We start from the raw sequence: 115,343 nt of genomic DNA on the forward strand, positions 1-115,343 counted from the left end.
CGGCGCAGGCTGTCCTCCACCGCGCGGATGATCCAGCGGCGCGAGTTGCCGAAGTGGTTCGGGTCCGTGCCGATCTGCCCGTGGAACTTGGTGGCCAGGAAGACGTCGTCGCGCCGGCCGAGCAGCGCCTTGCCGACGATCGTCTCGGATTCGCCCTGGCTGTAGACGTCGGCGGTGTCGACCAGGTTGATCCCGGCGTCCAGGGCCCGGTGGATGATCCGGATGCTGTCGTCGTGGTCGGGGTTGCCGCGCTCGCCGAACATCATGGTGCCCAGCGCGAGGGCGCTGACCTTGACACCGGTACGGCCGAACGGGCGCAGGGGGATGGTCATCGGGAGATCAGCTCCAGAGAGTTCGCGGGGCGCGGAAGTCCGTAGTGCTCACGCAGGGTGGTACCGGTGTATTCGGTGCGGAACAGTCCGCGCTCCTGGAGGATCGGCACGACCCGGCTCGCGAACGCCTCGATCCCGGACGGCAGCACGGCGGGCATGATGTTGAAGCCGTCGGCGGCGCCGTTCTCGAAGTAGTGCTGGATCGTGTCGGCGACCTGCACGGGCGTACCGGTGAAGGTCCGGTGCCCGCGTCCCCCGCCGAGCTTGCCGATGAGCTGGCGGACCGTCAGGTTCTCCCGGCGGCCCCAGTCGACGATCAGGGTGCGGCGGCTCTTGTGGCCCTCGATCTCGTCCTCGGTCGGCAGGTCGGCCGGCAGCGGTTCGTCCAGCTTCAGCCGAGCCGGGTCCACCCCGAGGACGGTGGCCAGGGTGGCGACCGCGAACTCCGGCGCGATCAGGCGTTCCAGTTCGGCCTCCAGCTCCCGGGCCTGGGCCGGGGTGTCGCCGATGACCGGGACGATGCCGGGCAGGACGACGACGTGGTCGGGGTTGCGCCCGGCCGCCACGGCACGGCGTTTCAGGTCGGCGTAGAAGGCCTGGCTCTCCGCCAGCGTCGGCTGCGCCACGAAGATCGCCTCGGCCCACTTGGCGGCGAACTCCCTGCCGTTCTCCGACGACCCGGCCTGCACCAGCAGCGGATGTCCCTGCGGTGGGCGGGGCACGTTGAGCGGCCCCTCGACCTGGAAGAACTTCCCGCGGTGGCCGATCGCGCGGACCCGGTCCTTGACGGCGTGCACCCCGGCCCCCTTGTCGGCGACGATCGCGTCGTCGGCCCAGCTGTCCCACAGTTTCGTGGAGACCTCCAGGAACTCGTCGGCCCGCTCGTATCGCGTCCGGTGCTGCGGCTGCTCGTCAAGGCCGAAGTTGCGGGCGGCCGCCTCACCGGCGGTGGTGACGATGTTCCAGCCGGCCCGGCCGCCGGACAGGTGGTCCAGCGAGGCGAACCGGCGGGCCAGATTGAACGGCTCGTTGTACGAGGTGGACGCGGTCGCGATCAGCCCGATCCGGGTGGTCGTCGCGGCCAGGGAGGCCAGCAGCAGCGTCGGCTCCAGCTTGCCGGCCGGGCGGCGGCCGGGGTCGCTCCACAGCACCGGGCTGTCGGCGAGGAACACCGAGTCGAACCGGGCGTCCTCGGCGACCCGGGTCAGGTGCTGGTGGGCGGCGAGCGACAGGTTGGCGTGCGGGTCGGACTCCGGCAGCCGCCAGGACGCCTCGTGGTGCCCGGTGTCGTGCAGGAACAGGTTGAAGTGCAGCTGGCGGCTCACTGGGTGATCAGCTCCGGGTGGTAGGCGAAGGAGGTGGCGGCCGGGCGGGGGAGCCCGTAGTGCTCGCGGAGGGTGGCGCCCTCGTACTCGGTGCGGAACCGGCCCCGTTCCTGCAGGATCGGCACCACCTTGTCCACGAAGGCGACCAGACCGGACGGCAGCACCGCCGGCATGATGTTGAAGCCGTCGGCGGCCCCGGAGTCGAACCACTCCTCGATCGTGTCGGCGACCTGCGACGGCGTACCGGCGAAGGTGCGGTGCCCCCGGCCGCCGCCGAGCCGGCCGATCAGCTGGCGGACCGTCAGATTCTCCCGCCGGGCCAGGTCGACGATCAGGGTGAAGCGGCTCTTCGCGCCCTCGATCTGGTCCTCGGTCGGCAGGTTGTCCGGCAGCGGCTCGTCCAGCGGCAGGTCCGCGGGCGTCAGGTGGAAGCGCTCGGCGAGCTGCGCCCGGGCGTACTCGGGGCTGATCAGCCGTTCCAGCTCGGCGTCCAGCTCCCGGGCCTCGGCCGCGGTGTCGCCGATCACCGGCACGATCCCGGGCAGGATCTTCACGCCGTCCGGGTCGCGGCCCAGCGCGGCCGCCCGCTGCTTGAGGTCGCGGTAGAACGCCCGGCCCTCGGCGAGGGTCTGCTGGGCGGTGAAGACGGCCTCGGCCCACTTCGCGGCGAAGTCCCGGCCGTCCTCCGACGACCCGGCCTGCACCAGCAGTGGCCAGCCCTGCGGCGATCGGGGCACGTTGAGCGGCCCGTCCACCCGGAAGTACCGGCCCCGGTGGTTGATCGCCCGCACCTTCGCCGCGTCGGCGTGCACGCCCGCGTCCTTGTCGGCGAGGACCGCGTCGTCGGCCCAGCTGTCCCACAGTTTCGTGGCCACCTCGAGGAACTCGTCGGCCCGCTCGTACCGCTCCCGGTGCAGTGGCACGTCGTCGAGGCCGAAGTTGCGGGCCGCGTCGGCGCCGGCGGTGGTGACGATGTTCCATCCGGCGCGGCCGTCCGAGATGTGGTCGAGCGACGAGAAGCGGCGGGCCAGGTTGTACGGCTCGTTGTACGACGTCGACGCGGTGGCGATCAGCCCGATCCGGGACGTGACCCCGGCCAGCGCGGTCAGCAGGACGGTCGGCTCCAGCTTGCCGGTCGGGCGGCGGCCGGGATCACCCTGCTGGACCGGGCTGTCGGCCAGGAACAGCGAGTCCAGCCGGCCGCGCTCGGCGATCCGGGCCAGTTCCTGGTAGTGCTTGACGCTCCAGCCGGCGTAGGGGTCGCTCTCCGGCAGCCGCCACGACGCCTCGTGATGCCCGACGCTCATCAGGAACGCGTTGAGGTGCAGTTTCCTCTTCTCAGGCATCGGCGGCGACTCCCAACCGGTCGAGCAACAGGCTGCGCAGCGCGGCGAAACCGGCGTCGGAACGGGACCGGTTCTCCAGCTCCACCCGGACGTCGGTGTCGACCACCCCGGCATCGAGCAGGATCACCCGGTCGGCGAGCACGATGGCCTCGTCGACGTCGTGGGTAACCAGCAGCACCGCCGGCCGATGCGCCTCGCACAGCTTGCGCAGCAGGACATGCATGCGGATGCGGGTGAGAGCGTCCAGTGCACCGAACGGTTCGTCGGCGAGCAGCAGTTGCGGTTCGCGGACCAGCGAGCGCGCCAGGGCGGCGCGCTGTTGCTCACCCCCGGACAGTTGGTACGGCCACGCGCGCTCCCGCCCGGCCAGACCCACCTCGGCCAGCGCCTGACGGCCACGCTCTCCGGCGTCCGCGCCCCGCAGGCCGAAGACGACGTTGTCCAGGATCCGTTTCCACGGCAGCAGGCGGGAGTCCTGGAAGACCACCGACACCGCGTCCGGTACGTCGATCTGCCCGTACCCGGCGACGTCCCGGTCCAGCCCGGCCAGCGCCCGCAGCAGTGTGCTCTTGCCGGTACCGGATCGCCCGATCAGGGCCACGAACTCGCCCGGTGCGATGTCCAGGTCCAGTCCGTTGAGGACACCGCCGTCGGAGGTGAAGCTGCGGTGCAGGTTGCGGACCCGGACCGCCGGTTCGGTGGTCAGCCCTCGAGCGTCTGTCGCCATGCCAGCACCCTCCTCGCGGTGAGACGGACGGCGCTGTCGGCGCAGTAGCCGAAGACGCCGTAGATGACGAGGCCGACCACGATCACGTCGGTCTGGCCGTACTGCTCGGCGAGGGTGATCATGTGGCCGATGCCGGAGACCGCGTTGTACTGCTCGACGACGACCAGGCCGAGCAGCGACGACGTGACCGCGAAGCGCATGCCGAGCAGGAAGCCGGGCAGCGCGCCGGGCAGGACGATGTGCCGGACAAACTCGCCCCGGTTGATGCCGATCGTCTCGGCCAGTTCGGCGTACCGGCCGTCGATGCTGCGCAGCCCGTTGTGGGTGTGGATGTAGATCGGCACCATGCTGATCAGTGCGATCGTGATGATCTTCATCTCCTGGCCGATGCCGAACCAGGCGATGAACAGCGGGATCAGCGCGAGCGTCGGTACCGACCGCTTGATCTGGATCGGGCCGTCGATCAGCGACTCGCCGATGCGGGACAGACCGGAGACGACCGCCAGCACGGCACCGGTGACCACGCCGAGGGACAGGCCGATCGCCGAGCGTTCCAGCGACGACAGAACGTTGCCGAGCAGGTCGTGGTTGACCCACTGGTCCTCGAAGGCGATCACCACGTCCCACGGCGCGGACAGGATCGCCGGTGCGATCACACCCGAGGCCGATCCGGCGGACCAGACGGCGAGGGCCAGGAACGGCCCGATCCAGAAGGCGAAACGGATGCGGTGGCCGGGGCCGAGACGACGGCGTACGACACGCTTGTCGGTCTGCTGCCGGGGCGCCTCGACGGGCGGCGTGTGCAGGGTGGCGGTCATGACGCGTCCCCCGTGACCACCCGGTCGCCGGCGGCGGCCGCCTGGACCGGCTCGAACCGGCGGTCGACGAGCGTCGTCACGTCGAGCCTGTCGTGCTTCTGCTCGGCGGCCAGCAGGTCGGCGGTCTCCTGGAGGCGGGTGATCGCGGCATCCCAACTCGCCGGAATGCCCTTCTCGCCCTGGATCTCCACGACCGCCTTCGCGTCCGCTTCGTTCAGGCCCTGGGTGTCCTGGTAGTACGCCTTCGCGTACTCCGCGGGGTGCTCGTTGGCCCACAGCACGGCCTTGGTGCGTACGGCCACGTAGACCTTGAGTGCGGCGGCCTTCTCCGCGTCCTCGACCGCCGAGGTCAGGCAGTACACGGTGGACGCGTCGTCCCGGATGCCGGTGAAGATCGAGCTGGAGCCGGGGTACTTCGCCTCGTACAGCTTGATGTTCTGCGCGCCGATCGGTGCCACGTCGACGGCCTTGCTGCCCAGCGCCGTCACGTAGGAGTCGCCGTTGCTGGTCAGCTCGACCAGTTGCACGTCGGACTGGGACAGACCGGCCTTCTGGAGCACCCGCAGCACCAGCGCGCCCTGTGCCTGCCCGGCGCTGTAGGCGATCTTCTTGCCCCGCAGGTCGGCCAGGGACGTCACGCTGACTCCCGGCGCGACACCCAGTTTGTAGATCGGGTGCTCCAGCGGGTCGAGGGTCACCGCCTGGAAGACGATCTTCGTGGCGGTGCCGGTCCATGCGGCGAACAGCGACGGGATGTCGGCGACCGCGCTGCAGTCCAGCTTGTCGGCCCGGAACGCCTGGATGCTCTGCGGGCCGCCGCTGATGTTGGCCCACTCGACGGTCACTCCGGCGTCGCTCAGTTCCTTGTCCAGACCGGACGCCTGGATGACCGCCTGATACTGCGGGTCGCCGAGGCGCAGCACCGTTCCGCTGGGGACCCGGTCCGGCAGCGCGGCCGTCAGTTCGAGTTTCGTGACGGCCCGCTCCTCCGCACAGCCGGCGGCGAGGACGAGCACGGCGGCCAGCGCGGCTCCGACCGTACCCCGAGGGATTTTGATCATGTTTTTTCCTTCTCTTCGGGGGATGTCAGAGGGTGTGGAAGTCGCCGTCGTGGTAGAGCAGCGGGGCGCTGTGATCGGCGAGCCCGACCTCCTCCACCCGGGCGATGACCAGGTGTGCGCCGCCGGCCGGATGCCGGTGTTCGACGGCGACCCGCAGCCAGGCCGCGGCGCCCTCCAGGACCGGCTCGCCGGTCGGCAGCCGGCGCCAGCGCGTCGGCGCGCCGAACCGGTCGATGCCGCTGGTCGCGAAGGTGCGGGCCAGTTCGGTGTGCCCGGCGCCCAGCAGGTGCACGACGGCGGTTCCGGCGTCGCGCAGATGCGGCCAGGCCGAGGCGGTCGCCAGGATGCCGAACGACAGCAGCGGCGGCTCGGCCGACAGTGACGCGAGTGACGTGACGGTGACACCGGCGGCGCCGCGGCCCGCGTCGGCGGTGACCACGGCCACCCCGGCGGCGTGGCGGCGGAAGACCTGACGGAACAGAGCGGCGTCGACGGGTGTCGACGGGGTCGGGCGGGAAACGGTGACGGTCACGGGCGGACTCCCAACCGGAATCGAGACGGGCGGTGGCCCCTCCCGGTGGCTCACCACCGGGGCTGAATTCATACTATACAGCTAGGATTAGAAGGCAATAATGCGCCGAGGTGAAATAAGTCGATGCAGGTCAGGATGCGTGCAGGCGAACCTGGAACTCCAGCGGAGACGCGTAGATCTGATCGAGAGCGACCGCCCCGCCGGCCACCGCCAGCACCGTGCCCGGGAAACTCGACGGGTGCACCACCCGCTCCACCTCGGCGCCCGCCGACGACCACGCCGCGATCTCGGCCCGCACCGTGGCGAGAGAATCCGGCAGCTGGTTCACACCCGCCTCGGCGACCACCAGCACCTCCGGATCGAACAGGTCCAGCAGCAGCGCCGCCGCCCGGCCCACCAGCCGCGCCCGCTCCCGCAACAGCGCCACGGCCCCGGCACTGCCGCCCTCGGCCGCCGCCACCAGGGCCGCGATCTCCGGCCGGTCGATCAGCCCGGCCGCCATCGCCCGCCGGACCAGCACCCGCTCCGACACCGCCGCCTGGAGGCAGCCGACCCGCCCGCACGCGCACGCCTCCCGGCAGCCCTCGACCGGCAGGTGCGCGACCGCCCCCGACGCCGACCGCGGTCCCTGATGGACGTCCCCACCGGTGGCGAACGCCACGTCCACCACATTGCCGACGAACAGGTGCACGGCGCTCTCCCGGGCGCGCCCGGCCACCTCGCCGAACAGCAGCTCACCGCGGAGCAGGGCCCGCGAGTTGTTGTCGGCCCGGACCGGCAGCCCGGTCGCCTCGGCCAGCGCCGCCGCGATCGGCACGTCCCGCCAGCCCAGTGCCGGATGCTCGACGATCGTGCCGTGCGGGGAGTCCACCCAGCCGCCGGTCGCCACCCCCAGCCCCAGGATCCGTCGCCGCGCCCCGTGCGTGCGCCGGATCGCCGCGATCCGCGCCGCGACCGCCGTGACCACGCTCGCCGGATCGGTCCGCCCGTGCGGCTCCCGCACCTGCGTGATGATCCGGCCCCGCAGATCCAGCAGGGACACCGTGATCCGGGGAACCGCTATGTGCACCCCGATCACCGCCGGGCCGTCGGCCGGCAGGTCCAGCGGCACGTGCGGCCGCCCGATCCCCGGCTTGCCGGCCGCCTCCGGCGCCTCCCGCACCAGGCCGCGCTCCAGCAGTGACCCGACCACCCCGGTCACCGACGCCGCCGACAGCCGGGTCACCCGGGCCACCGAACTGCGGGCGATCGGCCCGTGGTCGAGAACGGCACGCAGCACGGCCCCGGCCGAGTCCCGCGACCGGCGTGCCCCGGCCGGCGGCAGGTCGCCACGCCGGGTCGTACGCCGGTCCTCGATCATCTGACCAGCGTAAATCGCACTTCTCGTCGATGTCGCGTCTGGTTACCGGTCGTTTCACGGTCGGTAACACCGGCTCGGGATGTCACGTACCGCCGAGGTTGATCGTCCCTATCGCATGAGCATCCCGATCTCCACCAAGCGCCTGACCGTGGCCGCGCTGGCCGTCACCGCGGCGGTCCTCGGCGTCTGGGCGGCGGCCTTCCCGCTGTCCTTCTACGCCGATTTCCCCCTTCCCGGACGGCACTGGGTGTCGGCGCTCGGCCCGTACAACGAGCACCTGACCCGGGACGTCGGCGGCCTGTTCCTGGCCCTGCTGGTGCTGAGCGTCTGGGCGCTGCGCCACCCGACGCCGACCGCCCTGCGGGTGACCGGCGGCGCGTGGACGGTCTTCACCGCCGAGCATTTCGTCTGGCACGTCCTCCACCTGGACGTCTTCCCGGTCGCCGACCGGATCGGCAACGTGGTCGCCCTCGCCGCGATGCTGCTGGCCTCGATCCTGCTGCTCCTGCCGGACCGTCCCACCGCGGAAGCGAACGCCTGAGCCCACGCGAGACCCGGCCGGCCCTCCCGCCGGTTCCACGCGTCGGCCGGGATCAGCTCGGCAAGCTGCCGCCGGGGACCGGGACTTCCAGCGGGTCAACGAACACAGTCGGCGCTAGGGCATCCACCGGAACTCCCTCGTACCGGGTGAAGGACGTAGATTGCGCCGCTGCTCCGACCGTCATCAATCTCAGCCAGGGTGAGCTGGTCGCAGCGGACCTCTCGCACATATCCAGGCCCGGACCCGATGTCGATCCACACCCGGGCGAAGCCGTCAGCCGGCAGGGCGCGCGGGCCGGCGGCCATGATCGGCGGGCTCACGCGGCCCGCTCCGCCTGGCCGAGGATGCGCCGCACCGCGGCGTTGTGTTCGGCTGCCTGCCGGCGCGCGGCTTCCTGCCAAGCCCGAGCGGCACGTAGTCGACGTCGCCACATCACGCGCCGCATGATCTCGGTGAGCATGCCCGCCTCCGAAATTCGGGGCGGCAGGCGCATCACGGGGCGCCCGCCGCCGGTCTGGGACGGCGGCGGGCCACGGAACTTCGCACGGTCGCGCTGCCCGCCGCCGCTGGGATCGAAGTTAAGGGCGGGCCCGCAAGGGCAGGGGCACAGTTTGTGCCCGCTTATGCGGCCAGCAGACCGATCTTCACGGCGAGCTCAGATGCGCGCCGGCGCCGGGCCGGGCTCTTGGACTCGGTCTCTTCGAGGACGATCCGCTTGGCGAAGCCGTTGTACCTGATCGTTTCGGGAGCAGCCTCGTGCGCCTTCTCCAGGGCGGCCAGTGCGACGTCCGGCTGCCGGTCGAGTTGGTACCCCCGCGCCTCCTCGACCCGGTGTCGGGCGCGCCGCGGACGAGACGGAATGATCACCGCGTCTGCCGCCGCCGACTGCCGAACCGACTCGCCGCCCTGGCGTAGTTCCACGGCCACCGTCACCGCGTGTGCCCCCATGATCGCCCGCGAGTACGAGGTGACCGGATGGTAGTAGCCCTTCGGCAGCCGGTCGGCCATGGCGCGGGCGGTTTCCCAATATCGCCAGGCGGTGCCGGTCGACCCGCGCCGGGCAGCGGTGTACCCGGCCTCGAAGGTGAGGGCTCCCGTGATCGCCAGGACGTCGGGCGGCGCATTCTGGAGGAGAGGCTCAAGGTATCTGAGCGTCTCCAGGTTCACCGCGTCGGCGGCATCGAAGTGCGCCGGCCCTGCGTCGCGGTGCGCCTGGGTGGTCAGCCACGCGGCCACGCCGATTGCGTGCGGGTCCTCGGACTCCTGGGCCGCGATCAGACCGCGCTCGGCAACCCGCCACAGCAGAGCGGCGTCTGGCTGGTAGGCCACGAAGAATTGGCTCAGCGAGTAGACCTCGGCCAGCACGGCCTGCGCCGCCCGACGTGCCGGGACGGTGTCGGCCTGCCGGACCGCGATCTGCGCGTCCCGGATCAGGTCCGGCAGCAACGCCCCGATCACCTCGCGGTGGTGGGGAGCCGAGTGCCGTGCCGACCATGCACGCGCCAGCCGAGCCCGAATGTGGGCAATCGAGGACGCCTCCCGCGCGGTGGCGACCGGAAAAGCATCCACGGCCGCTTTGACGGCCGCGAGGCGCGGATGGCCGGGGCCGACGAACAGATCGACGTGGAGTGACTGGTCGCCGGTGAGGTCGGCCAGATCGCGTACCCGAAGCGACTCGGCGAGGGCGAGGATGATCTCCAGCTTCGGCGTTCCCAGGCGGCCGGTCTCCAGTCCCTTGACCCACGACCCGGACTTGCCGACCAGACCGCCGAGTTGTTCTCGGTTGAGGCCCTTGCGTGTGCGAAGGATCTGAAGTCGCTGACCGAATGCCAGCGGATCGGTGTACGGGTCCGGAGGGTATTCGTCCATCGGTGCTCCCTGGTAGCGGTCAGGGTGCGGCGGCCGGCCGCTACTCCGGCCGCCGACATCGACGGTACGCCGCGTCAACGAACAGCGCCGCCGGTTCGCTACACGGTTCCGCCGATCGATCGGACCTCGACGCTGATCACCTGTCCACAATGGCGGCGTCCCCGCAGGCCGCTCTGCCGTTGGATGGCCCCTCGGCGGCCGTGTGGGATCGACGTGTCAGGTGTAGCCTGACGGCGTCAGGGTGTGCCTGACAGGCTGGGGGAGGGGTCATGAGCGACGTCAAGCTGAACTGTTCGTTCTGTGCCAAGCCGGCCGATGCGGTCGAGAAGCTGATCGCCGGGCCGGGGGTCTACATCTGCAACGAGTGCGTGGGGCTCTGCAACGACGTGCTCGGCATCGAGCGGCAGCAGGCGCCGGACGAGCCGGCCACGCCGCTGCCGGTGTGGGAGGAGTCGATGACCGATGAGCAGATCCTCGACGTGCTGCCCCGGATCGCCGCGGTCGGCGTGCAGACCGAGGTGAGCCTGCAGCGGCTGGTCACCATCCTGCGTGAGCGGCGGGTGACCTGGGCGCGGATCGGGTCCGCGCTGCAGATCACCCGCCAGTCGGCATGGGAGCGGTTCTCCGGCGAGGAGTGACGGCCCCTCGCCGGAGAACCACGTCGGGGCGGTGCGGCCGCCGGATTCACAGGGTGAAGCCGGCGACCAGTTCCCGCAGTTCGTTGCTGGTGCGGCTCAGGCTTCCGGCGTTCTCCCGGGCCCGGGTGGCGATGGTGGTGGTGGCACCGACCGCGCCGGCCACCCCGGCGATGTTGGTGGCGATGTCGGCGCTGCTGTCCGCCACCTCGGCCACGTTGCGGCTCATCTCGCTGGTGGTGGCGGTCTGCTCCTCCACGGCCGCGGCGATCAGGGTCTGGAAGTCGCTGATCCGGGTGACCACCTCACCGATCCGGCTGATCGCGCCGACCGCGTTGTGCGAGTCCGACTGGATCGCCTTGACCAGCCGGGAGATCTCCTCGGTGGCCCGTGCGGTCTCCTGCGACAGCTCCTTGACCTCGCCGGCCACCACCGCGAAGCCCTTGCCGAGTTCGCCGGCGCGGGCGGCCTCGATGGTGGCGTTGAGGGCCAGCAGGTTGGTCTGCTCGGCGATCGCCGTGATCATCGCGACCACGGCGCTGATCTCCGCGGACGAGTCGCCGAGCTTGGCGACGGTCTGGTTGGTCTGGTCGACCACGGTGACGGCCTCGCCGGCGACCCGGGCCGCCTCGCCGGCATTGCGGGCGATCTCGTCGATGGCCTGGTTCATCTCGGCACTGCCGGCCTGGAGGGTCTGCACGTTGCCGGAGACGTGACCGGCGGACGTGGCAACCGTCGCCGCCTGTGCGTCCATCTCGGTGCTGGCGTCGGCGATCTGCTCGGAGACCGTCGACAGCTCGTGCGAGGCGGTGGCGACCGCGCCGGCGTGACCGGCGATCGCCGAGACGGTCGCCCGCAGCGACGACGCGGTCTCGTTGACCGCCGCACCGAGCCGGCCCAGCTCGTCGCCGCGCGTCACGTCGACGCTGACGGTCAGGTCGCGGTCGGCCAGCCGCCGCAGCGCCCCGACCACGACGGCCAGCGGGCCGACGACGGACCGGGTGACCCAGATCCCCATGAGCACCGCGACCAGGACGGCCAGCGCGAGCGCCGCCCCGAGCACGGTCAGCGCGGTGCCGCGAACCTCGTCGACCTCGGCACGCAGGGCCGCGGCCCGGGCGTTGACGGACTCGTCCAGGGCCGCGGTGATCTCCAGGACCTTGCCGTACGCCTCGGACGCCTCACCGCCGTTGACGCTCTTCATCGTCCTGTCGAGAGCCGCCCGATCGTCCGCGGACAGCCACTCGTCCAGCTTCTCGTCCCAGGCGAAGAAGTCGTCCCAGGCCGGTTCGAGGTCGTCGAAGAGGGCCCGTTCGGCAGCGGTCATGCCGTCGGTGTTCGTTGCCTTCAGACCCTCGTAGAGGGCCTTCTTGGACTTGAGCTCACCCTGCCGGTTGTAGCCCTCGGGGCCGGTGGCCCAGGCGTATCCGAACGCCGCGACGTCGGAGATCCACAGGCCCTGCCAGCCGGTCACGTCGGCGGCGTTGTACTTGGCGTCTTGAATGTCGTCGCGGACCTTTTCGAGGCCGGCCATCTCCCGCTCGGCGGCGGCCTGCTGCCGCAGCCCCCACCACCCGGTGCCCGCGGAGGTGACGATGAGGGCGGTCAGGGCGCAGTAGGAGAGGGCGAGTCGTTTGCCGACACTGATATCACCGATTCGCATCGGAAGTTCTTCTCCTAATGAAAGTGTGTACCTCTCTCTCGGCGGGGACGTGATCGGTCTGAGTGAAAGGCGCCGCGGACCCGACGTCCGCGGCGCCTTTCACGCTCAGGCTGCGGCGCAGGTCACAGCCGGGTTGTTGTTGCTGGTGCCGCGGGAGGCGGTGAAGCCCCAGGCCGCCTCGGCACCGGCCGCGAGCCGCCCGTTGTAGGCGGCGTTGCGGGCGGTGACCGTCTCACCCGAGGAGCTGACGGTCGCGTTCCACGAGTTGGTGAAGCGCTGCCCGTCGGGCCACGTCCACGTGACGGTCCAGCCGGTGATCGCGCTGGTGCCGGCCTTGACGGTGACGGTGCCCTGGAAGCCGCCGGTCCACGAGTTGGTGACCGCGTACGTGGCGGTGCAGCCACCGGCCGGCGGGTTGCCGGTCGAGGGCGACGGCGGGTTCGACGACGACGGGCCGCCGGGCGACGGGGAATTGGTGCCGCCGAAGACACTGGCCTCCCGGGAGGTCGCCTTGATGCCGTTGGCGCCGTTGAAGAGCCGCTGGCCCCAGCTGGTCAGCTGCGCCGGGTTGAAGTTGGTGACCATGTCGAGGTATTCGACGCCGCCGCCGTTGCCGGACCAGGACCAGCCGAGGTAACCGATGCCGAGCCGCTGGCTGGTGGCCAGGATGGTCTCCTCGTCGGGGTTGCCGTCGGAGTGGTCGTGGCCGAACTCGCCGACCACGATCGGCAGGCCGGCGCTCTGGAAACGGCCCAGATAGTCGTTGATCTCGGCGGCGGTGTCGAACACGCCGTACATGTGGATCGAGAAGACGGTGTTGCGCTGGGGATCGGCGGCGAACACCGAGGCGGCGTTGTCGCGCATGATGAACTGCCAGTCCTGGCCCCAGTTGGGCGCGTCGACCATGATCTGGTGCTGGAATCCGGCGGCCCGCAGCCGGCTGATCGCGGACTTGGTGTCGGCGGTCCAGCCGGCCGCGGCGGTGCCGTTGCCGTACGGCTCGTTGCCGATGTTGAGGATGACGTAGTTCTCCTGGCCGGTGAGGGCGCTCTTGATGGAGATCCAGTAGTCGACGGCCTGGGCGAGGGTGGCGGCGCCGGCCTGCTCGCCGTAACCGGTCGTGTCGTGCACCTCCAGCACGCAGATCAGCCGGTTGGCCTTGCACTGGTTGATCACGTTGGTGACGTCGGCGCTCTCGTTCTTCGTCCAGCGCTGGCCGCTGGCGAGCACGACCCGGACGGTGTTGGCGCCCAGGGCCTTGATGGCGGCGAGCGAGGTGGTGGTCTGGCCCGCGTACCAGGTGTGGGCGTGGTTGACACCGCGCATCAGGAACGTGTTGCCGTTGGCGTCGAGGATGCGGGTGCCGGAGACGGTGAATCCGGCAGCGGCCTGGGCCGGCTGCGCGAGGGTGAGGACCGCCGCGGCGGCGGTCAGGACGGCCGCAAGGCCGCCCCACCATTTGGCTTTCATGGGGATTCCTCCCTGTCCGTCGGGGACGGTGACGGACAGTCGTCGGGGGACGGTCGTCGAGAATCTAAAATGACTTAACTAAGCCGGTCAAGTGGGAGACCTCGAATGATCTTCAATGAAATCCCGCGCTTGACATCGCAAACTTAAGCCGCTTAATAATGGCCGCATCGAAGTTGATCCCTGTCTGGGAGTGGGTGCCGCCCTGATGACGAAGAACCGGACACGCCGTGCCGTCGCGGTCGCCGCCGCGCTGGCACTCGTGCTCGCCGGCTGCTCCAGCGCCGACGGCGAAGGCAAGCCGGACGCCGCGAACAGCTCGATCACCATCTTCAACGGTGCGAACGGCACCATCGTGGAGAACTGGAATCCGTTCTCACCGACCCAGCTGCAGCCCACCAACGGAACCATGCACGAGGCTCTGTTCTGGTACAACGTGGCCACCGAGGCGCCGCCCGCGCCCATGCTCGGCACCGCCTACCAGTGGAACGCCGACGGCACCGAGCTGACCGTCACCACCCGCGAAGGCGTCACCTGGAACGACGGGAAGCCGTTCAGTGCCAAGGACGTGGCGTTCACCTTCGACCTGATCAGACGCACCAAGGCGATCAACGCGACCGGCCTGGACATCACGTCCTCGGTGGCCAGGGACGACAAGACCGCGGTCCTCACCTTCGGGACGAAATCGTTCACCGACGAGGCGTCGATCATCGGCCACACCCCGATCGTCCCGGAGCACGTCTGGAGCACGATCGACGACCCGGCGAAGACGATCAACCCGAACCCGGTCGGCACCGGACCGTACAAACTGAAGTCCTTCTCCTCGCAGAGTTATGTCCTGGAGAAGAATCCGGGCTACTGGCAGGCGGGCAAACCGCAGATCCAGAACGTCCGCTACATCTCGCTGGCCACCGCCGACGCCGCCAGCGCGGCGCTCACCGCCGGCCAGGTCGACTGGATGAGCTCCTTCCTGCCGGGCCTGGACCAACTGCTGAAGAACCACAAGGACCTCTCGTACGTGAACACGCCGGTCCTGACCGCGTCAATCTTCACGTGTTCCAGCACCGCCTACGGATGTTCCGGCCCGCAGACCGACACCGCGGTGCGCCAGGCCATCCACCACGCGCTCAACCGCGACCAGCTCAACAAACTCGCCGGCGGCGGTTACGCGGGGGTCGCCTCGCCCACCCTGCTGCTGCCCGAACGGGACAAGAAGTGGATCGCCGACCCCGCCCACGTGACCATCCCCGGCACACCCGACGTGGCGAAGGCCGACCAGATTCTCGACGCCGCCGGATGGGTCGAGGGCGGTGACGGTATCCGGGTCAAGGACGGGCAGCGGCTGTCGCTGACCATCCAGACCGTCACCGGGTGGAGCGACTTCATCTCGCTCAACGACGCGATGAGCCAGCAGCTCAAGGAGGCCGGCATCGAACTCAAGCCGGCCCAGCTGTCCTGGAACGAGTGGAACAACAACCAGGTGCAGGGCCGGTACCAGCTGTCCCTCGACTCGATCGGTCTCGGCGCCAACTCCAACCCGTACCACACCTACCAGGCCAAGTACGCCACCGTCACCACCGCCAAGGTCGGTGAGGCGGCCCAGACCAGCGGCAACTTCGCCCGGTACAGCAACACCACGGTCGACGCCGCGCTCGACATCGCGGGCGGCACCAACGACGAGGCGGTGCAGAAGCAGCAGTACACGATCATCCAGAAGGAGATCGTGCGGGACCTGCCGTACATCCCGATCTACGTCAACTCGCTGCTCACCGAGTTCAACACCAGTCGCGCCACCGGCTGGCCCAGCAACGACAACAAATACGCGCTGCCCGCCTCCTGGAAGATCTGGGACAACGGCATCGTCCTGGCCAACCTCCAGCCCGCGAAGTAGCCGCCGTGCGCCACCTGCTCCGCAAACTCGGGTTCTACGTGGTCGCCCTCTGGGCGGCGCTGACCGTCAACTTCGCGATCCCGCGGATGATGCCCGGCGACCCCGTGGAGATCATGCTGTCCAAGATGGGCCAGAAGGGCCCGGTGACCGCGGAGACCCGCCGCGCCATCGAGGCCCTTCTGGGCGCCGACTCCAGCCGGCCGCTGTGGTCGCAGTACGCCGACTACCTGACCGGCCTGGCCCGTGGCGACCTGGGCGTGTCCCTGGTGTTCTTCCCCGCCCCGGTCACCTCGATCATCGGCCAGACCCTGCCGTGGACGATCGGGCTGATCGGCCTGGCCACCGTCATCTCGTTCGTGACCGGCGTGGGCCTGGGCACCCTCGCCGGCTGGAAACGCGGATCGTGGACGGACAACCTCATCCCGGTCACCACGATGTTCCAGTCCGTGCCGTACTTCTGGCTCGCCCTGATCCTGCTCTTCGTCTTCGGCAGCATCTGGCCGGTGTTCCCGCTCAACGGCGGCTACGACGTCTACGGGGTGACACCCGGCTGGAACGGGCCGTTCCTCGGCTCGGTCCTCTACTACGGCACCCTGCCCGCGCTCACCATCATCATCTCGTCGATCGGCGGCTGGATGCTCGGCATGCGCAACATGATGGTCTCCACGCTCTCCGAGGACTACATGCTCACCGCCGAGGCCAAAGGGCTCAGACCCGGAAGGATCATGAGACGGTACGCCGCCCGCAACGCGATCCTCCCGTCGATCTCCGGATTCGCCATCTCACTCGGCTTCGTCGTCGCCGGGTCGATCGTCACCGAGGCCGTCTTCTCCTACCCCGGCATCGGCTCCGCGCTGCTGCAGGCCGTCGGTGGCAACGACTACGCGCTCATGCAGGGCATCTTCCTGATCATCACGCTCTCGGTGCTCGGCGCGAACCTGCTCGTCGACCTGCTCTACTCGGTCATCGACCCGCGCACCCGGACCACCTCATGACCGGCAAACTCACCGCGGGGCTGGCCATCGCCGTACCGATCGTGCTGTTCGGGCTGCTCGGGCCACTACTCGTGCAGGACCCGTCCCGCGTCGACGACATCGGGCTCAGCGCACCCGGCGCCGGGCACCTGCTCGGCACCACCCAGACCGGACAGGACGTCTTCGCCCAGCTCGCGTACTCCACCCGCGGGTCCCTGATCGTCGGCGCCGTCGTGGGCGTGCTCACCCTCCTGCTGTCCGGGTTCTTCGGCATCGTCGGCGCCTACGCCGGAGGCTGGCTGGACGAGACGTTCTCCCTGGTCATCAACGTGATGCTGGTCATCCCGGGCCTGCCCGTGGTCATCGTGATCTCCGCGTACATGCCGGACCGGAGCCTGCTGCTCGTCTCGGTCGTCCTGGCGATCACCAGCTGGGCCGGGTCGGCGCGGGTGCTGCGCGGATCCACCCTCAGTCTGCGCAGCCGTGACTACGTGCTGGCGAGCCGCGTCGCGGGGGAGAAGCGGTGGCGGATCCTGCTGGTGGAGATCCTGCCCAACCTGGTCCCCCTGCTCGCCTCCCAGGTGGTGTTCGCGGTCATCTTCGCGATCCTCGGCGAGGCCGGGCTCTCCTACCTCGGGCTCGGCGCCAGCGGCACGTTCACCTGGGGAACCATGCTCTACTACGCCCAGAACGGGCTCGCGCTCCGCCTCGGCGCGTGGTGGTGGTTCGTACCGCCCGGTCTGCTCCTCGCGCTCTTCGGCGCGGCCCTCGCACTGATCAACTTCTCGATCGACGAGATCATCAATCCCCGGCTGCGCAGCCAGACGCGCGCCGCACGACGCGGCTGGCGCATGTCGCGGGAGCAGCTGCGCAAGGCCAAGGAGGCGACCCTGTGAGCCGGCCGGTGCTGACCGTCGAGAACTTCAGCGTCGACTATCTCGTGGACCCGGTCGTGCACGCGGTCCGGGACGTCTCCTTCACGCTGCGGCGGGGCGAGATCCTGGGCCTGGCCGGCGAGAGCGGGTGCGGCAAGAGCACCCTGGCGTACGGGATCGTCCGTCTCCTCAAGCCACCGGCCGCCATCGTCTCGGGGCGGGCGGTGTTCCACGCACCCTCCGCCGCCGCTCTCTCTTCGGGCGTCTCTCCCTCTTCGGTCGTTCCTCCTTCGGTCGCTCCTCCTTCGGTCTCTCCCTCTTCGGTCTCTGCTCCTTCGGTCTCTCCTCCCTCGGCCTCTCCCTCTTCGGTCGCTCCTCCTTCGGCCTCGCCTTCCTCGGGCTCCGTCTCCTCCGGCGGTGATGTCGACTGGGGGCGGCTGGGCGCGGAAGAGTTGCGGGCCGCGCGCTGGGATCGCATCTCGATGGTGTTCCAGGGGGCGATGAACTCGCTCAACCCGGTGATCTCGATCCGTGACCAGTTCGAGGACATCTTCCTGACGCACCGGCCACGGATGTCCCGCGGCGAACGGCGGCAGCGCTGCGGTGACCTGCTGGAACGGGTGGGCGTGGATCGTACCCGGCTGAGGTCCTATCCCCACGAACTCTCCGGCGGCATGCGGCAGCGGGTGATGATCGCGATGGCCATGGCCCTGGAACCACCGATCATGATCATGGATGAGCCGACCACCGCCCTCGACGTCGTGGTGCAGCGCGACATCCTCCGCGAGATCAGCCGGCTCCGCGACGAGCTGGGGTTCGCCGTCATCCTCATCACCCACGACCTGCCGCTGCTCCTGGAGATCAGCGACCGGATCGCGGTGATGCGGCACGGCGAGATCGTCGAACTCGGCGACGCGGCCCAGATTTACACCACGCCGCGACACCAGTACACCCGGCGGCTGCTGGCATCCTTTCCCAGCCTCACCGGCTCCCGCGGCGCCTTCGTCCGCGGCGCCACATTGGAAGCGTCATGACCCGCCTCGAGGTTCGTGGGCTCGTCAAGGAGTACCGGCTGCGGGACGGGTTCCGGTCCACCCGCCTGCGGGCCGTCGACGATGTCGGCTTCTCGCTCGACCACGGCCGGACCGTCGCGCTGGTCGGGCAGAGCGGCAGCGGCAAGTCGACCATCGCCCGGCTGCTGCTCCAGCTGGAACGCCCGACCGCCGGGGAGATCCTGCTCGACGGCCGGCCGGTCGCCCGCCGTGGGGCCGGGCTCACCCGCTACCGGCGGCTGGTCCAGATGGTCTTCCAGGATCCGTTCGCGTCCCTCAACCCGCACCACGACGTCGCCCACCACCTGGCCCGGCCGTTACGCCTGCACCACCCGGACCTGTCCCGCGCCGACATCGACGCCAGAATCCGCCACCTGCTGGAACGCGTACAGCTGGATCCCGGTCTGGCCGGCCGCCGCCCGCACGAGCTCTCCGGCGGCCAGCGGCAGCGTGTCGCCATCGCCCGCGCGCTGGCCCCGTCGCCGGGCATCCTGATCGCCGACGAGCCGGTCTCGATGCTCGACGTCTCGATCCGGCTCGGTGTGCTCAACCTGCTGGCCGATCTCCAGCGCGAGGAGGACCTGGGCGTCCTCTACATCACCCACGACCTGGCCACGGCCCGGCACTTCTCCGATGACATCCTGGTCATGTACCGCGGGCGGATCGTCGAGCACGGACCCGCCGACGAGGTGATCCTCAACCCGAAGCATGAGTACACCCGGTTGCTCGCCGACGCGACACCGAACCCGGAACGGCGGTTCGGCGAGGAATCCCGGACGCCCGGCTGACCCGCCCGGGCGGGGGTTGGTCGGCCGGCCTCAGGATGCCTGGCTGATCAGGGTGTCTGCCAGCCAGACGTCGGCCAGGTCGGCGAGCGGGATGTTCAGGGCCTGGCTGAGGCAGACGACGGTGCCGAACGCCGGTGCGGGCAGGCGGCCCGTCTCGATCTTGCGGAGTGTCTCGGGGGAGATGCCGGCTGCCAGGGCCACCTCGACCAGGCTGCGCCGCCCCCGCGCGGCCCGGAGCGCGGCACCGAGACGCCGGCCGGCGGCGATCTGTTCGGCGGTGAGCGGTTGGCGAACCATGCCCGCAGAATAGCCTCCTCAGCTGCGTGGTATAAAAATACCGCCACAGGAGAGGGAGGCTGTCGTGATCGAGCTCAAGTCCGCCGAGGAGATCGGCCGGATGGCGGTGGCCGGCCAGTTCGTCGGCGAACTGCTCGCCGAGTTGAAGGATGTCGCCGCGGTCGGCGTCAACCTGATGGACATCGAGCACCACGCCCGCCGCCGGATCAAGGAGCGCGGCGCCGAGTCGTGCTACTGGGACTACGCCCCGTCGTTCGGCCGCGGCCCGTTCCGTAACGTGCTGTGCCTGTCGGTCAACGACGCCGTCCTGCACGGCCTGCCGCACGACTACGTTCTGCGCGACGGCGACCTGGTCAGCATCGACATGGCGGTCGGCATCGACGGCTGGGTCGCCGACTCGGCGCTCTCGGTCATCGTCGGCACCCCCGACCCGGCCGACCTGAAGCTCATCGAGGCCACCGAGGTCGCCCTCGAAGCGGGCATCGCCGCAGCCCAGCCCGGCGGTCGTCTGGGCGACGTGTCCGCGGCGATCGGCGAGGTCGCCCGCTCCTACGGGTACGGCGTCAACGGCGAGTTCGGCGGCCACGGCATCGGTCGCACCATGCACGAGGACCCGCATGTGGCCAACAGCGGCCGGCCCCGGCGCGGCATGCGGCTCGACCCCGGGCTCACGATCGCGATCGAGCCCTGGTTCTGCCGCTCCACCGACAAGATCAAGTTCGACGAGGACGGGTGGACGATCCGCTCCGCGGACGGCTCCCGTACGGCCCACTCCGAGCACACGGTCGCCATCACCGCCACCGGCCCGCAGGTCCTGACCCGCCGCCCCGCGCACGTCCCCGCCTCCGCCTGAGCCGCCGTCCCGCCGCCGCTTCCGGTCCACGTCCCCGCCGCCGAGCATGTCCCGGCACCCGTGTGATCCGCCGCCCCGCGCTCCGTCCACGTCCGCGCCGTCCACCGCGCCCGTCCACGTCCCGCGCCGTCCAGCACGTCTCGGCTTCCGTCTGATCCGCCGTCCCGCTCGTCTTCGGCCTTCGCCAGACCGCGCTCGCCGTGCCGGGCCGGGCCGGCGGGACTACGTTGGACAGGGTGAGTGGTTTCTCCCGGACTGACCATCAACCCGCCCGGACTGACCGTTCGCCCGCGAACCGGTCGGCGCCCGACGCCGTCCCCGCTTTTCCGGGGCAGCCATGACGACGTCGATCAACGCGATCCGGGTGATGACATGGAACCTCTGGTGGCGGTTCGGGCCGGACCGGCGGGCCGCCATCCAAGCCGTCCTCGACGAGTGGCGCCCTGATGTGCTGGCGTTACAGGAGGTGTGGGCCGGCGACGGCACGAGCCAGGCCGCCGAGTTGGCGGACGCGCTCGGCATGCACGCCGTGTTCGCGGCGCCGTCCTATCCGGCCGCACCGCCGGACCAGGAGTTCGAGCTGGGGATCGCGGTGCTCAGCCGGTGGCCGATTCTGTACAGCGCCACCCATGTGCTGCCGGCTCGCCACCGGAGCTGGGATCCGGTGGCACTGACGGTTCGCGCCGACCATCCGGCCGGCCCGTTGCCGGTGGTCGCGGCCTGTCTGGAGCACGCCGTCGTCTACACCGACGACCGTATCGCGCAGGGCGCGTTCGTTGCCGATCTGGCCACCGATCCCCGATTCGACGGGCCCTGTCCGGTCCTGCTGGCCGGCGACCTGAACGCCGCCGTGGACAGCCCGGTCCTCCGGCCGGTGCGGGACGTGCTCGTCGACGCCTGGACCGCCGGACGGGGTGCGCCGGACGCGGTGACCCTGCCGTCCAGCCACCCGTCCGCGCCGTTGGAGGCTGGTCCGCAGCTGATCGACCAGCGCATCGATCATGTCTTCTTCCGTGCCGGACGCGAGAACCAGCACGTCGTGGTCGACGCGGTGCGGCTGGCCGGCGGCGATCCGGTCGGCGGCGTTCACCCCTCGGACCACCGGGCGGTGGTCGTCGACCTGCACTGGGCGGGCTGACGCCCCGTCGCCGTCACCCGGCGCGGCGAGGCGGGCTGGCTCGGCGCGACTCGATGTCTGTCCGAACACCGATGCCGACCAGTCGCCGACGGTCCTTACTTTTGACCTGATTGCGGGCCTTGTGCCGCTCGGCGTCGAAGTTCGGTGGCTGGCCACCACGCGAGCCGCCCGCTCGCTGCGCGTCATCACGTTCCGGAACCGTGTGCGGGATTCTGCGGCCCGCAGCGACATGTCCTTCCCAGGAGAAAGTCGATCATCCGCCCGTGGGTTGTGGCTGCTTCCCCGGCCCCGGAAGCAGCCATAGCCCATAGGCGGCCTCCCAGAACCGCAGAAGATGATCGCCCGCCTATGCGAACTTGCTCCTACCGGCCGGCCTCCGCGCGAAGGAGGGCGCTGCCGGACCGACGTCCTCAACCGGTGCGATCGATGGTTGTCGGTGTGGGGGCGGTCGGTGGGGCGTCACCGTTTGGTTCGCCGGTCGAGGAGGTACGCGGCGGTCACCGCGACACCACGGTCCGCGTCGTCGGACAGCTTCTCCAACGTTCGCGTCGCCGTGGTTCCGGGGATGTCGGCGAGGGCCTGGGTGATGCGGCGGCGGGCGGGCGCGGCGATGTCACCGGGGGAGAGGCGGCCGGCCAGCCCGGTGGCGATGCGTTCGGCCAGTGCGGGATCGTTCGCCAGCACGCTCAGGGCGTCGGCGGCGTCCACGTCGTTCACCTCGTCGACGATCATGTCGATAAGCGTCGGGATGGTGTCGGCCACTCCCCGCGTCCCGAGAATCATGGCGGCGTACCGGCGTACCCCGATGTCGGTGTTCGTCAAAGCGTCGTGCAGCAGCGCCGTCGCCGTGTCGGTGGGGATCTCGGCGAGTGCGTGCACGGCACGTTTGCGCACCTCGGGCCGCGGTGAGTGCAGGCCCTCGGCGAGCAGTGCGGGCCCGCTGTCGCCGGACTGCGCCAGAGCCCAGCGGAGGGCTCCGGCCACGTTCGGATCGGTCTCGTTCAGGGCCGCCTCGACCAGGGCCTCCACCGGTGCCGGCGTGGTCTCGGTGGCGAGGGCCGCTCGCTGGCGCCGCTCCGGGCTGTCCGAGCCGAGGGCGTGCAGCAGTGCGACGACCTGGAGTACGTCCGGCCACCCGGACGGTTCCGCGTCACCGATGCGGCGGAGCCGGGTGAGCAGCTCCGTCTCCCTGGCGATCCGTTCCCGGGTCCGGCGGATCAGGTCGTCGACCAGCCCGGACGGGGTGAAACCCGGATCCTCCAGAGCCCGTTTGACGTCCCGCAGCGACAGCCCCAGCGAGCGGAGGCTCTCGACGTGGAAGATCCGCCGGATGTCCTCGTCGGCGTACTCCCGGTAGCCGGCATGACTGCGGCCGGTCGGCTGCACGAGCCCCAGCGACTCGTAGTGCCGCAGCATCCGGGCACTGACCCCGGACCGCCGCGCCACCTCACCGATCAGCACGGGCACCCGCCCCGGTCCATTTCCGTCACCCCATCGATCAGTACGGCACCGTCCGTCACCGCTCCTGCGCGTCCGTCACCGCTTCCGCGCGTCCGTCACTGCTCCCGCGCGTCCGTCACTGCTCCCGCGCGTCCGGACCGAGGGCGACGATGCGTTTCGCCTCCTCGACGGCGAGCTCGAATCCGGCCTCCGGGTCGTGCAGCAGCCGTCGTGTCGCGATCGCGTGCTGAACCACAGGGGGCTCGGCGCTCCTCATCGCGGCCTCCAGGACCGGCACGATTGTCTCACCGAGCCCGGTCAGTGCCCGGCTCAGACTCAACCGCGTCGCCCGGTCGCCTCGCCCGAGCTGGGACGCCAGTACTTCGGCCAGCTGCGGCTTCTCGTCCTCCGGCACAAGGGCGACCGCCGTGCGCCAGGCGGTCCGGGCCACCCCGTCGTCGGCGTCGGTCAGCAACTCCCGGGTGATGGCCGGCCACGCGGACCGGTCCCCGAGCTTGGATAGCGTGTGCAGAGCCTGGCTGCGCGCCTGCGGGTTCGCCGACCGCAGCGCACCGACGAGCCGCGGAACCGTGGCCGTCACCGGATGCCGGGTGATCGCCCACGTCAGCATGTCCCGCACGTAGAAGTCGGGCTCGACCGCGCACCGTTCGATGAGGCTGTCGACATACCCCGGGTCCGGGGCGGTGCCGATCGCCATGACGGCCTTCAGCCGTACCGACGAGTTCGTGTTCTCCAGACCCTGGAGAGCCTGCATGATCACCGGGATCACCTCCACGGCCCAGTGAAGGGCTTGTCACAGTGTCAAGGTCAAGCCTCGATGCTTCCTGGCCTCGCCGCATTCCTCGGCTTGGAGGTATTCCTCCTGGTCAACGGCATCGTCATCGGCATGAGCAGCAGCCGGCCGACGGCCGGGCGCCTGCTCTTCAAGGTGCACCGGAAGAATATCGGCGCCGTCCCGACGGCGCCCCGCTCAAGCCGGGCGCAGGCCCGGCTGCGTGAGCCCGTCGAGGTGGAAAGTGGTGCGGGGCGTCAGGTGATGACCTTGTCGCGGGTGCCGCGGGCCTGGAGCAGGCCGGCCGCGGCGGCGCCGTAGAGACAGAAACCCGAGCCGACGCCTGCAATCAGGGCGACTGTGGCGGGGGAAGCGCCGAAAGCATTCGCCACGAAGCCGAGCAAGCCCAAAACGGTCATCGCGGCGCCCAGCCAGTGGAACAGGGACATGCCCCAGGCCCACGCGAGAGCGAAGAAGTGGGTGCCGACCACGACGGCGACCCAGGCGATGGCGATCTCCGGGCGCTCCAGCACTGTGTTGATCACGTAGAGGCCGCCGAACAGGGCGATCGCCTCGGCGACGACGATCAGCCAGTAGCGGCGGTCCTGGAAGCCGCCGCCGGCCGACGGGCCGGGTGGTCCGTTACGGGCCCGCCCGAACAGCACGATCAGCAGTGCCGCCGCGATCACCACTCCGGTTGCCCGGATCACCAGTGGCCACGGTGCGGCGAGGCCGCCACTGTTCACCATCACGAACACCGTGCCGAACGAGATCGCGACCAGCGATCCGATTACCAGGCCGTCATGCCGTCGAGTCCCCGTCATGATCGCGGATTCTATCGACGACCGTCACGGCGGTGGGGGATTTGATAGGTCGGTGTTGATGTCTTCGACGTGTGGGCCCCGGGATGGCACCACCGCTGGTGGGTGCCCATGCTCGAGCCTGTCCCGCAGTTCCGGACTTGTGTCGCGCCGTCTTCGACTTCGGCAGTTCCAAGTCGCTTTCGGGGTGGTGTCTCGTGCCTACGTGCGGAGTCGCGGTGCGTGTGGCGGTGAGGTGCACAGGTGTGGCGATTCCTGCCCGCACAATAGGGCGGCCCGGCGCCGGTAGCGGCTGCTTGGCTGGGCCAGTGGTCCGCGAGCGACGACCGGAGCCCACGCAACGCTTGTGTGGGCTGCTGTCATCGCCCCTACGCGGTTGAACGCCCACGATGTGCCGACTGTGTGCGCCTGTGTATGCCAGGGCGTAGCAGGAGCCCACGTTCATTGATTGTGTGCGCTGACCAACGTCGCCAGCGCTGCCGTCGTGACCGGGGCACGTCGATCATCTCGGCCAGCATCGGCGTAAAGCGGTGGTGCGGCGGCGGTCGGACGCGGTGGAATCGGTGGGCTGCCAGGCGTCGTCGTCGAGGGCGTCGGACGCCGACGTGCCGGGCAGCCGTGCGGGTGGCTGACTCCGTTGTCAGCGGCGCAAGTGGGACTGGAGGACCAGGGCAGCGGCGCCGGTCGCCGAGGCGGTGGCCGCAGCCAGGGAGACGGTGACCGTTACTGATCGGCGCCACGTCTTGGTGTCGGCGGGGGCCACGCGGCGCATGATCGCCGGGCCGTAGACGAACGACGCCGCAGCGAAACCGGGGCCGGTCAGCACCACCAGGTCGACGTCGAGGAGGTTCACGACCGATTCGGCGGCTGCTGCCACGTACCGGGCGGAGTCTTCGAGAAGGGCCAGGCAACGGGGGGCGCCGGCTCGTGCTGCCCGGGCCACCGCGGCGAAGTCTGCGGCGACGCCGCGGCCGGTGGTGTTGCCGAGGCCGGCTTCGGCCAGTGCGGCCGGGTCGGATCGGGCGGCGACCACCACGGTCCGCGGACCGGCCAGGATCTCCAGGCAGCCGCGGCTTCCGCACCAGCAGGGCGGGCCGTCGATCTGGACGCAGACGTGGCCGAACTCGCCGGCGGCGCCGTGCCCGCCGCGCATCGCCCGGCCCTCGGCGACGATCCCGGCGCCGATGCCACTGCCCATGTAGAGGGCGGCGAAGGCTCGTTCGGGGCCGACCCGGGCCACCCAGTACTCGCCGACGGCCGCGGCGGTGGCGTCGTTCTCGACCAGGACCGGCCAGCCGGTCTCCTCGGCGAGCCTGCGGCCGAGTCGGTCGGCGTCCCAGTCGCGCAAATGGGGTGGCGAGTCCCAGCCGGGCGGAAGGCCACCGGCGGGCGCGGGCCAGACGACGCCGATGCCGAGGCAGCGGACCGGATCCACTCCGGACCCGGCGAGCAGCGTGCTGATGCCCTCGACGAGATGGGCGAGCAGGTCATCGGTGAGCGACCCGGCGGCCGAGACCGCGGCACCCGGGAAGCCGGCGGAGGAGTTGGCGGCTGAGGCTGCGGCACCCGGGAAATCGGCGGATGAGCCGGCGGCGGAGGCCGCGGCGCCCGGGAAACCGGCGGAAGAGCCGACGGTGGAGGCCGCGGAACTGGGGAACCCGGCGAAGGTCCCGGCGGTCGCGGACGGAAGGCCGTCGGATCCGCCAACTGTGGCCGGGCGGTCGGCCGGGGTGGGACCGGGCATGGGAAGAAGGCCGGCGGTGGCGGTGGGCGGAACGCCGCCGGCGTGCGCCGGCGAGAGGTCGCCACCGTGGGCGGCCCGGTGGTCGCCACCGTGGGCGGCGCGGTGGTCACCGGAGGGCGGCGGAGCGTCGCCGGGGCGTGCGGCGGGGGCGGGCCGGGCCAGTCGGGAGATGACGCCGCCGGTCTGGCCGGTGAGGACGAAGGTGGTCACGTCACGGTCGAGGTGGACGCCGACGGCCAGGCGGGCGGCCGGGTCGAGGCGCAGCAGGGTGCGGGGTTTGCCGCCGGTGGGGGTGCGGCCGGTCTCGACGACCAGGCCCTCGTCGAGCAGGCGGCGGACGGTCATCGACACGGCGGCCTCGGTGAGGCCGGTGACGGCGGCCAGTTCGACCCGGCTGAGCTGCTCGGACGCGCGGATGGCGTCGAGGATGCTCTCGCGGGCGGCGGGCCGGCGGCCTCGGCCCGGGCGGCTCGGTGCCGGTTCGCCGACCGTTTCCCTCACTCAGCCACCTCGGTCGGGGTCACGCGGACGAGCAGGACACGGTCGGGATAGAGCACCGGCAGCCGGAGCCCGGAGGAACCCAGCGCGCGCCCGCTGAGGCGGACGCCGTGCGGCGTGCACCAGGGTAGCGCAGCGCCCCAGGCTGCGGCGTTGCCGTCGGGGACGTCGCCGGGTGGCTGCGGGCGGACGTGATGGACGCGGTCCGGGTCGAGGCCGGGCAGGGTCACGACACCGGGTGGGTACGACACACTGGTCGCCGTCGCGGTCACGGCGAACAGGGCGTCGGACTCGCCGACCACGCCGGTCAGCGTGTAGGCGGGATCGGTCACGTCCCCGTGTACGAGCGTGCCCGTGTGCAGCAGGCCACGCACCTCTTTGTAGAGGGCGACCCAGGCCGCCAGGTCCGCGATCTCATCGTCGGAAACAACCGACAGATCCCATTCGATGCCGAAGTGCCCGAAGAGGGCGGCGGCGGCTCGCGTGGAGAGCGGCAGTGTCCGCCGGGTGGTGTGCGACGTCGCCGCCCCCACATGCGAACCGATCAGCTCCAACGGCACCAGCAGTGACGTCCATCGCTGGATCATGACCCGCTCGTGGGCGTCGATGCAGTCCGACGCCCAGATCCGGTCGGTGCGCTCCAGGATCTCCAGATCGACCCGTCCGCCACCGGACGAGCAGGATTCGATCTCCACCCCGGGATGCCGGGCCCGCAGTTCGTCGAGCAGCCGGTAGACGGCGAGCGTCTGGTCGTGCACCCCGGCGCGCCCGCTACCGGGATGCCCGGCCTCGACCAGATCCCGGTTGTGGTCCCACTTGAGACAGGCGATGTCGTTCTCGGTCAGCAGGGCGTCGAGGCGGCCGAGCACGTACGCGTACGCCGCGGGGTTGTGCAGATCGACGACCTGCTGTGACCTCGCGGCCGGGGGCAGACGGTGACCGACGCCCATGATCCAGTCCGGGTGTGCCCGCGCCAGATCCGAGTCCGGGTTGACCATCTCCGGTTCCACCCACAGGCCGAACTCCATGCCCAAGTCCCGCACGATCCGGATCAGCGGCCCGAGTCCGTCCGGCCACACCTGGGCCGACACGGTCCAGTCGCCGAGCCCGGAGGTGTCGTCGCGCCGCGACCCGAACCATCCGTCGTCCAGTACGAACCGCTCCGCCCCGACGGCCGCCGCGGCCCGGGCCAGGGCGGTCAGCCGTGGCAGGTCGTGATCGAAGTAGACGGCCTCCCACGTGTTCACGACGACCGGCCGCGGCCGCGTGGGATGATGCGGACGAGACCGCAGATACGTGTGGAACCGCTCCGACATCGAGTCGAGCCCGGCCGCCCCGAACGCCCCGTAGACCCACGGCGACGTGTACGACTCACCGGCACCGAGCCCGACCTCGCCCGGCAGCAGCAATTCGCCACCACCCAGCGCGGAATGCCCGTGATAGTTGCGCTCCGCAACGGTCCGCGCCCCACCGGAGAACGCCGTGTGCACACCCCAGACCTGCCCCGACCGGTTCGCGAAGCCCGCGGTCCCGGCGCACAGCACATACGCGGAGTCGTATCCGGTGCGCCCGGTCCGGTTCTCCCGCAGCCGCAGCCCGTGCGTGAACGCGGTCCGCTGCGGCGCCCGTTCGCGCAGGTGGTGCCCGGTGAAGTCGAGCAATTCCGTGGCGTCGGCCGGAACCGGGAGGAACACCGTCAGATGCTCCAGCCAATAGGTTCCTGGCGCCACGTTCGTCAGCCGCGCGCGAGCGCGCAACACCCCACCGGCCAGCAGCTCCAGGTCGACGGTGAGCGCAAGGCCCGCTTCCCGATCACGACCATGGATCTGTACGGCCACCGCACTCCGATCGATGCCGGTGACCTGGAACGCGCTCGACCATGCGCGACCGTCCCGGTGCCCGGCGAGTCCGGGATGCCCCAGCCATCCGGCCGACTGCTCGGGGATCATCGACACCCGGACCGCCCCGTCGGCGGAGAATCCGATCGGTTGCGGCGCCGCGGCCAGCGCCACCGCCGCGAGGTCGACCTCGCCGAGGGCCGCTCCCCAGTGCACGATCGACGGTAGTGCCGGCCCGCGACAGTCGAGCACCACACTCACGCCGTCGCTGCTCAGATGGACGAAATCGGCCACCCGTACCTCCGCTCCGCCCGCGTTGACGGACTTCGTTCAGTTGCTTAAGAATGTGGTAGCCCCGGCGCGGCGGCAACCCCCGACCCACTCGACAGGGAGCTTCCCGACATGCTCAAGACCGACCTGCACACCGGCTGGACCGTCCGGGCCGCCGGTGGACCGGTCCCGCCGGAGATCGCCGCCGCCCCGGTGCCCGCAACCGTCCCCGGCACCGTGCACACCGACCTGCTCGACGCCGGCCTGATCCCCGACCCGTATCTGGGCGGCAACGAGGCCGGCTCGACCTGGTTCCACCGCAGTGCCTGGCGGTACGACACCACGGTCACCGCCGACCCGGCCGGGCCCGGCGAGCGGGTCGACCTCGTCTTCGACGGCCTCGACACCGTCGCCACCGTCACCCTCGGTGACGAGGAGCTGGGCCGGACCGCCAACATGCACCGCGGCTACCGCTTCGACGTCCGGCACCTGCTCACCGGCGGCGCGGTCCCGCTCAGCGTCCGCTTCGACCCGGCCCTGGAGTATGCCGAGCAGATCGAGGAGCAGCTCGGCAGCCGGCCCCGCCCGTACCCGCATCCGTTCAACGCGGTCCGCAAGATGGCCTGCTCGTTCGGCTGGGACTGGGGCCCCGACCTGCAGACCGCCGGCATCTGGAGGGGCGTGCGCCTGGAACGCTGGCACACCGCCCGGCTCGCCGGGGTCCGCCCGCTGGCCACCCTCGACCCGGACGGCCGCACCGGACGGCTGAGCGTGCACGTCACCGTCGAACGCGCCGCCGACGAGGAGCTCCGGGTCGAGCTGACGGCCGGTTTCCTGCGCGCCGAGGCGGTCATCCCGCCGGGCTCCGACCGTACCGTCCTCGCCCTGGAGGTCCCCGGCGCACCGGTCTGGTGGCCGGCCGGACACGGTGACCAGCCGCTCACCGACGTCGCCGTCACCCTGTCCAGCGGTTCCGAGCGCCTCGACACGCATGCGACACGGGTCGGCTTCCGGTCCGTGCGCCTCGACGAGACGCCCGACGAGCACGGCAGCAGGTTCACCCTGGTCGTCAACGAGCGGGAGATCTTCGTCCGCGGCCTCAACTGGATCCCCGAGGATCACCTGCTCACCCGGATCACCCGCGCGAGTCTCGAGGCGGCCGTCGACCGGGCCGTCGCGGCGAACGCCAACCTGCTGCGCATCTGGGGCGGCGGCATCTGGGAGTCCGACGACTTCTACGACGTCTGCGACGAACGCGGTGTCCTCGTCTGGCAGGACTTCCCGCTGGCCTGCGCCGCCTACAGCGAGGAGGAGCCGATTCGCTCCGAGATCCTCGCCGAGGCCCGGGAGAACGTGACCCGCCTCGTCCCGCACCCGTCGCTGATCCTGTGGAACGGCGGCAACGAGAACATCTGGGGCCACGAGGACTGGGACTGGAAGGCCGACCTGGACGGGAAGACCTGGGGCGCCCGCTACTACTACGAGGACTTCCCGGCGCTGCTGGCCGAACTCGACCCGACCCGGCCCTACCACCCGGGCAGCCCGTCCAGTCCCGGCCACGACCCCGAGGTCGTGCACCCGAACGACGACCGCCACGGCACCCGGCACGAGTGGGACGCGTGGAACCGGGAGGACTACACGTACCACGACAACTTCGTGCCCCGGTTCTGCTCCGAGTTCGGCTGGCAGGCGCCGCCCACCTGGGCCACGCTGACCTCGGCGATCGCCCCGGAGGACCTGCGCAAGGACTCGCCGGTGTTCCTGCTGCACCAGAAGGCCGAGGACGGCAACGGCAAACTCGACCGGGGGCTCGCCCACCACATGCGGGTGCCCACCGAGTTCGGCGACTGGCACTGGGCCACCCAGCTCAACCAGGCGCGGGCCACGGCGTACGCGGTGGAGCATCTGCGCAGTCACGCTCCGCGGACCATGGGCAGCATCATCTGGCAGCTCAACGACTGCTGGCCGGTCACCTCGTGGGCCGTCGTGGACGGGCACGGGCGACTCAAACCGGCGTGGTTCGCGCTGCGCCGGGCGTACGCGCCGGTGGTGCTCTCGATCCGTGAGCGGGACGGCCGCACCGTCCTCGCCGTGATCAACGACCGTGCCGAACCGTGGCGCGAGAGCGCCCGGCTGCGCCGCCTGCGCTTCGACGGCACCGTCCTGGCCGAGACCACCCGCGACGTGGAGGTGGCACCCCGCTCGGTCGCGCTGATCGACCTCGACCCCGCCCTGCTGGCGGTGTCCGAAACCGATCGGGAGGTGCTGGTCGCCGACGCCGGTGGCCTGCGCGCCGTCCACCTGTTCGCCGAGGATTCCGGGCTGCGCTACGACCCGGCCGCGGTCCGGGCGCACACCGTCGCCGTCGAGGGCGGATACTCGGTCACCGTGACCGCCGCCTCGTTCGCCCGCGACATCGCCGTCCTCGCCGACCGGGTCGCGCCCGACGCCGTCGTCGACGACATGCTGATCGACCTGCTGCCCGGGGAGACCCACACGTTCACCGTCCACACCGCCGCCACCGTCGACGGCGAGGTCTTCAGCGCCCCCGAGGTGCTGCGCTCGGCGAACGCGCTCACCCTGCCGGCCAAGGTCGGCTGATGCCCGCTCCGGGTGGCCTGATCGGGCTCGTCCTCACCGGCAGCACCGCCCGGATCGGCGTCGAACCGTTCATCATGGAGCTGATCGCCGGCATGGAGGAGGCGCTGTCCCCGCACGGCGCCACCGTCCTGCTCGTCGTCGTCCCCGATCTCGCCGCCGAACTCGACACCTACCGGCGGTGGGCCGGCGACCGGACCGTGCAGGCGGTCGTCGTCGTCAACCTCGTCCACGGCGACACCCGGCCCGGCCGTCTCGCCGGGCTGGGCCTGCCGGCCGTGCTCGCCGGGCGGGCCGACGCACCGCGGTTCTCCCGGGTCGTCACCGACGACGCCGGCGCCACCGCCGCCGCGGTCGAGATGCTCGCCGGCCTCGGGCACCGGGTCGTCGGCCGGGTCAGCGGCCCCGCCGACCTCGTGCACACCGCCGAACGGACCGCCGGCATGCACACCGCGGCCGCCCGGCACGACGTGCTGGTGCACATCGTCGAAGGCGACTACGGACCCGAGGCCGGGGTACGGGGAGTCCGCGCCCTGCTCGACGCGGATCCACCCCCGACCGCCGTGGTGTTCGACAACGACGTGATGGCCGTCGCCGCCGAACAGGAGCTGATCCGTGCCGGGGTCAGTGTCCCCGGCGGGCTCAGCCTGCTCGTGCACGACGACTCACCGCTGTGCGAACTCGCCGTCCCACCGCTGTCGGCGCTCAGCATCGACGTGCACGAACACGGGCTCACCGTCGGCCGGGCCGTGGTGGCCGCCCTCGACGGCGCCGAACCGGCCGAATACCCGGGACCGCCGATCCGTGTCCTGCGGCGGGAGAGCACCGGGCCCGCCCCGTCATAACCGCCGCCACCTCGGTGAACCCGTGGCGGCGGTAGAAACGCCGGGCCCGGACATCGTCCGTGTGCACCCCGCCGAACAGCACCACCACGTCCCGGCCGAGCGGGCGGACCGCGGGTCAGTCGTCGCGGTAGACGGGCTTGCCGTCACCGGACGGGCGCCGCGGTGACGGCGGGTCGGCGCGGTACCGGGGCGTGCCGTCGCCCTGCCGGGGACGGTTCGGCTGTCCCGGCCGGTCGGTGGACTCGTCGCGATAGCGGGGCGTGCCGTCGCCCGGCCGGGATGCCGGACGACCGCTGCGGTTCTCGGGCCGGCCGTCACGAGCGCGGTACTCGGGCTTCCCGTCGCGGGCACGACTGTCGGGCTTCCCGCTGCGGGCACGGTACTCGGGTTGGCCGTCGCGGCGGGGAGACTCCGTGCGGCGTGGCCGTTGCCGTCGCCCACCACCGCCACCGGAAGAGCCGCGGCCGCCGGAAGAGCCACCGGACGAGGAACGGGACGAGCCGCCGGACGACGATCGGGACGGGCGGGATCGCGGAGTCCGGCGGGACGCCGGGCGTGAAGGTCCCCACACCACCTGATCCCGCCGGTGTGCCGGGAACAGGAGGTTGAGCAGCGGAATCAGCACGAGGAAGAGCAGGATCCCCGCCCAGCCGGTGAGGATCGGCACGAGGGTGAGCAACCCGACCGGCACCGCGTAGTGCTCCAGCGTCCACAGGGTGACGGCGAAGGAGGCCACGAGCAGCGTGACGGTACGCACGGTGACGGTGAGCGCCGGCCTGCCCCGATGACGGGCGCTCCACAGGGCGATCAGTACGGCGAGCGGCAGGGCCAGGCAGGCGAACAACAGCCAGTGGTCCGACCTGTCCAGTTGGGCCGGATGGTGCCGGTGAACGTAGAGGGCGGTAGCCGGCATGGCCAGTGTCGAGCCGACCACCGGCGACAGGCAGAAGGCGACCAGTGACAGGCAGCCGGCCGCGCCGGAGGATGCGGTTTTCACGGGCACGACAGCGGACACTAATGATGCCGGTTCGGTGCATGGAAATGTATGACCCGTGTGGATGAATCATTGCCGCGAATGAGTGACCGCGTACCGCCGCCGCCCTGAACTACTGTTTTTCGACGTGGTGAGGACGTGGTGAGGACGTGGTGAACGGCGTGCAGGACGTGGTGGACCGGCCGGTGGAGCCGCCGGTGCGGGGCCGGGTGGTGATCGACGCGTCGAACGTGTGCCGGATGGAGGATCTGCCGGTCGCGGGCCGGGGCGGTGGCCGTCCGGCGGCGTCGCGGCTGCGGCGGGTGGTCGCCGAGTGGCGGCGCCAGCACGGCCGGGCCGCCGATCTCACCCTGGTCGCGGACCGCAGCCTGCGGCACCGTTTCGACGATTGTGGAGCGTCCGGTGAATGGGCGGACCTCAATAGTGAATTCGATGTCATCGTCGAGTCGTACGCGGATCCGTGGATTCTCGATCTGGCCGCCGCCGAACGCCGTCACGTGCTGAGCGGGGACCTTTTCCGCGGCCATCGGCGCAGTGCCCGCTGGATCGAGGACAACCCGGAACGGTTCCTCCGGCCGCTGCTCAGGGGCGAGGCGATGCGGTTCGTGCCGTCCGGGGTGAAACCGGAGGCCGACCACGTCAAGACGTACCACGAGGAGGTCGACTACCTCCGCGGCTTCGGGTTCTCCTCGGATCGGCACGACCACCGGCTGGAGTGGTTCAAGTTCCGCTGGCGGTGCCGCGAGCCGCGCTGCTGGACGGCCCGCAACCCGGACCGGGAACGCCAGATGGTCCCGGTGCCGGGGCGGGACGGCCGCCCGAGATGCCGGGAGTGCGGCGGGCCCCTCGAGGGCGGACGGCCCCGCGGCGCATGGACCGAGATGAAGGTCACCGACCTCGACCGTACGGTCGTGTGGCACCGCTTCCTGGTGGAGAGCGGCGACCCGGTCGTCGTCGGCCGCGGCCTCACCGCCGACGGCCTCAGCCTGGACCTGCTCGCGGACGTGGCCGGCGATCCGGAGCTGCTGCGCGCGGTGAGCCGCCAGCACGTACTGCTGAGCCTCGACGACAGCGGTGAGCTGACCGCCACCGACCTGGGCTGGAAGCAGCGGACCGTCGTGCACGACAGCAGCCGCCAGTCGGTGACGCTCGCACCGGACGAGTCCCGCATCGTCCGCGACAAAGGCTGGATCGTGCTCGCCGGCGCGGTCTGCCTGGTGCGGTCGGCCCGCCGGTACGTACCGACGGCACAGGGCGGTCTGGGCCCGTCCGCGGACGGCCGGATCACCCGGAACACGTGAGGCGGGGACAGACGACATGCTGGACGGTGTGATCCTGGTCGGCGCCCTGCGCCAGCGGGTGGAGAAGGCGGTCGGCTGGCACGGCGCCCCGCCCACCGGCCGCAGCCGCGGCCCGGTCGAGCTGACCCCGGGCGCGGGCGTCGCGGTGCTGCGGCCGCCGCTGACCTGGCTGGGCAGCCCGGCCGCCCGGCAGGACTGGGTGACGGCGATGGCGGCCACCCTCACCGCGGCGCCCGGACGACCGCTGCCACCGGGTACGCCGGGTGTCGTACCGGCGATCGACCGGCACATCCTGGAGGTCGCGTCGCCGGCCGAGCAGACGGTGCTGTGCAACCTGGTCCGCCAGCACTCACCACTGCTGATCGCGCTGACCGGGCGGTCGGCGGCGGGGACACGTCGGCTCGGCGCGGCCCGTGACCAGGTGGCCGCGCGTCACCTGGACGCCGCCGACGCCGAGTTCCGGACGCTGCTGGAGTCGCACCTGCGCCGGGTGGAGGGGTTCGAGGCGTTCGACCGTACCGATGTCCACCCGTCGGCCGAACCGGACGGGACACCGACCGTGGTGGTCCAGTGCATCGACGCCGCCGCCACCCTCGCCGCGGTCCGCGCCCACGCCCTGCTGCTGGCCGCGTTCGCGTTGCGGGCCCGGCGCCTGGTCCAGGAGGGCGTCGCGCTGGAACCGATGGCGCAGCGGGTCGTCGACGAGAACCGGGCCCGCGCGGTCGCCAGCGGTCTGCGCGCCCGCCCGGCCGACGACGGCGGATCCACGCTGCGGGCACGGACCCGGCGGCTGCTCGCCGACGTCCTGGCCGTCGAACTCGACAATCTGGACACCCAGCCGGAGGAGCTGTTCCCGATCCTCGCCCCGGTCGAGCGGCTGGCCGACGACGACAGCGTGCTGACCGGCAACCCCGGCGCCGCCGGCCGTGCGCTCACCGACACGACCGCCGGGGGGCCCTGCCTCGCCGCCGCGCGCCGCACGGCCGAGGGCCGCACCTGGTTGCTGGTGGAGAGGTGGGCCGGCCTCATCGCCGCCCGCGGCGGAGGAGCGAAACCCTCCAGAGGTACGGGCGGAGCGCGCCGATGACAGCCGTGGACGTCATCCTCGACCTGCGGCAGTGGCCGGACCGCGTCCGTGACCCGGCCGGTCTGACCGCCCTGTGGGACCAGGTGGAACGCGCCCTGAACGGCACCGACCTGCGCCGCCGCCCGGAGAACCGGGTCACCCTGTCGCGCGGCGTGGTCGCGGTGCGCCTGGCCCGCGCCGAGGCGGCCGCCGTGATCCGCCCGGACACCGCCGTCCGCGTGGTGAACGTGCTGGAGAGGCCCCGGCTCCAGCACCCGTGCCGGGCCTGCACCGGCCCGGGCCGGGAGAGCGAGGGTGTCTTCCGCTGCCCCGGCTGTGACGGCGCGGGCTGGCTGTGCGCCGGGCACGCCCAGGTGCTCGACGGCGCCCTGATCGGCACCTGCCGCAGACACCGGCCGGGCTGCACCGAATGCGACCGGGCGGCCACCTTCCGCTGCGCCGGGCCGGCCTGCCGTGGTCAGGCCGCACACTGTGACAAGCACCGGCGGGGCCGGGCCGGGGACTGGGCGTACTGTCCGGGCTGCCACGGCACGCTGTTCCCGGACTGCGCGACCGTGAAGTGCGGCAACGTCGGCTCGGCGGGCTGCGAGTTCACCGACGACCGGCTGCGCGGCTGCGGGCAGCGCCTGTGCCCGGAGCACCTGCGCCGCTGGCAGGTCTTCGGCCCGGAACGTCTCGGCCTGGCCCTGTGCGCCCGCCACGAGACCGCCCTGGGCGGTGTCCCGGCGGCCGAGCTGATCCGCCGGATCGTGGGCGGCACCTACCTCCGGCATCAGGGCGACCGTCGCGCCGACCCGCTGCCGAGCCTGCGTGCCGTCGGCTACATGCTGCGCAACTTCAGGCACTTCACCGAGGCCAACGACCCGCACTGGATCCGAGGGACACTCAAGGCCTCCGGTGACGCCTTCGGCTCCGACGCCGAGAAGGTACGCCGGTTCGTGCACCACCGCGACGGGAAGGAACTGCCCCGGCCCTGGCAGCGCGAGATCGAGGAACTCGACGGCGACCGCGGCAGCGGCGAGAAGCTCCTCGACCAGGCGCGGGCGGTGCTGCGCTCGCACGGTGGCCGCGACGGCGCCCAGCTGGCCGGCGAACTGAGCCTCGGCGGGTACATCGCGCCCCGCCGGATCGGTGGTGAGGACCGGCCCGGCCAGCTGTACGTGCTCGTGCCCCGCCATCGCCGGGACGTGTTCCGCAGATGGCAGGCCGCGATGAGCCGGGACCTGACACAACGCCATGGCGGCGAGATCGTGGTCCTGCCGGACCGGGGGAGCGGGGGTGCCCGGTGAAGGTGGACTCGACCACCCATCGCACGGTCGCCGTGCCCGTGCCGGCGGCCGGTGTGTCGGTACGGCTGGCGGTGTCCCCGAAAGGACCGCAGGGGCCCGCCCTGCTGGAGGCCGATGACGGCGGGCGGCGCACCGCGGTGGCCGTCGACGTGCAACGGCACGAGGGTGTCCCGGACGCGACGCTGGTGGTGCCGCGGAACCTGCACGACGAACTCGGTCTTGGTGACGGCGGCCGGTGGACGCTGCGGCAGCGCCCGGCGGTACCGGCGCGCGGCCTGGTCCTGGAGCCCGCCACGGTGCGCGAACCGGACCGGATGACCCGGGAGATCGCCGCCGGTGGACTGGCCGGCGCGCTGCTCACCCCCGCACCCGGGGGCTGGGAGCCGCTGGTGATCGGCGGGTCCACGTACGAGATCAAGGAGGTCCGTGGCGCGAACCGGGACGCGATCGTCCGCATCGGCCCGGAGACCAGCGTGGAGATCTTCGCGCCCGGCGCGCGGGCCGGCGTCGACATGGTGATCCTCGCCGATGTCAGCGAATCCATGGACGTCGCCGACGTCCCGAAACCGTCCGGCGGTTACGTCAAACGCATCGACGTGCTGAAACGCTCGCTGCGGGCGCTGCTCGCGGTGCGTGCCACAGCGCTCGGCCCGGCGTCGCAGGTGGCGCTGCTCGCCTTCGACTCCAAGGCCCGGACCAGGTTCCCGACAGCCGGTGGGATGGCCGCCCTCGACGCCGGGTCACCGAAGGCGGTGACCGAGAGTTTCCGCAAGGCGGTCGACCAGCTCGCCCCGCGGCCCGGCAGCCACACCGACATCCAGCGCGCCCTGCACGCCGCCGCCGAGTTGCTCAACCGGCACGGGCGGCCCGCCAACGAACGCGTCATCGTGCTGGTCAGCGACGGCGCCGACTGCCCGCCACGCCGCCCGGAGGACACCGGCCGCGTCTTCGGGGCGCTGGAGGAGCCGGTCAGCCTGATGGAACACCTGCACCGGGACATGCGGGTACGGCTGCACGCCGTCGGGATCAGCACCGAGGAGTGGTTCCACCGGCGCTGCGAACCGAACGCCCGCCTCGTCCCCGACCACCGCCTGCTCCAGAAGCTGCTGCTGGCGGCCGGCGGTGGGCGGCCGACGATCGGTGGGGTCGACGACGTCGGCGACTACTTCTCCGAGGTCGGCACCGGCCTGCGCTACCCGGTGACCGGCAGGCTGACCGTCCTGCCCGCGCTGCGCCTGGACCGGGCGATCCTGGAGAAGCTCACCGTCCGCCGCCCGGCCGGCCCGAACCGCGACAGACTCGCCGACGAGTTCGCCGGTCTGGTCCGCTCGGTCAACGAACGCAGCCAGCGGGCCCTCGGCGGTGCCCTGTTCCAGCGCGGGATCCTCCCGCAGGTGGAGTACTTGCTGCTGCGTGAGGTACCGGACGACACCGCCGAGTTCACCCGGCAGCTCACCACCCACCTGCGGCGGCTCAGCCCGCTACCGCCGGGCGCCGCCGAGAACGCGTGCGTCCGCGAGTGGACCGCCCTGATGAAACGCCTCAATCAGGCGCTGGTCGCCGAACGTGACCTCAGCGAGGTGTCCCGGCTCTGCAGGAGCCCGTCCCGGGAGATCCCGGACGTCGCCGTCGCGGTGCTCGCCGCCCTGTGTGAACAGCTCCGGGCCCTCAACGGCGGGCTACAGAAACTGCCCCCGCGGTCCGCCGGGGTGCCGGCCGCACGCCGTCCCGTCGCCGTGGGTGGCGCCGTGCGGGCGCTGGAACGCACCGGCAGCAGGTCGTTCCTCCCATGAGCGGCGCCAGGTGGGTCGACGGGCTGACGGGACGCCGTTCGTGAGCGGCGCCAGGTGGGTCGACGGGCCGCTCGGGCGCCGGGAGTTCCGGCTGGTCCGGTTGGTCCGCACCGGTGGTGAGGGCGAGGTCTGGCAGGCGGAACGCACCGACAACGAGGTCACGGCCCGCTGGGCGGTCAAGATCCTGCTGCCGGAGCGCATCGCCCCCGACCGCAATCCCCGCCGCGTCCTCAACGAGTGGATGCGCCGCTGGCAGCAGACCATGATGCGGGTCGGCGCCCTGCACCTGCCCGGTGTCGTCTTCCCGGCCGGCGTCTTCACCGGCCCCCGCCCCTACACCGGCGGCGGGCCCGCCGACTCCGCCGGCCGTGCCCTCTACATGGTCAGCCGCTGGGTCGACGGCGGTCAGGACCTCGACCGCTGGCGCACGGAACACTTCGATCCGGCCGCCTGCCAGCGCGTCCTCGACCAGATCTGCACCCTCGTCGAGAGCCTCGGCGACGAGGGCATGGTCCACGGCGACCTGACACCGGGCAACATCATGCTCGAACACGACGCGGCCCGCCTGATCGACTTCACCCGTCTCACCCATACCGACGCCACCCCGGTGCTGCCCGGCGGCACCCGCGGCTACACGGCCCCCGAACTCAGCCGGCCCGGCGTCCGCGTCGACCCGGCCATCGACCGCTACGCCGTCGGCGCGGTCGCCTACTTCCTGCTCACCGGCGTCGATCCGCCACACCAGGACGCCGGGAACACGGCCCGCCGCCAACTGCCCCGCTACGGGTATCCGGAGGCCCTGGCCGATCACGTCGCGGCCCTGCTGCATCCGTTGCCGCAGCAGCGTCCCCGGCTCACCGTGTGGGCGGCCGACCTGGGCAGGCTCATCGAGGGGGCGTACCACACGGATGGTTTCGAGGATCTCGCCCTGACCGTCGACGCCTCCCGGACGGCGCAGATCGCCGCGACCGGCGGCCGCCGCATCGCGGTGGCCCGGGCCGGCAGCCGTCACCAACCGCTTCTCGACCCCCTGCCGCTTCCCGCACCGCAGGCGGTACGCGCCCTCGCGCTCGCCCGCCGCGGAAACGGCGACGTGGCCGTCTTCGCCCGGGGCAACGACCGCTCCGTGACGGTGTGTGTGGACGGCCGCTGGCAGACCCTCCCCGGCCTGACCGCGCACGGCCCGGTCCGGGCGGCCGCCGGAGGAGACGGCGGCGTCAGCGCCTACACCGTCGGCGACACCGGCCTGACCGGAGTCACCGTCGGCCTGGACGGCGTCCCCACCGTCGAGCACCACACCGAGGCCGCCCGCCGGATCCTCGCGGTGACCGCCGGACCCGGCGGAGACGTCCACCTGGCCGTGGAGGACCACACCGGCCAGCTCAGATGCGGTCCCGCCGACCGGCTGCGCCCCGTGGGCCTGGCCGACGTGGACACCGCGGCCCTGTGCGTGAACAACCACGACGAGCCGGTCCTGATCGCCGCCCAGACCGGAGCCGCCGAACTCACCGAGATCACCGACCCCGGCACCGACGGCCGGGCCAGCCGCCGCCCGATCCCGGCCCGTCCCGGCATCCGCGACGTCGCCTGCCTGTGCCTGCGCACCGGCCTGCTGCTGGTGGTGGCGGCCGACAGCGGCCTGTGGGTCCGCCCGGAGCGGGGAGACTGGTCGTGCCTGTGGCCGGAGCCGGTCCAGCGGGTGGCGGCGGTCCAGGGTTACGGCTGGCGGGTCCAAATAGCCGCCCTCGCCGAGGGCCGGGTCCTCTTCGCCGAGGAGGACGCGCCGGGCCGCTGGCCACCACGCGCCTACTTCCTCAATTCCGCCACCGACTGACCGTCGCCATCACCCACCGGCGGCAACCGGTTCTTGTCGTTGGGCGTGTGTCAGGGACTGCCGGAACTCCAGAGCCTCCGGTGTCTCCTCGTAGTGCAGCAGATTGCCCGTCAGGTCGGCCAGCAGTGCTCTGGCCTCGCCCGGTGTGGCGTAAAAGAACTCTCGTCGCTGGTTGACACGGTTGACCCGTTTGTCAGCGAGTCGGGTGTGCATGGCGGCTTCGATGCCGACCGCGTTCTCGGAGAAGAACAGCGCGTGCACGTCGAAGTTGAAAGGCACTGAGGCGTCGCTCAGTTCGCGGACCCGGTCCATCGGATCCAGGCGTCGAGTCAGACCCACCTTGATCATCGATTCACCGAACGCGCCGATGTTCGAAATGACATACACATAGCCGGCCCGGATGTTCGCTGCCCGGTAGTCGACGTCCTGGATCGCGGTGTCGATCTGCGCGAGTCGTTGCTGTAGTTGCGCGGCGCCATCGACATCACCCTTGGACTGCAACGCGGCCAGTGCGTTCAGGTAATGAGCGCGTTCCTTGTCGAGTCGAGCCCGTTCTCTTTCGATCTCCTGCTGGACCTTGCGTTCTTCCCGCAGACGCGTCTTCTCCTCGCGTTCGCGCTCCTTCTCCTCCGCGACCTTCTGAACGTAGTCGGCGGTGAGCTGCAGTTCCTGAACCCGTGTCCGGTGATATGCCTCGTTGATTCGGATGTCCATCGTCTTGCCGAGCCGGGCGATCGTCGTCGCGACCTTGCCCAGCCGTTCCACTGCCGAGTCGAGCTTGTAGGGCTTCAAACCGCGGACGAGGTTGTCGGCCTCCGCGTTGTAGGCGCGCAGCATCAGCTTCGAGAAGTCCCGGATCATCGCCCGGCCCTGTGCCTCCGACCCGTTGACCGTCCAGCCCTGCGCTGCTTGAACCGCACCGCCGTCGGCCTTCGCCATCGACTTGATCCGATTCTGCACGCCGGCCAGTGCCACCTGGTATGCCACAGCGTCGGACAGTGGGTGCTGATACTGATAGACGCCTGCCTCCTGGAGCAGGGCCGTCTCCTCGGTGACGACGATCTGTTGTCGGGCCAGCGCCAGCCGGACGTTCGCCTCCGACTCCTGGCGGGCCGACTCACCGATGCGAGCCTGAGCCTGCGCGACCTGTTCGGCGAGTCGCGCACTGCTCCGGGCCGCTTCCTCGGCGGTCTCCTGTCGCACCCGTTCCCGATGTCGTTCCAGTTCCACCGCGGACAGGACGCCCAGGCGCTGCATGTCCGCCCGCAGTTCGGACAGCTCCGCCTTCAGTTGCTCGACCTCACCCGCCAGTTCCCGGGCTTTGCCGCGCGCACCGAAGAATCCGATTCCGGGGTCCGGCGGAGCCTGCGGCGGGGCAGGCGTATGTTCGGCGACCGGCGGTGGCGAATACGGTGGCGGTGCGGGTACGTCCGGTATCCAGAATTGCCATCCGGCGGGAGCCGGACCCCACGCCGGATCCGGTTTCCATCCGTCGGGAGGGGTCCATCCGGCAGGCGGATCGGGCCAATTCGGGGGAGTGTTGAAGCGATACGCCACGGTTCATTCCTCAGTGGTCGAGCGGCCGTCCGACCGTATCAACGCCCGAGGTTCTCCCTATCCTGCTTTCGGCTGCGCCGTCGCCCCGACCAGACCGAATCGTTCGCCGAGTGATACGACCCGGTGTTCGGCACGAAATCCGATCTGGACTGTCGTCCGACTGATCCTGGAAGGTCACCGGGGGGCGACGTCCGCCGGGGCGGTGTGGCCACCCCGGCGGACGTCGTCGATCAGATGATCCGTGTCTGGTAGGTGCCGCTGTTCGGCGAGTAGTTGGAGGCGCACCGGGCGATCGACGTGACGCCGCCGGCCCCGCCGACCCAGCCGCCGTAGACGGTGACCCGGACACTGGGGTTGTTCTCCCGGACGCAGTAGGCGATCGCGCGCCACTGGTCGTTGCCCGGCCGGGTCGTCGTGTTGCAGCCGGCCTGCCATCCGGTCTGGGTGGAGGAGCCCTCCCAGTACCGGCTCCAGCAGTTGGAGGGTGCGGCCTGTGCGGCCACCGGCACCATCAGGCCGCCGGTGGCGAGGGTGGCGATGGACAGGGCACGTACCGTTGTTCGATTTCGCATCAGATCCCCGTTGTTAGATCGAAACGGACCTATGGAGCCTGAGCGTCGGTGCGAGAGGGATCAAGCAGTCTCGCAAAATGCTACAAATACCGCACAGTGCGCTTTAGGATGCTCCATTGTGTCTGATCCACTCGGTAAGCTCTCGCCGCGACAGCGCGCCCTGCTGGACATTTGGCTCCCCGGCGTGCAGGTGGTGAAGGACCACAGCTGGGGCATCGTGGAGACCACGGTCCTGGAGATCCTTCAGGGCGGGAGACGGCTCATCATGAAGGCCGGCGGTGCCGCCGACCACCACATCGCCCGGGAGCTGCGCGCCCACCGGGAGTGGCTGACGCCGTGGACCGACCGTGGCCGGGCCCCGTCGCTGGTGCACGGGGACGTCGACGCGAAACTTCTGGTCACCACGTACCTGCCCGGGGAGCTGGTGACCGGGGCCGATCCGGACGTCTTCCGTCAGGCGGGGGAGTTGCTGGCCCTTCTGCACGGCCGCCCCGCCGGTACCGACGACTACGAACGCCGCGAGAACGCCAAGTGCCTGAAACTCCTCGACGGCCCGCACCGGATCGCTCCCGCCATGGTGGACCGGCTTCGTGCCCTGATCACCGGCTGGCCCACCGCACCCGAGCCGGTCGTGCCGACGCACGGGGACTGGCAGCCCCGCAACTGGCTGATCCACGAGGGCGTGGTCAGCGTCATCGACTTCGGCCGTGCCGCGTTGCGACCCGCCTACACCGACCTCTCCCGGCTGGCCGCCCAGGACTTCCGCGACGATCCCACCCTGGAGACGGCCTTCTTCGAGGGGTACGGGTCGGACCCGCGCCCGGCCGGCGGCTGGGATCGTGGCCGCATGCGCGAGGCGATCGGCACCGCCTGCTGGGCGTACGTGCAGGGGATCGACGACTTCGAGGCGCAGGGCCACCGGATGATCGCCGAGGCGCTGCCCGAAGATTTCTCCTAGGACGTGTCAACCGGGTGCCGTGCCGGGCCCGTCTCAGTCGCGAAACACCCGACGGAGAGGGCACGACGATGGGGGACGGCTCGGATGACGAGTACACCGATTACGTCTCGGGGCGTATTCCCGCGCTGCGGCGGCTGGCCTATCTCCTGACCGGCGACGGCCACCGCGCCGACGATCTGGTGCAGCAGACGATCACCACGCTGTATGTGAAATGGCAGCGGGCCAGGGCCGCCGACCACCTGGATGCCTACGTGCGCAAGATGCTCGTGCGTACCTATGTGGACGAGAAACGCCTGGCCTGGGCCAGGGTGGGGCTGTTCCGGGAGGCGCCGGAGCCCGCGCCGGTCATCGACGGGGGAGCCGAGGACCGCCATCTGGTACGCGCGGCGCTGACCCGCCTGCCACGACGGCAGCAGGCCGTTCTGGTGCTGCGTTTCTACTACGACCTGCCGGTCGACGAGGTCGCCGCGATGCTCGGCTGCACCACCGGCACGGTCAAGACCCACACCTCCCGTGGCCTGGCCACACTCCGGCGCCTGCTAGGTGACTCCGGCACCGCCGCTTTCCAGTTCGCGATCTGACGCAGAGGAGCGACGATGCGTACCGAACACGACCTGATCCACCTGCTCGACGACGAGCCACCCACTCCGTCGGCCGTCGACATCCGTGGCGCGATCACCACCGGCCGCCGCCGGCGGAGGATGCGCCGCGCGGGCTTCGCCGGCGCCACCGCGACCGCCCTGGCCGTCGCCGTCGTCGTCACGGTCAACGGCAACCTGTTCGCCCCGAACCCGGCCCCGACCGACGCCGCCGGTCCGGACGCCATGCCGACCAGCTGCGGTCTCGCGGATCTCCCGCCGGTGCGGTCGAAACAGGTGACCGCGACCGTCGTGACCGGCGCCGACGCGACCGGCCGGTATCTGGTGGGCCGCACCGAGCCGGTCGCCGAGGCCGTTCTCTGGCGCGACGGCCAGGCGCAGATCACGGATCTGCCGGGCACCGGCAGGTCGGCCTTCACCGATGTGAACTCGGCCGGCACCGTGGCCGGCTGGAGGTTCGCCGAGGACGGCGAGCCCGAACCGGTGCCCTTCATCATCCAGCAGGAGACGGTGACGCCGCTTCCCGGTGTCACGCACGGGTTTCCGTTCGCCGTCAACAATTCCGGGACGGTCGTGGGCGAGTCGGGCGGTTCCGCCGTGCGATGGTCGTCGGCGCTCGACGACGCCACCCGCCTCCCGGTTCCGTCCGGGACGCAGCGGTCGAGCGCCGTCGCCGTCGATCAGGACGGCACCGTGGCCGGGACCGTCGACGGGAAGGCGTTCGTCTGGCGGCCCGACGGCACCGGGTTCGCGTTGCCGGCGCCGGACATCGACGGCACGGCGGCTTCGATCACGACGGTCAGTGACATCCGCAACGGGTGGGTGGTGGGCTCGGCCAGTATCACCGGGCGACCACCTGTGGCGTCGAGCGTTCCGGACGTTCTCGAGTCGGTGTCGGTGCGGTGGAACCTCGGCACCGGGGAGGTGTGGATCATCGAGGAGTCGAGGCTGGTGGCCTCCGCGGTGACCGCTGACGGCTGGCTCGTCGGCGCGGGTGCCGGCGCGACGGCCCCGGCCATGGTCGCCGGCGACACGACCCTTGCCTTGCCGCTCCCGGCGGGCAGCGTGCCGGCGGTCGACTCGCGGTACACGGTCAGCGACGACGGCCACACCGTCACCGGCCTGGCCGTCGATGCTTCCGGCACCCGTGTTCCGGTCGTTTGGTTCTGCATCTGATCTGTTGGTGGGCCGGCCCTTCAGGGAGCCGGCTCACCATTGTTCTCAGACGGCTGCCACCTCCCGGATCGCCGCTGCCACGGCCGCGTGATCCTTGCGCAGGATCATGCTGTGGTTGCTGGGGACCTTGGCGCTGATCCGGATGTGCGGGTTGCGGGCCACCACCTTGTCCAGGCTCGCGCGGATCACCTCCTGCTCGTCGCCCTTGCTGCCGAGTGACGTACCGGAGGCCAGGACGTAGCGGGTGGGGACGGTGATGCCGTCCATGACCGGGCCGAGTTCGCCTTCCCGGGAGATCCTCCCGAGTTCGATGTTGCTGGTGGCCTGCTGTTCGGCGCTCAGGCGCGGGACCAGGCCGGTCGGGCGCAGCAGCGGCATGAACCAGGCCATCCGCTTGAACATCTTCCGGATCCGTTCCTCCATGGCGTCGTCGAGCCAGTCGTGCGGCATCGCGCCGTCGACCAGGACCGCGCCGATCGCCCGGTCCGGGTTGCGGCCGGCCCAGTGTGCACCGAGGAACGCGCCGTAGGACCATCCGACGATCAGCGCCCGGTCCACCCCGCGGGCGGCGAGGACGGCGTCGATGTCGCGGATGCCGGCCTCGAAGGAGTAGTCGGCCGACGTCTTCGATTTCCGGCCGCGGGCGCGTTCGTCGTAGGTGATGTGCCGCCAGCCGGGGCCGAGGCCGGCGATGACTCTCTTCCAGTAGCCCTGGGTCGCGAACTGCCCGTTGAGGTAGACGACCGGGATGCCGGTGCCGCCGGTGTCGGTGCAGGCGAGGGCGGTGTCGTCGACCGGGATCATGCCGGTCCACGGGGTGACGGTGCTGGTCATGCCGTGCTCCTGTTCGAGGGGCGAGCGTTGCAATGGGCGAGCGTTGCGTGGGGCGAGCGTTGCGAAGGGGGGCGCCCGGTGGGCCGAGCGTTGCGAGCGGCCGACTGTTGCGAAGGCCGGGCGTTTCCGGGGCGTGAGGTCGGGCGGCCGGGCCGTTAGCGGGCTCGGCCCGGCCGCCGGGGAACAGGGAGGGTCAGAGGCTGCGGGCGGTGATGTCGCCCTGGGCGGTGGTGGCGCGGATGTCGAGACCGGCGGTGCCGTCGTTCTTCAGGGTGTTGCTGACCCGGCCGTGACCGGTGCCGGCGTCCAGGACGGCCGAGACGCCGGTGGCGGCGGCGACGGTGATGTCGCCCTGCCGGGTGGTGAGGAGGAGGGTGCCGCGGACCGCCTCGGCGATCCGGATGTCACCGCGCTCGGTGCTGATCTCGGCGGGCCCGGTGAGGCGTCCCACCTCGACGTCGCCGTCGATCGCGGTCAGCCGTACGCTCGCCGCCTCGTCGATCTTGATCTGCCGGTAGGCGCCCTCGAAGCTGACGTCACCGAGCCGGCCGACGCCGCGCACCTCGGTGCTCGCCGCCCGGCCCTCGATCCGTGAGCCGGCCGGCAGCTGCACCGTGACCTCGACGGACCCGGTCGGGCCGAGCAGCCTGTTCGGCGGCTGGGAGGACTCGATCCGCAGGACACCGTCGGCGTACGTGACGGTGGTCTGCTCGGCGGCCCGGACGTCGGGGCCCCGGCCGGGGTCGGCCGGGCGCACCTCGACGACGGTGTCGGCACGCTCGCCGGCGATGAACTGGACGCGCCCGGCCGGGATGTCGAGGAGGGCGGCGATCGGGGCGGGGGTGGCGAAGCTCTGCATGATGTTCTCCGGTGCTCGCGTTTCGTTTCTGATATGCGAAACGCTACGTTGCTTTCTAGATGCAAGCAACATACTTGTTGCAATGAATATGCAAAGCGGCAGTTCAGAGCCATGAAACCGTTGCAATGTGCTGCACGGTAACGCAATGCTGGAGCAGGCTGCCTTTGCAATGACATGGAAGTGAACGCTATGGTGGGCCGGACGCGACCGACTATCGAGGAGACCGTGATGCCGGGAGGCAGACTCACCCAGCAGGAGCGTCAGCAGATCGCGCTGGGCCTGGCCGACGATCTGCCCTACGCCGAGATCGCCCGGCGCCTCGACCGGCCGACCTCCACCGTCACCCGTGAGGTGATGCGCAACGGCGGCCCCAACGGCTACCGCGCCGACCTGGCGCACCGGGCCACCGAGCGCCGCGCGCACCGCAGTCGTGCGGCCGCCTCCCGGGGTCCCGCATCGGCCGGTGGGCCGGAGGGGCGCGACACCGACGCGGTCACCGAGTATGTGGAGACGCTCACGACCGTGCTGATGGCCTCGGGTCTGTCCCGTATGGGTGCCCGCGTCCTGGCCTGCCTCTTCATCACCGACAGTGGCAGCCTCACCGCGTCCGAGCTGGCTCTGCGGATGCGGGTCAGCCCGGCGTCGGTCTCCAAGGCGATCGCCTTCCTGGAGAGTCAGAGCCTGGTCCGCCGGGAGCGTGACGAGCGCCGCCGCGACCGTTACATCGTCGACGACGAACTCTTCTATCAGGCGACCCTCGCCAGCGCGCGGGCCAACGACCAGCTCGTCGCCGTCGCCCGCCAGGGTGTCGCCGTTCTCGGTCCGGACACGGGTGCGGCGGCCCGCCTGGAGAATGTGGCCCGCTTCCTGGATTTCATCAGCGAGAGCATCACCCGGGCCGTCGAGCAGGCGCGGGCCGTCCTGCGCACCGCGCCCGGCCGGTCAGCCGCTGAGGAGAGTCCTGGTATGGCCGCCCGGCACTTCCACGAGGTGGGCCGCGGAGGCGAGAGCCGGGATCGTGGTGGGGAAGGCGGTCACGACGTCGATGACCCTCGCGCGATCGACGGCTCCGGCCGCGAGCGTGCAGTGCGGCAGAAGGGCGCCGGGCCGGTAATAGGGCCAGATGCCCTCGGTGAGCGGTTCGATGGCTTCGTGGACCTGCCGGTGCAGGGTCAGCAGCCGGAGTGAGGGGATGACGCCGAGATAGGCGGGCGCCTCGTCGGTGAGGAAGAATCCGAGGCCCGCCAGGTGCAGGGGCAGCCCGGCCACTGTGGCGAGGATCGGCCGGAGGGTGTCGGTGATCCGTGCCGGGTCTCCGCGTTCGAAGACCGACAGGGTGACATGCGGATGGTCGTCGCAGTGGGGGCGGCTGCCGAGCGAGGTGATGCCGTGAGCGTCGAGAGCGGCCCAGATCCGTCTCACCAGCCGGTCGGCGTGCTCGTCGAGGAACAGTTCGATCGCATGGGGCACGGCGGGCTCCGGGACGACGGCGACAGGTGGGTCCATGGTGACGCCCGGCCGGCGGGGACGCCGGCCGGGACGGGTTCACCTATTCGTGGGGGACGGCGCGGTCAGTATCCGTAGCGGCTCTTCAGGTGACGCCACCAGTCGCGGAACATCCAGGCGTCGAACTCGGTGATCGAGGCCGAGCTGCCGGCGCGCATGATGAAGTTGCTGACTCCGCTGGGGGTCCAGTCGTAGAAGTCGTCCAGACCCCAGGTGTGGCCGATCTCGTGCAGCAGGATCGTCATGTCGTTCGCGTTGATGTTGTTCATGAAGTACTCGCGGCCCATCCGCTGGCCCCAGTCACCGCCGGCACCGCCGCCGAAGCCGTCGGTGAGCCACAGTGACTGGTCGTAGTGGCGGGCGTAGCCGCCGGGGCAGTTGGGGTACTGCCCGTTCTGGTGGAAGAAGCGCCCGCAGGGCGCGGAGCACTGCGGGGCGTTCTCGCGGATGTCGTTGACGTAGATGTCGACGGACGTGTCCGTCCACTGCAGTTGTGAACGGTTGCGCACGGCCCAGCCGACGACCCGGACCGGGACGTCGCCGTACGGCCAGGCGTTGTGCCCGACCAGCTGGTCCATCCACTTCTTGTGCTGCCGGGCCAGGGTCGCGTGGATCTGGTCGCGCTGGGCGGCGGTCACCGTGGCCGACGAGTCCCAGCGGACGCAGTAGTTGATGTAGCCACGGTTGGCCATGATCTGGTCCCAGCCGTAGTTGCGGAACCCGTACAGGTTGCCGTTGTTGTAGGTCTGCTCCTGGTGCTGCCAGACCTGGTTGAGCGGGGTCACCAGGTTCGCCGGCGGACTCCAGGTGGGCGGGGCGGCCTGTGCCGCCGCGACCGGGGTCAGGGCGATCGCCAGCAGGATGGCGATCAGTTTCCTTCGCATGGATCCCTCCCTCGAGACGTAACATCGAAACGGTTCGATGTCGGGCCACGCTGCCTTACGAAACCGTTTTCGGCAAGATGTCCGCCGCGTTACCAAATCGCTCCTCTGTGAACCGGCGGCACGCCGCGGGCCCTTGACAGGGCGTTTGCTGGAGTATTACGTTTCTGAAAACCTTTTCGGTCCAGCGTGGACAGCGAGAGATGCCTCGTGAGCTGCGTTTTCTAAAGCAGCCACGGAAACCTTCCGAAACTTTCTGAAATCGGTTCATGGAGGTACTTCGTGCGAAGAAATCTGGTGGCCGCGCTAGCCGTCGCGGCGTTGATGACGGGACCCCTCGCCGCCTGCTCCTCCGACAGTGGACAGGCGAGCGCCCCGGCCCCGGCCGGTGCCGGCGTGGAGGGTGTCGACGACGGTTCCGAGTTGACCCTGTGGACCCGGGCGCCGCTCGAACTCCAGGCGAAGGCGCTGGTCGACGCGTACAACAGGTCCCACAAGAACCAGGTGAAGCTGACCATCGTCCCGAACGACGACTACGTGGCGAAGGTCGGCGCGGCGGCCGGCAGCGGTGACCTGCCCGACCTGTTCGCCGCCGACATCGTCTACGTACCGAACTGGACCGAGGCGGGCCTGTTCAGCGACCTGACCGACAGCATCGGCAAGCTGCCGTACGCCGACAAGATCAACCAGGGGCACGTGTCGGCCGGCACGCGTGACGGCAAGAAGTACGTGCTCCCGTTCGTTCTCGACCTGTCGGTCATGTTCTGGAACAAGACCCTCTACAAGGAGGCCGGCCTCGACCCGGAGAAGGGCCCGGCCACCCTCGACGAGTTCCGGCAGCAGGCCCTCGCCGTGCAGAACCTGAAGAAACCGAACACGTACGGCACCTACTTCGGCGGCAACTGCGGCGGCTGCAACGTCTTCACCTGGTTCCCGATGGTCTGGGCCAGCGGCGCGGAGGTGATGGCCGAGGACGGCACGAAGTCGCTGCTCAACGGCCCCGCCTCGCAGAAGGTCTACAGCACCTGGCGCGAGTTGCAGACCGCCGGCGCCATCGCGCCCGGCTCGAAGGACGAGACCGGCGCCACCTGGGTCGCCGCGTTCCAGGAGGGCAAGATCGGCGTGATGCCGTACCCGGCGACGCTGCTGCCGACCGCCGCGAAGTCGGTGGACGTCGGCGTCACCGGCATCCCGGGCGTCACCGGCGGCTCCTCGACGTTCGTCGGCGGCGACGGCATCGGCATCTCCAAGGACGCGAAGAAGACGCAGCAGGCGTGGAACTTCCTGTCCTGGCTGATGTCGGAGCAGGCCCAGGTCGACGTGCTCGCCGCCGGCAACAGCACGGTCGCCCGCAGCGACCTGGCCGACAACCGGTACGCGGCGAAGGACCCGCGCGTCGCCACGATCAACAAGGTGGCCGGCTCGCCGCAGAGCAGGACCCCGGTCGCGGTCAACTTCCAGCAGGCCTTCAACGCGCCGGGCAGCCCGTGGGTCACCCTCCTGCGCAACCAGGTGTACGGCGACACGTCCACCCTGGAGAAGGACAACGAGGCCGTCACCCAGGTTCTCGGCCAGTGACGTTGACGACCGTTCCCGAGCGGTCCGGCCTGGATTCCAGGCCGGCCGCCGGCACTCCCGCGCGGCGCCGCCGGAGGCCGGGCCTGACCGGCTGGGCGTACGCCGCACCGACCGCCCTGTTCGTGCTGATCTTCTTCGTGACCCCGATCCTGCTGGTGGGCCGGATGTCGGTGTCCGACTGGGGTCTGTTCGCCGGCAACCGCGGCCTGAACGCGCCGGAGAACTTCATCGACGTCGCCGAGTACCGGCTGTTCTGGCCGGCGGTCTGGTTCACCGTCAAGTACACCGTGCTCACCACGGTGATCCTGCTCGGCCTGGCGCTGCTGATGGCCCTGATCGTGCAGGAGTCGAGCCGCTGGACCGGCTTCCTGCGCACCTCGTTCCTGGTGCCCAGCGCCCTCGGCCTGGCGTCGGCGTCGCTGCTGTTCTACGCGCTGTACTCCCCGCAGAGCAGCCCCTTCGGGTTCCTCGGCGTGTCGTTCCTCGGCACCCCGACCGCGGCGCTGTGGTCGACGGTCGTGCTGATCGTGTGGCGGTTCGCCGGGTTCTACATGCTGCTGCTCCTGGTCGGTCTCCAGGGCATCTCGGCCGACGTGTACGAGGCCGCGCGGCTCGACGGCGCCGGCCGCTGGCAGACGTTCCGCTACGTCACCCTGCCGCTGCTGCGGTCGTCGATCGCGCTGTGCACGATCCTCTGCGTCACCGGCTCGATGCTCGGGTTCGACCAGTTCTACCTGCTCACCAAGGGCGGGCCGGACAACAGCACGCTGACCATCGTCCAGCTGATCTACAACTTCGCGTTCTTCGGCGGCAACAACCTCGGCCGTGCCGCCGCCCTGTCGATCATGGTGCTGGCCGCCCTGCTCATCGCCAACGTCCTGCAGTTCCGGGGACTGCGCGGGAAGGAAGGGTGACGCGTGTTCCGTACCCCTCAGAAGGTCTTCACCGGCGGCCTCGCCCTGCTGTTCCTGTTCCCGCTCGTCTGGGCGAGCGTCGCCTCGGTGAGCCCGCAGGCCGGTTCGGCCCAGACCGGCGGGTGGGGGTTCGGCAACTACCGGACCCTCGCCGCCTACCAGGCGGGTATCGGTCAGTACCTGCTGAACTCGACGGCGGTGTCGCTGATGACGGTGACGTTCACGCTGATCGTGTCGCTGCTCGGCGGGTACGCGTTCGCCCAGTTCCGGTTCCCCGGCCGTGACCTGCTGTTCCTGGTCACGCTCGCGATCCTGATGGTGCCCTACGCGACCCTGCTCATCCCGCTCTACGTCCTGCTCAACCAGCTCGGCCTCCAGGACTCGCTGCTCGGGCTGGCACTGGTGCTCACCATGTTCCAGCTGCCGTTCGCCACGTTCATGATGCGGATCTCGTTCGAGGCGGTGCCGAAGGATCTGGCCGAGTCGGCGCAGGTCGACGGCTGCGGGAGCCTGCGCACGCTGCGGCACGTGCTCGTCCCGGCGGTCAAACCGGGCCTGATCACGGTCGGCCTGTTCGCGTTCCTCGCCGCGTGGAACGACTTCATCACCCCGCTCGTGCTGATCAGCGATTCGGCGAAGATGCCGCTCCCGCTGGCCGTGGCCAACATGCGCCAGCAGGTGATGGGGATCGTCGACTACGGCGCGACCGAGGCCGGCGTGGTGGTGCTCGCGCTGCCCTGCGTCGTCCTGTTCCTCGCACTGCAACGGCACTACGTCCGCGGTTTCATGTCCGGCGCACTCAAGGGCTGATGATTCTCATGACGATCGACGAAACACTTGCGACCGCCGTGTCCGGCATGCCGGTGGCGCCCACCCGCGGCCGGCTGCGGCCGCTGGGAGTGGGCGAGGTGACCCTGCGCCCCGGTTTCTGGCAGCAGCGCCAGGACACCAACGCGGCGCGCACGCTCGACCACATCGGGCACTGGCTGGAGAAGGCCGGCTGGCTCGCCAACTTCGACGGCGGTGAGCGGCGGGGGCGGGAGTTCGCCGACACCGAGGTCTACAAGTATCTGGAGGCGCTGGCCTGGGAGTACGGCCGGACCCGCGACCCGGAGATCGATCTCCGCTACCGGGCGGTCGTGCGCCGGGTGGTCGCCGCACAGGAGCCGGACGGCTACCTCAACACCAAGTACGGCCGGCCCGGTCAGGCACCGCGCTACAGCGACCTGGAGTGGGGCCATGAGCTGTACTCGTTCGGCTACCTGATCCAGGCGGCCGTGGCACGGGCCCGCACCTACGGTCCGGACGAGCTGCTGGACGCCGCGATCCGGGCCGCCGACCACGTGTGCGCCGAGTTCGGCCCGCAGGGGCGCAACGCGATCTGCGGGCACGCCGAGATCGAGCCGGCGCTGGTCGAGCTGTACCGGCTGACCGGCGTACGCCGCTACCTCGACCAGGCCCGCCTGTTCGTGGAGCGGCACGGCCACGGCACCCTCGCCGACATCGAGTTCGGCCGCTCCTACTTCCAGGACGACATCCCGGTCCGCGACGCCGACGTGTTCCGCGGGCACGCCGTCCGGGCCACCTATCTGGCGGCCGGCGCGGTCGACGTGGCGGTCGAGACCGGTGACAGCGGGCTGCTGGAGGCGGTCACCCGGCAGTGGCGCAACACGGTCGCCCGGCGGACCTACATCACCGGGGGCATGGGGTCCCGGCATCAGGACGAGGCGTTCGGCGACGACTTCGTGCTCCCGCCGGACCGGGCGTACAGCGAGACCTGCGCCGGTGTCGGGTCGGTGCTGCTGTCGTGGCGGCTGCTGCTCGCGCACGGCGACCCGCGCTACGCCGACCTGATCGAGCGGACCCTGTTCAACGTCATCGCCACCGCACCGGGTGACGGCGGCGACCGGTTCTTCTACACCAACACCCTGCACCAGCGGACCCTCGGCGCCGAACCGCCGGCCGACGTGCAGGTCCCGCGGGCCGCCTCCAACCTGCGTGCCCCGTGGTTCGACGTGTCCTGCTGCCCGACGAACCTGGCCCGCACCTTCGCGAGCCTGGCCGCCTACGTCGCGACGGCCGACGACGACGGCCTGCAGATCCACCAGTACACGTCGGCCACCATCCGCACCGGCGCCTACCACCTGGAGATCGACACCGCGTACCCGGACGACGGCCTGATCTCGATCCGGATCGTCGCCGGCCCGGACACCCCGTGGACGCTCAGCCTGCGCGTTCCGGCCTGGGCGTCCGGGGCCACCCTGGACGGCCTGCCGCTCCGGCGCGGCCTGGTGCAGCTGCGCCGCCGTTTCACCGCGGGCCAGGTCCTGCAGCTGCGGCTCCCGGTCCAGCCGCGGCTGGTCACCGCGGACGACCGGATCGACGCGGTACGGGGAACGGTCGCCGTCGAACGTGGACCGGTCGTCTACTGCCTGGAGTCGGTCGACGTGCCACCGCACGTGGCGTTCGACGCCCTGCGCCTGGACCCGGACGCGGTACCGGTCGAGGCGGACGGCACGGTCGTCGTCACCTGCCGTCCCACCGCGGCCGCCGATCACGACTGGCCGTACCGTCCCGCGGTCCCGGCGGGTGCCGTCGAGGCGGTGCGGGTTCCGCTGCATCCCTACCACCGGTGGGCGCGCCGCGGCCCGTCCACCATGCGCGTCTGGATCCCCCTGACCCCCGAGAGGTGAGTCCACCAGATGTCCGACAACACGATGAGCCGGCGGCTGTTGCTCCAGGCAGGTGCCGCCGCCACGGTTTCCACCATGATGACCGCACAGCCGGCCGGAGCCGCCCCGAAGAAGTGCGCCACGGTTAACGGTCTGCCCGTGCCCCGAGCGTGGCGGGCGGTGCCGTTCTCCCTCGACGAGGTGGACCTGGCCCCGAGCGTCTTCACCGAGAAGCGCGACCGCATGCTCGCCTACGCCCGTGCCTACCCGGCGGACCGGGTCCTGTCCAACTTCCGGGCCGCCGCCGGCCTCGACACCCTGGGCGCGGCACCGCCGGGCGGCTGGGACGACGCGACCGGCAACCTGCGTGGCCACTACAGCGGTCACTTCCTGTCGATGCTGGCGCAGGCGTGGGCCGGCACCGGCGAGAAGGTGTTCAAGGACCGGCTCGACCAGATCGTCACCGGCCTGAAACAGTGCCAGGACGCGTGGACCGCCCAGGTCGGCCGGCCCGGCACCCCGCCACCGCCCGCGACCTGGGCCGACGGTGGTCTCGAACTGTCCGGCGACGGCCAGTACGTGGGCCTGCCGGACGCCACGATCGACGGCCTCACCCAGGCCACCGTCGTGATCCGGCTCAGGATCGACGAGTTGCGGACCTGGTCGCGGGCGTTCGACTTCGGGGTCGGCCCGGCCGTCAACATGTTCCTGACGATCCATGACGGCACCGGGCCCCGGTTCGGCATCACCACCTCGGGCAGCGGCGGCGAGCAGCGGATCGCGGCCACCACCCCGCTCCCGGTCGGCGCCTGGGTGACCCTGGCCGTCACCCTGGACGGCCGGGTCGGCACCCTCTACGTCGACGGCGTCGCGGCCGGCACCAACCCGGCGATGACGCTGACCCCGGCCGACCTGGGCGCCCCGAAGAACAACTGGATCGGCCGCTCCCAGTACGGCGACGCGGGCCTGAAAGCGGTCGTCGGCGGGTTCCACCTGTTCGACCGGGCCCTGACCGCCGGGGAACTGGCGACGGCGACCGGGAACCTGGCCTGGTACCGGTTCGACGAGACGGCCGGGACCACGGTCGCCGACTCGTCCGGCCGCGGCTGGGACGCCGCGGTCGTCACCGGTACCGGTGGCCCGCCCGGCCCGAGCCACGCCGGGTTCCTCGCCGCCTACCCGGAGACCCAGTTCATCCAGCTCGAGCAGTACGTGACGTATCCGGCGATCTGGGCGCCCTACTACACCTGCCACAAGATCATGCGCGGGCTGCTGGACGCCCACACGCTCGGCGGCAACACCACCGCCCTCACCGTGGCCAGGGGTATGGGGGAGTGGGTGCACTCCCGGCTCAGCAGGCTGCCCCGGGAACAGCTGGACCGGATGTGGTCGCTCTACATCGCCGGGGAGTACGGCGGCATGAACGAGGTGATGGCCGACCTGGCCGCCCTCACCGGTGACCGGACCTTCCTGACCACGGCCGCCTACTTCGACAACACGCGGCTGCTCGCCGACTGCGCGGCCGGCACCGACACCCTCGACGGCCGGCACGCCAACCAGCACATCCCGCAGTTCCTCGGCTACCTGCGGATGTTCGAGCAGGGCGCGGGCCCGGACTACCGGGCGGCGGCGGCGAGCTTCTACGACATGGTGGTGCCGCACCGGACCTACGTGCACGGCGGCACCGGCCAGGGTGAGGTGTTCCGCAAGCGGGACGTGATCGCGGGCAGCATCGTGACCAGCACCAACGCGGAGACCTGCGCGGCGTACAACATGCTCAAGGTGGCCCGGAACCTGTTCGCCCTGAACCCGGACGCACGGTTCTTCGACTACTACGAACGGACCCTGGTCAACCAGATCCTCGGGTCCCGCCGGGACGCCGACAGCACCACCGATCCGCTGGTCACCTATATGCTTCCGGTCGGGCCGGGAGTGCGGCGCGGCTACGGCAACATCGGCACCTGCTGCGGCGGCACCGGCCTGGAGAACCACACGAAATACCAGGACGCGGTCTGGTTCCGCTCACCGGGCGGCGACACCCTCTGGGTCAACCTCTACATCGCCTCCACACTGCGGTGGGCGGAGCGCGGCGTCACGGTCACCCTGGCCGGCGACTACCCGCGCAGCCCGGCCGCGACGCTGACGGTCACCGGGCGGGGACGGTTCGATCTCCGGCTGCGGGTCCCGGCGTGGGCGCGGCAGGACTTCACGATCAAGGTCAACGGCAGGACCACCGGGGTACGGGTGGGCGACGACGGTTACGCGGGGATCCGGCGGGACTGGCGCACCGGCGACCGGGTCGAGGTGTCGTTCCCGTTCCGCCTGCACGTCGAGCAGACCATCGACGACCCGTCGTTGCAGGCGCTGCTCTACGGCCCGCTCACCCTGGTCGCCAAGTCCACCGCTTCCGACCACCTCCGGGTCGCCGTGGATCCCACCACCGCGGCACCCGGCCCCCGCCCGCTCACCTTCACCCTCGGTGACGTCCTGTTCGAGCCGCTCCTGCTCGGTGACGACGCCGGCTATCACGCCTACTTCCGCCGTACCTGAGAGGTGTCCCCGTCCATGCCGGCACCCCGTTTCCTGGCAGGCGCCACCGCCGCCGCCGTCCTCCTGCTCACGATCCCCTCCCCGGTCGCGGCGCACGCGGCCCCCAACGCCGACACCCCCTACCCGGTGTTCAAGGGCGACGCGCACCCGGTTCCCGACGACCGCACCGGCTACCACACCCGCAACCAGCTCCAGGCGATCTTCGACGCCGACGTGGCCGCCGGCGCGGGCACCGCTCCCGGCCGGGACTTCTGGATCGACCGGATGCTGGCCCGCACCGGCGACCAGCCGGGCGGCTCCAACGGCGACGCCAACCAGTACCTGTTCAGCCGGGGCCGGGCCGCGTTCATGAAGACCCACCAGCCAGGCGTGCTCGGGTTCGGTGGCGAGATCGCCTACATCGAGTCGCTGGCCCGGAGCGCCTACACGATCACCGCCTCCGTCGGCGGCACCGAGATGGCGCTCACCGAGGACCCGGCCCGGCGGCGGCAGACGCCCAGCTACTGGCAGGGCGTGTTCACCGACAGCGGCGCCGGGCTGACGGTGGTGCAGACCAAGTTCATCACCGACGCCAACGTTGCGGTCACGAACCTGGAGCTGAGCAGCACGAACGGTGCGGCCAAGGACGTCGTCCTGACCGCCCGGTCGCCGCTGGCCCGTACCGTCGCCGGGTCTGATCCGGAACTGACCGGCGCCGTGCGCGCCGTCAACAGGCTCACCGACCTGTTCCCGCGATTCTCCGGGGACGGGTTCGCCCCGGCCGACGGCGCCCTGCGACGGGCGCTGACCGTGCCCGCGAGCGGAACAGCCGTCACGAAGGTGCAGCTGGGCCTGGTGACGAAGGAGGTCGCGGCGTCGGCGACCGAGTATGCGACGGTGCGCGGGCTGGCACCGGCGGACGCGTTCACCGGGCACGTCACCGCCTACAACCGGTGGTGGGCGCAGAACGTGCCCTACCTGGACACCCCCGAGGACAACATCGACAAGACGTTGTTCTACCGGTGGTGGCTGATGCGCTACAACTTCCTCGACGCCGACCTGCCCGGTAACGACTACCAGTTCCCGACCTCGATGGAGGGGGTGCTGGGCTACAACAACGCGATCGTCCTGACCGTCGGCATGTTCGTCGACGACCTCAAGTACTTCCGGGACCCGGCCTACTCGTACGGGCCGTGGCTGTCCGCCGGCGAGGTCGCCAAGAGCGGTAAGTACGTCGACAACCCGGGTGACCCGGCGAACTGGTCGAACAGCTACACCCAGTACATCTCCGAGGCGGCGTGGCGGTCCTACCAGCTGCACGGCGGCCCGGCGGCGGTCGCCCGCAACCTCGGCGAGTACGCGGAGTACGACGTCAAGGGGCTGCTCGACGCCTACGACAGCGACGGCAACTCACTGATCGAGTACAACTGGGGCGCCATGACCGGCAACGACGCCGACGCGGTGTCGTTCGACTGGCGGGCCGGCAACCTGGACCGCACCGAGAGCGCCTACCTCTACTCCAACGCGAAGGCCGCGGCCGCCGCCTACCGCACCGCGGGTGACACCGCGAAGGAGGCCGAGATGGAGGCGTTCGCCGAGCGCATCAAGGCCGCCGTGCTGCGGTACCTGTGGGAACCGGCCCGGACCACGCCCGACGAGATGGGCCACTACGGCAACCTGATCAAGCACCGGCATGTCGCGTCCGGTGACCTGGTGCCGTGGAAGGAGATCAACAACTACTACCCGTACGCGGTCGGGCTGATGCCGAACACCGCCGAGTACCGGGAGGGCCTGCGGCTGTTCGCCGACGACGCCCAGTACCCGATCTTCCCGTTCACCACCGCCAACCAGGCCGACAAGGCCGCCGCGGCCGCACAGGGCGACCCGGGCAGCAACAACTTCTCCGTGATCAACTCGACGGTGACGTTCCGGATGCTCGCCTCGGTGCTGCGGAACTACCCGACCTCCTACCTCGACGCCGAGTGGTACAAGAAGCTGCTCTACTGGAACGCCTGGGCCCACTACCAGGGCAACGGCGACAACCGGTACCCCGACCAGAACGAGTTCTGGGCCGACGGGTCCGCCGCGAACCAGAGCATCGGATACCGGTCCTGGATCCACCACACCGTCCTCGGTGCCACCAACTTCACCGTCATCGAAGACGCGATGGGGTTGCGGCCCCGCTCCGACGCGAAGATCGAACTCGACCCGATCGACATCGGCTGGGACCACTTCACCGCCAACAACGTCCGCTACCGCGACCGCGACCTGACCGTGGTGTGGGACGCCCCCGGCGGAACCGACCACTACGAGTCGGCGCCGGACGGCTACTCGGTGTTCCTGGACGGTCAGCTCGCCTTCACCGCCGCCGCCCTCGGAAGTGTCGTCTTCGACCCGGCGACCGGTGCCGTCGAGGCCGAGGTCCCGGTGACCGTCGGTGCGGTCCTCCCGGTGAAGGCCCCGCAGGAGGTGACCTTCGCGGCCGACGCGCGGATCACCGACGTACTGGCCAAAGCCGGTGTCGAACCGTCGCCGAACCTCGCACAGGGCCGCCCGGTCACCGCCTCCCACGCGGCGCCCGGCCGCGGCGCGGCCGGAGCGGTCGACGGCACGACGATCAACGAACCTTTCTGGGGTACGGCCGGATCGACCACCGCCTCGGACCACATCACCGTCGACCTCGAAGGCCCCCGCACGGTCGACGACGTGCGCGTCTACTTCTACAGGTCGACGACCACGGCCACCGTCCAGGGCTACGCGCCACCCGCACAGTTCCTGGTCGAATACCACGACGGCACGGTTTTCCGTCCGGTGCCCGGGCAGAGCCGGTTTCCGGCATATCCACGTGGCAACCTCAACCAGGTCCGGTTCCCCTCGGTCACCGCGACACAGTTGCGCATCACCGGGCAGCACGCGCCGGGGGTCAGGACCGGTATCAAGGAGATCCAGGCGTACGACACCGGCGTGACCGCGCCGGACCCGGTGAACGCCCCGCCACTCGCCGACGCGTGGATCGACTCCACCTACAGCCAGGCCGGTTCGGTACGCCTGATCGGGCTCGCCCAGGACGACGGTGACCCCGGAACCCCGGTGACCGCGCAGTGGTCGGTGGCCGACGCACCGGCCGGTGGTGCGGTGGCGTTCGACCCGGCCACCTCGCCGGACACGGTCGCCCGGTTCACCGTCGCCGGCCGCTACACGTTGCGGCTCACCGTCGGCACCGCCACCAGCGACGTCGTGGTGGACGCGACCGCCCTGGCCGAAGGCGAGATCAACGTGGCGTCGACGGCCACCCCGTCGGCCGACTTCACGGCCGGCTGGAACAACGTCAACGCCGTCAACGACGGGAAACCCGCCCTGTTCACCGGGGGAGCGCAGAGCGACCTGTGGGGCACCTGGAGCGGGACCGAACCGGCCACCCGCCGACTCCAGTACGACTTCCCGCAAGCCGTCCGGGTGGACCGGGCGTCGATCGACTTCTGGTCCGACAGCACCACCGGCGGCTCCGGGGTGGCGGTGCCCGCCTCCTGGAAGATCGAGTACTGGGACGGGACGAACTGGCAGGACGTCACGGGTGCCACCGGGTTCGATCCGGCGGTCCGCGGGCGCACCAACGAGGTCGCCTTCGACCCGGTCACCACCACGCGGTTGCGGGCCACCTTCAACGCGCTGCCCGACACCGCCAGCACCGCCTGGTCGGCGGTCGGGGTCTCCGAGTGGCGGGTGTTCGCGGCGGCGGCGGGTGCGATCGCGGGTGTCGACGTGCGTACCACCACCGGGGTCCTGCCGCAGTTGCCGGCGACCGTCGAGGTGACCTATGCCGACGGGACGCGGCTGCCGGTCGCGGTCGCCTGGGGCGCGGTCGAGGCGTCGCAGGTGGCGCAGGTCGGCGACTTCCGGGTCACCGGATTCGTCGCCGGAACGACACTGACCGCCTCCGCCCACGTGTGGGTGCGCGGCACCGATCCGGTACAGATCAACACGATCGACCCGGTCGCCGTGACGACCCGCGCCGGAGTCGCCCCCACGCTGCCCACCGGGGTGACCGTCGGTTACAACGACGGGTCACGGCAGAGCGGCATCGGAGTCACCTGGGCCGCGATCGACCCGGCGTCCTACGCCGCGGCGGGCACGTTCGAGGTGACCGGGCAGGTCGCCGGCACCGACAAGACCGCCACCGCCACCGTCACCGTCGGGTCCGGCGGGCCGTCGGACACCGCACCGCCGGTCGCCACCCTGACCGCCGACCCGGCCGACGCGTGGACCGCCTCCCCGGTGACGGTGACCGCCACGGCCACCGACAACCGGGACCGGTCGCCGTCGATCGAGATCGCGGTCGGTGCGGGGGACTGGCGTGACTACACCGGGCCGGTCACCGTCTCCGACGAGGGCGCGACCACGGTGAAGGCGCGGGCCACCGACGATGCGGGCAACGTCTCCGTGGTCACCCGGCGGATCGTCGGCATCGACCGGACCCGGCCCACCGCCGCGGCGACGTTCGACGCCGGTGCCCGGACGGTGACGATCACCGGCACGGACGCCCTCTCCGGGGCCGGGGCGGTGCAGTACCGGCTGACCGTCGGCGGGGTCGTCACCCAGGACTGGACGACCGCTTCCGGAGCCGTCCCGATCGGGTCGTCGGCGACCACCGTCGACTACCGGTCCGTCGACCGGGCCGGTAACACCTCGGACGTCGGCACGGTGCAGGTCGCGGCGGGTCAGGCGCCGGTCAACGTGGCACGCACCGGCACCGCGTCGGCGTCGTACACACCGGCGTGGCTGACCGTCGGCAACCTCACCGACGGTGTCGCGCCGACCGGCCCGCGCGGCCCGGACACCGACGTGTGGAACACCTGGCCGCAGGTGGGAGACCAGTGGATCCAGCTCGACTGGGCCGCACCGGTGACCGTCGACCGGACCCGGATCTGGTTCACCTCCGACCTCGACGACTCCGGGGCCGGAGTGGCGCCGCCCGGCGCGTGGCGACTCCAGTTCTGGGACGGCACCGCCTTCCGGGACGTCACCGCACCGGGCGCCTACGGCACGTCGGCGACCGGATGGAACACGGTCACCTTCGACCCGGTGACCACCACACGGCTGCGGGCGCTGCTCACCGCCGCCGGCACCGAGGAGGGCAGGGGCGCACCCGGCGTGCAGGAGTGGGAGGTGTACGACGTGCCGGCCACCCCGCCGGACACCGACGTCGAGGTCCAGGCCCGCGCCCGGTGCACGGCCGGGAAGGCGCATGTGGCCGTCACCGCCCGCAACACCGGCGACGTGCCGCTGAACATCCAGCTGATCACGCCCTACGGCACCCGCACGGTCGTCGGGGTGGCACCCGGGAAGTCGGCGTACCAGGCGTTCAACAGCCGCCTGGCGGTCCTGCCGGCCGGCAGCGCCACCGTCCGCGTCGACGACGTCGAACTGTCCGCCCCCTACGCGGCGCTGAGCTGCACCTGACCCTGGGCGGCGCCCCGCACCGGGCGCCGCCCCCACCTTCGCCGGACGGGAATCCGCCACCGTGAGACCGCTCAAAGCGGCGGTCGCCGGACTGGTCGCGGCCGGGCTGCTCCTCGTAGCGCCCGCCGCACCGGCCCGCGCGGCCGACCCCTACACGTTCACCGACACCGTCAATCCGATCCTCGGCGACGGCTCCTACTACTCCGCCGACCCGGCACCGCTCGTCGCCGACGGGCAGCTGCACATCTACACCGGCCACGACGAGGCCGGGCCCGCCGTCAACGACTTCGTCATGAACGAGTGGGGCGTACTCCGTACCCCTGACGTCGGGAAGGGGGAATGGACCCACCACCCGTCGCTGATGCGCCCGGAAGAGGTCTTCTCCTGGGCGACGCCCGGTCGTGCCTACGCCGGGCAGGTCGTCCGCGGGCCCGACGGCCGCTACTACTGGTATGTCCCGGTCAGCGAACGTGACTCGACCGCGGCCAACCGGTTCGCCATCGGTGTCGCCGTCTCCGGCTCGCCGACCGGTCCGTGGACCGACCACATCGGCGGGCCGCTGATCTCCCAGCGCACCCCCACGGCCAACACCATCGAGAACATCGACCCGACGATCCTCGTCGAGGGTGAGCGGGTGTTCGTCTACTGGGGAACCTTCGGCCAGTTGCGGATGCTGGAGTTCCGGGCCGACATGAGGACACCGGTCGGCACCCAGCAGCCCGTCACCGGACTGACCGGCTTCTTCGAGGCGTCCTGGCTGTTCAAACGGGGAAGCACCTACTACCTGGCGTATGCCGGTAACAACGCCGGGCCGACCTCACCGTGCACCCCGGCGAACTATCACGCGTGCATCGCGTACGCGACCGCCACCTCGCCGACCGGCCCGTGGACCCATCGCGGCACCATCCTGCCGCCGGTGTCCTCGACGACCAGTCACCCGGGAATCGTCGAGTTCCACGGTCAGTGGTATCTCGTCTACCACACCGCCGACGCCGTCGGTGGCGGGCATTTCCGCAGGTCCGTGGCGATCGACAAGGTCGAGTGGGACGACACCGTCACGCCGGCGCGGATCAGACCGGTCGTCGTGACACCCGCCCGGCAGGCCGACCGCACACCGCGGGCGAACATCGCGTACGCCGCCGAGGTCTCCGTCTCCAACGAACCCGTGCCCACCCAGTACTGGACGAAGGCGCTCAACGACGAGATCGTGCGCGCCAACCCGCTGCCGCCCGACATGTGGGGCACCTGGACCGGTGCCGACCCGCCGCAGCAGTGGGTGCAGTACACCTGGGACCAGCCGATGCGGATCTCCGGGTCGCAGATCGAGTTCTGGAACGACCAGCCGCAGGGCACCGGAGTCGGTGTCGCCGCGCCCGACCGCTGGAAGATCCAGTACTGGAACGGGCAGTGGACCGACGTGCCGGAACCGAGCGGATATCCGACCGGCACCCAGGGCTTCCAGGACACCACGTTCGCGCCCGTCACCACCACCCAGGTACGGGCCGTGTTCGACGCGTCGACCAACGGGAGCACGTACTCGGCGGTCGCCGTCGAGGAGTGGAAGATCCTCGCCGAGCAGCCCACCTCGATCGCGCCGCCGCAGGTCACCGTGGAGGTGGGGGAGACCCTGCTGCCGGATACGGTGCCCGTCGTCTTCGGCGACCGGACACTGCAGGTGCCGGTGTACTGGGATGCGGTCGACACGTCCGACGTCGCGCAGCCGGGGACGTTCACGGTCGGCGGCAGTGTGCTCGGCCATGCGGCGGGACGGGTCACCGCACAGGTCACGGTGATCTCGCCGGGGGACACCGAAGGTGACGTCACCGCGCCGGCACTCACCCTCGTGCCCCGCGGCAGCGCGGGAACCGGCGGGTGGTTCCGGTCGGCCGTCACCGTGCGGGCCGCCGCCGTGGACGACCGTGGTGGCCGTCTGACGATCCGGACCACGGTGGACGGCGCCTCCTCCGCCGTACCGGCGGTTCGCTCCGTGGACACCGTGGTCACCGGGGACGGGCGGCACACGGTCACGGCCATGGCCACCGACCGCGCCGGAAACGACTCCGCCGTCTCACAGATCGGCGTGGACATCGACACGACCGCGCCGACGGTCTCGGGAACCGTCTCGGACCGGCGGGTGACCGTCACCGGAGCCGATGCCACCTCGGGCCCGGCACGACTCGAATACACGATCGGCGGCGGACCGTGGACGGTGTACGACGGGCCCGTCGGTGCACCGGACCCCGGGCGGCACACCGTGTCGTTCCGGGCCGTCGACCGGGCCGGCAACACCTCGGCCGCGCAACAGGCGGTCCTTCCGGCCGACCTGTCCGGGCCGCTCACCGGCAACGTCGGGCCGATCGCCGTACCGACCGCGTCCTACACGGCCGGATGGAACAGCGTCGGCGCGCTCAACGACGGCGCGGACCCCGCCTCGCCGGGCCAGGCGCAGATCTGGGGCACCTGGTCCGGGACCCGGCCGGCCGGTCAGTGGATCCAGTACGACTGGACGCGGGCCATCCGGCTCACCGGCGCGTCGATCAGGTTCTGGCGCGACAGTGCGCAGGGCACCGGCGACGGCGTCGCCGAACCGGACAGCTGGGAGCTGGAGTACTGGGACGGTGCGGCGTGGCACCCGGTCACCGGCGCCTCGGGGTACGGGACCAGCAGCACCGCCGTCAACACGGTCACCTTCGACCCGGTCGTCACGTCACGCCTGCGGGCCGTCATCGCGGCCGATGGCAACGGCAGCACCTACGCGGCGGTGGCTGTCACCGAGTGGCGGGTGATCGCGGACGAGCGGGCCGCGGTGCCGGTGACCGTCACGGCACAGCCGCGATGTCTGAGCGGGAAGGTCTACCTCGCGGTGACGGCGCGTAACGGTCACACCGCTCCGGTCGACGTCGAGCTCGTTTCGGCGTACGGGAGGAAGGTCTTCGTCGCGGTCGCGCCCGGCGCCGGCGTCTACCAGTCGTTCGCCGCCCGAGCGGCCTCCGTGCCCGCCGGAACCGCCACCGCAACCGCCGCGACCACCGTCGCCGCGGCCTCCTATGTCGCCCTGAACTGCTGACCGCCGTTGCCTTCCGCGCCGCCGCCATCGGCCCGCCGTTGCGTTTCCGTCGCCTTTCGCCTTGCTGAGGAGGATTCCTTGAAAGCCAATACCCGGCTGAGCGTCGCCGCCGCCTGCTCGATACTCGCCACCGCCGTCGCGGCCCCCGCGTCCGCTGACCCGGGTGACCCGGCTCAAGTCCAGGTCACCGTCGACATCACCGCGGTCGAAGAGCCCGGCGTTCTCGCCCTCACCGTCGCCGGTGACGCCGCCGCCCTCCAGGAGAACGGCTCCGACCTGCTGGTACGCCAGTTCACCGGCACGATTCCGACGGTCACCGTCACGGACACCCGCACCGCCGGGGAGATTCCGGCCGGCGCAGCCTGGGCCGTGCTCGGCAGCGCGAGCGACTTCGCCGGGACCGCGGGCCAAGCGCCGATCAGCGCGGACCACCTCGGCTGGAAGCCGCGCCTGCGCAACGGCGGTGACACCGGCCTGGTCACCGCGGGAGAAGAGGTCGTGACCGTTCTAGATCAGCCCACCCAGCCCGGCAACAACGTCGGCCTGGTCGACCAGGAGCTGCTCGTGTCGACCTACGACTCGGCCGAGGTGACCGGCGGCGCGTACACCGTCGACGCCGACCTCACCCTCCGTACCGCCGCCGACGTGGCCGCCGGTTCCTACCGGTCCACGCTGACCCTGTCCCTCTTCGAGTAGGGAACGCCGATGCGCCGTGCCGCCGCCGTCCTCGCCGTCCTGGCCCTGCTCCTGCCCGCGGCACCGGCGGCGGCCGCGCCCACTACGGTGAGCTGGACGGTTCAGCCCGCCACCGCCACCGGACCGGACGGCCGCCGCTGGATCGAGCACACCCTCGACCCCGGGCGTCAGATCACCGAGCACCTGGCCGTCCGCAACCTCGGCGACACGTCAGCGGTGTTCACGCTGAGTGCCGCCGACGGGTATCTGACCGCCAAGGGCCGCTTCAACATGCTCCCCGCCGACCGGACGTCGGTGGGTGGCGGCACCTGGGTCAGCGTTCCCGAGAGGGTCACGGTGGGAGCCGGAAAGACCGTCGTCGTACCGTTTTCGATCACTGCACCGGTCGGAGTCACGCCCGGTGACCATCCGGCGGGCATCGCCGCGTCCATCGCGGGCCGGCAGGGCACGGTCCAGGTGGAGAGCCGGGTGGGCTTCCGGCTGATGTTGCGCGCCTCCGGAGCCCTGCGCCCGTCGGTCACCGCCGACCGCATCACCATGGGTCACACCCGAACCTGGAACCCGTTCCGGCCCGGCACGGTGCAGGTCACCTACACGGCCACGAACACCGGGAACGTACGCCTCGACGTGCCCGCCACCGCCCAGGTCTCCTCCCTGATCGGCGCCCGCACCGCGCAGGCCGCCGCCGGGGAGCTGCTACCCGGGGGGACCCGCGAGGTCTCCGCAAGCATCGACGGCGTGTGGGGTATCGGCCGCCTCCGCGCCACGGTGACCCTGACTCCGCTCGGCGCCCCGCCTGCATCGGCCACGCTGACCACCTGGGTGACCCCCTGGCCCCAGATCCTGGTCGTCGCGGCCGCCGTGCTGCTGGTCCTCGCCCGGAGCCTCCGCCGCCGCCGTCTCAGGTCGCTGCTGGCCCGGGCCCGCAAGGAGGGCCGCCTGTCCGCCAGTCGTTGACGTTGTGGATCATCCTTGACCCATGAAGGTCCTGTGCCGGTCGAAGTCCGGTGAATGGGTGGAGTGGCGTGTCGGCCGCCGGCGCATGGTGTGGTTCGGTGGCGGCCCCACGGGCCTGTCAGTGTTCAATCTCCACGGTGTGGACGGGGAGGTATGGGTCCTCCTGGCGATCCCGGTCCTGCTCTGGTGGCTGCTCAGGATCACCGTCTGTCTGCTGGCCACGGCGGTGGTATGGCCGATCCGGGCCATTCTCGGCCGTTGGACTGTCGTCGCCTACGAGGTCGGTGACCCCACCGACCGCCCGGAGATTCGCCGCAAGGTCAGGGGCCGAAAGGCTGCCGACGCCCTGGCCCGTGAGTGGGCGGCCGTCATCGAACGCGACGGCACACTCGACCCCACCCTAGCGGGAGTGGTCCCCGCGCCGCCGGCCGCACCCGGGCACGGCCGACCGGAGCACTGACAGCCGGTCCGGGACCGCTCGACCGGAGGAACGGTCCATGAGCCCGGACGGAATCTAAGCTCCCCGGACCACGGTGGAGGACACGCCGGCCAGTTCGGGGCGGGCCGGGAGCAGCAGCGTCGTGATGCCGAGGGTTTCGTTCACGGCCGAGAGCTGCGACTCGTACACCAGATCGGTGGGATTGCGGACTCCGCGAACGATCACCCCGGCCCGGTTCTCGCGGCAGTACGTGGCCGTCAACCCGGCCCATCCCACCACCCTGACGTTGCCCCATCCGGCCGGAAGTGACGCGCGGATCGCGGTCACCCGCTGGTCGAGGGCCGCGGTCGGCTGTTTCGCACTGTTGATCGCCACCAGCACGGTGACCCGGTCGAAGAGCCGCCGCACCCGATCGACGACGTCCCGGTGCCCCGCCGTGAACGGATCGAACGTCCCCGGATAGACCGCGTGTGACCCTCGGTGATCGACCATCGGCTCAGGCTAGGCCACGACCCGCCGGTTCGCGGGTTCCGGTTCCGGGTGTGGCGCCGGGCGTAGAGCCACGCGCCCGCGGCGGCTGTCTCGGCGGCCTCGATCGCCGACTTGGTCACTCTCAGCAGCCGCTGGCCGGGAAGTGCCCCCTTCAGGTGCACGCGAGTGGCCGCCGATCTTGCACGGCTGCCTGCCACCGCCGTCTCAGCGCGCTTGAGGCAGCGGCGGGAACCAGCTGGGAAGATCCGGCTGGCTGCCACCGTTGTCTCAGCGCGTTTGAGGCAGCGGTGAGAACCAGCCGGGAAGATCCACCGTGGCGTGGACAGGGCTCTCTTGGCCATCCGGCCTGTCTTTCAGGGTGGTCGGGGTGGGTTCCGGGGCGGCCATGCCTGTGGTTGCGGTGGTCGGTGCCGCTTGTTGTCGGTGGTTGGTGCTTGCCAGCGGCGGGGTGCGTTGCGTGCGGTGGCTGCCGCCGTGCTCGGTGGGCGGTTGGTTGGTGTTCGGTTCGGCGGTCTGTCGCCGGCGGCACGCCGGGTAGCGGTGACGAGCGCCCACGTTTCGGCGGTCTGTCGCCGGCAGCGCGACGGGCAACGGTGACCAGCGCACACGATTCGGGGCCGGTTGCCGGCGGCGCGGCGGGTAGCGGTGGCGAGCGCACACGATGGCGGTTTGTGTGTGCTGGTCACCGTCATGACAGGGATCAGCGCACACGATCGGAGAATCGTGTGCTTCTGCCGTCGTGATAGCGCCGATCGGCGCACACGTTCGCCGACTGTGTGCGCTGATCGGCGTTAGGGCTTCGACCACCAGCACCGACGCGGCGGCCGCCCCGGTCGGCACCGGTTGCGGGTGGTGGATGGCGTTGGCGGGCTGGTGGGATGCGGCGGGGGTTTGGCTGGAGAGCTTCGGATTCAGGGTCTGACGCCGCTGTTCCGCGATCTTGTTGATTTTCGGCCGCCCCGTCATCGCGGAACTCCACAAGATCGCGGTGTAGGCCGCAGACCTCGACACCGAAAGCTTTCCGGACCGCACGGGGCCGGCGCCAGGCCCGGTCCGGGCGGCGACCCACAGTGCGGTCGCCGCCCGGAAGCCGGGATCGTGCTCAGCCCTTGACCGCCCCCGTCAGGCCGCCGACGATGCGGCGCTCGAAGAGGCTGAAGAACACCAGGGCCGGGATCATCGACAGCGACGTGAAGGCGAGCACCTTGGCGGTGTCCACCGAGTACTGCGAGGCGAAGGCCTGCACCCCCAGCGGCAGTGTGAACGTCTCCTGGTCGTTGAGGATGAACAGCGGCAGCAGGTAGCTGTTCCAGCTGTTGACGAACGCGAGGATACCCACGGTGATCAGACCGGGCACCGACAGTGGCAGCACCATTCGCCAGAAGAAGCCGAGCCGGCTGCATCGGTCGATGAAGGCGGCCTCCTCGAGCTCCCTCGGGATCGCCCGCAGGAACGGCACCAGGATGATGATCGTCGTCGGCAGGCTGAAGGCGATCTGCGGCAGGATGATGCCGGGCAGGGTGTTCACCAGGCCCAGGTTCTTGATCAGAACGTACAGCGGGGTGATCGCGACGGTCGGCGGGAACATGAGACCGGCCGCGAAGAGCGCGTACATCGCACCCCGGCCCCGGAAGTGATAGCGGGCCAGCACGTAGCTCGCCATCACTCCCAGCGTGACCACACCGGCCGTGGTGATCACGGCGGTGATCGTCGAGTTGGTCACCTGCAGCCAGAAGGTGTCGCCGGTCAGGACGTCGGCGTAGTTGCCGAACTGCCACGGGTCCGGCAGGCCGGCCGGGTCGGTGGTGATCTGCGAGTTGGTCCGGAAGCCCCCGATGATGATGTAGACGACCGGGCCGAGCATGACACCGATAAGAGCGAGGGCGGCGACGTAGACGACCGGATTGCCGCGCTTGGCGTGGGTGGCCGTACTCATTTCTACCGTCCTCCGGTGAGCGCGCCCTCGGTGTCCCGGCGCAGCACGAGACGCTGGTACACGAGTGCGATGATCATCGAGATGATGAAGAGCACGACCGCCACCGCGTTGCCGTACCCGTAGTTGCCGGCGTTACGGCCCTCGGAGACCATGTACGTCGCCATGGTGGACGTGCCGGCGGTCGACGCGACGTACTGGCCCCAGATGATGTAGACCAGGTCGAACAGCTGCAACGCGCCGATGACCGACAGGAAGCCCCAGATCCGGATGGTCGGCCCGAGCAGCGGGAGGGTGATCCGCCACTGGGTCTGCCAGTACGTGGCGCCGTCCATCGCGGCCGCCTCGGACAGCTCTTCCGGGATGTTCTGCATGCCGGCCAGGAACAGGATCACCGCGAACCCGACGTACTTCCAGGTCAGGATGAGCATCAGCGTCCAGATGGCGAGGGACGGGTCGGCCAGCCAGTCCTTGGCCAGCCCCTCCAGGCCGATCGACCGCAGGACGCCGTTGACCGCGCCCTGGGACTGCAGCAGCAGGGCCCACGCCGTCCCGACGATCACCTCGGAGATCACGTACGGGACGAAGATCAGCACCCGGACGATCGACTGACCGCGCATCTTCTTGTTGAGCAGCAACGCGAGGCCGAGCGCGATCGGGCCCTGCAGGACGAGCGACAGCACGACGATCTGGGCGTTGTGCCACAGCGCCTCGTGGAACAGCTTGTCCTGAAGGATCGTGACGTAGTTGTCGAGCCCCACGAAGTTCGTCGGCGGGCCGAAACCCTTCCAGCGGTAGAAGCCGTAGTAGGCGGCCAGCAGGACCGGCGTGATCACGAAGCCGACGAACATCAGGATGGCCGGGCCGGACAGCGCCACGATCTCGAGGCGCTGGGCCCAGCCGATGCCGCGCCGGCGGGGCCGGGCCGGGGGCGGCGCCGCGACGCCACCCCCGTCCCGGACACGCGTGCCGGATGTCAGGGACACCAAGCCACTCAGCCCTTCTTCGCTGCGTCGTTGACGGCCTGGATGATCCCGGCGACGTCACCCTTGCCGGCGAGCAGGTTCACCACGCCGACGTTCAGCGCGTTACCGACGTTCTGGCCGTAGATCGTGTCGAGCCACTGGGACACGTACGGCGCCTTGTTGTAGGCGTCGAGAACCGCCTTGAGGTAGTCCTCGGTGACCGCGCCCTGGGCCTCCTTGCTGACCGGCAGCGCGTTGAACGCCTTGTAGTAGCCCTCCTGCACGTCCTTGGTGAGGATGTAGTTCAGGAAGTCGACGCATTCCTTGGGCGCCTGCGCCGAGCAGGAGTAGCCGTCGGCGCCGCCCATGATCGCGGCCGGGTCGCCCTGGCCGCCGGGAACCGCCGGGAACGGGAAGTAGCCCAGGTCGGGCATCGGCTTGGCGTCCTTGGTCAGCGAGGCGATGACACCCGGGTCCCAGGCGCCCATCAGCTCCATGCTGGCCTTGTAGTTGGCGACCAGGCCGGCCGAGCTGCCCGCACCCTGCTGCGCCGAGGTGGTCAGGAAGCCCTCGTTGAACGGCTTGGTGTCGGCGAACGCCTTGAGGTCCTCACCGGCCTTGGTCCAGCAGGCGTCGGTGAAGGTCTTGTCCTTGGCGGCCGCGTCCAGGGCGGCCGGGCTGCAGGCGCGCAGGGCGAAGAAGTAGTACCAGTGGGCGGCCGGCCAGGCGTCCTTGCCGCCCAGGGCGATCGGCGTGCCGTTCGCCTTGAGCTTGCCGACCGCGGTGTTGAACTCCTCCAGAGTGGTCGGCGGCGCCGTGACCCCGGCCTTCGCGAACAGGTCCTTGCTGTACCAGAGGCCGCCCGGCAGGATCGACACCGGGATGGAGTACGCCTTCCCGTCGACCTGCCCGGTCTTGAGGGCCGCCTCACCGACCGCCTGCTTGGTCGCGTCGGTGATGTCGGCGGTGATGTCCTTGAGCTGGCCGGCCTCGACCATCGCGGCCATCTTGCCGCCACCGCGCTGGAGGAAGATGTCCGGCGCGGAGCCCGAGTTCAGGGCGGTCTGGAGCTTGCCGTCCATGTCCTCGTTCTGGACCTGCTGAATCTTGATCTTCACGTTCGGGTTCGCGGTCTGGAAGTCGGCCACGGTCTTGTCCCAGAACGCCTTACCGGGACCGGTGGTGGCGTTGTGCCACAGCTGCATCGTGACGTCACCGCCGCCGGAGCCGCCGTCATCGTCCCCGCCGCTGCAGGCGGCCATGCCCAGGGTGCTCAACGCCACCGCGACGGCCATCGCCAGGGTCCTTCTAGGTGCCACGAGGCCCACCTCATCAGTATCGAAAGTTTCGGAGTGTTTCCGGAAGATGTCGCTCAAAATATGGAGCGGCAAACGTGGATGTCAAGACGTGGGCCAATGGAGAAATGGCACGACACTGGTGACGGACGGCTACCGATAACTTTCGGAAGTTACGATCTGTCGACTGCTTCTGCCGCCAGGCGCCCCGCGGACCGGTATGCTCCGAGATCGTTCGAGCCATGGGGTGATCCACATCGACTTCGTGCTGTTTCCCGGCCGCCACCACCTGCTGACCCGGTTCCAGGCCGAATACCTGCACCGGCTCGCCGCCGACAGCGGGGCCACCGTCGTGTGGGCGGTGACGTCGGCGAACCACGACAACACCCGCCGCAATCCCGTCCCGTACCACCGGCGGGAGGCGGCGATCGAGCGGTTCAGCCTGGTCAGTGGGCTGCGGTCACTCGTCGTGCCGGTGTTCGACACCGCGCCCACCGACGCGTTCGCCGAGGTGACCCTCAAGAGCATCGCCGTGGCCACCGGCATCGACCTGACGCCCGCCGGCACCGTGGTCGCCTGCTCCACGCCGGAGGTCGCGAAACTCTACGAACGGCTCGGCTTCCCGATCGCGCTGGTCGAGGCGGATCCGCAGCTGCGGACGGCGCCGGAGCGGCCGTGGGACGTGCTGCTGCGCCTGGCCGCCGGTGACGAGACGTGGCGCAAACTGGCCCACCCGGCCACCATCGACGTGTTCGAGCGGTACCGGCTCGCCGACACCGTCCGGACCGTCGTCAACGACCCGCTCGTGGGCGACGAGGGTGGCCTGACCGCGACCCGCGACTACCGGACGTATGTGGAGGCCTTCGCCGACGCCGCGCAACGCAAGTGGGCGGCGGTCCGGCAGCACGTGCGGCCCGGCCGGATCGTCGACATCGGCTGCGGCGCCGGCGCGGTGCTGGAACTCGCCGACCGCGAACCCGGCCTGCACGAGAGCGACCTGATCGGGGTCGAGGTCGCCCGCCACCTGTACTCCGAGTGCGTGCACAAAAAGGCCCAGGGCGTCTTCCGGAACGCCAACGTGTACTTTTACCAGCGCAACGTCCTCGGTGGCGCGATCTTCGCGGACCGGTCGGTGGACACCACGCTCACCTTCGCGCTGACCCACGAGATCTGGTCGTACGGCCGGCAGCGCACGTCCCTGCTCCAGTTCGCCCGCCGGATCTTCGACCACACCGCACCCGGCGGCGTGTGGATCAACAGCGACGTGTGCGGCCCCGACGACCGCCGCCGCCCGGTGCTGCTGCGCCTGGCCACCGACGACGGCGACAACCCCGCCGGCCCGCGGCGTGATCTCGCGACCCTCGACTCCGGGCAGATCAGGGGGTACGTGTCACGCCTGTCCACCCGGGCCCGGCTGGACCAGTTCGCGGCCGACTTCGCGTTCCCGTTCACCTTCGAGGCGGTCGGCGACGACACGGTCCGGCTGGAACTGGGCGCGGCCATGGACTTCCTGACCCGCAAGGACTACGTCGACAACTGGCTGTCCGAGACGAAGGAGCAGTTCTGCGGTCTGTCCTTCACCGAGTGGTCGCAGCTGCTGGCCGAGGCCGGCTTCGAACTCGATGCGGCCTCCACGCCGATCCGCAACGACTGGATCATCGACAACCGGATCGCCCCGGTCGCCGAACTCACCGAACTCGACGGCACCCCGATCGACTGGCCCACCACCCACCTGCTCGTGGTGGCCCGCCGGCCCCGCAACAGCTAGCGCAGCAGCGCGGCCATCTCCGGCAGCCGGAAGTAGTCGGCGATGGCCAGCGCGGACGGGGAACCACCGTCCGGGTCGGCGCCGGCCTCCAGCAGGGTCCGCACGGTGATCGGATTCTGCCGGAACACCGCCGCGGACAGGGCGGTCTGGCCCCGGTCGTTGACCCGGTTCGGGTCGGCACCGTGGGCCAGCAGAGCGGCGACCGTGTCCGGGTGGTCGTGGTACGCGGCAAGGATCAGCAGGGTGTCGCCCTTGTCGTTGGTCAGGTTGGGCGGCAGGCCGGCCCCGACGTTGGCGATCAGCTCGGGCGTGTCCCCGAAACGCGCCAGGTCGAACATCTGATGGGCGAACGCGATCGTCTTCTCATCCAACTGGGTCACGCGGTGAGGGATACCCCGAATCCGGGGCCGAAATCCCGGCCACGTGGTGTCGGATCGGAGTCATGGCGTTCGTGGCACGGGTGACGGACAGCCATGAACCACGGGAGATGAAGATGCGATATCTGGTCTCGGTCATCGACGACACGAGCGACTCCGGCACCGGGAAAGAGGCGGCCGCCATCGACGCGTTCAACGAGCGGGCCCGGGCCGGCGGGCACTGGGTCTTCGCCGGTGGGCTCGCGCATCCGGGCACCGCCACCGTCATCGACGGGCGCGGTGCGGAGCCGGTGTTCACCGACGGGCCGTTCGTGGAGACGAAGGAGTTCCTCGCCGGGTTCTGGGTCTTCGAGGCGCCGGATCTCGACGTGGCCCTCGCACTCGCGGCCGACGGATCCCGGGCGTGCAACCGGCGGGTCGAGGTGCGGCCCTTCCTGTGAGTGCGGTCCACGAGACGGTCGCCCGGGTCCACCGCACCGAGTGGGCCCGGATCGTCGCCGGCCTGGCCAGGCGCTTCGGTGATCTCGACGTCGCCGAGGAGGCGGCGGCCGAGGCGTTCGCGACGGCTCTGGAACGGTGGCCGGCCGACGGTGTGCCGCCCGGCCCGGGCGCCTGGCTGACGACCACCGCGACCCGGAAGGCCATCGACCGGATCCGGCGCGAGAGCCGACGCGACGACAAGCAGAGGGAGGCCCGCATCGTGTACGACGACGACCCTCCGGAGCCGATCGGCGCCGTCGACGACGAGCGGCTGCGCCTGATCTTCACCTGCTGTCATCCGGCGCTCGCCATGGAGGCGCGGGTCGCGCTGACGCTGCGTATGGTCGGCGGGCTGAGCATGCCGGAGATCGCGCGGGCCTTCCTCGTGCAGGAGACCGCGATGGGGCAGCGGATCACCCGGGCCAAGGCCAAGATCAAGGCGGCGCGGATCCCGTACCGGGTGCCGTCGGCGGAGGACCTTCCGCGGCGGGTCTCCGGAGTGCTCGCCGTGCTGTTCCTGGTCTTCAACGAGGGCTATCTCGCGACCGGGGCGGGCACCGATCCGGTACGGCAGGACCTGACCGCCGAGGCCGTCCGGCTGGCCCGGCTGATCCGCGGCCTGCGGCCCGACGACGGCGAGGTGGCCGGGCTGCTCGCGTTGATGCTGCTCACCGAGGCCCGCCGGGCCGCCCGGGTCTCGGCGACCGGGGAGCTGGTGTCGCTGGCCGAGCAGGACCGCGGGGCGTGGGACGCCGGGCTGATCGCCGAGGGCCACCGGCTTCTCCGCGAGCGCCTGGCCTCCGGGGTGGCACCGGGGCGCTATCAGCTGCTCGCGGCGATCAATGCGGTGCACACCTCGGCCCGGGACGTACGGGACACCGACTGGTCGCAGATCGTCGCCCTCTACGACCATCTTCTCCGGCTCGACCCGTCCCCGATTGTGGCGCTGAACCGGGCCGTCGCGGTGGCCGAACTGGACGGTCCCGAGGTGGCGCTGGCGGCCGTCGACCGGCTCGAGGAACGGCTGGGCGGCTATCACGCCTTTCACGCCACCCGCGCCGAACTGCTGCGCCGGCTCGGTCGCAGTGAGCAGGCGCGCGATGCCTACGACCGGGCCATCGACCTGGCCGGCAACACCGCCGAGACCGCCTATCTGCGGCGCCGTCGTGATCAGTTGCGGGGGTAGCCGTGCGGTAGGCGCATTCAGCCCGGCGGTCGCGTCGCGGTCCGTGCCCGGCAGCCACCTCGCGCGGACGGCCACGGTTCTCCGCGTGGCTCGTACAAGATGAGGTTTCAGTCGGTCATGACCGCGATGGTGATGGTCTTCGTGGTCGGTGAGGCCTTGCCGCGGCTGCGGTAATCGGGGGTCTTGTCGACGAACGGCCAGGCCAGGGAGCCGTCGGCCAGGGGCACCAGATCGCCGCCGACCTGGACGCCGAGTTTGCGGGCCTTGCCGACGGGGGCGCCGGTGGGCGTGAGGACCTGCCCGTAGGTGCCGGTGTAGCGGCCGTCGCAGACGCCGGCGCTGCATCCGCTGACCGCGACCTGGTCCCAGACGGCGAACGCGTTCCGGCCCAGGCGGCCGATCCGGACGTTGACGTGATCGACCGTCGCGGTGCTGGTCAGATAGCGGATGGCGGGGGTCGACGGATCGGCCGTCAGCGGTACGGCCGGTTCGTCGGAGTCGGTGAGGGAGGTGACCGCGACGTTGTGGTTCTTCCAGCGGGCGGTGACCAGATACCCGTAGTCGTCGGCCGGGTCGGGGGTGGCCCGGGACCAGCCGCGTGACTGCCAGGCCAGCAGGTATCGGCCGTCGGCGAACCGGACCAGGTTGCCGTAGCCACCGCCGTCCCCGCCGAACGGCTCGCCGCAGTAGCCGGCCACACATTCGGCGTGGGCGAGGCGGGCCGCTCCGGGGCGCGGGAAGCCGATACCGGTGTTGAGGAACAGGCCGTCCTTCCAGTCGTTGGCGCAGACCGACGCGAACGGGAGCCTCTTCTCGGCGGCCAGCGCGATGCCGGTGTTGTGGCTGCAACCCCAGTCCCAGCCGCCGGCGACCGGCCGTCCGGCGGCGCTGCGGTAGGCGAGCCGGTCGCCGAAGTGGCCGGACTCGTCACGGACGGCGAAGTAGGCGCCGTAGACCGTGCCGTTCCATGCCAGGTCACCGACCAGCATCGGCGTCGACGTGCCGGCATCGGTCAGCAGCGACGCCCATGCCTGCCGGCCGTCGCGGTAACGGATCAGATAGGCGCCGCTGTCACCGAACGTGTTGCCGTTCGGGTCGGCGCGCCGGGTCAGCAGGGCGAAACCGTCGTCGTGGGCGACCAGGCCGCTCGCTTCCCGGCCGGGCACCACGACGTCGTCACCGCGGCGCTTCAGGTCCTTACCGAGCGGGGTGACGTGCACGGTCGTACCGTCGGCGGCCAGCCAGGCGAGCCAGGCGGTGCCGTTCGGAGCGATCGCGAACGGTGTCCGGCGGCTGTGCTGTTTGCCGCTGTAACCCGGGATCCGGTAGGCGAACGGCACCGGCAGACTGATCGTCGTCGTGGTGATCGTGCCGGACTTGGGCGTCACGCTGGGTGATGGTGCCGGTGCGGTCGCTGCCGGGGCGGTGACGGACGGTGGTGCGGCGGCCACCAGCGGGGGCGCCGGCTGCGGATCACGGTCGATGAACACCAGGAGGGCGACCACGAGCGTGACGACCGCGGAGCCGGCGGCGACGAGCTTGCCGGCCGACAGGCTCACCGGCGTGCCGCTCGTCTTGCCCAGCGCCGCGATCCGGGACTTCAGATCGATCGGGACGGCGATCAGGCCGGCGCTCGCGAGCAGCCGCTCGGTGGGGATCAGTGCCTTCCCGGCCGTGCCGCAGACGTCGCATTCGCGCAGGTGGCGGGCGATGCGTTTGCGCCACAGGGCGCCCGGCACATCGTCCCAGCCGGCCAGCGCCGCGGTCAGGCCCGGACATCTGACGGGCGCGGCCCGAGCGACCACGATGGTACGGGCCAGCTCGAGCTGTTCCCGCATGCGCTGGATCCGGACGCCGGCGTGTGCCACCGAGAGCCCCATCGACTCGGCGACCTCCGCGCGGGTGAGCGTGCCGGCCGCTTCGAGCCACCACAGGGCGAGGGTCTCGCGGTGGTCGTCGTCGAGCCAGAGGGTGGCCTCGGCGGTCTGGCGCCGCTGCGCCGACATGTCGAGGCGCAGCACGGTCACGCCCGCGAAATCCGTGGCCGGGTCCGGCTCCTGCGACTCCTCGTCGAACGGTGCGGTCCGGCTGACGACCGTGTGCCGTGACCGGTGACGTTCGGTGACCTGGTGGCGGGCGATCGCCAGCAGCCACGGCCGGAAACGGGCCGGTTCCCGCAGCGCCGGCAGGTCGCGGACCGCGCGCAGCATGGTCTCCTGCACCACGTCGTCGACGTCCGCGTGGCGGCCCAGCATGCGGCCGACGAAGTTGTAGACCAGCGGCAGGTGGTCGGTGACGAGCGCGCTGATCGCCTTCCGGTCACCGGAGCGGGCGGCGACGACGACGTCGGTCGGGTTCTGTTCTGTGGTGGTCATGGCGTCAGGGAGGCTACCGCCACGGACGCCCGGTGGTGGTTGGAGATTCGTCTCCCCGGATTCCTGTTACGGCGGGGATCGTCGCTCCGCCCGTGGCGAAAAACTTTTCTCCGGTTCCTGTTATGCGTGCGGTGACCGGCCCGCCATACCCGTCGTCAGGACGTTCGGATCTTCAGGAGAACACGATGAAACCATTGGCGGTACGACGGCCGGGTGGCCGGGCATCAAGGGCAGTGCTGGTGGCGACGCTCGCCGTCGTGGGTCTGGCCGCCTGCTCGACGGCGTCCGGCACCCCGGCGGCGGGTCCGGCCGCTGATCCGGTCCCCGGCCGGCAGGTCGCGGCCGGGGCGTCGGCTGCTGCTCCGGGGCCGTCCGGGGCCGCTTCCGCGCCGCCCGCCGCGGCCGCGGGTGCCGCGCCCGGTGCTTCGGCCGCCGGCTCCGCGCCGTCGCGGTCCGCGGCCGCCGCCACGACCGCGGGTGGCTGCGCCCGGAAGGTCTCGGCGTCGCCGGCGGTGACGATCACGCAGGTGTCGCTGCCGTCGAAGGTGGCCGGCTACGGGCCGGAGGGTGACACCGACAACCTGCCGATGGCGATCGCGGCCCGGCCGGACGGCGGGTCGTGGCTCGCGTGGCTGGGCACCGACGGGAAGGTCCACCTGGGCCGGCTGGGATGCGACGACAAACTCGTCGGCACCCCCACCAGCTTCACCGGTATCGACCTCCAGGACGTCCAGGCCGACGCGAAGGGCGGGGTCGTCCTGCTGACGCGTAAGGGCGACTGCGGTGGTGGATCGCTCTGCGGGGGAACCTCCAGCCCGTGCAACACGATGCACATGATCCGGTTCGACCTGAACGGCAAGCTGGTCTGGGAGCGGCAGGTCACCAACCTGACCGGCGGCCGGACCGGATATGACGACGGTGCCCGGTTCATCTGGTGGTACCAGCACCACGGCCGCCTGGCGACCAACGGCTCGGACTGGGCCGCCTACTTCGGGGTGGCGATCACGGTGAAGAACGGCAGCTGCGTCGACGTGCACGAGGGTGACCGGATGCAGGTGGTCAGCGCCGCCGGCAAACTGCTGTCCGGGCATCGGGACGCGTTCGAGGTCGGTTGCAGTCACGCGTGGACGTCACGGGTGGTGTGGGATCCGCGGACGAAACGGTTCGTGGGCGTGTGCGCGACCGACAACGCCTGCCGGATCGCGCAGCCGAACCCGTATCGGACCGTCGCGGCCGGCACCTGTGACGGCACGCTGTTCGGCGGTGACCTGGTGCTGGCGAAGTCGAGCGGCTACTGGACCGCGTGGAGCCAGGGCGGCAAGGTCCGGCTGGAGAGGTTCACCACCGGGAAGTCGACGTCCACGATCAGCACCGGCGTCGGGTCGGCTCATCCGCACCTGGTGTCCTACGGGGCCGGGCGGATGCTGCTGTCCTGGCAGTCGGGGACGGGGATGGCGGCGCAGGTGTATGACGCCGGCACCGGCAAGCCCGTCGGTGCGCGGCTGAGCATCGCCGTGAAGGACCATTCCTACCAGGCGTTCAAGGCCTACGCCGACGGCAGTGCCGCCTACCCGGCGGCGGGCGCCTCCGCCTCGGCCGTCAGGATCGCCCGCGTCCTCCCGCAGGCCTGACGGCCCGATCCGCCGGCCGTCGCCGGACAGGCCCCGCGACGCGGATCGCCGGTCCCGGCGACGGTCCGGAGGTTCCCGGTTCATCACTCTGAAACCTTGCCGAAAACGTTTTCGTAGTTCAGGGTGACCTGTCATAGACCGCGGCCGATCCCCTCGACGGCCCGCACATCCCCCAAGTCTGATCCACAACAGCAGGAGGGCATCCCCCATGCGGCTTCTCCGCGCACGAACACGTATCACCATCGCCTTCGCGGCGGTGCTCCTCGTCCTCGGAGCCCTGCTCCCACAGCTCATGTCACAGGCGTCGGCCGCGGCCAAGACGCTCTACATCCCGTCGCGCTGGGTGCAGACCGGCGAGGTCCCCTGGTCGTCGAGCCGCAGCCGTGAGTCGGCGAACTTCGTCCTGCTGTGGGGCGAGAAGTCGGGCACCGACCCGGCGTCGGCCCCGTCGCCGTACAACTTCGACCCGAACAGCATCATCACCCAGCTCGAGAACCTGTACACGTTCTACGTCAGCACCATGAAGTTCACCCCGGAGACCGGGAAACTCGCCCAGCACAAGATCATCGTCATCGTCACGAACACCTGGAACCGCACCGAGCTCAACGCCTGGGCCACCGGCGGCTCGGTCGACGGGCAGGTCGGCATCATCAACATCGACCCCCGCGCGGCACAACCCGGATCCTGGGGCCTCGCCCACGAACTCGGGCACGTGTTCCAGGCCTACACCACGATGAACCGGCCGGGTGCCGGGTTCATCGACGCGACCGCCGGCACCTTCTGGGAGACCAGCGCCGAATTCATGGCGATGCAGGCCCTGCCGGCCACCGCCGCCGGTGATCTGACGCGGTGGCTGCGGTCGGAGAACCTGTACTACAGCTCCAGCCGGCACCACTACGGCAACTGGATGCTGGCGCAGTACATCAAGGACCGTGACGGGCTCCCCATGTTCAACCGGATGTGGAACGAGGCCGCCGGCAACGAGCATCCCCTCGAAACCTACCGGCGGATCGCCGGGATCACGCAGGCGGAGCTCAACCGTCGTCTCGGCGAGTACGCGACACGGACCGTGACATACGACTTCGGCAACCGGTCCACGCTGATGCCGTTCATCACCAGCGTGTACGGCGCCGGGTTCCTCAACGCGTACAACGGCGGCAATGTCGAGGCGGTCGACGCGAGCCAGAGCCACTACCGGATCAACACCAGGGTGGCGCCGTCCGACTACGGCTTCAACAAGATCAAGCTGGTGCCGTCGGCCGACGGCGCCATGGTCAAGGTGCGGTTGAAGGGGCATGCCGAGACCGGCGCCACCGGCTGGACGTTCGGGCTGGTCGCGGTTCGCAACGGCACCCCGCGCTACTCGCCGTTGACGTCCGGCACGGACGGGCAGATCGACTTCCCGCTCCAGGCGGGCGAGAACGAGGTGTGGCTCGTCGTGACCGGCACGCCGAACGCGGTGCCGCACTACGGATTCCTGGACGGATACACCAAGGCACGCCGCTACCCCTACGAGTTCCGGCTCTCCGGTGCCACCCCGTCCGGGTTCGAGCCCGGACATGTGAAGCCGGCCGCCGGCAACGGCGGGCGCTGGCACTCCAACGGTGGCGGCTGGGTCGCCGGCAACGCCAGTGTCGCGGCGTCCGCGTATGTCGGCCCGAAGGCCGCGGTGATGGGTGGAACGGTCACCGGCAACGCCCGGATCGAGGGCCTGGGCTGGGTCAACGGCGGCACCGTCGGCGGCAACGCGATCGTCCGGGACAACGCGCTCATCCAGAGCGGCGCGAACCTGTCCGGCAACGTCGTGGTCGGCGGCGACGCGGAGGTCGCGTTCGCCTGCTCGTCCGGCACCTACCTGATGTTCAGCACCACCCGCGGCTGCGACGGCGGTGGCGGCGAGAGCGACGTCAACCCGGCGCACGGCACGTTCGGCAGCGCCGAACTCGCCATCGGTGGCGGCACCACGACCCCGCCGCCCGCCACCGGCAACCTCGCCCGCACCGCGACCGCGTCGGCGTCCGTCACGTCGTCGTGGGAGAGTGTCGCCGCGGTCAACGACGGCATCGAACCGCCGTCGTCCAACGACTCCACCAACCCGCGGTGGGGCACCTGGCCCGACAGCGGCGAGCAGTGGGCGGCGCTGACCTGGGCGAACCCGGTCCGGGTCGGGCGCGTCCAGGTCTACCTCTTCGACGACGGCAACGGGGTACGGCTACCCGCCTCGTGGCGACTGCAATCCCGGTCCGGGACGGGCACCTGGGCCGACGTCCCCGGAGCCGGCGGGTATCCGGCGGCCGCGAACACCTACAACACGGTGACGTTCCCGGCCGTCGACACGAGCGCGCTCCGGGTCGTACTCCAATCGAACGGAACCAGCAGCGTCGGCCTCCTGGAGGTGAAGGCCTTCGCCTCCTGAGGGTCCCCGGGCCGCGGCCGTTCGCCGCGGCCCGGGATCCGTCCCGGACCGCCGCCCGCCGCCCGCCGTCCGGGAAGGCTCACGTCAGCCGAGCGCGTCGGCCGGCTCCAGGTAGGCATGACCAGCGAGTCGGCGGAGCGGCAGGGCCTGGGGCCCTCACCCGGATCCCAGACACGAGGGGAGAGTCAACGGCGCCGTCCGGTGCGTTGGGACGGTATGCAACGAAACTCAGCGCGGGCCGTCGGCCTCGTGATCCTGACCTGTACCGCGGCCGCGACGATCACCGCGCTCTACTCCACGCGGCTGATGGTGCGGCTCACCGGCGGATCGGCCTGGGACGCCACGGTGCCCGCCTTCTGGCCGTTGCTGGCCGTGATCATGATCGCCGCCCTGGTTCTCGTGGCGCGCCCACGGCACGCGCGGGCGGCCGCGGTCGTGACCATGGTGTGTGCGGCCCAGCTGGTCGGCGGAGGGGTCGCGGCCTCCCGCGACTGGTTCCAGGTCGCCGACCTCGAGGTGCTGAAAATGGTGACGCCGTTGACCGTCCTGCTGGTGATCGCGATGACCGTGGTCTGTGGCGTCTCCCTCCTGCCGCTCTGGCGCACGGCCACCGGATGGCGGCCCCGGCATCCCGGCTGGCTCGTCGCCGGTGCACTGGTGGCGGCCGTCCCGCCGGCCCTGGCCGGTGCGATGGCCGGCTTCTCGGAGGTGGCCCTGCTCGGTCAGGTCGCGCTGACCTGGTCACTGCCGTGGGGTGCCGGCATCGCCGCCGGCGGCTGGCTCGGCAGGCCCCTGCGCCGGATCGCCGCGCTGACCGTGGCGGCCGCCCCGCTCCTCACGATCGCCGTACTCACCGTGCCGATCCTCCCCGGAGCGGGCGACTGACGGGGTGTGGCCGACGGCGACACCAGGGGCGCCGGAGGGCGGCGGTGGATGTCCCCGGCATTACCCGGCTGACATCCCCGGCATTGCCCGGCGGATGTCGTCGGCATCACCCGGCCGACCTCGTCGGTTTCACCCGGCGGATTAGTTCGCCGGGTCCGGATACCGACAGCGGGACATCGCCCCGGTGTGCGACCGGCCGGTGCCGTCCCGGGAACTGGGGCGTTTGTGACGGTATGGAAACTGACTTCGCGCGGGAGCGGGTGGCCGACGCCGGCATGGTGTCACGGCGCTCCGGGTGGTGGATCGCCTGGCGGCGCGGTGGACCGGTCCGCCGTGTCTCGGCCGCGATCGTGGTGGCCGGTGCCCTCCTCATATCGGCTCTGCTGATCGCCCGGGGCCTGTCCCGGGTGGACGCCGTCGGCCGGGAGGCCATCGCGATCGGGGTCGTCGCCGGGATCTCGGCCTGGGCGGCCGTCGGGCACCTGATGTGGCGGTTCGAGCGCCGTCGGGAGCGACGATCACGCGGCGAGCATGCCGGCCCGCAGTAGGCCGTCGGGCACCTGATGTGGCGGTTCGAGCGCCGCCGGGAGCGACGATCACGCGGCGAGCATGCCGGCCCGCAGTAGGCCGTCGCGTACCTGATGTGGCGGTTCGAGCGCCGCCGCGATTACGCGGCGAGCATGCTCGCCCGCAGTAGGCCGTCGCGTACCGGCAGGGCGTGCCGGACCCGGCTGAGGCGGCCCGCCGCCGCGGCCGCACGGGCCAGGCGCCGGGTCACCGGGCGGCGACGGCGGTCGTAGGCGGCCAGGCCCGAGGCGACCGTCGGCGACTCGCGCAGTGCCGTGGCCAGGGCGACCGCGTCGATGAGCGCCTCGCACGCGCCGCGGCCCAGATCGGGGGTCATCGCGTGGGCGGCGTCGCCGATCAGCGCGACTCTCCCGCTGACATAGGACGGTAGTGGGGGAGTGACGTACACGTCGTGGTGCAGGATGCCCGCCTCGGTGACCGCCTCCAGGACCGGTCGCACCGGCGCCGCCCAGCCGTCGAACATTCGCCGCAGGGCGCTGACCTCCGCGCCCGGATGGAAGCTGCCCGCGGGTGCGCCGGCCGACGCGAACCAGTTGGTCCGGCTGCCCTCCTGCGGGGTCACACCGAACTTGACGCCCCGGCCCCACACCTCGACGAATGTGCTCGTCTCCATGCCGTCGACCGTGCCGCGCCACGCCGTGCCGCCGGAGTGACGCGCCCGGTAGGCGGGCCCGAACAGCTGCTCGCGGGTGTGGCTGAACACGCCGTCGGCGGCGACGACCAGGTCGGCGGCGAGGCTCTCCGGGTGGTGGACCGGGTCGGCGAAGCGGAGGTCGGCGGTGGCGGCGGCCCGGTGCAGGATCGTGAGCAGGGCCGGGCGGGAGATCAGGTGGATCGGGTCGCCCGGCGGGGTGCGGATCGTGGCGATCCGGGAGCCGTCGGGGCGGCGCACCTCGCCGGACCGTCGTGGGCTGCCCGTCTCGCGTACCGCATGGCCGGCGGTGAGGGTGTCCAGTGCCCGCAGCGCCGCCGGCCACATGCCCAGCGCCGTGCCGGTGGCCGGCAGGGCCGCGTCCCGCTCGTGGACGGTGACCTGCCAGCCGTCGTTACCGAGCGCGATGGCGGCGGCGAGGCCGCCGATGCCGCCGCCGATGATCGCCGCGTGTCGTCGCATGCCGCCACCGTACAACATATGTTGTAGGAAGACTACGGATGTTGTGAGCGGGGTAGGGTGATCGCGTGCCGTCCCGCCAAGAAGAACTGCTCGACGCCGCCATCGATGTCCTCGGCAGCCAGGGGGTGCGGGCGCTGACGCATCGGGCGGTCGACGCGGCCGCCGGGATGCCGTTCGGCTCCGCCGCCAACTACTTCAAGACGCGGGATGCGCTGATCAGTGCCGTCGTCGAACGGTTCGCCGAGCGCGACCGGACCGCCTGGCAGGCGATCGCCGGCTTCCTCCACCCGGCCGATCCGGGGGAACTGGCCGCGGCGCTGACCGCCTACGTCCGGCGGGCGCTCGGTCCGGAACGGGCGGTGACCGTCGCCCGGTACGGGCTGTTCGTCGAGGCGGCCCTGCGGCCGGCCCTCCAGGAGCATCTCGCGGCGTCGGCGGCGGAGCTGCGCCGATGGGCGACGCAATGGCTGCGGGACATCGGTTCGACCGACCCGGACGGCGACTGTACGGCCATCATGGACTACCTCGACGGCCTGCTCCTGCACCAGCTCGCGTTCCCCGGCCCGCCCGACAGCCTGGTGGCGGCCATGGACCGCACCGTCCGCAGGCTCTGCACCACCGGCGGGTGATCCGGGCACCCGCCGGCTCCGGACCGGCCCCGGTCTCGCTACCGGTCCCGGCTGGCGACCGGTCCCGGTTGCGTGATCGGTCCCGGTTCGTGGCCGGTCCGGGTTCGTGATCGGTCCCGGTTCGTGATCGGTCCCAGGCTCGCGACCGGTCCCAGGCTCGCGACCGGTTCCGGTAGCGAGACCGGGCCCGTCTCGGCTACTGGGCGCCGGCCGCGGCGGTGAGGATCTCGGTGACGACCTGGTCGGCGGCGGCCGGTTTGCCGTGGGTGGCCGCGTTACGCGCCAGGGCGGCCCGCCGCGGCGGGTCGGCGAGCAGCGCGTTGAGGGTGTCGCGCAGGCGTTCCGGCGTGGCGTCGGCGCCGTCGAGCATGATCGCCGCGTCCTGCTGGGCCAGGTGGCGGGCGGTGATGCGCTGCTCGTCACCGGCCGCATGCGGGTACGGCACGAGGACGCACGCCTTGCCCAGGGCGGTGAGCTCGGCGACGGTGCCGGCGCCGCTGCGCGCGACCACGACGGCGGCCGCGGCCAGCAGGTCGGGCAGCTCGTCGTGGATGAAGTCGAGGACGTGGTAGCGGTGCGCCAGGTGGGCGGGCAGCCCGGCGGCGACCTGCTGCATCTCGGCGTGGCTGAGGCTGCCGCACTGGTGCACGATCTGGCAGTGCTGCAACAGGTCGGGCAGGGCGCCGGTGAGCATCCGGTTGATCTGCTGCGCACCGGCGGCGCCGCCGGTCACCAGCACGAGTGGCACGGCCGGGTCCAGCCCGTACGCCGCGAGGCCCTTCTCGGCGTTGCCCTGGAGGACGGCGGGGCGGATCGGGTTGCCGGTGACGACCGCCCGCGCGCGTGCCTTGGGCGGCAGGTGCTCGAGCGAGGCCTCGTGGCTGACCAGGATGCGGGTGGCGACGCGGGCCAGGATGCGGTTGGCCAGGCCGAGGCTGAGGGTCTGCTCGTGCATCAGGTAGGGCACCCGGAACAGGGCGGCGGCCAGCCCGATCGGCACCGACACGAAACCGCCGGTGCTGAGGACCACCGCCGGGCGGGTCCGGGCGACGGTGAACGCCGCCTGGAGGATGCCGAGCGGGATCCGGAACGCGTCGACGAAGTTGCGGGCCAGGTCGCGGGGGCTGACCGAGCGGCGGAGCTTACCGGTGGTGACGGCCTTGAACGGGATGTTGTTGCGGACCGCGATCTTCGCTTCCAGGCCCTCGGCGACACCGACCCACAGCAGTTCGGGCGCGGCGCCGGTTTCGGCGAGCCGGGCCTGCAGGGCGTTGACCGTGGTCAGCGCGGGGTAGGTGTGCCCGCCGGTGCCGCCACCGGTGACGATCATGCGCAGGCCGCGCAGACGCTGGGTGCCGTAGACGGACATGTGCAGCAACTCCGAGTGAATCCGATGGCGTGGGACGCCGCAGTCTACGCCGTGACCGACGGGATGGCGGCGGCCAGCGCCCAGTCGTGACCGATGTCGGCCGCCGTGCGCAGGAGTTTCGGCAGGTGATCGTCGAGCAGGGTCTCGACTGACGTCTCGGCTGCGTGCACCGTCACATTCACCGCGGCGATGACGTCGCCGTCGCCGTCGCGCACGCCGGTGGCCACCGACCGGATGCCGGGTGCCAGGTCCTGGTCGGCGAGTGCCCAGCCTTTCGCCCGGACCTCCCGCAACGCGGCCTCCAACTCGGCGCCGGCGGGCTGCCGGCGCGCCGCGATCCCGGACCGGGACGCCTCGGCGAGGACGCCGGGCACGGCCGCCGGCGGCAGGGCCGCCAGCAGCACCTTGCCCATCGACGTGGCGGCCGCGGGGAAGCGGGTGCCGATGTTCACCGCCAGGGTGACGATCTTCGGTACGGCCACCCGCGCCACATACACGATGTCGGACCCGTCGAGCTGCGCCATCGACGTCGACTCGTTGGTCTGCGCGACGAGCTTCTCCATGTGCGGCCGGGCCACGTCCCACATGCTCAGCGAGTTGACGTACGCCATACCGAGGTCGAGCACCCGTGGGGTCAGCGCGTAGCCACGGCCGGCGCCCCGCACGTACCCCAGGGTCTCGAGGGTGATCAGGATCCGCCGGACCGTCGGGCGGGCCAGACCGGTCAGCCCGGCGATCTCACTGAGCGTCATCGAGGGGGTGCCGGGCCGGAAGGTGCGCAGGACGTCGAGGCCGCGGGCGAGCGCCTCGATGAAGTCGGGACCCGTGCCCCTTCCGGTGTCTGTCATCCGGGCCATGCTTTCATTCCGGCGAACCCGCGGCGTAGTCGGTGTACTGGTACGGGTTGTCGAACAGTTCCGCCTGCGGCAGGTCCGGGTTCTGGCCGCGCAGCCACGCCTGTTCGCCGAGCGTCTCGCGCAGGTGCGCGACGGTGGCGCCGACACCGGTGCGGGCGGCCGCCAGGTCGACGCCGACGAGCTTGCCGTCGCGTTTGACGACCTTCCCGCCGACCACGACGGTGTGCACGTCACCGCGCTGGGCCTGGAAGGCGACGTGGCCGTAGGGGTGCAGGATCGGGAACATCGCGGGCGAGGCGTCGTTCTTGATCAGCACGATGTCGGCCTGCCGGCCCGGGGTGAGGGCGCCGAGCCGGGAGTCGAGGCCGAGGGCCCGGGCGCCGCCGCGGGTGGCCCAGTCGACGACCTGTTCGGCGCGCAGGTGGTGGTGGGTGACGGTCTCCTGCCTCCCGTGGGCTTCGAGGTGCTCGCGGGAGCGGTCGGCGCTGAGCGTGGTGCGCATGGCGGTGAACAGGTCGCCGCTCCACCAGACGCTGGTGTCCATCGACAGCGACACCGGAATGCCGTAGCGGCGCAGCGCCCAGGTGGGCGGGTAGCCCTGGCCGGCGCTCTGCTCGCTCTCGGTGGAGACGCTCACCGAGCCTCCGGTGGCGGCGATGCGGTGGTACGAGTCGGCGCCGAGCGTGGCGGCGTGGACGTACACGGTGCCGGGGGTCATGAAGCCGTTCTCGTACATCAGGCGGATGCCGTCGTCGTTGGTGGCGCCCCAGACGCCGGCGTGGGTGGTGACCGGGACGCCCAGTTCGCGGGCCGTCTCGAAGGCGGCCTTCTCCGGGAACGCGGGATCGCCGGTGATGTCGAAGGCCAGCTGGAAGCCTTCGAGCCGGCCGCCGTCGATGCGGCGGCGGTGGAAGTCGCGGAAGCCGTCGGAGGTCGACCACTCCCACGGGCCCTGCTGGATGTTGCCGTAGGCGAGGACGAACCGTCCCGGCACCGCCTCCAAGGCGTCGACGGCGGCGTCGGCGTGCTGCGGGGTCTGCAGGCCGTGTGACCAGTCGACGGTGGTGGTGACGCCGGCGTCCAGGGCCTCGAGGGCGCCGAGCAGGTTGCCGGCGTGGATGTCCTCGGGCCGGAAGTGCCGGCCGGACTCCAGGTAGTACCAGACGAAGTACTGGGTGAGCGTCCAGTCGGCGCCGTAGCCGCGCATCGCGGTCTGCCACAGGTGCCGGTGTGTGTCGATCATGCCGGGCATGACGATGCCGCCGGAGGCGTCGATCTGTTCGGCGTCGTCGGGGGCGGTCAGGTCGTGCCCGATCGCGGCGATCCGGCCGTCGATGACGAGCACGTCGGCGCCGGGCAGCACCGCATGGGTGTCGTCCATGGTCAGGACCAGTCCGTTGCGGAAGATCACCGGTCTTGCGACGCTCATCTGCGCTCCTTTCGGACTGCTGTCCGCATGGCGGTCAGCGTGGTCAGGTCAGCGTGTTCCCGGGCACCTGTCATGTCAAGGTTTTGTTTCGGCGCGGTGAACCGGTCGTTGACACGGGCATGCAAGGCAGGGAAGCTGATTCGGCGGACACGTGTCCGCAGAACGGGCGGTAACTGATGGCTCAGCAACCCCGAGGCCCCCTGGACGGCCTGCTCGTCGCCGACTTCTCGCGGATCCTCGCCGGGCCGTACGCGACGATGCTCCTGGCCGACCTCGGTGCTGAGGTGATCAAGGTGGAGAGTCCGGGCGGCGACGACACCCGCACCTGGATGCCACCGGTCCGCGACGGCGTCTCCACCTACTACCTGGGCATCAACCGCAACAAGCGGTCGATCGCGCTGGACCTCAAGGACCCGGACGACCGGTCCGCCGCCCAGGAGCTGGCCCGCCGCGCGGACGTGCTGATCGAGAACATGCGCCCCGGCGGGCTGGCCCGGTTCGGTCTCGACTACGACACCGTCGCCGCGTCCAACGAGCGCATCGTCTACGCCAGCATCAGCGGCTTCGGCACCGGCGCGGGTGCGGGCCTGCCGGGGTACGACCTGATGGTCCAGGCGATCTCCGGGCTGATGAGCCTCACCGGCGATCCGGAGGGCTCGCCCTACCGGGCCGGGATCTCGGTCTTCGACGTGATGGCCGGACTGCACGCGAACATCGGCATCCTGGCCGCCCTGCACCGGCGCGCCGACACCGGCCAGGGCCAGCACGTCGAGGTCAACCTGCTCAGCTCGGCACTGTCCGGGCTGGTCAACCACTCCAGCGGGTACGTCGCCGGCGGCACCGTGCCCTACCGGATGGGCAACGCGCACCCCAGCCTCTTCCCGTACGAGCCGTTGCCGGTCGCCGACGGCGAGCTGATCGTGATCGCCGGCAACGACGGGCAGTTCCGCAAGCTGTGCCAGGTCCTCGGGCTGGACGGGCTCCCGGAGGATCCACGGTTCGGCCGCAATCAGGACCGTACGGCCCATCGCGACCAATTACGGCCGATCCTCGTCGAACGCCTCCGGACGAGGACCCGCGACGAATGGTTCCGCGACCTGATGGCCGCCGGGGTGCCGTGCGCGCCGATCAACACCATCGACGGTGGTGTCGCCATGGCCGAGGAACTCGGCCTGAATCCGGTGGTCACCGTCGGCGGTGTGCCCGGCGTCCGCAACCCCATCACGTTCTCGCACACCCCCGCGCGGTACGAGCTACCGCCGCCCGGACTGGACGAACACGGCGAGGAGATCCGTAGATGGCTGACGAACTGAGATTCCCCACCGGACTGGGCACCTCCGACGCGGACAGCATCTCGCTGCTCGGGCAGGATCTCGCCGCCGATCTGATGGGGCGGGTCGGGTTCGGGGAACTGGCGTTCTGGCTGGTCGCCGGGCGCCGGCCGCACGCGGGGGAGGTGCGGCTGTTCGAGGCGGTGCTGGTCGCGCTCGCCGATCACGGGTTCACCCCGACCGCCATCGCGGCGCGCCTGACGTACCTCTCCGCTCCGGATTCTCTCCAGGGCGCGCTCGCGGCCGGGCTGCTCGGCGGCGGCTCACGCTTCCTCGGGGTGACCGAGGACTGCGGGAGGTTCCTGGCGGCGACCCTCGCGGAATCCTCCGGCGACGATGTCGACGCGATCGCACTGGACGCCGTGACCAGGGCCAGGGCCGAGAAGCGATTCGTGCCGGGGCTCGGGCATCCCGTGCACAAGGTCGAGGACCCGCGGACTCCGGTCCTGATCCGGATCGCCACCGAGGAGGGGCTCTACGGGCCCCACCTGCGGCTCTTCGAAGCGATCGGTCGCGTACACCCGCAGGTTCTGCAACGGCGACTGCCGCTCAACGGTGCCGGGGTCTGCGGCGCCGCCCTCGCCGATCTGGGGTTGCCGGTCGAGATGCTGCGCGGTTTCGCGCTGCTGGCCCGCGCCGCGGGACTGCTCGGGCAGATCGCCGAGGAGCGCCGGCGCCCGATCGCCAACGAGATCTATCTGACCGTCGACCGCAACGCCGTCTACGAGGCATAGGAGGATCTTCCATGGCCAGCATCGTCGCGGTCATCGCCTCGACGCATCACCCCTTCTACTATCGGGCCAGTACGTCGACCGGGGAGGACCGGCCACCGTTCGCCGACGAGTGGACCCGCAAGATCCTCGCCTTCCGCGAGACGCTGACCCGGGCGAACCCGGACGTCCTGGTCATGGTCGGATCTGATCATTTTCATCAGCTGTGGCTGGACAACATGCCGCAGTTCCTGGTCGGCAAGGCGCCCGCGTACGACGCGAACTGGTACAACGAGGAACGCGAGTTCGGCCTGCCGCGGATGACGCTGAAAGGCCAGGAGGACCTGTCGTCGCACATCCTGCGCGCCGGGCTCGACGAGGGCTTCGATCTGGCGTTCAGCAACGAGCTGCGCATCGACCACAGCATCACCTGCCCGATCATCACGCTGCGGCCCGAGGCGGACCTGCCGATCGTGCCGATCTACACCAACATCTTCGCGCCGCCCCTGCCCCGTCCGACCCGGTTCGTGCAGCTCGGGGAGGCCATTCGCAAGATCATCGACGAGTGGCCGTCGCACCTGCGCGTGGCCGTGATCGGAACCGGGCATCTGTCGCTCGAACTCGGCGGGCCGCGACAGTTCGGGCCGCACGGGCCGGACCCGGCGTTCGACGAGCGGGCCGTCGGGTGGATCGCCGACGGCGACCTCGACGGATGCCTGCGTGAGGTGACCCTGGACAGCCTGCACGCGCCGGGGAACGCGACCCACGGGTTCATGGACTTCATGCTGATGATGGGTGTCGCCGGGGCCGGGGTGAAAGCCGACTACGTCGACACGTTCGACCTGTTCCACACGATGGAGGCGTACTTCACCTGGTACCCCTCACCTCCGGGAGGGGCGGTATGAGCAAGTATCTGCTGAACAAGTTCCTGTTCACCGTCGACCGTGACCCGGACCTGGTCGAACGCTACCGGGAGACACCGCGTGAGCTGGTCACCTGGTGGGAGTCGACGATGGCGAACTCGCTGCTCAACTGTCACGGCGACGAGGCGAGCACGTGGCTGGCGTTCACCGGTGAGGAGCGGGAGGCACTGATCGGGCACGACCACGTGCGGCTGTTCGCGCTGGGTGCCCATCCGTTCCTCACGTTGACGCTGTTCATCGCCCTGTTCGAACGGGACAACACCGAACCCCTCGAATACCAGAAGGCGTACGGGGCGGCGCTCGCCGGGTTCACGCTGCCGTACCCGGACATCGCGACGTGATCTCTGCGGCGGTACTGCGCGAGTGCGGGCGGCCGCCGGTCGTCGAACGGCGGCCCGCCCCGGTGCCCGTTGCCGGCGCGGTGCCGATCGAGGTCGTGGCCGCGCCGATCACCCCGCTCGACCTGCTGTGCGCCTCCGGCGCCAGCTACTTCGGGACGCCGGCCACGCCCTATGTGCCCGGCGTCCAGGGTGTCGGGCACCTCGCCGACGGTACGCCGGTGTGGTTCGCCACCCCGGCCGGGATGCGCCCCGGTGACGGGAGCATGGCGTCGGTCGTGGCGGTCCCGGCCGGTGACGTCGTCGCGCTGCCGCCGGGCGCACCGTTGGTGCTGATCGCCGCACTCGGGCTGTCGGCGGTGGCCGCCCACGGGGCACTGCACGCGGCGGGCGGCCCCGCGGGCCGGGACGTGGTGGTGCTCGGCGCCGGAGGCGTGGTCGGGCAGGCGGCGATCCAGCTCGCGCTGCTCGGCGGCGCACGCCGGGTGATCGCCGTGGCCCGCTCCGTCGCGGCCCTGCGCCGCGCCGCGAGCCTGGGCGCCGTCGCCACCACGATCGACCGTCTCGAAGGCCCGGCCGACCTGATCGTCGATCCGGTCTTCGGTGCGCCCGCCGCGGTGGCCCTGCGCACCCTGCGGCCCGGCGGCGCCCTGGTCAACCTCGGCTCCTCGGCCGGAGCGACCGCGCCGATCGACTCGGCCACCCTCCGCAGCGGGTCCCTGCGGGTCCTCGGCTACACCAACAACGCCCTGTCCACGGCGGACCGGGCCGCCGTGATCACCGAGATCGCCGCCCACGCCACCGCCGGCCGGCTCACCGTCACCCACTCGGCGGTCCCGTTCGCCGAGGTCGCGGCGGCGTGGACCGACGAGGGCCCCGGCCGCCGGGTGCTCACCTTCTAGAGCAGCCCGCGATAGTACGCGGCGCCGTCCCGCTCACCCAGCCGGTCGGCGGCCACGACGGCCGCGTCCAGCACGACCGGCGGCAGGCCCGCCATCGTGCGCGCGTGCCGGTCGCCCTCGGCGAACGCCGGCCGCGCCACGTCGATGCCGGCCGCCCCGGCCAGCAGGAACAGCTCCTCCACATACGAACGGCCGATGCCCACGTCGGTCCAGTCGGACACGTCGCGCAACGCCACACCGCAGTCGTGCAGCGCCGCCCACGCCGCCTCATGGTCGCCGGCCAGCCGTTCCAGCTCGGCCAGGGACCTCCACCCGGAGGCGTGCTCGATCGGACCGCGCGTGAACGCCAGCCGCTCCCGCTCGGCGACGGCCGCCTCCGCGTAGGCCCCCAGGTCCCGGAGCCGATACCCGAGCATGTCCAGGGTGTCCCGGTCCCGCGGCCGGCCCTCCGCCCACCTGTCCAGCAACTGGCGGACCAGCGCCGCGTCGCCGACCAGGTCGGCCCGGTCCATCCAGGTCACGAGTTCCTCGTCGGCCGGGTCGGCGGGGAACCACGCCCGCTTGCCCTCCCACCAGCCGGCCAGATCCTCCTCGGATCCCGGTGACCGTGCCAGCACCTCCTCGCGATCCGGATGATCACTCGCCCCGACGATCGAGGTGGTCACCTCGACACCGGCGGCGAACAGGTGCTCGCTGTCGTAGGCGCACCAGGCGTCGAAGCTGGCGCGCTTGATCCGCCACTGCAACCACACGTCCTCCGGCTGCCGGAACTCGGCGAGCAGGAAACCGGCCAGCCTGACCTCCTCGGTCAGGTCGCCGGTCTGCGCCTCCTGCTCGGCCAGCCAGCGCACCAGCGGGAGATCCTCCGGCCGGCGGTCGAACTGGAGCGCCCACAGCACCCTGGCGCGCCGCACCGCGTCGGCGTCGCCTCCCCGGGACAGCTCCGACCACGCGTCCGGCGACTCGCGCATCCGCTGAAGCTCACGCCGGGACGGCTCCATCAACCGTTCCACCAGGTCGATCATGCGGTGCACACCTCTCCGGCCGGCCAGTCCCGGCTGCGGAACGCGTCCGGGGTGGCGCCCATGACCCGCCGGAACTCGGCGCCCATGTGGGACTGATCGTAGTAACCCGCGCCGGTGGCGACCTCGGGCAGGCGCCGGCCCAGGTCGGTCAGGACCCGGCGGACCCGGTCGATGCGGACGAACTGGACCGGCGTGAGGCCGGTCTGCTCGGTGAAAACGGTGCGCAGATGACGTTCGCTGACATGGAGCCGCCGGGCGACGGACGCGACCGACTCGCGGGCCGCACCGCCGGACAGCAGGGCCGTCGCCGCCGTGGCCAGCCGCCGGCGCGCGTCGTCGACCTGCCCGGCCGTCAGCACCTCGGCGGCGGGGACCGCGTGATCGACCAGGTCACGCAGCGGCAGTCCCAAGAGCGCGGCGGCCCGTCCGGGCTGGAACCGCATGGTCACGCAGGCCCGGCCGGGCTCCGCGGCGTAGTAGCGGGCGGTCGTCCGCGGCCCCACGACCACCAGATCACGGGGGTCGTCCGACCCGGGCCGCCGCCACACCAGGGTGACATCGGGGTCGGGCTGTTCCAGAGCGGCCGGAGCGTCGGAGAACAGCGGGCGTGCCCCCACCTCGATCCCGGAGAACCACGTCATGGCGCGAACCGTACCGAAAGTTCCTAGGCCCGGGTGTCCGCCGCCTGGAACCGTGACCGCCATGATTCTCGTGACAGGCGCCACCGGGACCGTCGGGCGGCACGTCGTGCAGCTTCTGCACCAGGGCGGCCACCCCTTCCGGGCGATGAGCCGCCATCCCCCCGGGGCCGGGGCAGTGCGGGCCGACTTCGACGACCCGGCATCGCTGCGCCGGGCGGTGACCGGGGTGCGGGCGGTGTTCCTGCTGACCGCTCCGGCCGTACCCTCGCCGGACCACGACCTGGCGCTGCTCGCGGCGGCCCGCGAAGCCGGCGTGGCCTCGATCGTGAAACTGTCCGCGATCGGCACCGGCGAACGCTTCGGCGAGGTGACCGTCGGCGCCTGGCACCAGGCCGCCGAACGGGCCGTTCGTACCTCCGGGATGGCCTGGACGATGCTGCGGCCGTCGAGTTTCGCCGCCAACGCCCGGCACTGGGCGGCGATCATCGACGCCGGGCAGCCGGTGCCGAACCTTACCGGCGACGGCCGGCAGGGCGTCGTCGACCCGCGGGACATCGCCGCGGTCGCCGTCGAGGCCCTCACCGATCCCGTCCACGCCGGCCGGACCTACACGCTGACCGGCCCCGAGCTGCTGTCCGTACCCGAACAGGCCCGGCAACTGGAGCAGGTGATCGGCCGGCCCGTCACCACCGTCGACCTGCCGCCGGCCGACGCCACCCGGCAGCTGCTCGCGGCGGGCCTGCCGCCGGCCGCGGTCGACGCCACCGTGACCGGGTCCGCGTGGGCCCGCGCCGGGCACAACGCGATCCTGACCGGCGACGTGGCCGCCGTCCTCGGCCGTCCACCGGCCACCTTCCGCGACTGGGCCGAGGCGCACTTTGTTATCGATAACAAGGGTGCGGGCGAACGCCTGTGATCGAACATGTTCGAATCGTTGACTCGGCTTCTGTGATCGTTAACGTCCTCGGTGTCGGCTCACAGACCAGGAGGAACGCCCATGTCCGCCCGCTCCCTGCTCGCCGCCTCCCTGCTCCTGACCGGATCCGTCGTGGTCCTGACCGGCTCCCCGGCGCAGGCCGCCACCCTGGCCACCGGGGCCCGGTCGCTGGAGTCGGTCAACTACCCCGGCCGGTACGTGCGCCACCTCGACAGTCTCGGCCGGATCGACCCGATCACCGCGAGCAGCACCGCGCAGGCCCGGCTCGACGCCACCTTCACCGTGGTGAACGGCCTGGCCTCGCCGTCGTGCTACTCGTTCCAGGCGAAGAACGGCCGGTTCCTGCGGCACCGCGACTACCGGCTGCGGCTGGACACCAACACCGGCGACGCGACGTTCCGCGGTGACGCCACGTTCTGCGCGGTCGACGGCGCGGTCGCCGGTTCCGTCGCGCTCGCCTCCCACAACTATCCGGACCGGCGGATCCGGCACCGCGACCATGCGCTGTACCTGGACGCCTACCAGGACACCGCGACGTTCCGGGCGGACAGTTCGTTCCGCGTGACCACCCCCTGGGCGCCGAAGACGGCCCGTAACCCGGTGCTGCCCGGCCTGTTCGCCGACCCGCACATCGTCCACCTCAACGGCCGCTACTACCTCTATCCGACCACCGACGGGTACGCCGGCTGGGGCGGCACCTACTACAAGGCGTTCTCCTCCACCGACCTGGTCAACTGGACCGACCACGGCGTGATCCTCGACCACGGGCCGAACGTGTCCTGGGCCGACGACTCGGCGTGGGCACCCGCGGTCGCCACCCGGAACGGAAAGTACTACCTGTACTTCTCCGGGGGACTGGCCAGTGGCAACACCGCCAAGCAACTCGGGGTGGCGGTGGCCGACTCACCGGCCGGCCCGTTCCGCGACGCGCTGGGCCGGCCGCTCGTGACCAGCGGCCAGTTCTCCGGCGGGCAGGCCATCGACCCGGCCGTGTTCACCGACACCGACGGCCAGTCCTACCTCTACTGGGGGCAGGGCGTGTGCCGGGCGGTGCGGCTCAACGCCGACATGACGTCCTTCGACCCCGCACAGGTACGCACGATCACGCCGGCCGGCTACAACGAGGCACCGTTCGTGATCAAGCGCAACGGCGTCTACTACCTGATGTGGTCGGAGAACGACACCCGCAGCGAGGACTACCGGGTCGCGTACGCCACCGGCACTTCGCCCCTGGGCCCGTGGACGAACCGTGGCGTGATCCTCCAGAAGCGCCTCGACCTCGGCATCAAGGGCACCGGTCACCACTCGGTGGTGCAGGCGCCCGGCACCGACACCTGGTACATCGCCTACCACCGGTTCGCCGTCCCGGCCGGTGACGGCACCAACCGGGAGACCGCCGTCGACCGTCTCGAATTCAACACCGACGGCACGATCCGCCCGGTCACCCCGACGCTGTGACCCGTCGGCGGTGCGGTCCGGGCGCCGCCGACTGCCCCCACAGCACGCGCGGTGATCGATATCCTCCGGCTCAGTAATCGTTCTGAGTCAGGAGAACCGTGAAGCATCGTGCACAGACCGTCCGGAAGGTTCTCGCGGCAGTCGTGGCCGTCGCCGCCTTTGTAGCGGTGACGGCCACGCCGGCGAGTGCCGCCGACCCGGTGTCGTTGTGGTCGAACACGGACACCCCGGGCACGATCGACGTGGACGACCCGGACGCCGTCGAGCTCGGCACCCGCTTCCGGGCGGGCGTCGACGGCACGGTGACCGGCGTGCGGTTCCACAAGTCGGCGGCCAACACCGGACCGCACACCGGCTCACTGTGGACCGAGGACGGCGACCGGCTGGCCCAGGTCACGTTCACCGGCGAGACGGCGTCCGGCTGGCAGACCGCCACCTTCCCGACGCCGGTGCCGATCACCGCGAACCGGTTCTACGTCGTGTCCTACCACACCACCACGGGCCACTACTCGGCCGACAACAACGGCTTCGCCCAGGCCCGCGACAACGGGCCGCTGCACGCTCCGGCCGACACCCCGGAGGAACCCAACGGCCTCTTCCGGTACGGGTCCGGCGGCTTCCCGACCTCGACGTTCGCCGCCACGAACTACTGGGTGGACGTCACGTTCACGCCCACGACGACGACCCCCGAGGAGCCGCCCGTCCCCGGCGGGTTCCCGAACGAGGCCAACACCGGTGTCCCCGCCGGCGTCACGCTCACCCCGTTCACCGAGCCGTGCAAGTTCCAGACCGCCAACCAGGTGATCGACGGCAAGATCGTCGACTGCCCCGACGGCATCCAGGTCTACGCCGGCAACGTCACGTTCCGGAACAGCATCATCAAGCAGGCCGTCGAGACCAACGCCGGTGGCGCCTCGATCACCATCGCCGACTCCGAGGTACGGGCCGGCGCGACCAGCCGGGCGGCGGTCAGCGGCACCGACGTCACCGTGCTGCGCTCCGAGATCACCGGCGGCCAGCACAGCGTCCGCTGCGACGACGACTGCCTGGTGCAGGACTCGTACCTGCACGACCAGTTCAACGACCCGAACAGCAGCTTCGGCTACCACAACAACGGGTTCCTCTCCAACGGTGGCACCGGCATGGTCCTGCGGCACAACACGCTGTGGTGCACCCCGCCGGACAACGAGATCGGCGGCGGCTGCTCCACCAACCTGTCGCTGTTCGGCGACTTCGGCCCGATCACCGACGTCACCGTCGAGAACAACTACTTCCACGCCACACCGGGCGGTTACTGCGGCAGCTTCGGCTACAACCCGGGCAAGAATTTCGGCGACAACCCGACCGGTGTCGTTGTCCGCGACAACGTCTTCGAGCGCGGCCCCTCCGGCCGGTGCGGCGGCGTCGGCCCGGCGACCAGCTTCCTGACCACCGGCGCGGGCAACCTCTGGTCCGGCAACACCTGGTCCGACGGCGGCCCCGTCGACCCCGCCTGACCCCCACCCACACCAAGTTCACCGCCCGCCCCCGCTCTCCCCAGCTGGTCCACCGCTGTCTCACGCCGCTCAAGACAACGGTGGGAACCAGCCAAGGACGTTCGGCTGGCTCTCACCGCTGTCTCACGGCGCTTGAGGCAGCGGTGGGAACCAGCCAAGAGCGTTGGGCTGGCTCTCACCGTTGTCTCGTGGCGCTTGAGGCAGCGGTGGGAGCCAGCCAAGAGCGTTCGGCTGGCTGTCACCGTTGTCTCGTGGCGGTTGAGGCAGCGGTGGGAACCAGCCAAGAGCGTTGGGCTGGCTGTCACCGTTGTCTCGTGGCGCTTGAGGCAGCGGTGGGGGCCAGCCGGGGTTGCGAACGATCGGTATTGCGTTTGGCGGCGTGGTGGGGGCGTACGTCAGCGGGTGAGCAGCTTGCGGATCTCCGTTACCACCAGGGTGGGGTCCTCCTCGGCCATGAAGTGGCCGCACTGGACCGGCACGTGCCGCAGGTCCGGCGCCCACGCCCGCCACCGGGCGGCCGCGTCGAAGCCGAGCATCGCGCCCCAGTCCTGCTGCAGGACGGTGACCGGCATGGCCAGGGTGCGCCCGGCGGCGCGGTCGGCCCGGTCGTGCTCGACGTCGACGCCGGCCGAGGCCCGGTAGTCGGCGACGATCGACGGGATCGCGTCGCGGCACGCGTCGAGGTAGGCGCGGCGCACCTCGGCGGGCATCGCGGCCGGGTCGCGGGCCCACCGGTCGAGGAACCAGCCGAAGAACTCGTCGGGTGCACCGGCGATCATCGTCTCCGGCAGGCCCGGCGGCTGCGCCATCAGATACAGGTGGAAGCCGACCGCCGCGGTCACGCCGTGCATCACGTCCCACATGTCCAGGGTCGGCAGTACGTCGAGCGACGCCAGGTGGGTGATGTGCGCCGGGTGGTCGAGACCGGCCCGGACGGCGACCAGCGCGCCCCGGTCGTGGCCGGCCAGGGCGAACCGGTCGTAGCCCAGCGCCCGCGCCAGGGCGACGACGTCGGCGGCCATGGTGCGCTTGGCGTAGGTGTCCGGGCCGGTCTCGGCGGGCTTGTCGCTGGCGCCGTATCCGCGCAGGTCCGGGCAGATCACGGTGTGGTCGGCGGCCAGGTCGGCGGCGACGTGCCGCCACATCATGTGGGTCTGCGGGAAGCCGTGCAGCAGCACGATCGGGCTGCCGGAGCCGGCCACCGCCGCGTGCAGAGCGACACCGTCGGCGACCTGGATGCGTACGTTCTCGAAGGTCATGGGAGCAACTGTCGCGGGCCTGAATGAGCAGCGGATGAGCACGGAGTACGGTGGCCCGGTGATCCGCTTCGGGGTGCTCGGGCCGGTGATCGCCGAGGACGCGCAGGGCACTTCCGTACCGTTGAGGGGTCCGATGCACCGGGCCGTGCTGGCCCGGCTGATCGTGGCGCGCGGGCGGACCGTACCCCTGCATGATCTCGTCTCCGACCTGTGGATCTCGCCGCCGGACGGCGCGGTGGCCGCGGTGCGCACCTTCGTCGCCGCGCTGCGCCGCGCGATCGAGCCGGGCCGCCTCCCGAGATCGCCGGCGACGCTGCTGGTCACCCAGGGCCAGGGGTACGCGTTGCGCGCCGCCCCCGGCCAGGTGGACGCCTGGCGGTTCGAGCAGGCCGTGACCTCGGACGATCCGTCCCGGCTCGCCGAGGCGCTGACCTGGTGGCGGGGCCCGGCCTACGCGGACTTCCCGGATGCGCCGTGGCCGCGCGCCGACCGTTCCCGGCTGGCCGAGCTGCGGTTGCGGGCCGTGGAGCGGCTGGCGTCGGCCCGGCTGGAGTCGGGCCGGGCCGCCGAGGCGATCCCGGATCTCGACGAGCATGTCACCGCGCATCCGTGGCGGGAGGAGGGCTGGCGGCTGCTGGCGCTCGCGCTGTACCGCTCGCACCGGCAGGGTGACGCGCTCGCCGTGTTGCGCCGGGCGCGTGAGCTGTTGACCGGGCAGCTGGGGGTGGATCCCGGCCCGGTGTTGCGCACTCTGGAGGGGGACATCCTGCGGCAGGCGCCGCACCTGGACGCCGCCGCCTCCGCCGACGCGGTGTGGATGCGGGCCGCGGCGGCCTACGACCGGGTGCTGCCGGCGGGCCGTCTGGAATCGGCCGTCGGGCTGCTGCGTAATCTCGCGGTCACCGGCCCCGGCGGTCTCGAAGTGGCCCGGGAGCAGCGGGCGGCGGCGGTCGCGGCGGCCGAGGAACTTGGCGATCCGGAGCTGACGGCACGGGTGATCGGCGCGTACGACGTCCCGGCGATCTGGACCCGGTCCGACGATCCGGTGCAGGCGGCCGGGATCGCCGCCGCCGCCGAACGGGCGCTGGCCGCCCTGCCGCCGGACGGTCCGGCTCCGGCGCGGGCCAGGTTGCTGGCGACGATCGCCGTCGAGTCACGCGGGTCCCGTGATCCGCGGCCGCGCGACTGCGCCCGGCAGGCCGAGGCGATCGCCCGTGAGCTGGACGATCCGGGGCTGCTGGCGTTCGCCCTGAACGGCGTCTTCATGCAGAGCTGCCGGACGGCCGGCGGTTCGCGGCTGCGGGACGGGATCGGAGCCGAACTGGTCGGCCTGGCCCGGCGGTACGGGCTGGTCCCGATGGAGGTGCTGGGCCATCTGATCCGGTTGCAGTCGGCATGCGCGGTGATCGCGTTCGGGGCCGCCGACGAGCATGCGCGGGCCGCCGACGACCTGGCGAGCCGGCACGACCTGCCACTGGTCGGCGTGTTCACGCAGTGGTACCGGGCGTTGCGCGCCGATGTGGCCGACCGGTCACCGGCGGCGGAGGCGGGATACCGGGCGGCGGCCGCGCGGCTGGAGCACGCCGGGATGCCGGGCCTGTACGACGGACTGCTGCCGCTGGCACTGCTCGGCCTGCGCCTGCGCCGTGGGGTACCGGCTCCGGACGGCGACCGGGGCCCCTACCCGCCGGGGACCGATCTCGCCGCCGTGCCGGATCCTCCCGCCGACCTGCTCGCCGAGGCGAACTGGTGCCTGTACGCCCGGGCCGCGATCGCCGACGGCGACCGGACCGCGATGCTGCGGGCCCGCACGGCGCTCGCCCCGGCGGCCGGCGAGTGGGCCGGGGCGGCCAGCGGACTGCTCACCCTCGGCCCGGTCGCCGCCCACCTGGCGGCACTCGATCTCGCGGCCGGCCCCGATCAGTGAGATCAACGGCGGCTCAGCCCTGGTACGGCGGTGCCACCCCCCAGCCCCAGTGCGGCACCGGGGCCCTCCGCGGCGGGGTGGCGCCCGGCTGGGAGTTGGCCAGCGCGAGCCGGGTGCCCCACTCGAGGTAGCCCATGAACGCGGCCCGGAACTCGGGGTCGTCGGGCAGGCCGACCTCGTCGGCGGCGTCGGCGAGCAGGTTCACCCAGCGGCGCCGCTGCGGTTCGGTGATCGCCTTGCCGAGATGGTGACCCAGCATCGCCGGGTAGCCGCCGCGCTCGCCGGTGTAGCGGGGCGGGCCGCCGAAGACCTCGCCCAGCCACATCGCCACGTGCCGGGGATGGGCCGGATCCATGTGCGCGAAGAGCGGCCCGACCACCTCGTCGGCGGTGACCAGCTGATAGAAGCGTTCGGTGAGCCGCTCCAGGGCCTCGGCGCCGCCGGCCCACTCATACATGCTGGGCACCGAGCCGCCGGTGCCGGCCACCGCGGTCCGCTCGTAGTGGCGCATCTCCTCGATGGCCTCGATGTACGGGCGGATCTCGGCCAGGAATCCGGGGAACAGGTCACCGCCCCGGAAGCCCTTCAGGTGGTCGTCGGCGGACGTCCACGTGATACGCAGTATGTAGACGTTCGGCTCGTCGGCGCTGCGGCTCAGCTCGTAGTCGACGCACTGCGGGGCCAGGGCGAGGAACCGGGCGGCCCGGCCGTAGGCCTCTTCGAACGCCGTGGTGTCCCCGGGAATGCGATACCGGATGTACTCGACCGTCATGGGTCCACCATAGACGCTGCAACTCTGTAATCTTGTAATCGATGGACGGCGACATGCTGCCGATATCGTTTCGTCTCGATCGATTCCCGGCCGACCGTACCCACCCTCGATGACGACGAGCCGGCCCCCCATCAGGTGGGCCGGCCCGTCATCGGGTGGATCAGCGCTGCAGGGTCAGCAGACCCGGCCGGTACGGCAGCCGGCCGTAGTCACCGCCCGAGCTGGGGGAGCGGCCCTGGTAGAGCAGGCGCAGGTTGCAGGCGTCGATGGTCATGGTCTGGTCGGCGTTGCTGCGGATCAGCTCGCCGTGGCTGATGTCGTTGGTCCACGTGGCGCCGCTGTTGGCCTTGCCGGCGAACGGGTTGTTCTCGCTGGCGGCCTGCGGGGTCCAGTTGCCGCCGAGGCTGCTGGCGGTGAACGAGCGGAAGTAGCGGCCCTGGCTGCCGATCGCCTCGACGATCATCAGGTACTGGTTCTGGCCCTGGACCTTGTACACCTGGACGGCCTCGAACAGGTTGTTGGTGGTGTCGCTCATGATCGTGGTGTACGACGACCCGAAGTTGCCGGGGAAGTTCCCGATCGGCATGCTGGCCCGGTAGATCTTGCCGTTGTCACCGGCGAAGAACAGGTACATGTTCGTCGCGTCGCCGATGATCGCCTGGTCGATCGGGCCGGTGCCGGAGCCGGTGATGCTGCCGGTGAACAGGGTCTGCGCCGACGACCAGCCGTTCGGGTTGGTCGGGTCGCTGGAGGTGCGGTAGGAGAACGCCGGACCGCCCCACTGGTAGGTGAGCACCCAGATGTTCTTCGGCGCGAAGTAGAACAGCGACGGCGCGACGGCCGAGAAGTTCATCGCGTTCTGGCTGGCCGAGCCCATCTCCGACCAGTTGGTGAACAGGCCGAAGTTCATCGAGCCCCAGGACGTACCGTTGTCGTGGGTGGTCGCGTAGACGAGCTGCCGCCCGTTGTACGGCGCGTGGGTGAAGTCCTTGAGCGACACCCACCCGGCCCGCGGGTTGGCCAGCACGCCGGTGGACGACCAGCGGTACGACGACGGCAGCGTGCACCCGCCCGACGGCGACGACTGCGACGGCGACGGTGTGCCCCCGCCGACCCGCACGAGCTGCCACTGCTGGTTCGCGCCGTTCCAGTCGCTGTACTGCACGATGTTGGCACCGTCGGCCGTCGACGCGCCCTGCACTTCCAGTGCCTTGCCGCTGTTGCGGTTGATCAGCTGGATGTATCCGTCGATGTCCTGGATGCTGAACTGCTGATTCGTGGCGTTGTTGTCGGTGTACTGCACGATCGATCCGCCGTCGGCCGTCGACCAGTTGTAGACGTCCAGAACCTTGCCGGAGTGCCGTGACTTGAGACGGTAGTAGCCGCCGCCGGAGTCGACGAACTGCCACTGCTGCTGCGCCTGGTCGTTGCGGGTCCACTGGGTGATCCGGGCACCGTCGCTGGTGGACAGGTTGTAGACGTCCAGGGCCTTACCGCTGGTGCGGTTGACCAGCACATACGACGCGCTGGTGTCGATCGTCGCGGCGGACGCGGCGGTCGCCGTCACCGCGACGGCACCGCCTGCGGCGAGCACGACCAGCGCGGCGAGAGCATTGCGCCAGGGCCGCCGAAGTATCCCGTTCTTCGGTGGTACGGGCGTGTGGTCTTGCATCGACATGAGGTTCTCCCGGGGACTGGTGGTGAAGGGAACGGGTGATCGCCGGGCCGGGGGAATGGACCCGGCAATCAGATTGAGAACGCTAACAATCGTCTATGTGATATTGCCAGACGATTTCGGGCTCATCAAGTTCCCGAATTGGATACTCCCGTTTTAAATTTCCCCGAGAAAACCGTTATACGTGAGCCGGCTGCGGAGTCGCGTCATTCCGCGAGTGGTGGCCGTACCAGAAAGGAATCGTCCGCGCCGAAGGCGGCGGCGCCCTTGGACTGATCGACCCACAGTTCGTCGCCGCGGTGCCGGAGGAACCAGCCGGGGTAGTTCGACGCCTCGAGCGTCAGCGAGCCGGCGCTCTGGCCCGGCGAGGGGCAGAACGTGGCGTCGCCCTCGAACAGGTCGGTGCCGATGTTCTCGTCCAGCCGCACCCGCCAGGACGCATGCCGCAGGTAGCGGCCGTCGGCGGCCCGGAACGAGAAGCACCGCGGGTCGGCCAGCCCCTCCACCACCTGGAACGTCGCCCGCCGCCGGGCGGTCACCGTGTCGGCCGCACCGACCGCGGTGAGCATGCCCACGTCGCCGCTGGCGGTGACGTATCGCCCGGTGGCGTTCGCGGACTCCAGCGAGAACGATCCGGTACGCAGAGTCGCGGCCACCGGTGGGGTCGCCGGGGGCCGTGCCTCCGGACCCGACATCGCGACCACACCGGCCGTGGTTCCGGCGAGCACCGCTCCGGCGGCCACCGTCGCCACCACCGGATGTGCCGCGGCCAGCGCCGCCAGACGACCGATCGCTCCCGGCCCGCCGGCCGCGGTGCCGCCCCTCCGGTGCGGCACGGGACCGCCGGACAGGGCCGTCGCGCCGCCGTCGCCCGTGCCGCGGGCCAGCACCGCCGCGACCAGGGCCGCCGGTGCCGGCAGCAGGACGAGGTTAGGCAGCAGCCGGTCCGTCTCCACCAGATCGACCGCCGCGCGGGTGCAGGCCGGGCAGCCGCGGACGTGCCGGGCCAATCGTTTGCGCCACAGCGGGCCGGGCACCCCGTCCCAGCCCGCGGTCTCACCGGCCAGCCGGGGACAGATCGGCCGGGCGTCCAGGGCCGCCACGATCGTGCGGCTCAGGTCGAGTTGCGTACGCATCCGCTGCACCCGCACACCCGCGTGGATCACCGACACCCCGAGCGCCGCCGCGAGCTCCGCACGGGACAGATGCCCGGCCACCTCCAGCCACCACAGCGGGAGCAGCAGCCGGTCCTCCGGGTTCAGCCAGCGGGCGGCCCGCTGCACCTGGCGCCGCTGCGCCGACAACTCCACCTCGAGGACCGTGACACCCTCGAACGCCGCCCCCTCGTCCGGAAGCTCCACCGCGTCGTCCAGCGGCACACTGTGCGCCGCGGCCCGGCCGGCCCGGTGCTGATGCGTGCTGACGTGCCGCAACGCGATCGCCGCCAGCCACGGCCGGAAACTCTCCGGCGACCGCAGCGACGGCAACTGCCGCAACGCCCGCAGCATGACGTCCTGCGTGACGTCGTCGGCGTCCGGATGTGAGCCGAGCACCTGCCGGACGATCGTGTAGACCATCGGCAGGTGCGCCGCGACGAGATCGTCCCGTGCGGACCTGTCGCCGGCCTGAGCCGCCCGCACCAGATCGGCGCCGTCCATTCGGGTAGCTCGCATGTCCGCCTCGGTGCCAACGGGTGTTCGTGGATGAGATTTACCGAGCGCGAGCGCCGTACGCAAGGTTTCGGAATTATTTCCTGCCATCTTTCCTCGTCGCTCGATCCGATGACGAAAAACTGTTATGCCGGGCCGTCCTGAAAAGTCGCGACGGCCGCCGGCGCCGCGCGTGAGCGCCCGCAACGACCGGCCGGCTCGGCCCGGCAGGATTAACGGTGAGCGACGACCCGCGGTAGCGGACCGTGACGACAGGCCGATCGACGTCACTGCCGGCGAGTCCGGAAGTCGCGTCGGCGAGGTCGTGTGCCGCCGGTGACGGGGCCGGAGTGGCACGCGGGTACTACCTGAGTAGTAGACGGAATCGGTCTATGGGCCGACGCGCACTATGGCGGTCGATTTCTAGTCTCTGGGGATGACTGACAAGGTTGCCGCGGTGATGACCGTGGCGAAGGCTCTCGGTGGGGAGCGGATAGGCACCGAACACCTGCTTGCCGGGGCACTGAGAGCCGGGACCGGGGTGCGGCGGGTGCTCGACGTCTGGGACGTCACGCCGACGGTGCTCCACGCGGTCCTCCGCACGCAGGCCGGGCGGTGGGCGGCACCGGACGACGGAACGGCCGCGGTCGACCGGGCCCGGCTCGCGCACGGGGAACCCAGTGCCGAGCAACTGCTGGCGGTGCTGCTGGAGGACCCACAGTCGCATGCGGGGGAGCTGCTGCGGGAGTGCGGGGCCGATGTGGAGGCGGTGCGGGCGGCACTGGCCGGCGGGCGGATGCCGGCGCGGGTGGAGCGGGTGCCGGCCGAGCTGGTGGCCGTCCGGGACCGGTTGATCGGGCGCGCCCGGTATCGCGGGCGGGGGCTGCGGGATTACCTCCTGTCGGCGATCATCCGGGTCCGCATCAACTATGCGGAGGTGCCGGTGTTGTGGGCGTCGCTGGAGGCCGACCTGATCGCGAAGTCGCACGGTGGCCCGAAGCGGACCGACGACGTGCTGCGGGCGATGCTCATGACATACGAGGTGGCGTGCGCCTATCCGCATCTGCTCGGTCCGGCGAACGAACGGTACGAGGGGGTTCGTGCGCTGGTCGAGGTCGGTGTGGACTGGCGGAACGTCGCCCGCTGGGACGGTGGCGACGAGGACCAGGTGCCGGTGAAGGAGCTGCTCAAGCCCGGCTCGGACTGGCCGGAGGACACCAGCGCCCTGCTTGGGGTCCTGGTCAGTCATCCGGGGAGCCGGGCCGGTCGGCTGCTGGCGGAGAACCTGGTGTGACCCGCCCGCGAGGCGGCGGCCCGGCGCGGTTGGCCGCGATCCACGCCTCGACCTGATCGCCGAGCCACACCTTGCCCTGAGACAGCTCGGCGACCGGGGCGGGGAAGTCGGGACGGATGGTGATCTGGTAGGTGCGCTGGCGGCTGAGGTCGCCGAGCAGGATGCCGATCTCGTGGTGGCCCACGAGGTACAGAGGTGGCCGCGCCATACTGGCGACTATAGTCTATGGACTAGATGGCTCATGTCAGGGGGTCCACTGTGGCCGGCGCCCGGGTTAGTCTGCGCTGACATGAATCCTCAGGGAAGACGCCGACCCGCGCGTGAAGCGCCTGACGGGTCACGGGCGCGCCATGCACCACGTCTGGACCGCACGGTTGTTCGTATCCGCGCCCGGCGCGTCTCCCCGGAACCGGGTGTTCGTATCCGCGTCTGGCGCGGCTCCCCGAGACCGGGTGTTCGTGTCTCCGCCTGGCACGGCTTCCCCGGGTCGGGTGTTTGTGTCTGCGCCTGGCACGGCTTCCCGGGGTCGGGTGTTTGTGTCTGCGCCCGGTGCGCCTTCCCGGGGCGACCGCGGCGCGCTGGTCGGCCCGGCGGTCGTCGCGATCGGCGTCCGCACGGGGAACGCGCGGTGCCGCGACGGCGGGCTCAGCCGGCAGCGGGCCGGGTCCCATGTCGAGCGCCTCGTCGACCGGTTCCCACGATGAGCGACGTCCTGGTCGTCACGTGGGACGGCGGCGGTGCCGTCGCACCCGCACTGGGCACCGCCGGCGAACTGCGCGACCGCGGCCATCGCGTACGGGTCCTCGGTCACCCGTCGATGCGCGTGACAGTCGAGGCCCGGGGCCTGGAGTTTCACCCGTACCGGCGGGCCCGCCCCTGGCGACCGGAGGCGCGGCCGGGCACCCGCCGGGCCGAGCTGACCTTCCTGGCCACCTGTCTCGACCGAGGCGTCGGCCGGGACGTCGCCGCCCTGCTCCGCGAGCATCCGTGCGACGTCACGATCGTCGACTGCATGCTGCTGGCCGCGTTCGCCGCGGTCCGGCGTGCCGGGGTTCCGCACGTGGCGCTGGTGCACACGTTCTACGGATACATGCGGAACGAGTTCGGCGCCGGGACGCTAAACACCATCGCCACCCTGAAGGGCCTTCGGCCCGGCCGTCTCTGGGACCGCGCCGACCGGGCGCTGGTCACCACCCTGCCGTCGTTGGAGCCGCTGTCACCACTGCCGGCCAACGCGCGCGTCGTCGGCCCCGTCGTGCCGCCCGCCGTCCCGGCCCGGTCCACCGGTGGGGTGCTGGTGAGTCTCAGCTCGCTGCACTATCCGGGCCAGGTCGCCACCCTGCAATCGGTGGTGGACGCGGTGGCGGATCTGCCGGTGCCGGTCGTCGTCACCACCGGCAGCGCGGTGCGGCCCGGGGAGATCCGGGCCGCCTTCCCGGTGGAGGTTCGCGGCTACGTGCCGCATGCCGAGATCATGCCCACCGTCTCGCTGGTGGTCGGCCACGGCGGGCACGGCACCACGATGCAGGCGCTCGCCCATGACCTGCCGATGGTGATCCTGCCGGCGTTCGACCGCAGTGATCAGCGGCTGGTCGGGTCGGTTCTCCAACGTGCCGGCGCCGCCGAGGTGGTGTCCCGGAAGGCTGGGTCGGCCGTCATTCGTAGCGCGATCGACCGCATGCTGGCGCCCGGCCCGCACCGCGGCGCCGCCGCCCGTCTGGGTGCGGAGATCCGATCCTCCGCAGGCGCCCACACCGCCGCCGACGAGGTCGAAGCCCTGCTGTGACATGTGGCCCGGTCATCGGGTACGACTCGAGCCGCTCCTGGTCGCGCAAAAGCAGGGCCGGTCGTGGGTCAGTCGTCGGCCGGGGAGTTTGCGGCTGGAGATCCACACCGCTCCCACACCGCCGCCGTCCCCTCGACCGCGTCATCGGGCGGGACGAACCCGCGCAGTGGTCCCGGCGTAAGAGCATCCGCTCGACCACGGCTTCCTGGGTCCGGCCGTCGATCATGCTTTGGCACGTCGGTGACCCCGGCTCGGTCCTTCAGGGTCCCATCGCCCACCACGAGGGATGCCAGGGCATGGCTGCGGCGTTCGAGCGGCGACAGGAGCACACGCAAGCGTTGTGCGTGCTCCTGTCGTTGCCCTGACCCGGTTCAACGCACACGATGCACCGATCGTGTGCGCCTATCCGTGTCATGACGCATACCCGAGCCCACGTTCGGCGATCGTGTGCGTTGATCGCCGTCGGCGGCGCTGCCGTCCCCGCCCCACGGCCCGTCGATCATGGGCGGCTTGCGGCTGCGGCTGGCAGGCAGGCGGGTGGACGGCGACGTGGTCCGTCACCGCGAGGCTGGCGGGCAAGCTGAGGGCTTCGCGGCGCAATCCGGTGGTGGAACGACTACTGACGGACGCCGGCTTTTCGTGTGGTGCACCAGGCCGATGCCTCGGCGCCGGTGGATTACGCGTGTAGATATCGAGTGTATAGTCTCGGGCGTGGACAACACGACGGCGCTGCTCGGCCTGCTCGGTGCTGGGGCCAGTTACGGATATGACCTGAAGAACAGCTATGACCGCTGGTTCGGGGTGAAGAAGCCGCTGGCACTCGGGCAGGTCTACACGACGTTGGCCCGGCTGATCCGCTATGGCTGGATCGAGGCGCTTGGCGAGGAGGCCGGTGCCGGTCCGGACCGTAAGCGTTATGGGATCACCCCGGCTGGCCGGGAGCGGGTGATGGAGTGGATGTTCACGCCCGAGGTGCCCTCGGAGACAATGCAGAGCAACCTCTTCGCCAAGACGATCATCGCGTTGCTGCTCGACGACGACGCCGGCCGGATGCTCGACCTCCAGCGGGCGCAGCACATGGCCCGGATGCGCCACGTGACAGCGGAGAAGAAGGGCGCGCCGCTGGCGACCGTCCTGGTCTGTGACCACGCGCTGTTCCATATCGAGGCGGACCTGCGCTGGATCGACCTGACCGCCGCCCGGCTGGGCCAACTGCGCGCGGAGATGACCCGATGAGTGACGCGCCGCCGAGAGGCACCGCGGACGGTCAGATGGGTGACGCCCCGCCGCGACGGACGCCGGATGGAACGGTGAGTGAGGTGCCGCTGTTGCGGGCGCGGGGGCTGCGATTGGCGTTCGGGCTGACCGAGGCACTGCGCGGCGTCGATGTGGACGTGTGCGCCCGGGAGATCGTGGCCGTGACCGGCCCGTCCGGATCGGGAAAGTCGACCCTGCTGCACGTGCTGGCCGGGGTGCTCGCCCCGGACGCGGGCACCGTCGACTACGGCGGGGTGCGGGTGACCGATCTGGACGAGGAGGGGCGATCCCGGCTGCGGCTGGCGGAGTTCGGCTTCGTCTTCCAGTACGGGCAACTGCTCCCCGACCTGTCCGCGGTCGACAACGTGACGATCCCGCTGCTGCTGACCGGGATCCGGCGGCGCGAGGCGCTGCGCCGGGCGGGCGAGTGGCTGGACCGGGTCGGGGTGGGCGACTGCGCCGCCCGGCTGCCGGCGGAGATGTCCGGCGGCCAGGCCCAGCGGGTGGCGGTGGCGCGGGCCCTGGCGACCGGGCCGGCAGTGCTGTTCGCCGACGAGCCGACCGGATCGCTGGACTCGCTGGCCGCGGAGACCGTGATGCTGGCGCTCACCGGCGCGGCCCGGGAGTCCGGCGCCACGGTCGTGCTGATCACCCACGACCCGAGGACGGCGGCGTACGCGGATCGTGAACTGACCGTCCGCGACGGCCGGGTAACGTTCGGCGGGCTGGTCGGATGACGCTGACGAGGCTGGCCTGGCTGGTGACGGCGGGCGGCCGGGGCGCGTGGGGCCGGCTGGCGGGGATGGCCGCGGGGATCGCGGTCGGGGTCGCGTTGCTGCTGATGCTGTGCGGGGCGTACGACGGACTGGCGTCCCGTGCCGAGCGGTCCACGTGGACGTCCCCGAACCACGGCGTCGACGCCGGGCGCCTGACCGGTCCCGCCACCGTGCCGCCGGCCGACGACGTGCTGCTGGTCTCCGTCGTGGAGGACACCTTCGCCGGACGGGCGATCACCCGGCTCGACGTGGCGTCGTCCCCCGGATCGACGGCCACCGTGCCCGGCATCGGGCGGCCACCGGCGATCGGCACCTACCACGCCTCCCCGGCCCTGGCCGCGCTCATCGACGGCCGGCCCGCCGACCAGCTGGGCGCCCGCTACGGCAGCCGGGCCGGGCTGATCGCGGACACCGCACTGGCCGGCCCGGACTCACTGGTCGTGGTGACCGGAACCGCGGTGGCCGATCTGGATCCGTCGCGGTCGAGCATCGGGTTCGGCGGCGAGCCGTACGGCGTCTGGTCGGTGACCGGGTTGCGCGGCACCGCCTTCCCGAGCACCGCCTACCGCACGGTCGCGATCATCGGAGCGATGGCGATTCTGCTTCCGGTGCTGATCCTGGTCGGTGTGGTGACCCGGCTCGGCGCCGCGGAGCGGGCCGGGCGGTTGGCGGCGCTGCGGCTGATCGGGGCGACACCCCGCCGGGTCGCGGACATCGCGGCGGTGGAGATCGGCGTGACGAGTTTCGCCGGCGCGGTCGCGGGCGTGGCCCTGGCGTGGCTGCTGGTGCCGGTGGCGGCCCGGGTCGACGTGGCCGACGGGCGGTTCTTCCCCGCCGATCTGACCGCCGGGCCGGTCACCACGGTCGCCGTAGTGCTGGGCGTGGTCGTGGTCGCCACCGCGGTGGCGTGGTGGCGGACTGCCCGGGCCGGGATCGGGCCACTCGGGGGCTCCCGATCCCGGCCCGAGCACCGTCCGTCCGCGATCGGTGTGCTCCCGCTGCTGGTGGGCGTGATGGAGATGGTCGCCGTGACCGTTCTCGCGATCGCCGGTTCGCCCCTGCCCGGCACGGACGTCCTGTTGATCCTGGGTTTCCTGCTGGTGGCGTTCGGGCTGCTGACGTCGGGGCCGGTCCTGACCTACTGGGTGGCGGGCTTGGGCGCCGGTCGTTCCCGTACCGCGGCGGGGGTGATCGCGATGAACTGGATCCGCCGCCATCCCCGCGCCACGTTCCGGTCGGTCAGCGGTCTGGTCGCGGCGCTGTTCATGGTGTCGGTGTTCGCCGCGGCCGTCACCACGGTCCGCGACGACCGGGTGTTCGCCCCGGTCGGGGATCGCATTCCGGAGTCCGCGCTGGTCACCAATCTCGGCACCCGGCCCGGCGAGGTCGCGCGGGCGTCCGCCGAGGCGGCCCGGGTGGCCGGGACCGCCGGGGTCACGGCGGCGGTGATCGGCAGTCACCATCCGGAGGAGGGTGTGGTCTTCACCGCGGGCGACGCCGTGCGGCTCGGGCTGACGGTCCCGGACGGTGCGGGTCACGTCCGGGTCGGCAACTCCTGGTTCGAGGGCGGGCCGCTCGACGTCGCGGCCACGGCGGCGGTGGACACCACACCGGCGATCCTGCTGGTCACCACCGACGGCTCGACGGCGTCGATCGAGCGGGCCCGGACCGCGGTCCTGGTCAGCGGGCTGCGCCTGGCCCTGCCCCCGACGACTCCCGCCGAGCGGCGCGTCTCCGGCCTGCAGAGCTGGGCTGACCGGTACGCCGGCCTGGCCGCCCTGGGCATCGTGGTGGCGACGGTGATCTCCGCGGTGTCGCTGGCCGTGTCCACGGTCGCCGCGATCCTGGACCGCAGGCGGGTGCTGGGGCTGCTCCGGCTGACGGGCATGCCGGTGTCCGCGATCCGGCGGGTGATCGTCGCCGAGGCCGCGTTGCCGCTGGCCACGGTGTTCGCCCTCTGTGTCGGGCTGGGTTTCCTGGTCGCCTGGTGCATCCTGGCCGGCCTGACCCAGGGCCGCCGGAGCGTCTCCTGGCCGGACCCGTCCTACTACGCGGCGCTGGGTACGAGTCTGCTGCTGGCCGCCGCCGCGGTGACCGCCACGTTCCGGACCGCCCGGACGAACACGGGTCTGGCTGCCACCCGCTTCGAGTGAGCCGCGCCGTGTCCGCGGACGTCCGCCGGCTCGCGGAGAGCCGGTGGTGTCAGGAGACGGCCTCCAGGTCGAGGATGAAACGGGAACCGCCGGCCGGGTTGGGCTCGTGGTGGACGTCGCCGTGGTTGGCCCTGGCCAGGCCGCGGACGATGTAGAGGCCGAGGCCGGTGCCCTTGACGTCGGTGGCGTCCCGGTCGGCGCGGGTGAGCCGGTCGAACAGGCGGTCCCGGAAGTTCTCCGGCACGCCGGGACCACGGTCCTCGACGGTGACGTGCACCCGGCGGTCGCTGCGGGTGATCCGTACCGCGGTGGCGCCACCGCCGTACTTGGCCGCGTTGGACAGCAGGTTCACCAGGATCTGCTGCAGGTGGCCGGGGGCGAACAGGACCGGGGCGTCGTCGCCGTGCACGGGCGGGCCGTCCGACGTGAGGAAGGACGACAGGGCGGTCTCGATCTGGGCGCGCAGCGACAGCTCCCGGCGGTCGGCGCGGATGCTGCCGGCGTCGATGGTGACCATCGCCAGCACTTCACGGACGATGTCGTCGAGCCGCGCCGCCTGCCGGCCGATCGCGTCGACGGCCCGGCCCCGGCGGCTGTCGTCGAGGCGCGCCCAATCGTCGGCGAGGATCTCCGCGTGGCCTTTGATGGTGGTGAGCGGGTTGCCGATCTCGTGCCCGAGCATCCCGATGATGTCGAGTTTCAGCTGGTTGGCCGCCTCGAGTTCGGTGTTGCGTTCGGCGAGCGCGGTGGCGGCGTTGTCGCGGGCCCGTTCCGCGGCGCGGCGGCCGCTGATGTCGGTCACCACGCCGATCAGGTGTTTGGGCCGGCCGGTGTCGTCGCGGACCAGGGAGACGGTGGCCTCGACGTCGACCCGGTGGCCGTCGGCGTGCCACAGGCGGCCCTCCCGGGTGTATGAGTCGGCGTCCCCGGCGAACAGCCCGGCCAGCAGGTGCCGGTTCTCGGCGACCTCCTCCGGGTCGAGCAGTTCCGCCTCGGGCCGGCCGGTGAGGTGTTCGACGGTGTGGCCGAGCATCCGGGCGTAGGCGCGGTTGACCGCGGTGAGGGTGCCGTCGAGGGCGCGGATCACCTGCCCGGCGGCCGAGTTGTCGAACTGGGCGCGCAGCCGCTGCTCACTGTCGGCGAGCGCGATCTCGGCGGCGCGTGCGGCGGTCACATCGGTGTTGATCTCCAGGACCTGCACCGGTTCGTGGTGGCCGTCGGCACCCGGTTCGGGCTGGTGCAGGACCTGGCGGCTCATCACGGTGAGCAGGCGGCCGTCCGCGGTGACATGCTGGAGCCGGC

General features: G+C 71.1%; 96 protein-coding genes and 1 pseudogene (2 of these 97 only partly in view). 52 read left to right on the forward strand and 45 right to left on the reverse strand.

Going from position 1 to position 115,343, the window contains the following annotated elements:
• The 8 genes from BC793_RS18265 to BC793_RS18300 all read right to left on the reverse strand — a co-directional run.
• Nucleotides 1–326, reverse strand: the 5' portion of a protein-coding gene (locus BC793_RS18265; RefSeq protein WP_373871229.1) for an aldo/keto reductase. The gene continues 703 nt to the left of window position 1, outside the view; 326 of the gene's 1,029 nt are visible here — the first part of the coding sequence; the start codon lies at nucleotides 324–326; the stop codon falls past the left edge of the window.
• Nucleotides 327–328: 2 nt separating this feature from the next.
• The gene (locus tag BC793_RS18270) at nucleotides 329–1,657 is read right to left on the reverse strand and encodes an LLM class flavin-dependent oxidoreductase (protein ID WP_109593743.1); all 1,329 of its coding nucleotides are present in this window, start codon (nucleotides 1,655–1,657) and stop codon (nucleotides 329–331) included.
• Nucleotides 1,654–3,003 carry an LLM class flavin-dependent oxidoreductase gene (locus tag BC793_RS18275; RefSeq protein ID WP_109593745.1) on the reverse strand — a complete coding sequence of 450 codons (1,350 nt, stop codon included), beginning with the start codon at nucleotides 3,001–3,003 and terminating at the stop codon, nucleotides 1,654–1,656. The genes BC793_RS18270 and BC793_RS18275 overlap by 4 nt, the downstream gene beginning before the upstream one ends.
• Complete coding sequence (locus BC793_RS18280; protein WP_109593747.1) at nucleotides 2,996–3,730, reverse strand: ABC transporter ATP-binding protein; 735 nt, start codon at nucleotides 3,728–3,730, stop codon at nucleotides 2,996–2,998. Before BC793_RS18280 ends, BC793_RS18275 begins: the two co-directional genes overlap by 8 nt.
• Nucleotides 3,706–4,548 carry an ABC transporter permease gene (locus BC793_RS18285; RefSeq protein WP_109593749.1) on the reverse strand — a complete coding sequence of 281 codons (843 nt, stop codon included), beginning with the start codon at nucleotides 4,546–4,548 and terminating at the stop codon, nucleotides 3,706–3,708. The genes BC793_RS18280 and BC793_RS18285 overlap by 25 nt, the downstream gene beginning before the upstream one ends.
• Nucleotides 4,545–5,609 carry an ABC transporter substrate-binding protein gene (locus BC793_RS18290; RefSeq protein WP_109593751.1) on the reverse strand — a complete coding sequence of 355 codons (1,065 nt, stop codon included), beginning with the start codon at nucleotides 5,607–5,609 and terminating at the stop codon, nucleotides 4,545–4,547. Before BC793_RS18290 ends, BC793_RS18285 begins: the two co-directional genes overlap by 4 nt.
• Before the next feature lie 25 nt (nucleotides 5,610–5,634).
• On the reverse strand, nucleotides 5,635–6,141 hold the full coding sequence (locus tag BC793_RS18295; protein WP_203896252.1) for a flavin reductase family protein: 507 nt from the start codon (nucleotides 6,139–6,141) through the stop codon (nucleotides 5,635–5,637).
• Between the two features lie 130 nt (nucleotides 6,142–6,271).
• Entirely contained in the window at nucleotides 6,272–7,501 is a 1,230-nt protein-coding gene (locus tag BC793_RS18300; protein WP_109593755.1) for an ROK family protein, read from the reverse strand.
• A gap of 115 nt (nucleotides 7,502–7,616) precedes the next feature.
• Between BC793_RS18300 and BC793_RS18305 the strand changes: the two genes are divergently transcribed.
• Nucleotides 7,617–8,042, forward strand: a complete 426-nt coding sequence (locus BC793_RS18305; RefSeq protein ID WP_239170075.1) for a hypothetical protein — start codon at nucleotides 7,617–7,619, stop codon at nucleotides 8,040–8,042.
• Between the two features lie 316 nt (nucleotides 8,043–8,358).
• Here the strand turns inward: BC793_RS18305 and BC793_RS49645 are convergent, their stop codons facing one another.
• Both BC793_RS49645 and BC793_RS18310 read right to left on the reverse strand, forming a co-directional pair.
• Nucleotides 8,359–8,502 (reverse strand): hypothetical protein, encoded by a 144-nt coding sequence (locus tag BC793_RS49645; RefSeq protein ID WP_158319296.1) that lies wholly within the window; start codon nucleotides 8,500–8,502, stop codon nucleotides 8,359–8,361.
• A gap of 161 nt (nucleotides 8,503–8,663) precedes the next feature.
• Complete coding sequence (locus BC793_RS18310) at nucleotides 8,664–9,911, reverse strand: helix-turn-helix domain-containing protein (RefSeq protein ID WP_109593757.1); 1,248 nt, start codon at nucleotides 9,909–9,911, stop codon at nucleotides 8,664–8,666.
• Nucleotides 9,912–10,180: 269 nt separating this feature from the next.
• Between BC793_RS18310 and BC793_RS52810 the strand changes: the two genes are divergently transcribed.
• Nucleotides 10,181–10,549 carry a ClpX C4-type zinc finger protein gene (locus tag BC793_RS52810; protein ID WP_109593759.1) on the forward strand — a complete coding sequence of 123 codons (369 nt, stop codon included), beginning with the start codon at nucleotides 10,181–10,183 and terminating at the stop codon, nucleotides 10,547–10,549.
• A gap of 46 nt (nucleotides 10,550–10,595) precedes the next feature.
• Here the strand turns inward: BC793_RS52810 and BC793_RS18320 are convergent, their stop codons facing one another.
• Together BC793_RS18320 and BC793_RS18325 are read right to left on the reverse strand one after the other, a co-directional pair.
• Nucleotides 10,596–12,209, reverse strand: coding sequence for a methyl-accepting chemotaxis protein (locus BC793_RS18320; RefSeq protein WP_109593762.1), 1,614 nt, complete (start codon nucleotides 12,207–12,209; stop codon nucleotides 10,596–10,598).
• A gap of 105 nt (nucleotides 12,210–12,314) precedes the next feature.
• Complete coding sequence (locus BC793_RS18325; RefSeq protein ID WP_109593764.1) at nucleotides 12,315–13,679, reverse strand: cellulase family glycosylhydrolase; 1,365 nt, start codon at nucleotides 13,677–13,679, stop codon at nucleotides 12,315–12,317.
• Nucleotides 13,680–13,884: 205 nt separating this feature from the next.
• Here BC793_RS18325 and BC793_RS18330 point away from each other — a divergent pair, with 205 nt between their 5' ends.
• From BC793_RS18330 to BC793_RS18355, 5 genes are read left to right on the forward strand one after another with little or no spacing between them, the layout of a single operon-like run.
• On the forward strand, nucleotides 13,885–15,567 hold the full coding sequence (locus BC793_RS18330) for an ABC transporter substrate-binding protein (RefSeq protein WP_109594030.1): 1,683 nt from the start codon (nucleotides 13,885–13,887) through the stop codon (nucleotides 15,565–15,567).
• Nucleotides 15,568–15,572: 5 nt separating this feature from the next.
• A complete protein-coding gene (locus BC793_RS18335; RefSeq protein WP_109593766.1) occupies nucleotides 15,573–16,562 on the forward strand; it encodes an ABC transporter permease in 990 nt (329 codons plus the stop codon).
• The gene (locus tag BC793_RS18340; protein WP_109593768.1) at nucleotides 16,559–17,437 is read left to right on the forward strand and encodes an ABC transporter permease; all 879 of its coding nucleotides are present in this window, start codon (nucleotides 16,559–16,561) and stop codon (nucleotides 17,435–17,437) included. The genes BC793_RS18335 and BC793_RS18340 overlap by 4 nt, the downstream gene beginning before the upstream one ends.
• Nucleotides 17,434–18,450, forward strand: a complete 1,017-nt coding sequence (locus BC793_RS51350; RefSeq protein ID WP_275416190.1) for an ABC transporter ATP-binding protein — start codon at nucleotides 17,434–17,436, stop codon at nucleotides 18,448–18,450. The genes BC793_RS18340 and BC793_RS51350 overlap by 4 nt, the downstream gene beginning before the upstream one ends.
• Nucleotides 18,447–19,256, forward strand: a complete 810-nt coding sequence (locus BC793_RS18355) for an ABC transporter ATP-binding protein (protein ID WP_109593770.1) — start codon at nucleotides 18,447–18,449, stop codon at nucleotides 19,254–19,256. Before BC793_RS51350 ends, BC793_RS18355 begins: the two co-directional genes overlap by 4 nt.
• 30 nt (nucleotides 19,257–19,286) lie before the next feature.
• On the opposite strand, the gene BC793_RS18360 is transcribed toward BC793_RS18355, so the two are convergent.
• Nucleotides 19,287–19,553: a helix-turn-helix domain-containing protein gene (locus tag BC793_RS18360; RefSeq protein WP_109593772.1), complete on the reverse strand. Its 267-nt coding sequence runs from the start codon at nucleotides 19,551–19,553 to the stop codon at nucleotides 19,287–19,289.
• Between the two features lie 64 nt (nucleotides 19,554–19,617).
• Here BC793_RS18360 and map point away from each other — a divergent pair, with 64 nt between their 5' ends.
• Both map and BC793_RS18370 read left to right on the forward strand, forming a co-directional pair.
• Nucleotides 19,618–20,406, forward strand: coding sequence for a type I methionyl aminopeptidase (gene map, locus BC793_RS18365; RefSeq protein WP_109593774.1), 789 nt, complete (start codon nucleotides 19,618–19,620; stop codon nucleotides 20,404–20,406).
• Between the two features lie 337 nt (nucleotides 20,407–20,743).
• Entirely contained in the window at nucleotides 20,744–21,544 is an 801-nt protein-coding gene (locus BC793_RS18370) for an endonuclease/exonuclease/phosphatase family protein (protein ID WP_109593776.1), read from the forward strand.
• Nucleotides 21,545–22,003: 459 nt separating this feature from the next.
• On the opposite strand, the gene BC793_RS18375 is transcribed toward BC793_RS18370, so the two are convergent.
• The 5 genes from BC793_RS18375 to BC793_RS18400 form a co-directional block, all read right to left on the reverse strand.
• A complete protein-coding gene (locus BC793_RS18375) occupies nucleotides 22,004–23,005 on the reverse strand; it encodes a HEAT repeat domain-containing protein (protein ID WP_109593778.1) in 1,002 nt (333 codons plus the stop codon).
• Nucleotides 23,006–23,120: 115 nt separating this feature from the next.
• A complete protein-coding gene (locus BC793_RS18380) occupies nucleotides 23,121–23,759 on the reverse strand; it encodes a HEAT repeat domain-containing protein (RefSeq protein ID WP_109594032.1) in 639 nt (212 codons plus the stop codon).
• Between the two features lie 275 nt (nucleotides 23,760–24,034).
• A complete protein-coding gene (locus tag BC793_RS18390; RefSeq protein WP_239170074.1) occupies nucleotides 24,035–24,601 on the reverse strand; it encodes a hypothetical protein in 567 nt (188 codons plus the stop codon).
• A gap of 637 nt (nucleotides 24,602–25,238) precedes the next feature.
• On the reverse strand, nucleotides 25,239–26,843 hold the full coding sequence (locus BC793_RS52285) for an ROK family transcriptional regulator (protein ID WP_109593784.1): 1,605 nt from the start codon (nucleotides 26,841–26,843) through the stop codon (nucleotides 25,239–25,241).
• Nucleotides 26,840–28,972, reverse strand: a complete 2,133-nt coding sequence (locus tag BC793_RS18400; protein ID WP_109593786.1) for an alpha-galactosidase — start codon at nucleotides 28,970–28,972, stop codon at nucleotides 26,840–26,842. Before BC793_RS18400 ends, BC793_RS52285 begins: the two co-directional genes overlap by 4 nt.
• Nucleotides 28,973–29,080: 108 nt before the next feature.
• Between BC793_RS18400 and BC793_RS18405 the strand changes: the two genes are divergently transcribed.
• Together BC793_RS18405 and BC793_RS18410 are read left to right on the forward strand one after the other, a co-directional pair.
• A complete protein-coding gene (locus BC793_RS18405; protein ID WP_109593788.1) occupies nucleotides 29,081–31,549 on the forward strand; it encodes a glycoside hydrolase family 2 protein in 2,469 nt (822 codons plus the stop codon).
• On the forward strand, nucleotides 31,549–32,391 hold the full coding sequence (locus BC793_RS18410; protein ID WP_109593790.1) for a LacI family DNA-binding transcriptional regulator: 843 nt from the start codon (nucleotides 31,549–31,551) through the stop codon (nucleotides 32,389–32,391). The genes BC793_RS18405 and BC793_RS18410 overlap by 1 nt, the downstream gene beginning before the upstream one ends.
• A gap of 115 nt (nucleotides 32,392–32,506) precedes the next feature.
• Here the strand turns inward: BC793_RS18410 and BC793_RS18415 are convergent, their stop codons facing one another.
• Entirely contained in the window at nucleotides 32,507–33,394 is an 888-nt protein-coding gene (locus BC793_RS18415; RefSeq protein WP_146246326.1) for an SNUT3/LISCH7 family protein, read from the reverse strand.
• 140 nt (nucleotides 33,395–33,534) lie between these two features.
• On the opposite strand from BC793_RS18415, the gene BC793_RS18420 reads away from it, so the two are divergent.
• The 5 genes from BC793_RS18420 to BC793_RS18445 are packed head-to-tail and all read left to right on the forward strand — an operon-like array spanning nucleotide 33,535 to nucleotide 40,689.
• Nucleotides 33,535–34,686 carry an FHA domain-containing protein gene (locus BC793_RS18420; RefSeq protein ID WP_109593794.1) on the forward strand — a complete coding sequence of 384 codons (1,152 nt, stop codon included), beginning with the start codon at nucleotides 33,535–33,537 and terminating at the stop codon, nucleotides 34,684–34,686.
• Nucleotides 34,687–34,702: 16 nt separating this feature from the next.
• Complete coding sequence (locus BC793_RS18425; protein ID WP_109593796.1) at nucleotides 34,703–35,773, forward strand: hypothetical protein; 1,071 nt, start codon at nucleotides 34,703–34,705, stop codon at nucleotides 35,771–35,773.
• Nucleotides 35,770–37,062: a hypothetical protein gene (locus BC793_RS18430; protein ID WP_146246327.1), complete on the forward strand. Its 1,293-nt coding sequence runs from the start codon at nucleotides 35,770–35,772 to the stop codon at nucleotides 37,060–37,062. The genes BC793_RS18425 and BC793_RS18430 overlap by 4 nt, the downstream gene beginning before the upstream one ends.
• Entirely contained in the window at nucleotides 37,059–38,855 is a 1,797-nt protein-coding gene (locus BC793_RS18440) for a vWA domain-containing protein (protein WP_146246328.1), read from the forward strand. Before BC793_RS18430 ends, BC793_RS18440 begins: the two co-directional genes overlap by 4 nt.
• 40 nt (nucleotides 38,856–38,895) lie before the next feature.
• On the forward strand, nucleotides 38,896–40,689 hold the full coding sequence (locus BC793_RS18445; protein ID WP_146246329.1) for a serine/threonine protein kinase: 1,794 nt from the start codon (nucleotides 38,896–38,898) through the stop codon (nucleotides 40,687–40,689).
• 9 nt (nucleotides 40,690–40,698) lie between these two features.
• Here BC793_RS18445 and BC793_RS18450 read toward each other — a convergent pair whose 3' ends face one another.
• Nucleotides 40,699–41,946 (reverse strand): SNIPE associated domain-containing protein, encoded by a 1,248-nt coding sequence (locus BC793_RS18450; RefSeq protein ID WP_109593804.1) that lies wholly within the window; start codon nucleotides 41,944–41,946, stop codon nucleotides 40,699–40,701.
• 530 nt (nucleotides 41,947–42,476) lie between these two features.
• Nucleotides 42,477–42,818, reverse strand: coding sequence for a hypothetical protein (locus BC793_RS18455; protein WP_109593806.1), 342 nt, complete (start codon nucleotides 42,816–42,818; stop codon nucleotides 42,477–42,479).
• 118 nt (nucleotides 42,819–42,936) lie between these two features.
• Between BC793_RS18455 and BC793_RS18460 the strand changes: the two genes are divergently transcribed.
• The 3 genes from BC793_RS18460 (at nucleotide 42,937) to BC793_RS18470 (ending at nucleotide 45,551) form a co-directional block, all read left to right on the forward strand.
• Entirely contained in the window at nucleotides 42,937–43,776 is an 840-nt protein-coding gene (locus tag BC793_RS18460; protein ID WP_203896251.1) for a phosphotransferase, read from the forward strand.
• A gap of 68 nt (nucleotides 43,777–43,844) precedes the next feature.
• Nucleotides 43,845–44,357, forward strand: a complete 513-nt coding sequence (locus BC793_RS18465) for a SigE family RNA polymerase sigma factor (protein ID WP_109593810.1) — start codon at nucleotides 43,845–43,847, stop codon at nucleotides 44,355–44,357.
• Nucleotides 44,358–44,372: 15 nt separating this feature from the next.
• Entirely contained in the window at nucleotides 44,373–45,551 is a 1,179-nt protein-coding gene (locus BC793_RS18470; protein WP_109593812.1) for a hypothetical protein, read from the forward strand.
• Between the two features lie 45 nt (nucleotides 45,552–45,596).
• Here BC793_RS18470 and BC793_RS18475 read toward each other — a convergent pair whose 3' ends face one another.
• Nucleotides 45,597–46,385, reverse strand: a complete 789-nt coding sequence (locus BC793_RS18475; RefSeq protein WP_109593814.1) for an alpha/beta fold hydrolase — start codon at nucleotides 46,383–46,385, stop codon at nucleotides 45,597–45,599.
• Nucleotides 46,386–46,578: 193 nt separating this feature from the next.
• On the reverse strand, nucleotides 46,579–47,244 hold the full coding sequence (locus BC793_RS18480; RefSeq protein ID WP_109593816.1) for a DUF4097 family beta strand repeat-containing protein: 666 nt from the start codon (nucleotides 47,242–47,244) through the stop codon (nucleotides 46,579–46,581).
• Between the two features lie 228 nt (nucleotides 47,245–47,472).
• Here BC793_RS18480 and BC793_RS18485 point away from each other — a divergent pair.
• A pseudogene (locus BC793_RS18485) lies at nucleotides 47,473–48,180 on the forward strand (helix-turn-helix domain-containing protein); the annotation flags it as partial.
• 6 nt (nucleotides 48,181–48,186) lie between these two features.
• On the opposite strand, the gene BC793_RS52815 reads toward BC793_RS18485, so the two are convergent.
• Nucleotides 48,187–48,750, reverse strand: coding sequence for a 2'-5' RNA ligase family protein (locus tag BC793_RS52815; protein ID WP_109593818.1), 564 nt, complete (start codon nucleotides 48,748–48,750; stop codon nucleotides 48,187–48,189).
• A gap of 65 nt (nucleotides 48,751–48,815) precedes the next feature.
• Entirely contained in the window at nucleotides 48,816–49,634 is an 819-nt protein-coding gene (locus BC793_RS18495) for a hypothetical protein (RefSeq protein ID WP_109593820.1), read from the reverse strand.
• A 279-nt stretch (nucleotides 49,635–49,913) separates the two neighbouring features.
• Between BC793_RS18495 and BC793_RS18500 the strand changes: the two genes are divergently transcribed.
• From BC793_RS18500 to BC793_RS18545, 10 genes are all read left to right on the forward strand, one after another.
• The gene (locus BC793_RS18500) at nucleotides 49,914–51,209 is read left to right on the forward strand and encodes an ABC transporter substrate-binding protein (protein ID WP_239170073.1); all 1,296 of its coding nucleotides are present in this window, start codon (nucleotides 49,914–49,916) and stop codon (nucleotides 51,207–51,209) included.
• Nucleotides 51,206–52,123, forward strand: a complete 918-nt coding sequence (locus BC793_RS18505) for a carbohydrate ABC transporter permease (RefSeq protein WP_109593822.1) — start codon at nucleotides 51,206–51,208, stop codon at nucleotides 52,121–52,123. Before BC793_RS18500 ends, BC793_RS18505 begins: the two co-directional genes overlap by 4 nt.
• Nucleotides 52,124–52,126: 3 nt before the next feature.
• Complete coding sequence (locus tag BC793_RS18510) at nucleotides 52,127–52,933, forward strand: carbohydrate ABC transporter permease (protein WP_109593824.1); 807 nt, start codon at nucleotides 52,127–52,129, stop codon at nucleotides 52,931–52,933.
• An 8-nt stretch (nucleotides 52,934–52,941) separates the two neighbouring features.
• Complete coding sequence (locus BC793_RS18515; protein WP_203896250.1) at nucleotides 52,942–54,816, forward strand: glycoside hydrolase family 127 protein; 1,875 nt, start codon at nucleotides 52,942–52,944, stop codon at nucleotides 54,814–54,816.
• 9 nt (nucleotides 54,817–54,825) lie between these two features.
• The gene (locus tag BC793_RS18520) at nucleotides 54,826–57,345 is read left to right on the forward strand and encodes a beta-L-arabinofuranosidase domain-containing protein (protein ID WP_109593825.1); all 2,520 of its coding nucleotides are present in this window, start codon (nucleotides 54,826–54,828) and stop codon (nucleotides 57,343–57,345) included.
• Between the two features lie 15 nt (nucleotides 57,346–57,360).
• Nucleotides 57,361–62,784 (forward strand): Ig-like domain-containing protein, encoded by a 5,424-nt coding sequence (locus BC793_RS18525; protein ID WP_239170072.1) that lies wholly within the window; start codon nucleotides 57,361–57,363, stop codon nucleotides 62,782–62,784.
• 61 nt (nucleotides 62,785–62,845) lie between these two features.
• Nucleotides 62,846–65,851: a family 43 glycosylhydrolase gene (locus BC793_RS18530; protein ID WP_109593827.1), complete on the forward strand. Its 3,006-nt coding sequence runs from the start codon at nucleotides 62,846–62,848 to the stop codon at nucleotides 65,849–65,851.
• Nucleotides 65,852–65,929: 78 nt separating this feature from the next.
• Nucleotides 65,930–66,547 carry a hypothetical protein gene (locus BC793_RS18535; RefSeq protein ID WP_109593829.1) on the forward strand — a complete coding sequence of 206 codons (618 nt, stop codon included), beginning with the start codon at nucleotides 65,930–65,932 and terminating at the stop codon, nucleotides 66,545–66,547.
• Between the two features lie 9 nt (nucleotides 66,548–66,556).
• Complete coding sequence (locus BC793_RS18540) at nucleotides 66,557–67,504, forward strand: COG1470 family protein (RefSeq protein ID WP_109593831.1); 948 nt, start codon at nucleotides 66,557–66,559, stop codon at nucleotides 67,502–67,504.
• A 22-nt stretch (nucleotides 67,505–67,526) separates the two neighbouring features.
• Complete coding sequence (locus BC793_RS18545; protein WP_109593833.1) at nucleotides 67,527–67,964, forward strand: hypothetical protein; 438 nt, start codon at nucleotides 67,527–67,529, stop codon at nucleotides 67,962–67,964.
• Nucleotides 67,965–68,018: 54 nt separating this feature from the next.
• Here the strand turns inward: BC793_RS18545 and coaD are convergent, their stop codons facing one another.
• From coaD to BC793_RS18570, 5 genes are all read right to left on the reverse strand, one after another.
• Nucleotides 68,019–68,435: a pantetheine-phosphate adenylyltransferase gene (coaD, locus tag BC793_RS18550; RefSeq protein WP_109593835.1), complete on the reverse strand. Its 417-nt coding sequence runs from the start codon at nucleotides 68,433–68,435 to the stop codon at nucleotides 68,019–68,021.
• Nucleotides 68,436–68,702: 267 nt separating this feature from the next.
• Nucleotides 68,703–69,401, reverse strand: a complete 699-nt coding sequence (locus BC793_RS48880; RefSeq protein WP_146246330.1) for a hypothetical protein — start codon at nucleotides 69,399–69,401, stop codon at nucleotides 68,703–68,705.
• A gap of 136 nt (nucleotides 69,402–69,537) precedes the next feature.
• A complete protein-coding gene (locus BC793_RS18560) occupies nucleotides 69,538–70,371 on the reverse strand; it encodes a carbohydrate ABC transporter permease (protein ID WP_109593839.1) in 834 nt (277 codons plus the stop codon).
• 2 nt (nucleotides 70,372–70,373) lie between these two features.
• A complete protein-coding gene (locus BC793_RS18565) occupies nucleotides 70,374–71,348 on the reverse strand; it encodes a carbohydrate ABC transporter permease (protein WP_203896259.1) in 975 nt (324 codons plus the stop codon).
• Between the two features lie 14 nt (nucleotides 71,349–71,362).
• Nucleotides 71,363–72,652, reverse strand: coding sequence for an ABC transporter substrate-binding protein (locus BC793_RS18570; protein ID WP_203896249.1), 1,290 nt, complete (start codon nucleotides 72,650–72,652; stop codon nucleotides 71,363–71,365).
• A gap of 223 nt (nucleotides 72,653–72,875) precedes the next feature.
• On the opposite strand from BC793_RS18570, the gene BC793_RS18575 reads away from it, so the two are divergent.
• Nucleotides 72,876–74,396: a class I SAM-dependent methyltransferase gene (locus BC793_RS18575; protein WP_239170070.1), complete on the forward strand. Its 1,521-nt coding sequence runs from the start codon at nucleotides 72,876–72,878 to the stop codon at nucleotides 74,394–74,396.
• Here the strand turns inward: BC793_RS18575 and BC793_RS18580 are convergent.
• On the reverse strand, nucleotides 74,393–74,734 hold the full coding sequence (locus tag BC793_RS18580; protein WP_109594041.1) for an ankyrin repeat domain-containing protein: 342 nt from the start codon (nucleotides 74,732–74,734) through the stop codon (nucleotides 74,393–74,395). The genes BC793_RS18575 and BC793_RS18580 overlap by 4 nt on opposite strands.
• Nucleotides 74,735–74,838: 104 nt before the next feature.
• Here BC793_RS18580 and BC793_RS18585 point away from each other — a divergent pair, with 104 nt between their 5' ends.
• The gene (locus BC793_RS18585; protein ID WP_239170068.1) at nucleotides 74,839–75,213 is read left to right on the forward strand and encodes a YciI family protein; all 375 of its coding nucleotides are present in this window, start codon (nucleotides 74,839–74,841) and stop codon (nucleotides 75,211–75,213) included.
• Nucleotides 75,210–76,439: an RNA polymerase sigma factor gene (locus tag BC793_RS18590; protein WP_109593847.1), complete on the forward strand. Its 1,230-nt coding sequence runs from the start codon at nucleotides 75,210–75,212 to the stop codon at nucleotides 76,437–76,439. Before BC793_RS18585 ends, BC793_RS18590 begins: the two co-directional genes overlap by 4 nt.
• A 107-nt stretch (nucleotides 76,440–76,546) precedes the next feature.
• Here the strand turns inward: BC793_RS18590 and BC793_RS18595 are convergent, their stop codons facing one another.
• On the reverse strand, nucleotides 76,547–78,814 hold the full coding sequence (locus tag BC793_RS18595; RefSeq protein WP_109593849.1) for an RNA polymerase sigma factor: 2,268 nt from the start codon (nucleotides 78,812–78,814) through the stop codon (nucleotides 76,547–76,549).
• A 172-nt stretch (nucleotides 78,815–78,986) separates the two neighbouring features.
• Nucleotides 78,987–79,337, reverse strand: a complete 351-nt coding sequence (locus tag BC793_RS51365) for a hypothetical protein (protein ID WP_239170067.1) — start codon at nucleotides 79,335–79,337, stop codon at nucleotides 78,987–78,989.
• Between BC793_RS51365 and BC793_RS18600 the strand changes: the two genes are divergently transcribed.
• The 4 genes from BC793_RS18600 to BC793_RS18615 all read left to right on the forward strand — a co-directional run bounded on the left by BC793_RS18600 (nucleotide 79,327) and on the right by BC793_RS18615 (nucleotide 84,294).
• Nucleotides 79,327–80,445, forward strand: a complete 1,119-nt coding sequence (locus BC793_RS18600; RefSeq protein ID WP_239170066.1) for a hypothetical protein — start codon at nucleotides 79,327–79,329, stop codon at nucleotides 80,443–80,445. The two genes, BC793_RS51365 and BC793_RS18600, sit on opposite strands and share 11 nt — an antisense overlap.
• Nucleotides 80,446–80,653: 208 nt before the next feature.
• Nucleotides 80,654–82,861, forward strand: coding sequence for a DUF6055 domain-containing protein (locus BC793_RS18605; RefSeq protein ID WP_203896248.1), 2,208 nt, complete (start codon nucleotides 80,654–80,656; stop codon nucleotides 82,859–82,861).
• A 216-nt stretch (nucleotides 82,862–83,077) separates the two neighbouring features.
• On the forward strand, nucleotides 83,078–83,746 hold the full coding sequence (locus BC793_RS18610) for a hypothetical protein (protein ID WP_146246331.1): 669 nt from the start codon (nucleotides 83,078–83,080) through the stop codon (nucleotides 83,744–83,746).
• Between the two features lie 233 nt (nucleotides 83,747–83,979).
• On the forward strand, nucleotides 83,980–84,294 hold the full coding sequence (locus BC793_RS18615; RefSeq protein ID WP_109593855.1) for a hypothetical protein: 315 nt from the start codon (nucleotides 83,980–83,982) through the stop codon (nucleotides 84,292–84,294).
• A gap of 119 nt (nucleotides 84,295–84,413) precedes the next feature.
• On the opposite strand, the gene BC793_RS18620 is transcribed toward BC793_RS18615, so the two are convergent.
• The gene (locus BC793_RS18620; protein ID WP_109594045.1) at nucleotides 84,414–85,448 is read right to left on the reverse strand and encodes an FAD-dependent monooxygenase; all 1,035 of its coding nucleotides are present in this window, start codon (nucleotides 85,446–85,448) and stop codon (nucleotides 84,414–84,416) included.
• A 65-nt stretch (nucleotides 85,449–85,513) separates the two neighbouring features.
• On the opposite strand from BC793_RS18620, the gene BC793_RS18625 reads away from it, so the two are divergent.
• Nucleotides 85,514–86,077, forward strand: a complete 564-nt coding sequence (locus BC793_RS18625; RefSeq protein WP_109593857.1) for a TetR/AcrR family transcriptional regulator — start codon at nucleotides 85,514–85,516, stop codon at nucleotides 86,075–86,077.
• A gap of 196 nt (nucleotides 86,078–86,273) precedes the next feature.
• On the opposite strand, the gene BC793_RS18630 is transcribed toward BC793_RS18625, so the two are convergent.
• Genes BC793_RS18630 through BC793_RS18640 form a run of 3 tightly spaced genes read right to left on the reverse strand, consistent with a single transcriptional unit; the run spans nucleotide 86,274 to nucleotide 89,732 of the window.
• The gene (locus BC793_RS18630; RefSeq protein WP_109593859.1) at nucleotides 86,274–87,446 is read right to left on the reverse strand and encodes a UDP-N-acetylglucosamine--N-acetylmuramyl-(pentapeptide) pyrophosphoryl-undecaprenol N-acetylglucosamine transferase; all 1,173 of its coding nucleotides are present in this window, start codon (nucleotides 87,444–87,446) and stop codon (nucleotides 86,274–86,276) included.
• Between the two features lie 44 nt (nucleotides 87,447–87,490).
• The gene (locus BC793_RS18635; RefSeq protein ID WP_109594047.1) at nucleotides 87,491–88,294 is read right to left on the reverse strand and encodes an IclR family transcriptional regulator domain-containing protein; all 804 of its coding nucleotides are present in this window, start codon (nucleotides 88,292–88,294) and stop codon (nucleotides 87,491–87,493) included.
• Between the two features lie 13 nt (nucleotides 88,295–88,307).
• Entirely contained in the window at nucleotides 88,308–89,732 is a 1,425-nt protein-coding gene (locus BC793_RS18640; protein ID WP_109593860.1) for an amidohydrolase family protein, read from the reverse strand.
• A 176-nt stretch (nucleotides 89,733–89,908) separates the two neighbouring features.
• On the opposite strand from BC793_RS18640, the gene BC793_RS18645 reads away from it, so the two are divergent.
• The 5 genes from BC793_RS18645 to BC793_RS18665 are packed head-to-tail and all read left to right on the forward strand — an operon-like array spanning nucleotide 89,909 to nucleotide 93,936.
• Nucleotides 89,909–91,045, forward strand: a complete 1,137-nt coding sequence (locus BC793_RS18645) for a CaiB/BaiF CoA transferase family protein (RefSeq protein WP_109593862.1) — start codon at nucleotides 89,909–89,911, stop codon at nucleotides 91,043–91,045.
• The gene (locus tag BC793_RS18650; RefSeq protein ID WP_109594049.1) at nucleotides 91,030–91,797 is read left to right on the forward strand and encodes a citryl-CoA lyase; all 768 of its coding nucleotides are present in this window, start codon (nucleotides 91,030–91,032) and stop codon (nucleotides 91,795–91,797) included. The genes BC793_RS18645 and BC793_RS18650 overlap by 16 nt, the downstream gene beginning before the upstream one ends.
• 11 nt (nucleotides 91,798–91,808) lie before the next feature.
• The gene (locus tag BC793_RS18655; protein ID WP_109593864.1) at nucleotides 91,809–92,678 is read left to right on the forward strand and encodes a DODA-type extradiol aromatic ring-opening family dioxygenase; all 870 of its coding nucleotides are present in this window, start codon (nucleotides 91,809–91,811) and stop codon (nucleotides 92,676–92,678) included.
• The gene (locus tag BC793_RS18660; protein ID WP_109593866.1) at nucleotides 92,675–93,037 is read left to right on the forward strand and encodes a hypothetical protein; all 363 of its coding nucleotides are present in this window, start codon (nucleotides 92,675–92,677) and stop codon (nucleotides 93,035–93,037) included. The genes BC793_RS18655 and BC793_RS18660 overlap by 4 nt, the downstream gene beginning before the upstream one ends.
• On the forward strand, nucleotides 93,034–93,936 hold the full coding sequence (locus BC793_RS18665; protein ID WP_109593868.1) for a quinone oxidoreductase family protein: 903 nt from the start codon (nucleotides 93,034–93,036) through the stop codon (nucleotides 93,934–93,936). Before BC793_RS18660 ends, BC793_RS18665 begins: the two co-directional genes overlap by 4 nt.
• Here the strand turns inward: BC793_RS18665 and BC793_RS18670 are convergent.
• Both BC793_RS18670 and BC793_RS18675 read right to left on the reverse strand, forming a co-directional pair.
• Nucleotides 93,933–94,961 (reverse strand): hypothetical protein, encoded by a 1,029-nt coding sequence (locus BC793_RS18670; RefSeq protein WP_239170064.1) that lies wholly within the window; start codon nucleotides 94,959–94,961, stop codon nucleotides 93,933–93,935. The genes BC793_RS18665 and BC793_RS18670 overlap by 4 nt on opposite strands.
• Nucleotides 94,958–95,602 (reverse strand): helix-turn-helix domain-containing protein, encoded by a 645-nt coding sequence (locus tag BC793_RS18675; RefSeq protein WP_109593869.1) that lies wholly within the window; start codon nucleotides 95,600–95,602, stop codon nucleotides 94,958–94,960. Before BC793_RS18675 ends, BC793_RS18670 begins: the two co-directional genes overlap by 4 nt.
• Before the next feature lie 61 nt (nucleotides 95,603–95,663).
• Between BC793_RS18675 and BC793_RS18680 the strand changes: the two genes are divergently transcribed.
• From BC793_RS18680 to BC793_RS50615, 3 genes are all read left to right on the forward strand, one after another.
• Nucleotides 95,664–96,518 carry an NAD(P)H-binding protein gene (locus tag BC793_RS18680; protein WP_109594053.1) on the forward strand — a complete coding sequence of 285 codons (855 nt, stop codon included), beginning with the start codon at nucleotides 95,664–95,666 and terminating at the stop codon, nucleotides 96,516–96,518.
• Nucleotides 96,519–96,599: 81 nt separating this feature from the next.
• The gene (locus tag BC793_RS18685) at nucleotides 96,600–97,997 is read left to right on the forward strand and encodes a family 43 glycosylhydrolase (protein WP_109593871.1); all 1,398 of its coding nucleotides are present in this window, start codon (nucleotides 96,600–96,602) and stop codon (nucleotides 97,995–97,997) included.
• 98 nt (nucleotides 97,998–98,095) lie between these two features.
• Complete coding sequence (locus tag BC793_RS50615) at nucleotides 98,096–99,493, forward strand: DUF4082 domain-containing protein (protein ID WP_203896246.1); 1,398 nt, start codon at nucleotides 98,096–98,098, stop codon at nucleotides 99,491–99,493.
• A gap of 395 nt (nucleotides 99,494–99,888) precedes the next feature.
• Here BC793_RS50615 and BC793_RS18695 read toward each other — a convergent pair whose 3' ends face one another.
• Entirely contained in the window at nucleotides 99,889–100,752 is an 864-nt protein-coding gene (locus BC793_RS18695) for an alpha/beta fold hydrolase (protein WP_109593873.1), read from the reverse strand.
• Nucleotides 100,753–100,786: 34 nt separating this feature from the next.
• On the opposite strand from BC793_RS18695, the gene BC793_RS18700 reads away from it, so the two are divergent.
• Nucleotides 100,787–102,679: an AfsR/SARP family transcriptional regulator gene (locus BC793_RS18700; protein WP_109593875.1), complete on the forward strand. Its 1,893-nt coding sequence runs from the start codon at nucleotides 100,787–100,789 to the stop codon at nucleotides 102,677–102,679.
• A gap of 13 nt (nucleotides 102,680–102,692) precedes the next feature.
• On the opposite strand, the gene BC793_RS18705 is transcribed toward BC793_RS18700, so the two are convergent.
• The 3 genes from BC793_RS18705 to BC793_RS18715 all read right to left on the reverse strand — a co-directional run bounded on the left by BC793_RS18705 (nucleotide 102,693) and on the right by BC793_RS18715 (nucleotide 106,799).
• Nucleotides 102,693–103,451, reverse strand: a complete 759-nt coding sequence (locus BC793_RS18705; protein ID WP_109593877.1) for a group II truncated hemoglobin — start codon at nucleotides 103,449–103,451, stop codon at nucleotides 102,693–102,695.
• A 160-nt stretch (nucleotides 103,452–103,611) separates the two neighbouring features.
• Nucleotides 103,612–105,123, reverse strand: coding sequence for a non-reducing end alpha-L-arabinofuranosidase family hydrolase (locus BC793_RS18710; RefSeq protein WP_203896247.1), 1,512 nt, complete (start codon nucleotides 105,121–105,123; stop codon nucleotides 103,612–103,614).
• 209 nt (nucleotides 105,124–105,332) lie between these two features.
• Nucleotides 105,333–106,799, reverse strand: a complete 1,467-nt coding sequence (locus BC793_RS18715; RefSeq protein ID WP_109593881.1) for a sigma-70 family RNA polymerase sigma factor — start codon at nucleotides 106,797–106,799, stop codon at nucleotides 105,333–105,335.
• A gap of 412 nt (nucleotides 106,800–107,211) precedes the next feature.
• Here BC793_RS18715 and BC793_RS52290 point away from each other — a divergent pair, with 412 nt between their 5' ends.
• Entirely contained in the window at nucleotides 107,212–108,069 is an 858-nt protein-coding gene (locus BC793_RS52290) for a Clp protease N-terminal domain-containing protein (protein ID WP_109593883.1), read from the forward strand.
• Here the strand turns inward: BC793_RS52290 and BC793_RS18725 are convergent.
• Nucleotides 108,017–108,277, reverse strand: a complete 261-nt coding sequence (locus tag BC793_RS18725) for a DNA-binding protein (RefSeq protein WP_239170063.1) — start codon at nucleotides 108,275–108,277, stop codon at nucleotides 108,017–108,019. The two genes, BC793_RS52290 and BC793_RS18725, sit on opposite strands and share 53 nt — an antisense overlap.
• A 492-nt stretch (nucleotides 108,278–108,769) precedes the next feature.
• On the opposite strand from BC793_RS18725, the gene BC793_RS18730 reads away from it, so the two are divergent.
• The 4 genes from BC793_RS18730 (at nucleotide 108,770) to BC793_RS18745 (ending at nucleotide 114,041) form a co-directional block, all read left to right on the forward strand.
• Nucleotides 108,770–109,855 (forward strand): glycosyltransferase, encoded by a 1,086-nt coding sequence (locus BC793_RS18730; RefSeq protein WP_158319297.1) that lies wholly within the window; start codon nucleotides 108,770–108,772, stop codon nucleotides 109,853–109,855.
• A 711-nt stretch (nucleotides 109,856–110,566) separates the two neighbouring features.
• Nucleotides 110,567–111,091, forward strand: a complete 525-nt coding sequence (locus BC793_RS18735) for a PadR family transcriptional regulator (protein ID WP_109593887.1) — start codon at nucleotides 110,567–110,569, stop codon at nucleotides 111,089–111,091.
• Nucleotides 111,092–111,126: 35 nt separating this feature from the next.
• A complete protein-coding gene (locus BC793_RS18740) occupies nucleotides 111,127–111,849 on the forward strand; it encodes an ABC transporter ATP-binding protein (RefSeq protein ID WP_109593889.1) in 723 nt (240 codons plus the stop codon).
• Complete coding sequence (locus BC793_RS18745; protein ID WP_109593891.1) at nucleotides 111,846–114,041, forward strand: FtsX-like permease family protein; 2,196 nt, start codon at nucleotides 111,846–111,848, stop codon at nucleotides 114,039–114,041. Before BC793_RS18740 ends, BC793_RS18745 begins: the two co-directional genes overlap by 4 nt.
• A gap of 49 nt (nucleotides 114,042–114,090) precedes the next feature.
• Here BC793_RS18745 and BC793_RS18750 read toward each other — a convergent pair whose 3' ends face one another.
• Nucleotides 114,091–115,343, reverse strand: partial view of a PAS domain S-box protein gene (locus tag BC793_RS18750; protein WP_109593893.1) — the final stretch only. Its footprint extends 2,242 nt past the window's final position; the window shows 1,253 of its 3,495 coding nt (coding positions 2,243–3,495); its start codon lies beyond the right edge, outside the window; its stop codon occupies nucleotides 114,091–114,093.

The organism is Actinoplanes xinjiangensis (assembly GCF_003148685.1).
GTDB classification, from domain to species: Bacteria; Actinomycetota; Actinomycetes; order Mycobacteriales; family Micromonosporaceae; genus Actinoplanes; species Actinoplanes xinjiangensis.

Coding starts and splice junctions, on each gene's coding strand:
- BC793_RS18655 (WP_109593864.1), top strand. CDS start 91,809: ATGGCCAGCATCGTCGCGGTCATCGCCTCGACGCATCACCCCTTCTAC.
- BC793_RS18515 (WP_203896250.1), top strand. CDS start 52,942: ATGACGATCGACGAAACACTTGCGACCGCCGTGTCCGGCATGCCGGTG.
- BC793_RS49645 (WP_158319296.1), bottom strand. CDS start 8,502: ATGCTCACCGAGATCATGCGGCGCGTGATGTGGCGACGTCGACTACGT.
- BC793_RS18275 (WP_109593745.1), bottom strand. CDS start 3,003: ATGCCTGAGAAGAGGAAACTGCACCTCAACGCGTTCCTGATGAGCGTC.
- BC793_RS18305 (WP_239170075.1), top strand. CDS start 7,617: ATGAGCATCCCGATCTCCACCAAGCGCCTGACCGTGGCCGCGCTGGCC.
- BC793_RS18695 (WP_109593873.1), bottom strand. CDS start 100,752: ATGACCTTCGAGAACGTACGCATCCAGGTCGCCGACGGTGTCGCTCTG.
- BC793_RS18540 (WP_109593831.1), top strand. CDS start 66,557: ATGCGCCGTGCCGCCGCCGTCCTCGCCGTCCTGGCCCTGCTCCTGCCC.
- BC793_RS18705 (WP_109593877.1), bottom strand. CDS start 103,451: ATGACGGTCGAGTACATCCGGTATCGCATTCCCGGGGACACCACGGCG.
- BC793_RS18615 (WP_109593855.1), top strand. CDS start 83,980: ATGGAAACTGACTTCGCGCGGGAGCGGGTGGCCGACGCCGGCATGGTG.
- BC793_RS18725 (WP_239170063.1), bottom strand. CDS start 108,277: ATGGCGCGGCCACCTCTGTACCTCGTGGGCCACCACGAGATCGGCATC.
- BC793_RS18680 (WP_109594053.1), top strand. CDS start 95,664: ATGATTCTCGTGACAGGCGCCACCGGGACCGTCGGGCGGCACGTCGTG.
- BC793_RS18675 (WP_109593869.1), bottom strand. CDS start 95,602: ATGACGTGGTTCTCCGGGATCGAGGTGGGGGCACGCCCGCTGTTCTCC.
- BC793_RS18285 (WP_109593749.1), bottom strand. CDS start 4,548: ATGACCGCCACCCTGCACACGCCGCCCGTCGAGGCGCCCCGGCAGCAG.
- BC793_RS18610 (WP_146246331.1), top strand. CDS start 83,078: ATGCAACGAAACTCAGCGCGGGCCGTCGGCCTCGTGATCCTGACCTGT.
- BC793_RS18650 (WP_109594049.1), top strand. CDS start 91,030: ATGGCTGACGAACTGAGATTCCCCACCGGACTGGGCACCTCCGACGCG.
- BC793_RS52290 (WP_109593883.1), top strand. CDS start 107,212: ATGACTGACAAGGTTGCCGCGGTGATGACCGTGGCGAAGGCTCTCGGT.
- BC793_RS18710 (WP_203896247.1), bottom strand. CDS start 105,123: ATGCAAGACCACACGCCCGTACCACCGAAGAACGGGATACTTCGGCGG.
- BC793_RS18730 (WP_158319297.1), top strand. CDS start 108,770: ATGAGCGACGTCCTGGTCGTCACGTGGGACGGCGGCGGTGCCGTCGCA.
- BC793_RS18620 (WP_109594045.1), bottom strand. CDS start 85,448: ATGCGACGACACGCGGCGATCATCGGCGGCGGCATCGGCGGCCTCGCC.
- BC793_RS52815 (WP_109593818.1), bottom strand. CDS start 48,750: ATGGACCCACCTGTCGCCGTCGTCCCGGAGCCCGCCGTGCCCCATGCG.
- BC793_RS18595 (WP_109593849.1), bottom strand. CDS start 78,814: ATGACCACCACAGAACAGAACCCGACCGACGTCGTCGTCGCCGCCCGC.
- BC793_RS18465 (WP_109593810.1), top strand. CDS start 43,845: ATGGGGGACGGCTCGGATGACGAGTACACCGATTACGTCTCGGGGCGT.
- BC793_RS18300 (WP_109593755.1), bottom strand. CDS start 7,501: ATGATCGAGGACCGGCGTACGACCCGGCGTGGCGACCTGCCGCCGGCC.
- BC793_RS18330 (WP_109594030.1), top strand. CDS start 13,885: ATGACGAAGAACCGGACACGCCGTGCCGTCGCGGTCGCCGCCGCGCTG.
- BC793_RS18635 (WP_109594047.1), bottom strand. CDS start 88,294: ATGACAGACACCGGAAGGGGCACGGGTCCCGACTTCATCGAGGCGCTC.
- BC793_RS18290 (WP_109593751.1), bottom strand. CDS start 5,609: ATGATCAAAATCCCTCGGGGTACGGTCGGAGCCGCGCTGGCCGCCGTG.
- BC793_RS18700 (WP_109593875.1), top strand. CDS start 100,787: ATGAGCACGGAGTACGGTGGCCCGGTGATCCGCTTCGGGGTGCTCGGG.
- BC793_RS18545 (WP_109593833.1), top strand. CDS start 67,527: ATGAAGGTCCTGTGCCGGTCGAAGTCCGGTGAATGGGTGGAGTGGCGT.
- BC793_RS18640 (WP_109593860.1), bottom strand. CDS start 89,732: ATGAGCGTCGCAAGACCGGTGATCTTCCGCAACGGACTGGTCCTGACC.
- BC793_RS18685 (WP_109593871.1), top strand. CDS start 96,600: ATGTCCGCCCGCTCCCTGCTCGCCGCCTCCCTGCTCCTGACCGGATCC.
- BC793_RS18645 (WP_109593862.1), top strand. CDS start 89,909: ATGGCTCAGCAACCCCGAGGCCCCCTGGACGGCCTGCTCGTCGCCGAC.
- coaD (WP_109593835.1), bottom strand. CDS start 68,435: ATGGTCGATCACCGAGGGTCACACGCGGTCTATCCGGGGACGTTCGAT.
- BC793_RS18410 (WP_109593790.1), top strand. CDS start 31,549: ATGCCCGCTCCGGGTGGCCTGATCGGGCTCGTCCTCACCGGCAGCACC.
- BC793_RS18715 (WP_109593881.1), bottom strand. CDS start 106,799: ATGCGAGCTACCCGAATGGACGGCGCCGATCTGGTGCGGGCGGCTCAG.
- BC793_RS48880 (WP_146246330.1), bottom strand. CDS start 69,401: ATGACGGGGCGGCCGAAAATCAACAAGATCGCGGAACAGCGGCGTCAG.
- BC793_RS18310 (WP_109593757.1), bottom strand. CDS start 9,911: ATGGACGAATACCCTCCGGACCCGTACACCGATCCGCTGGCATTCGGT.
- BC793_RS18660 (WP_109593866.1), top strand. CDS start 92,675: ATGAGCAAGTATCTGCTGAACAAGTTCCTGTTCACCGTCGACCGTGAC.
- BC793_RS18740 (WP_109593889.1), top strand. CDS start 111,127: ATGGGTGACGCCCCGCCGCGACGGACGCCGGATGGAACGGTGAGTGAG.
- BC793_RS18495 (WP_109593820.1), bottom strand. CDS start 49,634: ATGCGAAGGAAACTGATCGCCATCCTGCTGGCGATCGCCCTGACCCCG.
- BC793_RS18475 (WP_109593814.1), bottom strand. CDS start 46,385: ATGACCAGCACCGTCACCCCGTGGACCGGCATGATCCCGGTCGACGAC.
- BC793_RS18520 (WP_109593825.1), top strand. CDS start 54,826: ATGTCCGACAACACGATGAGCCGGCGGCTGTTGCTCCAGGCAGGTGCC.
- BC793_RS18585 (WP_239170068.1), top strand. CDS start 74,839: ATGGCGTTCGTGGCACGGGTGACGGACAGCCATGAACCACGGGAGATG.
- BC793_RS18425 (WP_109593796.1), top strand. CDS start 34,703: ATGCTGGACGGTGTGATCCTGGTCGGCGCCCTGCGCCAGCGGGTGGAG.
- BC793_RS18325 (WP_109593764.1), bottom strand. CDS start 13,679: ATGAAAGCCAAATGGTGGGGCGGCCTTGCGGCCGTCCTGACCGCCGCC.
- BC793_RS18470 (WP_109593812.1), top strand. CDS start 44,373: ATGCGTACCGAACACGACCTGATCCACCTGCTCGACGACGAGCCACCC.
- BC793_RS18280 (WP_109593747.1), bottom strand. CDS start 3,730: ATGGCGACAGACGCTCGAGGGCTGACCACCGAACCGGCGGTCCGGGTC.
- BC793_RS18745 (WP_109593891.1), top strand. CDS start 111,846: ATGACGCTGACGAGGCTGGCCTGGCTGGTGACGGCGGGCGGCCGGGGC.
- BC793_RS18580 (WP_109594041.1), bottom strand. CDS start 74,734: ATGTTCGACCTGGCGCGTTTCGGGGACACGCCCGAGCTGATCGCCAAC.
- BC793_RS18320 (WP_109593762.1), bottom strand. CDS start 12,209: ATGCGAATCGGTGATATCAGTGTCGGCAAACGACTCGCCCTCTCCTAC.
- BC793_RS18525 (WP_239170072.1), top strand. CDS start 57,361: ATGCCGGCACCCCGTTTCCTGGCAGGCGCCACCGCCGCCGCCGTCCTC.
- BC793_RS18355 (WP_109593770.1), top strand. CDS start 18,447: ATGACCCGCCTCGAGGTTCGTGGGCTCGTCAAGGAGTACCGGCTGCGG.
- BC793_RS18670 (WP_239170064.1), bottom strand. CDS start 94,961: ATGATCGACCTGGTGGAACGGTTGATGGAGCCGTCCCGGCGTGAGCTT.
- BC793_RS18340 (WP_109593768.1), top strand. CDS start 16,559: ATGACCGGCAAACTCACCGCGGGGCTGGCCATCGCCGTACCGATCGTG.
- BC793_RS18360 (WP_109593772.1), bottom strand. CDS start 19,553: ATGGTTCGCCAACCGCTCACCGCCGAACAGATCGCCGCCGGCCGGCGT.
- BC793_RS18455 (WP_109593806.1), bottom strand. CDS start 42,818: ATGCGAAATCGAACAACGGTACGTGCCCTGTCCATCGCCACCCTCGCC.
- BC793_RS18380 (WP_109594032.1), bottom strand. CDS start 23,759: ATGCAGGCTCTCCAGGGTCTGGAGAACACGAACTCGTCGGTACGGCTG.
- BC793_RS18560 (WP_109593839.1), bottom strand. CDS start 70,371: ATGAGTACGGCCACCCACGCCAAGCGCGGCAATCCGGTCGTCTACGTC.
- BC793_RS18390 (WP_239170074.1), bottom strand. CDS start 24,601: ATGACGGGGACTCGACGGCATGACGGCCTGGTAATCGGATCGCTGGTC.
- BC793_RS18370 (WP_109593776.1), top strand. CDS start 20,744: ATGACGACGTCGATCAACGCGATCCGGGTGATGACATGGAACCTCTGG.
- BC793_RS18450 (WP_109593804.1), bottom strand. CDS start 41,946: ATGCAGCGCCTGGGCGTCCTGTCCGCGGTGGAACTGGAACGACATCGG.
- BC793_RS18630 (WP_109593859.1), bottom strand. CDS start 87,446: ATGTCCGTCTACGGCACCCAGCGTCTGCGCGGCCTGCGCATGATCGTC.
- BC793_RS18480 (WP_109593816.1), bottom strand. CDS start 47,244: ATGCAGAGCTTCGCCACCCCCGCCCCGATCGCCGCCCTCCTCGACATC.
- BC793_RS18405 (WP_109593788.1), top strand. CDS start 29,081: ATGCTCAAGACCGACCTGCACACCGGCTGGACCGTCCGGGCCGCCGGT.
- BC793_RS52810 (WP_109593759.1), top strand. CDS start 10,181: ATGAGCGACGTCAAGCTGAACTGTTCGTTCTGTGCCAAGCCGGCCGAT.
- BC793_RS18605 (WP_203896248.1), top strand. CDS start 80,654: ATGCGGCTTCTCCGCGCACGAACACGTATCACCATCGCCTTCGCGGCG.
- BC793_RS18430 (WP_146246327.1), top strand. CDS start 35,770: ATGACAGCCGTGGACGTCATCCTCGACCTGCGGCAGTGGCCGGACCGC.